A 115,343-nucleotide genomic window follows, 5' to 3' on the forward strand; every position below is an offset into this window, starting at 1 on the left:
CCAAGAACAGGCTGCAGATTCTGCTGGCCCATGAGCGGGCCGACAATGGAACCGATGCAGCGCTCATCTCAAGCCTCCGGGAGGAAATTCTGGCGGTGGTGGCCAAGAAGATAGATATCGATCCGGACGCCGTCAGGTTGGAAATGGACCGGGATGGCGATGTCACGACACTGGGCATCGACATAGAACTGCCATCCGCACGAGCTTCCTGAATAGATCAGAACCAAGTCAGGTTTACATGAGGCGCCGGAGAAATCCGGCGCCTTTCTTGTCTGCCCTGATTTCGCAACCCTGGATGACTGGGCTATGCTAGGTCCGTTCCGGAAATTGCGATTGGGAGTTATGGTGATGATCAGCACGAAGGCCCTTGTTTCGCTTGCAGCCCTTTCCATTGCGAGTTTCCCCGCTCAGGCTGAAGAGATCAGCCCGGATATCGGTGGGTGCCTGAGTGCGGTCGGCACCTATCTGACAAAGCGGGTCGTCAAGATTAAGGAAAAGACAAGGGTGGACCGGGGGCTGATCGCGCTAACCAATGGCGGGCATGCCTTTGTCACCGACTCCGCCGAGGGCGGCGTTGCCGGATATCAGCCGTTTTCGGATGGACGCGGCAGTTGGCGATGTCTCGGACATACAGATGGAAAAGCCAAACTCAAGATCGTCATGTTCGACTTCACCACATCACCGAATGCTGACGACAACCGGTACATGGCCCGGATCACAACTCTTGCCGATGCCAATCCTGAAAACGGCGACGTGACGGGATCCACAACCGTGGAGTTTCTGTCCATTGATGCCGCACCAGACAGCACTGAAACTGTCCGAGATCCGGTGAGCTATGACTTTACCGGTGTCAGGTTGCAGATTTCCGAATAGCCTTCGTCGATCTGACCTCCAACTCAGGCGACATGCGATTGATCAGCTTGGGCAGACGCCAGATCACTGGAAGAGACAGAAGCACCGCAAACAAAATGTAGTAAACCGGGGCATAGTCATCACCCGTTCGGTTGACCAGATAGGTTGCGACCATCGGTGTGGTTCCACCGAACAACGCCAAGCAGATGTTGTAACCGAGCGCGACGGAACTACAGCGAAGAAGCGCAGGCGCCATGAGCGTCAAGGCCGTGATGGACAAAGCCCAGCCGGCAGTGCTTGCCAATGTCAGGCCCAATTGACCAATGAACACCTGCATCAGGTCATCGCGATGCATCAGCCACCAGCATGGCAGGGCCAGCACGAATGTTCCGATCGCACCTGACAGGAAAACGGCCCTCAGACCGAACCTGTCCGCGGCCAGACCGCATATCGGAATGAAAATTGCCATGACGATCAGATTGGCCGTGGTGATGTCCAGCGCATCCGCAGAGGTGAAACCGGGTTCGGAACTCAAGTAGGACGCGGCATAAACGTAAATGACGAAATAGATCACCGACGTCGGGATCAGCAGCAGGACCATCTGACCGATCAAACCGGAATGATCCCGGATGCTTTGCCAGACCGGTGAAACTCCTTCCTCGCAATCTTTGTCGATCAGCGTTTCGGTCAGGTTTCGACGCAGAATAGCGCTGAAAGCCGCCACCAGGCCACCCAGAAGGAATGGCAATCGCCAACCCCACTCGGTCATTTGCTCGGAGGTCAATATGGAACTGAAGCCGGCCGGAACTGCAGACCCCAAGACGCATCCCCACATCATGGCAAAGGCCACCCATGCTCCGGTCAGAGCCTGTCGGCCTTCCTTAGCCTGTTCGACCAGAAGAACGCCGGAAGCGGTGTATTCTCCCGCTACCGAAATTCCCTGAACGATGCGGATCAACACCAGAAGGACTGCAGCGGCCACGCCTATCTGCTCGTACGTCGGCAATGCGGCGATTGCCAGGGAACCGCCTCCCATAGCCAGGACCGAGATCATCAAAGCCGTCTTTCGGCCAACACGGTCACCGATGTGGCCGAAAATAATACTGCCAATGGGCCTTGCGGCATATCCGACAGCCAGGACCGCGAAGGCTGACAGAAGTGATGCCAGTTTGTCCGTGGAGGGGAAAAACAATGCAGCCAATGTAGGCGCCAGGAAGCCATAAACAGTAAAATCATACCATTCCAGAACGTTACCGCTCGTTGCCGCGAGAATGGAACGTGGTGTCAATGTCGTGCTCTTTTCCGTCACGTCTATCTCTCAATCTATTTTCATTGGCAAAGAGGAATGGATGGTCAGAAGGGTTGCTATTCGCTTGTGCTGACCTCCCAGCGCGCCCGGCTTACACCACTTACCTTTTTCAGTTCGGCCATGGCGTTCTTGAGTTCATCCGCATCGACGGACTGGCTGACCAGGGTCGCAACAATTTCCATCACGCCCTCCCCGATCGTTTCCATTTCGATATGGGCAACCGGATAGCGGGAACGGTTCAGGATCGTATAGACGGCTTCGCGTGCATCGGAAGCCTTGCCGGCTTCAGCCAGAACGTAAACTTCGTAGATCGCTTCGCTCTGCCCTTCGCTGATCGGAGCACGGTCGATCGCGTTGACCAAGGGCCGTAAAAGCGTATTGCCGGCAATGACCACCGCAGTCACCAGGATGGCTTCGGCAATAAAGTCCGCTCCCGCACACGCACCGACTGCTGCCGAAGCCCACAGGGTCGCGGCCGTGTTGAGGCCGCGGACATCGCCACCCTCTTTCATGATGACACCGGCTCCAAGAAAACCGACACCGGAAACGACATAGGAAATCACGCGCGACGCGCCATCTGCTCCAGCCACAATCAGCGCAAGATCGACGAAAGCTGAAGCCCCAACCGCGACAAGAACATTGGTCCTGAGACCCGCGCTGCGCTGCCGGTATTGCCGCTCGGCGCCGATCAGTGTTCCCAGGACAAAGGCAGCCAGCAAACTGACGGTACTGTCGGCAAGACTTTCAGCATTGAAATTCTGAATGAAAAGCATGGTTGTTCAAGCAGCACATTGTAACTTTTCCGAAGCATAACGCCGCGGAAACGCGGAGAGAAGGACGATTGACGACAAATCGTTGTTCGCCCCGATTACCGGTACGACCGATGCCTACGTCTCCCGGACACGCTTGTGCTTGCTATCGCTGCGGTCCGTGCAGCGCCATGTCCCGCTCAGCCAGGAAGAGATTTGAATAAAGATTGGCAATCCACTGCCGGCCGGAGGCCGTAACTTTCAGATACTGGATCGCATTTTGAATATAGGGCGCGACACTGTTCCAGTAGAATTGCGGATAGCGGTGCACCAGGTCAGCCGCGGTGTCATAGCCAAGTTCCTTGTTGAGCCCTGCTTCCTCGAACTCATAGTAGAGGGCGTTTGCCTTGCGAAAGTAATGCGGATCTCCAAGTTGGCCGATCAGGTCGGCCGCCCGCAAGAGCGTCGCGTCTACGCCAAGTTTCTCACCTTTATCAGGTAATGTGGCTGGAAATCTGGTGCCTTCGACAGCATCCGCAATCCTTTTGGGATCAAGCAGCGGCGTGTTCTGGATGCGTTCAAAGATATAAAGCTTGGAACGATCTACATGGTAGGGCGTCATTGAGGCATCGGAAGCGCCGCGCGGCAGTTGCACCTTGTCACCGGCTTCGTTCACCACAAAGCCGTCTGCGTCATCACCTGGCAGGATCCCCCGGACATAACCGATATCATGGGTCAGACAGGCGACGATCACATGCGCATAGTCGGCAGGCTCCATATGCGTGTGCAGTGCACGACCGCGCAGGATGTCATGTCCTGCCATCGTCACCAGCATGGTGTGCTCAATGTTGTGGTAGAGCGCATCGCTATTGCCGATGCATTCCAGAGCAATGCGCGCAACAGACGGTACGATTTCGGCAAGTTCCGGTTCCGACTGACCGAACCGGCGTTGAACGTAGCTGGTCAGAAAATCACCGAGCGCATCGGCTGCAAGTTCCGGCAATGTAATCATCGTCGCAGTGATCCCAGCCCGGTATCCATAAAAATCGCAATAGTTCCTAATTTGGCACTCTCGTGGAAGTATATGTCAAGCAAGTGTCGCACCATCGCTGCGGCATGAGGCTCAAATGCCCGTTTTTTCATCCGGCCGTCAGCCTATCATCTGACGTGCCTCACATTGTGCCGTTGTTGCTGTTGCGTTCGAAGCTTTCTCATGGACTGCGTTTTAGAGAAAGCGAATGCGGCGAGACATCATTCGCCGCATTCGATTTTCAAGTTGGATTGCCGGGAAAATCAGGCCGCAACCGGCTGAAGATATGCTGCCACGAGCACGCCTGCGATGATCAGTTCCACGATCAGCGGTGGGACGACGGCTTTGTCCGCGCCGTCTGCGACGATTCCGACGATACGGCCGAATGCCACCGCGCCCATCACGATAGCCACCGCCACAAAAGCCAGAGTTTTTCCGCTCACCAAGCCAAACACCAGCATACCGACACAGGCAAGAAACAGTCCGCCGAACACGGATCGGATCGAGCTGAGCCCTGCAGTCCCAAGCGGTTCGACGGCGAAGTTACCCACCATCTTCCTGGGCGCAAACATCGACATCAACCCAAGACCGAGCAAGAAAGCGCTCGCCAGACCGACAAGAATTTGAAAAGTCATTTCCATTTTAGTCTCCTTTGGAAAGGTCGTTGAGACGCGTCTCAGGCGAAGAGGCGGATGGCCTGCTTGGCATTGTCCTGAAAAGCCGCGTTGTCGAGATCGGCTGCGATGGTCGTCTGATCGACCACCGGTCCCGTTGGCGAGCCGCCGCCGCTTGCGTAAAAGCGCCCGCTCTCGAATTTCGGATTGAGAAGACCGTCAACGTAGCGTTTCGCCCCGACTTCGAGACCGTGCATCATTCCGAAGAGCGGCATGAGAACCCAGCCGACATGCTTGAAAAACAGCTTCTTGATGAACGGCAGGTCATCCATGCCATTGGTGCCAGTGGTGCCGCCCGGGCTCATGGTCACGAACCGGATATGCGGATGCTGGCGCGCCATTGAGCTCATCCACAACGCCGCCACCAGCTTGACATTTGCATAGAGTTCAAGCGGGTCGCTCTTGGCATTGAACTTCGAACCGTCGGCGATGGAGGCAAATTCGTTCACCGAGGACGTTTCCAGAACCGGTCGGGCGATCCCCATCTTCGGGATTCCGCGCGCCGCTTCCGATCCCGCATAAAGAACGGTGGAAGTAAGCAGTTGCCGCTCAAGCAGTTCGTCGACAAGCACTGCGTGACCGAGAACGTTGACCGCGAAGATGCTCGTGACGCCGCTCTTGGTCCTGGCAGCAGGATCCCTTCCGCCCATGCCACCGGCATTGAGTACGACCGCGTCAATCGGCTCTTCCAAGTCAGCGACCGCCTTTCGTACGGAAGCCGGGTCGCTCATATCCATCAGAATGATGTCGAAGATCTTGCGCCCTGTTTCAGCTTCCAGAGCTGCCTTGGCGGCAAAAGCCTTCAGTTCGTTGCGGCATCCCAGATAGATTTTTTCGATACCGTCATGAAGCGCCAGTTGCCTTGCTGCTTCACGTCCGAGGCCGGCATTCGCGCCGGTGATTAACACGGTCTGGATCGGTTTCATGTTGGTTTTCCCTCTACATCGATCACGATGCACAAGAGGTAGAGTGGTTGAACTTTGATCTGTAGAGGGGCAAAATTGGACATCGTGTTTCAATATTGAACCGGAAGACCCAATCGCATGACGCAGCAGGAAAGCCATTCGCTGAACTGGGACGACCTCAAGTATTTCCTGGCGGTCGCCCGCACCGGAACACTGCGGGGCGGCGCCGACAGCATCGGTGCCAATCACACGACCCTGGCAAGGCGTGTCGAGGTGATGGAAGAACGTGTCGGCAGCAGGCTCTTTGACCGCTCCAAGTCCGGACTTGTCCTGACCCAGTTGGGCGAGGATCTTCTTCCCTACGCGGAGCGTGTCGAAGAAGAAATGACGGCTGCCTCGCGGGTGATTGTCGGACGCGACGCGGTCCCGAAAGGAACGATCCATATCAGCCTGCCCCATGGCCTGGCGATGACGTCCATCATGGACGACCTTGCGCTTTTCTCCGACCGTTATCCCGACATCAACCTCAACATGAACTTCACCAACAATGTGGTTGACCTGACCAGGCGCGAAGCAGATGTCAGTCTGAGGGTTGCCAATGAAGTGACCGAGGACGTCGTCGGACGGAAGCTGGTGCAGATGTCCCAGGCCGCTTATTGCACCAAAGACTATGCGCAGAAGGTCAGGAACAATGGCGGCGAAGGACTGTCGCTCATCGGATTTCATGAACCGGATACCGAGACGACGGCTCCATGGATCAAGGACAGCTGCTATCCGAAAGCAAAGCTGCGTCACCGGGTTTCAGACATCGTTCCGCTGATTACGCTGGCAGCTTCCGGAATGGGCATGGCATATCTTGCCTGCAATCTCGGGGACCGCCATCCCGGCCTGATCAGGGCTCCATTCCAGAAACCTCTTCCCTATCGCTCAATCTGGCTCCTTCTGCACAAGGATCTGAAGAACACGGCCCGTGTCCGCCTCTTCGTTGATTTTCTGGCCGGGCAAATCAAATCGCGGCGCAACGAATTCTGGGTTTCGGGAACAGTGGCAAACGGAGAAGGATAGCGAGGCACTCGCACTTCCGGGAAACCGCTCAGTTCCGTCAAACGCCTATGAAAGAACAGCATCTAGGCAAGGGAAAGAGGCTTACCCAGTTCCGGTGTCTGCGACCAGCCGTGTTGCTCGTACATCGGACGCGCCTGTTTCGTGGCATGCAGCATCGCATAGGACAGCCCCCTTGCTCTGAAGGCTTCCTCGGCAGCGCGCATGAGCTTTGTCGCGATACCTTGTCCGCGCCATTCAGGCTCGACGAACAGATTGAGCACGTAACCACGGCTTGCTCTGGTCGGATGCAGCGGATGGGGAGGAAAATCAACTTCCATCAGGCCGATGCCGCCGATCGGCATCCCTTCTTCTTCGGCTATGAACCCGAAATAGCTGCCGTCCTCAAGCCGTTCCCGCTGCCACATGCGATAGGGCTCGGCCATTTCCGCAAGCACCTCCTCCTTGTGGCCGGCGGAGCGAAACATGTCTTCCCGCTGCCTGCAGATGAGATCGCAATCGGCAGGAGTTACCTGGCGCAGAGCTAATGGCATTTTTGAGTGTCCGGAAATGATTAGGTCTTGGGCTTTGTCGCGACAATAGTCCAATTTGGTATCCCCGGCCTAGCATCATCCGCAGCCTTGGCATCACCGTCCATTGACCCAGCAGGCTCAGGCTGGCCAAAAGGGAAATCCCCAATTACTCCGTTTTTTCCGCTGACAGAACAATGCAGCTGGAATTGTCGAGATACCAGGCCCAGTCTTCATTCAAATCCTGCTTTTCGGGAGGGAATTTCAATGGATGCCATTCGATATTGGCGAGACCTCCCTCTTTCAGGGCGTCTTCGTGTTCCTCGCGGCTCCATTGCCAGATCGGCACTTCGAAGTCCTTGATCACCAAAGTGTAGGCAGGCGGATCAATGATGCCGTATCGAAATCCGATGCGGGCTTCCATGTCCTCCGGGGCATTGGTGAATTCGTAATCCGGATTGATTGTATAGGTCACGAAGCGGCCGCCTTTTGCGAGGTTTCGACCGATAAACCTGCCCATCTGATGCAACTCTTCGATGCTGCGGGCGTAGTGGAACAGATACATGGCCGTGACGACATCCGCAGGTTCAACCCATTGGAACATGTCATCGGTGGCACTGATTTCGCCGTAAGTGACGTTGTCGGGAAAAGCCTCCGGTTCTCCCGGCGCGTTCTGCTCCTTGGCACGGCCCAGCATTTCGGTGGAAACATCCAGCCCGAGCACTTCCGCTGCACCGCCGTGAGCCATAATGCGCGTCAGGCGGCCATCACCGCAGGCAAGGTCAAGCACACGCTTGCCCGAGACATCCCCAAGAACTTCCATGAAGACTGTCAATTCAAGCAATCGGTAGGGGTTGTCTGAAAAAGCTTGCTGCAAATAGGGAGAGGGGTTCTTGTCGTAATCAGCCATTTCGCACCACGTTTGCTGTTGCGGCTTACCGCCGGAAAAAGCCGGCGGCGGAACGTAACCCCCGCCAGAAGATAGCGCGAAGCAGGGCCATCACGCAAAAAGCGCGATTTCAACGACGTTTGATGATCGTCAAAACGAAGCCTAAAATGTCTGAGTGACAACGCGGGACCACAGTATTCGGCCCACCGATTCCGATGCCCAAAGCCGGACACCAGCGAAGTGAAACAAGCTCACGACATGAGAATTCCGCTGGCTCAGGCATAGGCCAGCGAAACAATTCTTCAGCAATGTGGACAAGCAAGCCGAATGCGGCAGAATCTCTGCCTGCCTTTAGGCCTCGTAAACGATCTCGCGGGTCTCGCGGAAGGTCACATCCGGGAATTTCTCAGTAATATGACCGACTTCCCAGGCGTTCTTGAACAGGAATACCGGCTTGTCGTCGCGATCGTTGGCGATCGAGATACGATGACCTTCAAGCATTTTCTGAAGTGTCTGGCTGTCGGTCTCGATCCAGCGTGCGGTAGTGTAAGGCACGGTTTCAAAACCGATCTCGGTGCCGTATTCAGCGCGCAGCCGATCAACAACAACGTCGAGCTGCAACGCTCCGACCACGCCGACGATCCAGTTGGAGCCCAGGTCCGGCTTGAAGATCTGAACAAGCCCTTCTTCCGCCAGATCCTGCAGCCCCTGGCGCATCTGCTTGACCCGCATGGTGTCGGAAAGCCGGACGCGGCGCAGGATTTCCGGTGCGAAGGCCGGAAGGCCGGTCACGTGAATGTTCTCACCTTCCGTCAGTGTGTCACCGACGCGAAGCTGACCGTGGTTCGGCACACCGATAACGTCGCCCGGGTAAGCCAAGTCCGCGATTTCGCGCTCTTCGGCGAAGAAAAAGATCGGAGCCGAGACGGCGATCTGCTTGCCGGCACGTACGTGTTTCAGCTTCATGCCCCGCTTGAATGTGCCAGAACACAGGCGAACGAATGCGATGCGGTCGCGGTGCTTGGGATCCATGTTGGCCTGCACCTTGAAAACGAAACCGGTGACCTTGTCTTCTTCCGGCATGATGGTACGTCCACCGGTCGCCGGCTGAGAATGCGGTGGCGGTGCGAAATCGGCAATGAAGTCGAGCACTTCCTCGATGCCGTAGTCGCGCAGAGCCGAGCCGAAGAAAACCGGGGTCAGATGACCTTCAAGAAAGCTCTCCTTGTCGAATTCGGCGTAGCCTTCCGCGCCCAGCTCAACATTCTCGGTGAGTTCGCCCATGATCCGGTCGAAGACTGTGCCGGTCAGCACCTCGTCGTCCAGACCGGAAACATCTTTTGTCTCGGTGTAAGGTCCACCGCGCTCGCCATCGGACGTATGGAACTGCTTCTTCTGCCAGTCGTAGACGCCGAAGAAGTCCGAGCCCATGCCAACCGGCCAGGTTTGCGGTGAAACGTCGAGCGCCAGGGCTTCCTGGACTTCGTCGAGGATCTCCAGTGCGTGACGCCCCTCGCGGTCGATCTTGTTGACAAAGGTGATGATCGGGATATCGCGCAGACGGCAGACTTCGAACAGTTTGCGGGTCTGGGTTTCGATACCCTTGGCGGCATCGATCACCATGATCGCAGCATCAACAGCTGTCAGCGTGCGGTAGGTATCTTCAGAGAAGTCTTCGTGGCCCGGTGTATCGAGAAGGTTATAGACAATACCCCTTCGCTCGAAGGTCATGACCGAGGACGACACCGAAATTCCGCGTTCCTGTTCGATCTTCATCCAGTCGGAACGGGCGCGGCGGCGCTCACCGCGGGCGCGTACCTGACCGGCTGCCCGGATCGCGCCACCTGACAGAAGCAGTTTTTCCGTCAGTGTCGTCTTACCGGCATCCGGGTGGGAAATGATCGCGAAGGTGCGCCGGGCTTGAAAAGGCGCCACGCCGTTGAGGCTCATAGTGATCTCCTGATCCTCTGTTCCGGCAAGGTTGCGCAAACGCGTCGGCTGAAACCGGGGCGCAACTTCAATCTTCAAGTGCCGGACGGATTGATGTTTCGTTGGCGCAAGGTCATAGAAAGGTTTCTGCTAAATTTCCAGCAAAGAATTGCGATTCGCCCATTTCAGTCCAGGGAGAGCCTCTTGAGCCGCAGCAAATGTTTCCTCATCGGTATCGGCATGATCGCCGTGACGGCCATCATACTACTGGCCATGGGGCGCATCCCCATTTGCGACTGCGGTTATGTGCTCCTGTGGACGCCGGCGAGCGATGTCTCCGGCTCCTCGCAGCATATTGCCGACTGGTACACTTTCTCGCACATCATCCACGGGTTCATATTCTACTGGTTCCTGTGGCTGCTTTTCCGGAGATGGACGGTCGGGGAGCGGGCGCTTGGGGCAATATTCATCGAAGCGGCCTGGGAAGTTGCGGAAAACAGCCCGTGGATCATCGACCGCTACCGTGAGGCGACCATTGCTGTCGGTTATACCGGTGACAGCGTTCTCAATTCAGTATTTGACATCCTCTGGATGCTGCTCGGCTTTTTCTTCGCCTGGCGGATGCCGGTCTGGGTGACGATCGTCACCGCAATCGTCTTTGAACTGCTGGCGCTCTGGGTCATCCGGGACAACCTCACACTGAACGTCCTGATGCTGGTCTACCCGGTGGAGGCGATCAAGGTCTGGCAGGCCGGGTAACGGCGATTGAACAACCGGTGCGAACCTGCCACCGGGCATATCAGGTTCGCACCTGTTACCTGTCAGGGCCGGCCTTTGTTCCAATTGGGGAGCAAAACCTCTTCCGCAAATGTTCCGAAATCACGCGGTTCCTGCCCTGTGATTTCAGACACGTATTCCGTCGTGAAGTCTCCCCAGCCGGAGGCATAAGCTGCGCCGTAATCCCGAGTGAGCGATGCCATCCACGCTCCCCAACCCGCACCTTCGACAAAGTCATGGGCTGTTTGCGGGGAGATCGGCTCGTATCTGATCTGATTGCCCATAAGTTCGGAAAGACGTGCCGCGACTTCTTCAAATCCGAGTGCTTCGGGACCGGTCAATTCAAGCACCTGACCATTCCAGTCATCGGTCTGAATGCAGCGTCTGGCGCAAAGGGCAATGTCACGTGCGTCGATCATTCCCATTCGCCCCTGCCCTGCCGCAAACGAAAAAGCTTGAGTCTTTGCAACTTGTTCAGCCGCCAGGAACATGTTCTGCATGAAGTAGTTCGGACGAAGAATGACATGGTCCAGACCTGACGCGATGATATCCGCCTCGGTCCGCGCATGCTGGCGGGTATTGTCGGTTGGTCCGTCCGGGGCGGCCTTGATGGCGGATATTCTGACGATCTTCCGGCCCCCGTGACGACGCGCTGCCTTAATCACGCAGGCTGCTTGCCGAGCGGCATTCGCAGCGGCCGGAGTAATCAGAACAAGCGTCTCAACGCCTGTCATGGCTCTTTCGAGCGCTGCCGCATCCTCAAGATCAGCAACCACCGGCTCCACGGCTTTGCCAAGGTTTTTCGTCGACCGGTCTGGCGAGCGAGACACGGCTTTGACGGGCACTTCATCCGCAACGAGTAACCGCGTCAATTCCGCCCCGATTGTACCGGTTGCACCCGAGATGAGGATTGTCATTGGCTTACCTCCGTCCAAACCGCCAGCTCGTTGCCGTTCGGATCAGAAAAATGGAAACGGCGGCCACCTGGAAACTCGTAAGGCTCCTGCAAAATGGTTCCACCGGCGGATTTCACCTCCTGCAGTGTTGCCTCCAGGTCCTTGGCATAAAGCACCACGAGAACGCCCGGTGAAGTCACCGGAGTGCCTGCTTCGCCATTGAACCCTCCCTCCACACCGGCACCGTCAAAACTCAGGTAACTGTCACCCCAGTTCTGAAAGGTCCACCCGAACACGCTGGAATAAAACGCCTTTGTGCGTTCGGCCTCTTTCAGCGGGAACTCGATGTAATTGATCGTCTTGTCTTGATTGCGCATGAACTACCCCTGTCAGCTGCTTCCTGCTCCAGAGATTATCATCTTCCATATTTTGGAATATCCCATATTATCGGAAGGAATATTCCAAATATGAGAACTCATGCAGCACCTGGATTCCATCGCGATTTTTGTCGAAGTCGTCCGGCAGGGAAGTTTCACCGCCGCCTCGCGGACCCTGCATATGCCGTTGTCCACGGTCAGCCGAAAAGTCGCGGAACTTGAGGAGGAACTGCAGATCCGCCTGCTCGACAGGTCGCGCAAGCCCCTGCGGGTAACAGAAGCGGGTTCCTCGTATTTCGACCTCTGCAGCAAAGGCATCAATGCGTTGAACTATGCCAATCAGGTCATCCGAAGCCAACGGGAAGGCTTGACGGGAACATTGAGAATATCCGTTCCGCCAAACCTGACGGAGTACCTGTTTGCGCAACCCATTGACCGTTTCCTGCGCCAACAGCCAGATGCCCGGGTTCAGGTGATGGTCAGCGAACGCATGCTGGACTTTGTCGATGACAGGATCGACCTGTCCTTTCGTGTTGCCCGCCCCTCGGCGCCCAACCTTGTCCTCCGCAAGCTGCTTAGCCATCGGCACAGGCTTTGTGCGGCGCCTTCCTATCTCGCGGTCAATCCGGCCCCGCAAAGACCTGATGACCTGAGTGAACACAGCTGCCTCGGCTTTGGATTTCAAGGCCAGGAAAAGACAGTTTGGAACCTGACCAGGGGCGCGGAGACCTTTGACACACCCTTCGAACCGACCCTGGCGATAAATGACTATCTGGCTCTGAAAACATCGATCGGAATTGGAACCGGCATCGGAGAATTGCCGGGTCTGCTGTGCAACAACGATCTCAAATCAGGCCGGCTGATCGAAGTGCTGCCGGAATGGCATATGCCGGAGATATCCCTTTATGCCGTCTATGCCGGGAAAACGGGCTTGTCGAAGCTGGCGCGCACATTTCTTGATGAGGTTTCCAGCCATTTGGCGCCATTCTGAAACCTTGCTGTTCCCGCCTGCTCTCAGGCTTGCCCTTGAGAACATGGAGTGCGGACAGCCCTGTTCTTATCGCCGTTGCTTGGCAACGCCCGCGCAGCTTTCCCGCACGATCAGGTCACCGTGAAGCAAATGGGACTGCGAGATCAGCGACCGGTTTGCCAGGCGGTCCAACAGGATGTTCATGGCTTTTTCACCGATGTGATGGCGCGGTTGACGGATCGTCGTGAGGCCAGGCGTAAAATTGTTGGCAAACGGGATATCGTCGAACCCAAGCACGGAGAAATCCTCCGGCACCCGGTAACCCCGCAATTGCAGCGCGGAGATCACACCAATGGCGGTGTTGTCGTTGAAACAGAAGAAGGCCGTCGGCAGATCGTCCTTGATAAACAGGCGCTCGACGGCAGCCCGGCCGCTTTCGCTGGTGCCATCGCCTTCCATGCGCCAATCACGCAGGTTCTCGGGAGACTCCTTCAGACCCTGCTTGTAACCTGAGTGGCGCAGATCGCTGCGAATGTCGGCCGGCCCGCCGGAGATGAAGGTGATCCGCCGGTGGCCAAGTGAGATCAGGTATTCGGTTGCCATCTTGGAAGCGGCTACGTCATCGACACCGACATAGCTGATTTCGGTGTTGGAAACCGGACGTTCGGTGGCAACAATGGGTGGCAGATTGGTCAGCGGCGTCTGCGGTTCACCGGCAACTGGCACATGACCGGTCAAAAGCACAAGTCCGTCCGCCATACCCGTTGAGATGAAACGCAGATAGTTCTGCTCCAAGCCTGTGGTGCCTTCCGTATTTCCGATCAGAACGCCATAGCCACGATCATTGGCGGCCTTCTCCAGGCCTGTCAGAATCCCGGCGAAGTTCGGGTCGGCGATGGACGAGGCCAATACAAGAACCATCTGCGAGCGTTGCATGCGCAGGTTCTGCGCCATGGCATTGGCCGTGTATCCGGTACGGGCGATCGCAGCGGTCACCTTCTTCCGCGTGCTTTCGGCAACCTTTTCCGGAGACCGCAGGGCCCGGCTGACGGTCGCGATGGAAACGCCCGCAAGCTTTGCAACATCTTCGATTGTCGCCGGCCGGTCCACCGGTTCACTCATTCTCTGCCCTCAGGTTGTGTGCAGTGCGGGCCCATTTAAGTGCATGAATCTCAACACTGTCTTAGCGGTATAGTGCCTGAAGCGATTCATGAAAAGGTTTACAATCAGCAATGTAAAGGTTTACATCGACGATGAAAACGTTTACATCATGATTATGGCGCCTTTGGGGAAGAGGGTTCCGGCGCCTGGGAGGAATCATCAATGTCGATGGAAGCGTCCGCTCCTGCGGCGATCATTGAAGCTGTCAACATCAGCAAGTCTTTTGGCCCCGTGCCGGTTCTGTTCAGCGTCAGCATGGATGTGCGCGAGGGCGAAGTTCATGCGTTGATCGGTGAGAACGGCGCAGGCAAATCGACGCTTATGAAAATCCTGTCAGGTTTCCATGATCCGACCTCCGGCCAGATCAGGCTTGACGGCAAGCAGACCGCCCTTCCCCCGAACGGCGCAGCCGAAAAACTCGGTATTGTTCTCATTCACCAGGAACTCAATCTCGCAGAACAGATGACCGTGGAAGAAAATGTCTTCCTGGGCCGCGAGATGAGATCAAACGGATTTCTGGATCGTGGCGGCATGCGTAGAACGGTGCAGAAATACCTCGATGAAATCGGCCTGGATATTTCACCGACGGACCGCATCTCCAACTTGACCATCGCCCAGAAGCAGATGGTGGAGATCGTCAAGGCGGTCAGCCGCAATGCACGCATCCTGATCATGGACGAGCCGACGGCTGTTCTGACCGAAGAGGAAACGGAAGTGTTCTTCCGCCAGGTCGAAAAGCTGAAAGATAGCGGTGTCGGCATCGTCTTCGTTTCGCACAAACTCAACGAAGTGAAGGCAATCGCCGATCGTGTAACGATCCTACGCGACGGCCAGTGGATAGATACCCGGCCTTCACAGGATCTGACACCGGATACAATGGCTCAGATGATGGTGGGCCGCGAGCTCTCCGACCTCTACCCGCCAATGCATGAAGCCGACGTCGACGCGGAACTTGTTCTTGAAGTCAAGAACCTGCACGCGCCAGGCATTTCCAATGTCAGTTTCGGTCTGCGCAAGGGTGAAATTCTCGGGTTTTCCGGTCTGATCGGGTCCGGCAGAACCGCTGTCTTTGAAGCCGTCTGCGGCCTCACACCGTTTGAAAGCGGAGAAATCAGATTGTTCGGACGCCAGACGGCTCCGAAGACCGTTGCAGAAGCACGCGATGCCGGATTGGCCTATCTGACCAAGGACCGGAAGGAAAAGGGACTGCTTCTCGACAAGAAGATGCGGCCGAACCTGACACTCTTTGCCCTGCCGAAATTCGTGCGGAACTTTTCCATAGACCGCAAGGCGGAAGACGACGCGCTTACAAGAGCCATTCGCAGGTTCGATGTCCGCGCGCGCGATGCCGAAGTCACCGTCGGCAAACTGTCCGGCGGCAACCAGCAAAAGCTGCTGCTTGCCAAGATCATGGAATGCGATCCCAGGATCGTGGTGATCGACGAGCCGACGCGCGGTATTGATGTCGGCACCAAGCAGCAGATCTATCATTTCATAGCAGCACTGGCCGCTGAAGGCGTTTCCGTCGTGGTGATCTCCTCCGAAATGCCGGAGATCATCGGGATCTGCCACCGGGTCGTGGTGATGCGCGAAGGACATATCACCGGGGTACTGACCGGTGACCACATCAACGAAAACGAAATCATGCGCTACGCCGCCGGGCTGAAACGGGAGGAACTCCATTGACCATGATGACCGCATCCGAAGAAACAGCGGCCAAATCCGCCAAACGGTTTTCCATCGATTTCAAGACGCTCGGACCGGCGCTGGCGCTGCTGATACTTTGCATTATCGGATTTATGTTGAACCCTGCCTTTGTCAGCGAAGGCAATCTGACCAACCTGCTGACCCGTTCGGCCTTTATCGGCATCATCGCGGTCGGTGCGACCTTCGTGATCACCGCAGGCGGCATCGACCTTTCCGTCGGTTCCATGGCCGCTGCGATTTCCGGGGTCATGATCATTGTGATGAACAATGCCGTCGAGACGCTCGGGACCGGAGTTCCAACGGTTTTGCTCGGCTGCGGGCTCGCTATTCTGCTTGGAATTGGTGCCGGCTGGATCAATGGTGCCCTGACAACCAAGGGCAAGATCGAGGCCTTTATCGTCACGCTTGGCACCATGGGGATCTACCGGTCCCTCGTCACCTATTTCGCCGACGGTGGAACCTTGTCCTTGAACTTTGACATTCGCGGCACCTACAGACCCGTCTACTATGACAGTTTCCTGGGTCTGCCCTTCCCTGTCTGGGTGTTCATCGGGGTTGCGATCTGCGGTTGGCTGCTGCTCAACCGGACAGCATTCGGCCGCTATTGCACGGCAATCGGCTCAAACGAGGCCGTCGCCAAGTACTCCGCGATCAATGTCGACCGGGTCAAGACGCTGACCTACATCATCCAGGGTCTGTGTGTATCCTTCGCAACAATCATCTATGTCCCCCGCCTCGGTTCGGCCTCGGCCTCGACCGGTGTGCTTTGGGAACTGGAGGCAATCGCGGCGGTAATCATCGGTGGCACGGTGCTGAAAGGTGGATACGGCCGGATTGGCGGCACGATCCTGGGTGCACTGATCCTGACGACCATCGGCAATATTTTGAACTTCACCGATATGATCTCGAACTACCTGAACGGAACCATGCAGGGCCTGATCATCATCGTTGCGGTTCTCCTGCAGCGCAGTGACTGGAAACTCGGCAAGAGCGGAAAGTCCTGACGCCACTCTACTGAACCGGGACCCGTCCCCTCATATTGAACCGGCTCGCACCGGACGGGAGAAGTGCGTCCACTCGTCAGCATTGGAGGAGGAAACAATGCTCATGAAAAAAACTTTGGGAATGATGGCTGTAACCGGAATGCTTGCTTTTGCAGGTTCTGCGTTTGCTGAAGACAAGATCAAGATCGGCGTCAGCTACCCGACCCCGACCCATGCCTGGGCAGCCGGCATGAACTGGCACGCGGAGCAGGCTGAAAAACGCCTTGAGAAACTTTATCCGGATGTCGACCTTATTCTGGTCAACTCACCGGATCCCGGCGCACAGGCAAGCGCCCTGGAAGACCTGGTCTCCGTTCACCAGATCGATGCGCTGGTTGTGCTTCCCTTTGAATCAGAGCCGCTCACCGATCCGGTTCTGAACGTCAAGAAGTCCGGCGCCTGGATCACGGTCGTCGACCGCGGTCTGAGCCAGCCGGGCATCGAGGACCTCTATGTTGCGGGTAACAACCCGGAACTGGGCCGCGTTTCGGCTCAGTACATGAAAGGCCGTCTGAAGGATGGTGACAACATCGTTGTCCTGCGCGGCATTCCTACCGTCATCGATAATGAACGCTTCGACGCCTTCATGGCTGAAATTGAAGGTTCCGGTATCAACGTGCTTGATCATAAGCATGCCAACTGGAACCGGGATGACGGCTTCGAAGTCATGCAGGACTTCCTGTCCCGTTTCCCTGACATCGATGCAGTCTGGGCTCAGGATGACGACATTGCCATTGGCGTGGTCGCTGCTCTGAAGCAGGCCGGCCGCGATGGGAATGGCATGTTTGTTGTTGGCGGCGCCGGCATGAAGGAGATCATCAAGGGCATCATGGACGGCGATGAGCTCATTCCGGTCGACGTTCTTTATCCGCCGGCAATGATCGCGACGGCCATGGACGCGACCGTCAACGCTTTCAAGTCCAACGGACCTGTTGCCGGTCGTTACATCCTCGGCGCAACGCTGATCACGCGCGAAAACGCCGAGAGTTACTACTTCCCGGATTCTCCTTTCTAAATCTCGGGACACCCAGGTCACGGTGGATTTCAGGATCGTGACCTTCGGGCCGGAACTTTGCGCGATGGGGTTCCGGCCCTTTTTTCCTCAACATCGGGAGGATTTCATGAAAACAATCAAGGGCCCTGCGCTGTTCCTGGCACAGTTTGCGGGAGACGAGGCACCATTCAATTCCTGGGACGCGATCACCAAATGGGCAGCCGATTGCGGATATGCCGGTGTTCAGGTTCCCAGTTGGGACGGCCGTTTGATCGATCTGGAAAAGGCCGCCAGTTCCAAGACCTATTGCGAAGACTTCGCCGGTACTGCAAAGGAAAACGGGGTCGAGATAACCGAGCTTTCCACCCATCTTCAGGGACAGCTTGTTGCCGTTCACCCGGCCTATGACACCGCCTTTGACGGTTTTGCAATCCCGGAAGTGCGCGGTAATCCCGCAGCTCGTCAGTCCTGGGCGGTCGATCAGGTAAAGCAGGCATTGGCGGCAAGTCGAAACCTCGGCATCTCGGCGCATGCGACCTTTTCCGGCGCCCTCGCCTGGCCCTATGTCTACCCCTGGCCGCAACGTCCTGCTGGCCTGATCGAGACCGCTTTTGACGAACTGGCCAGACGCTGGCGACCGATCCTCGATTACGCGGACGACATGGGGGTCGACGTCTGTTACGAAATTCACCCTGGTGAAGACCTGCACGACGGCATCACCTTTGAAATGTTTCTGGAACGGCTGAACGATCACCAGCGCTGCAAGATGCTCTACGATCCGTCCCACTACGTGCTGCAGTGCCTGGATTATCTCGACAATATCGATATCTACAAGGACCGCATCGGCATGTTCCACGTCAAGGATGCCGAATTCAACCCGACGGGACGCCAGGGTGTCTATGGAGGATATCAGTCCTGGGTCAACCGGGCCGGACGCTTCCGGTCTCTTGGCGACGGTCAGGTCGATTTCGGAGCGGTCTTCTCAAAGATGGCTGCCAACGACTTCGACGGCTGGGCCGTCGTTGAATGGGAATGCTGCCTGAAACACCCTGAAGACGGCGCGCGTGAAGGCGCCCAGTTTGTCCGCGACCACATCATTCGCGTCACTGAAAAGGCCTTTGATGACTTCGCTGACGGCGGTACGGACGAAGCTGCAAACAGGAAGATGCTGGGAATCAACTGAGCTTAATCAATCAGAATTACTCCCGGTCACCGGTGGATCGGGAGGATAACCCCGCAACAAGCTTCGCTCTGCGCCAGGTCGGTCAGCCCGTCTCTACAGAAAGATCATACCCTCATGAAACAGACACCCCGTTCACTGAAACAGCATTCGAGTGCTTCCATCGGACGGGGTTTCTCTATAGAAATGTAATCGATTACAGTGTGAGCGCGCTTGTATCAGCGGCGCCAACAGGAGGAGCCAGATGGCAATCGAAGGAAAAGACAACCCGCATGCGCGCCCCATCCGGCTTGGCATGGTTGGCGGCGGCAAGGACGCCTTTATCGGTGCGGTGCACAGGATTGCGGCGCGGATTGACGGTCAGTATGAACTGGTTGCGGGCGCACTTTCTTCAACGCCTGAAAAAGCACAGGAGTCCGGACGGGCGCTCGGCCTGAAGGAAGACCGTATCTATTCGTCTTTTGAAGACATGGCCAAACGCGAAGCCCGGCTGAAGGATGGCATTGAAGCCGTCGCCATCGTGACCCCGAACCATGTTCATTATCCGGCTGCCAGGGAATTTCTCAGACGCGGCATCCATGTCATCTGCGACAAGCCCCTGACTTCTACCCTCGCCGACGCCAGGAAACTCGCCAAGGCAGCAGAAAATTCCAGCGCTCTCTTTTTCCTGACGCACAATTACACGGGTTACCCGATGGTCCGACAGGCACGCGAAATGGTGCAGAATGGCGACCTCGGCACGATCCGCATCGTCCAGGTGGAATATCCTCAGGATTGGTTGACCGTCGAACAAAGCAACAAACAGGCGGACTGGCGTACCGACCCCTCACGCTCGGGCGCAGGCGGCTCCACCGGAGACATCGGTTCCCACGCCTACAATCTTGCCTGTTTCATCACCGGCCAGTCAGCTGAAAGCCTGGCAGCTGACCTGCAATCCTTCGTTCCCGGCCGCCAGGTGGACGACAACGCCCACGTGATGCTGCGCTTTGCAAGCGGTGCGCGAGGCATGCTCTGGTGTTCTCAAGTCGCTCCCGGCAACGAAAACAATCTCAAGATCCGGATCTACGGCGACAAGGGCGGACTGGAGTGGCATCAGGAAAACCCGAACTATCTTCACGTGACACCCTTTGGTGAACCCAAGCGCATTATCACCCGTGGCGGTGCCGGAATGTCGGACGGCATCGCCTCGGCGACTCGTATCCCGCCAGGCCACCCGGAAGGCTACCTTGAAGGCTTCGCCAATCTTTACAAGGATGCCGCCGACGTCATTCGTGCGCATCAACAGGGCAAGGAAATCGCCTCTCTTGTTCCCGGGATCGCCGACGGCCTTGCAGGTGTCCGGTTTATCGACGCCTGTGTGCGTTCCTCTGCCAAAAATGCCGGTTGGGTGAAACTGGACTGACAAGCGACAAGGGCGCTCCAAAGCGCCCTTTCCTGTTCTTTTCCGGAAAGGAGAAATCCGCAGCGCCTGCTTCTGCGAACATCCGCCTGCGGTACCAAGCATCACTCAAGACAGTTCAGATCGAGATCCATTCCTCGGTGTCGGCATCAATCACAAAATTCCTTTAGTGTCAGTCTCTTCTCAGCGAAAATTTGAGTTGCCAAGTCAGCTTCCAGAATCAGTGCACAATAGCCCACGACTGAGAAGTCCACAGCAACTTGCATGTTGTTGAGCCTTTCAGATTGGCAAAATTGAATGAGTTTTGCAGACTTCGGCAGCTTTTCTTCCGCCAGATAGTCTTTGCAAAATGCAGATATCTCTTTCCGGCGCTCGGCAGTCTGCGCACTCATATACATTGACAGACCAAGCCAAATAATAGCAACGAGGACACTAGCCCCCGTAAAATAACCCAGGATCTTCAAAATACGTCTCTTTTTCCTGCAGGCAATAATGCCAAACCGAATGTACGCAGGACCAATGCCTGAACAGAAGTAAATCCTGAGAGTGTCTGAATTGGGAAACCCTGAACAGACGACATATGAAAACTGACTGGGAAAGAAGAGTGGTGCCCAGAGGCGGAATCGAACCACCGACACGCGGATTTTCAATCCGCTGCTCTACCAACTGAGCTATCTGGGCTTGCTTCATTCGGTCCGGAGCAGTGCCCCGTTCGCTGAAAGCCCGGTCCTTATAGAGGCTCGTTTTGACCTTGTCCAGCACTCCGGCAAAGTTTTTTGCACTTCTTGACAGCCGTAGCTGGGGAAAACTTTTTTCCGCGTCAACCCACTGAATATAATGAACTTTCAAGTTCGGAACCAGGCCTTTCCCGGTTAACGGAGGCTCACTGCTTCTCACCGGCGACAATGCCATTGGCCGACCAGGTGCCTTCGGATGCATTGAAGTTTCCAATGACACCGTCATGATTGCCACCAGGGCCACCGACGAAAGACGTATTCAGGTCTCCGGTCAGGCTTCCTGAACCGGACAAGGTACCTGAGAAAAGATTACCGTTGGCGATCGACTGCTCATTGACGATAGCGCTCATGGTTCTGCCGTCGAAATTCGAGATCGTGGCCGTGCCCGCGCGGTCTGCGAAATTCACCGACATATTGAAATCGCCAGCCGCCAGATATTGCACACCGTTGCTGACAACGTTGCCGACGGCGTGGCCTGCATAGCTCGCGCTGCCGGAGTTTGGAAGGTCGACCGAATTGGTCACGTCGCCGGCGACCCAAGTGCCCAGGTGAAACTGATCACGCCGCTGCTCCGGGGATGTTAGATCTCCGTCGGCGTCGTCGTAATCCAGGGAAGTTCCCCAATACCCCCACTCCAGGAACGCACATGTACAAGCCGTTGTTCCGCCCAAAATTGCGTCGTCGGCTGACGTCGTACCGTCCGCGGACTTCACCAATGTGTGTGACACAAAATAAGTGTTCGGATTGTTGTCCGCCTCGTGCTCAACTTTCTCACCGTCATCGGTGATCAGATAGGTCGCTGATGCATCGCTGGAATTTCGAGCCGCATAGGTATCATCGTCGATAAAGGCCGCGCGCCACGTGCCTGAGCCATCCTGGTCATAGCCGAAGCGAACAGTAATGGAATCGACGTCTGCATCCAGTCCGTTCGTGTCGCGAACGGTCAGTGATCCGCCGAGGGAATGTTCCGAGCTGTCAAACGTTACGGAAAAGTCCGAAGGACCGGTACTGGAATACCCGACGGGTCCGACACCATAATCATAATAGTTCACAGTGCTTTCAAGAACGCCTGCCGCATAGCCGGTCAGTGTCCGATCTGTTCTTGAGAGCGAACTGACGGTAGTCGAAGCACTCTCATCGAGCGAACCGACATGCAGCGTTCCCGATAACGTATCGGGACGATCCACACCGGACGGGCGGTCTATGTAACTGTCGCCATATGGCGAATCTCCTTCCGGACCGGAAAAGTCAGCCCCGAACACAAAACTCTGGGCATTGGAGCCGAAAAAGTCACCGCCAGTCGGACCCGTAAACGTGTCTATACCACCGCCATAAAGGGCAGCAGTCTGGCTTGCGGCCATTCGATGGCTACCCCGCCTCCCGGTGCCCATTGCGCCGTATTGATTGCTATCGTCCAGATAAACATCGCCAACGGCGAGCGAAATGAAGGACTTTTGCGAAGAGCCAGTGCCATCGATGTAAAAGGAGGCGGCCAGGAAGTGCGCCTGATCCAACGTGTCTGGCACATTTTCAATCATGAGCAGATCAGTTGAGCCGACATTCGACAGGAACGCGGTTCCCAACTCCTGCGCTACGAGAGGATTAAGAAAAAGAGCCTGCGTCGTAAAAGGTGTAAAGCTGCCGTCGCTCTCCTCCGTACCGAACCTAAACATCGTGGTCGGATCAGTTGACAAGGTATAGCGCCGGACCTCTGTCGGGTCCGATGCATTGCCAAAATTGCTAAAGTCGGTCCCGATCCCGTAAAACCCGACAATCAGATCCTCAATGTCAAAGGATGGACCTCCCTCTGGCGTAATGTTCGGCAAATGCGCGAACGCAACAAAGTCTTCGTTATATTGCTGAGCCCCCCAGGCGTAACTCGTGACATTGCCATCTGTTGCGGTATCGACTGATGGAACGACCGGCACCTTGCTGGCATTGCCTTCCTGAACAACATTTCCCTTGTCCGTATAGGCTTGTGAGTAATAGTAGGTGCCGTCGCCTTCAAACACGAATTGGGCAACCTTGTTACCCTCGATGGTCGCCTGGACAAGACCGGTTGCACCACCGGATGTGACATCCAGGAAACTGAAGGCAACCGTCGTGTTGAGCCCAGTGCTGCCCCCCAACAGCCCCTGAGCACCAGGAGCAGTGACCACCCGGTTGCCATCCCAGACCGGAGCAAATGTCGACCCCGCCGTGAGGATGCGCACATCGACCGTTGGTTCAACGTCGTCATCACCGATTTCGTCTTCGATGACCGTGACGGTCTGCTCTTCGGTTACCTTCTGAACCTGAACCAGCGTGTCTTCCGTCTCGATCAGCGATGTGGACTGAACCGCCTGCGGTTTGGGCGGTGGCGCTGTCATGATCTGGCCCAGATCGGAGTTGACGCGCGCAAAGCCTGAACCTTCCACCCTCTGGTTTGTAGGCGGGGAAGACGTCCCTCCGGTCTGTCCGGGCCTGCTGGAAATGGCCCCTTGAACCGTCGTCAAATCGCTACTGGTCGTCCGGCGGACACCGGCTCCACCACCGCCTACTTCGAGGGAGTAACCGGCCTGATAAACCCGTTTCGACGTTCCGTCATTGCCGCTGAATGTCAGTTCATCGCCGAAAACAAGCGAAAACACCGGCTTTGGAGCTGCAAGGTTGATGTTGGTGATAGCCCCGCGAATGCCAATGGTTCCAACCGGCGTCTTGACGCTCACACCGCCTTTCTTCTTGCTCAGTTTGCCGCCGACAAAGCGGGCGACACCTTTGCTGAACGTAGCGACAAGTTTGCCATTGCCGCTGTCCGGGTCGTAGACAAATTCATCGATAACCAGATCGGAATTTGGGCCGACAGTAAACGACGACCCGTCATTCAGGAGGATCTGAACGAGACCTGTTCCCGATGTTTCGATCCGTTCGTTGTAGAAGATGTTGTCGCCTATCAGTTTGGCCTTGCGAACCGCACCTGGAGGCGCTCCGAACGCCTCTGTGTTAACGGCCGCCGCGGCTCCCACCTTTGTCGAAGCCCAAGCATCCGCCTTGTCGAATGGTGGAACAAAAACGGTGGCCGAGGTCATCAGCAAGGTCACTAAAGGAACATAGAGAATGATGGAACGGGCCGTTTTCTGCATCTTCTCCCCCTCCCTCAAAACGTCTTCATTACGGAAAACATCGCGGACGCGTTGTTATAGGTGCTCAAGTCATAATTGGAATATTGCCGCCGGAATTCGCCGGTAACTCCGACCGAAAAATCGTACTTCAGAGGCACGTTCAACGCGCCGCGAACCCACCCTTCGTGATCGAACTGACTGTTCTCAGCGTCAATCAGCGGGTCCGGTTCCGCATATTCGCGAAATATGTAGCCTGCCTCCAGGTCGACGGACCAGAGCGACGGCAACTGCTTCACCGGAGAGCGGAACCGGTAGGTTGCGCCTATGCCTCCGCCAACTTCCCAGCTTTGCTGCGAATTGACCTTTGCCTCTTCGAAATCGGCCAGCGCCAGCACGCGGGCGCGCAAAGCTTTCGTGACCTGCCGCGAAACTGTCGACGCAAATCTCAGGTAAGCGCCGTTGCGGTCGGATACGGTTGGATACTCGGCTGTGTCATTGTACCAGCGGTTCCGCCATTCCACCTTGGCATTCACCTGCGTCAGGATATCGGGCTGAGCAACCAGCCTCGCACCGAGCCCCAAGGCACCGTTGTAGTTCGCGTGATTGAGCCGGACACCGGAGGCAATCCCGTATAAGCCGAGCTGAACGTTATCGATGTTGAAACGCGCCAGATTAAAGGACGGACCGAACGTGACTTCGGCCAGGCCTGTATCCAGCCGTACCAGATCCGCATACCGCGCCGCGTAAAAAACCAGATCGGCCTCGAGAAGGTCGCCTTGCGTTCCAAGATCGTATGAGCCGTAAGCCCGTCCCGCCAGAAAGCCGTTGTAATCCGACTGCCCCGTTGCCGTGTCGTCAAGAATGAAATCGCGACCGTTGAGCGAAACGCGCCTACCGCCCGGAGCTGCATTGGCATTGGACTGGTACCGGGCCCCGGCAATCAGAGCCGCCCGGAACTGCGTCGGTTGCGCCTTTGCATTGATCGCAGCCAGATAGGTCTCGACCTTGGCCTGCACCTCGGGAGGAACGTTCGGAGACTCAAGACTTGACTGGAAGTAGTACCTTGCGGTCTCCAGCGACCCCAGCCGGTAATAGAGAACTCCCAACTCGAGCTGCACACGTGGAAGATTGGGCGCAAAAATCAGCATTCGCTCGAATGTGGAAATTGCTGCCTCGTAATCCTCCAGCATGACGGAAACCGTTGCATATTCGAAGGCCACATCCAGATCGGCGGGGCGCTCCAGCATAATGGCAAGCAATGATGCCTGGCGCGCCAGCAATGCCTCACGCCCTGTCGAAGCACCGACCGCTTGATCAGATGTTTGTGCAATGGAGGGAAGACTCGCCATAATGGGAGCCGAAATCGATACCAGGCAGAAGAAGGACAGCCTTCTTCCTATGTGAACAAGCCCACGCGCCCACGCCATATTTGACAACCCTACTCGCAACAAAAAATAGAAAAAATATAGGGCTATCTAACAAAAAAGAAGAAATTTGTCCACATCAAGTTACCTTACGTAACTTTTTCTCTACAAATGAAACGCAACTGATACAAAAAAAGCGCGCCGCAATGCGACGCGCTTTTCAATGTCTTTTGGACCGAATTTCTTACTTCGCAGTAATACGATCGTCGGTATACGCAGTGTAGCCATTCTGAGCAGCAAGATATTCAGCTACAACGTCAGCCAGGTCGGGACCGAAATCGTAAGCATTCATGCCATTGGTTTCGAAAATATCGTAACCATCGCCACCGCCACGCATGTAGTTGTTGGAAACAACGCCATAGACTTTATCCGGATCGATGGGCACAAAACTGTCCCCCTCCTGAACCAGGACATCGGAGATGCGTTCACCAGCTGGCTTGGACTTGTCAAACGTGTACTTCAGGCCGGCAACCTGCGGGAAGCGTCCTTTGCCTTCCTCAACTTGACTCACTCCGTTTTCCAGCGCGGCTACCACGTCCGAACCCTTCAGTTCAAAGGTGGAGAGAGTGTTCTGGAACGGCAGAACAGTCAGGACTTCGCCCTTGGTAACTTCACCGGCATCGATGGATGCGCGCAAGCCACCACCGTTCTGGATGGCAATCTGCACACCTTGGTTCTGCACACGGGCCAGCATGGCATCTGCTACCAGCACACCCATTTCACAAACTTGAGACCGGCAGATATCCCGCTCGCCGCCAATCGGTGCGGAACTCTGGGCAATCACTTCCTGACGGATCTCGTCCAGCGGTTCAGCCAGTTCCTTGATACGGGAAACGAGCTCCGGATTTTCCACGATTTGGCCGTCGACGATGATCGGCTCACCAGCTGCTTCGGTGATAACTCCGTTGTCGTCAAATGTGACGTTCAATTCGCCCAGGAATTTGCCGTATGCATAGGCCTGCACGATCGCAGTCGGCGTTCCGTCCGGACCTTCAACCATGGTTGGGTACGGGCCTTCGGCCTTGTCGGAGGTGTTGGAGAGATAGGTGTTCGAATGTCCGCCGACGATGACATCGATACCTGGAGCCTTAGCTGCGACTTCCTTGTCTACTGCGTAACCGGAGTGGCTAAGAACAATAATCTTGTTAACGCCCTCAGCAGCAAGTTTTTCCGCTTCCTTGGTAACGGCTGCTACCGGATCGGAAAAAGTGACATTCGGTCCCGGGCTGGCAAGCTCATCCGTGTCTTCCGGTGTCAGACCGATCAAGCCGATCTTTTCACCACCACGCTCGATCACAATTGACGGCTTCAATACGTCGGCAAGTTGCGGCTCCTTGGAAACATCCGCGTTCGACATCAGCACCGGAAAATCGACCGCATCCATGAAGCCGCGCAGGACTTCCGGTCCGTCGTCAAACTCGTGGTTACCCACGGTCATTGCATCATAGCCGAGCTTGTTCATGAACTCGGCCGCAGCCTTGCCCTTATAATAGGTGTAGAACAACGTGCCCTGGAACTGGTCACCGCCGTCAACAAGGATGGCGTTGTTGCTGGCCGCACGACGGTCCTTGATAACGGTATCAAGACGCGCTGTACCGCCGAAACACTTTCCTTCCGCATTATCTTCCGCCTTACAAGTCGAATCGTACTTGTTGATTGGCTCAATGCGGCTGTGGAAGTCGTTGGTATGCAAGATCGTCAGCGAATAATCAGCATATGCTGCCGTCGACAGTGCTGTGCTCAAGGACAACACTGCTGCGCTCAGATAACGTTTGTTCATCGGACCCTCGCCCTTTGGATTGGTTGTTATGACCGCACCGGAACAAACATGCCCGGACGCAGCCTTCCCGGTCGTCTTTGAGACCCCACCCCATCAACACAAGGTATACAGACCAATCCGCTTTCAACCGGATTTGCCAGAGGCCGGGGCCGCCGGTATAGGCTGATCTTGGTGCAGTTTTGTGACAGCCGCAAGGGCTGAGAGCTCCCTTTTTGAAAAAAATTTTGCTGGGTAAATATTTTTGCACCCAGGCGCAATTCTCCCGGATATTGGTGACTTCCTTGTCGTTAACGCATGGTCACGCAGCCTGAAGCCCCCGCTTCAGACACTTGAATTGCCTCTGCTTTTTTATGGAAAACCCGAAAGCGTCCGCCGCTCGAAAGCAGTCGGCTGAGATCATTCGTCGGGTAAATTGTTCTCGTCGATGTCGTCCGTCTCAACGACGGGAATCGTATACCCTTCAGAGAACCAGCGATTGAGATCGACCTTGGCACAACGGTCCGAACAGAAGGGATAATCCTCCTGTGTCGACAGTTTCGAGCAGATCGGACAGGGACGCATGCGGCGCACCGTTTTTTCCTCTTTCCGGTCAGACATGCCAAACCTCTCTTGTCATCGCTGGAAGCGTGCGGCGGCCACTGCTACGCGGCCGCAGTCGCCCAACTCCGATGTACCGGATATCCTGCGGCATCCAGCAAATTTGCAGTCTCGACCAGCGGGAGACCGACAACCGCAGGATATGATCCCGTCAACTTGACGACAAAGCTCCCCGCAAGACCTTGAATGGCATATCCACCGGCCTTGCCGCGCCATTCGCCGGAGGCGATGTAATCGTCCATGTCCTTGCGTGACAGGCGTTTGAAGCGGACGCGTGTTTCCACCAGCTTGGAGCGCAGCTTGCCGCTTGGTTCAGCCACAGCAATGCCGGTAAACACGCGGTGTCCGCGTCCGGACAAGAGAGACAGGCACATCAGCGCCTGGTCGGTCAGTTCCGCCTTCGGCAGTGCCCGGCGGCCGACGGCAACAACCGTATCCGCGGCCAGAACAACGCTTTCGCTCAATTCCTGAGAGGCATTGGCTGCCTGACGCACGGCTTCCGCCTTTGCACGTGCGAGCCTGAGCGCGAGGCTGCGAGGCGTCTCGTGCTTCTTTGGGCTCTCATCGATGTCGGCGGGCATGAGATGATCAGGCTCCAATCCGATTTGCTGCAACAGCGCAAGGCGGCGCGGCGAAGCGGAAGCCAGGATCAACTGAGGGGCATTCGTCATGAAAACGCTAGCCTAGCACCAGGAAACACCCTTAACCGCTTACTTGAAGCGGTAGGTGATCCGCCCCTTGGTGAGATCATATGGGGTCATTTCTACAAGAACCTTGTCTCCCGCCAATACGCGGATACGGTTCTTGCGCATACGCCCTGCGGTGTGGGCGATGATTTCGTGATCATTTTCAAGTTTTACGCGGAACGTCGCATTCGGCAACAGTTCTGTTACGACGCCCGGAAACTCCAGAGCTTCTTCTTTGGCCATTTGATATCCTGATTAAAGCGAGCCTTGCCCGCGGGTGCCGGGAAACTAACGGATTAGGGTCAGAAAGTGAACCTTTCTTTACGCGACAATTCAAAGAAAGCTGCCTGAAGCTGCTTAAATTTCGGAAAGAATTACAAATCGCTGCAAACAATCGGATCAATTGGCCATCAATTGCCGCCACTCTCGCTGAAGAATGGCGTAATAAAATTCCTCGTCCCAGCCGCCCTTGAACAAGGCATGCTCCCTGAAATGCGCTTCGCGGCGCATGCCCAGTCGTTCCATCAGGCGCCAGGAAGGAATATTGCGCGCGTCGCATCTTGCAAAGATTCGATGCAGGTTGAAGACTTCAAACCCTTGCTGGAGCATGACCTTTGCCGCCTCGGTCGCATAGCCTTTGCCCTGGAAAGCAGGGTTGAACGTATATCCAACCGTCCCCTGACGCGCAGCGGCATCCGTCACCTTGAAAAAGACGTCTCCGATCAATTCACCGGATTGCTTCATGACCACCGCCAGCGCCAGCTCCCCCTCCCCTTCGATCTGGCTGTGTGTCGTCCATTTCTTCATCTCGCCGCGTACCGCTTCTTCGGTTCTAGGTCCCCAGAACTGATACTTCGCAACCTCTTCCAGCGAATGATAGGTTTGAATCGCGGAGACATCACTCTCAGCAATGGGGCGAAGCAGCAGCCGGTCGCTTTCGATGGGATAAGTCAATCGGGACATTTAAGACGCCTCAAGGCAAAACTCTACAAGCTTGCCTGGGGTGTCCAGTCGAGACGCTTCTTGATCCGCATCATCAACTGATCACGCACGGCGCGATATTCATTCAGGATCTGTTCGCGGCTGCCAGTCGCCAGAGTGGGATCAAGCGTTGGCCAATATTCCACGTCGACGGCATCCGTACGCGTCAATTCAAGTGCCTTGTGATGTGCTTCCGGCGCAAGAGTGACAACGAGATCAAATCCGGATTCTTCCAGATCGTCAAAGGTCTTCGGGTGATGCTTGCTCATATCAATGCCGATCTCCGACATGACGGCATCGACGAACGGATCGATCTTGCCCTGACGAACACCGGCCGAACGCACGTAAATCTGGCCGGGAAACAGTTTCTGGGTCACAGCTTCGGCCATGGGGGAGCGCACGGAGTTCATTCCGCATGCAAACAAAACCGCAGTCGGACGAAGGCCCGGCCCGGTCATACTGATCAGCCCTTCCAGTGCAGGGCGTAGACGAGAGTGAACAGCCGCCTAGCTGTCTGCATATCCACGTCGATCTTGCCCTCCAAGCGCTCCATCAAAACGGCCGAACCTTCGTTATGGACCCCACGGCGCCCCATATCGATGGCTTCGATCTGACTGGGCGTGGCGTGCCTGATTGCCTCATAATAGCTTTCGCAAATCAGGTCATAGTCCTTGACGATCTTACGCAGGGGCGAAAGGGACAGAACGTGCGTGACAACGTCCTGCTCGTCTTCCGTTTTGATCCGCAAAACCAGTTTCTTCTCGACCACCGCAAGGTTCAGAACATATTTCGCGACCGGATGTCCGACCGGCTGAAACATGTTCTCCTCGATCAGATCATAGATGGCGACAGCGCGATCGTGCTCCACTTCCGGCGTTGAGCGTGCGATAGAGGCCTCATCCAAAACGACATCGACCAGCTTGCCGCCGGTTGCTTGCGGTTCGGTATCTGGTTGCGGGTCGCTCATGTCATCGAAGCCTCTCCGAATCCGGTTACATGTTCAGCCTGATGGAAACAGAGCGCGCGTGCGCCGACAAGCCCTCCGATTCACCAAGAGTGATCGCGGCCGGTCCTAGTGCCCGTAAATTGTCGGCATTGCACTTCAAAATGGAAGTGCGCTTGACGAATTCCAGCACCGAAAGACCGGAGGAGAACCGGGCGGAACGGGCGGTCGGCAGAACATGATTTGAACCGCCGACATAGTCACCGATCGCTTCCGGCGTGTAGTGCCCCAGGAATACCGCACCGGCGTTCCTGACTTTCTTCAGCAATGCTTCCGGATCAGCAACCGCCAATTCCAGGTGTTCAGGTGCGATCCGGTTCGCAAGCGGCATGGCCGCATCCAGATCGTCAACCAGGATGATCGCCCCGAAATCCTGCCAGCTGGCACGGGCAACTTCTTCCCTCGGTAGCGTTTTCAGCTGAGCTTCGACCGCTTTTTCCACCTGATCGGCCAGATCGGCACTATCGGTGATGAGGATGGATTGTGCCGCCGTGTCGTGTTCGGCCTGTGCCAGAAGATCAGCTGCCAGCCAATCGGGATTGTTGCCACTATCGGCGACGATCAGGACCTCGGAGGGTCCGGCAATCATGTCGATGCCGACCGTGCCGAACACCCGGCGCTTGGCAGCTGCCACAAAGGCGTTGCCAGGGCCGACGATCTTGGCGACCGGCGCAATCGTTTCCGTGCCATATGCCAATGCCGCAACGGCTTGAGCCCCGCCGATGCGGTAAATCTCATCAACACCCGCAACCTTGGCCGCCGCCAGAACGAGAGGGTTCAAGACACCATCCGGACTTGGAACCACCATGACAATGCGTTCGACACCGGCAACTTTCGCCGGAACGACATTCATCAGCACCGAGCTTGGATAACTGGCAAGGCCGCCTGGAACATAAACGCCAACAGCTTCAACCGCGGTCCAGAGCGAGCCGAGTTCGACGCCGATCGGATCGGTATACCGGTCGTCCTTCGGCATCTGCCTGGAATGATGCGCAAGGATACGATCATGCGCGAGCTGAAGTGCCTCGAGAGTTTCAGCCGGAACCTGTTGAATGGCCGTTTCGATTTCCTGAGGCGAAACGCTCAATTCAGCCATGCTGCCAGCATCCAGGCGATCGAATTTTGCGGTGTATTCGAGCACCGCCCTGTCACCTTCCACCTGCACCTTATGCAGGATGCCGCGAACGATATGATCGACATCCTCGGACACTTCACGCTTGCCAGCCAGAAGCGCCTTGAACTTCGCTTCAAAATCCGCGTCCGTTTTTGTCAGGCGTAGAACCACGCAATTCTCCATCGGTTTTGTGTCAGGTACCGTTTTCTTGTTTCATTCTTGATTAGCCGAGGTCGTGATGCGGCAGGTTCGGCGTGGACCATGCGGCACCGAGATCGGACAATTGCGCCTCGATGCACTCCACATCGAGCGCAAGACTGGCGCCACCTGCAAAGGCCAGCTGAATTCGGCCCGAAGGTTCTTCCCCCGGCTCGAACGTGACGGCCAGCAATTCCAGCACGACACCTTTCGCGTCCTGACTGATGTTCTGAGCCTTCATGCCGGTCACGCCGGCAAACGCCAGAGCAGAGCGGCGGCGCTCATGTTCTTTTGAGCGCTTGTCTGCTTCCTTGTCCCAGACAAAGCGATTTACAACGAAGACCGCCTTCTTTTCCTTCGGCAAATAGCGAATATCGGCAACTGTCAGGACGGCATCCTGAAGATGGGCGGAAAGAACCTGAAGATCTTCCTGGTCAAGGGCGGCGAGTTTCAGCTGATCCATAGTGGTCGAATTCTGATCCGGTTAGTCGTTTTTCGGCAAACCGCATATAGGTCGGGTCTGCCCATGTCCCAAGGCTGATGACCTAAAACGGAAAGCTGCATTTGGCAATGTCGAATGCGGCCAAACCGACTTTCCAGGTGTCTTTCATCTCCACTTTGCCCTTCGGCAATGAACATGCTCAATTTGCAGAGGCATGTTCCGGCGGTCGCAGCACTATCGCGAAACCGGCAACAGGAGAGCCGAGTGGGCAAATCCAGAACCGTGCAGGCAACGGCACCTGTTCCTTCAACCCGCCCTCAGGCGCCCCAGGAACCCGTCAATTTCCTGCCGCAGCCCCTTTGCGCGTGAGTTCAGAGCATTTGCGACTGTCATCACATCCTGGCTCGTCCGGTCCGTTTTTGAACTCGCACTACTGACAGCTTCCGCGCTTCCGCTGACGTCTCGGGTTGCATTTGAGGCCATACCTGCATTTTCGGCAATTTCCTGTGTTGCCGCCCGCTGCTGATCAGCCGCTCCGGCTATGGCGGCGGCCTTCTCGCTGATCGCCTGGACTTGCGACGTCATGACAGCCACCGCATCGACCGAAACCCTGGAGGCGTTTTGAATGCTCTCGATCTGAGCGTTTATTTCTTCCGTTGCCCGAGAGGTCTGCTCTGCCAATTGCTTCACTTCCGAGGCTACGACGGCAAATCCGCGGCCGGCTTCTCCTGCACGCGCCGCCTCGATCGTCGCATTCAATGCAAGCAAGTTGGTTTGTTCAGCGATCGCCTGAATGAGGCTGGTCACTTCCGCAACCTTCGAAACGACGTCACCCAGCTCACGCGCCGCAGTCTCCGCTCTACCGGCTTCACGCACCGTGGACTGCGTCAAGTCGGACGTTCCGGCAATCTGGTCCGCGACATCTGCGATGCTTGCGGACAGTTCTTCGGCTGCCGTGGCGACGGTTTGAACATTGCTGTTTGCATTGCCCGCAGACTGATTGACATCGCTTGCCCGGCTTGTTGCCTCGCGTGCCAATTCCGTCATTTCCGTAGCGTTATTCGCCAGATCCTGAGCTTCTTCAAACATGGTATCTACAATACCGACGATACTGTCTTCAAAGTCCTGGATGACAAGCGCGAGATCTGCTTCGCGCTGTCGCCGAGCCTGATCTTCAGTTTCCCGGCTCCTGGCTTCAAGTCTCAGATTTTCGATGAGATTTGTTTTGAAGATTCCGACGGCACGCGCAACGGACCCGAGCTCGTCGGACCTTTCCAGAAACGGTACTTCAACCTTTTCGTCTCCCGCAGCCAGGGCGCTCATGACACCCGTCAGCTTCGTGAGTGGACGCAACATCCGGATTGACACGACATAGGCGACTGCAAGACCGATCAGAATAAGCAATAGGCACATGACCGCGCCGAAAACCGGACCTTTGTTGGACAGGACATTGATACTGCTCAACAACTGTTGCTGACTGGCGTCAGCCGCTTTTCCGGAACTCAGGAGCAGCTGCTGCAGGCTCGCCAGGGCCGGCCCGTCATCGATTTTGACAATCTGATCGATTTCAGTCGATGACTTTCCTTCCAAGGCCAGCCGCGAGACCGTGCCGGCTGCTGCAACATAGTTGTCGATCGTGGCTTCAATGTCCCTCAACGAAGCGACTTCCTGCGGAGAAAGAGGCAACTTCCTGTAAGTGGCGATTGCCGCTTTGGCAGCGTCTGCCGCAGCAATGACCTTTTGCTGGCGTGCAGCATCCTTACGAAGAACATAGTTTTTGAACTGGTGGATCATGCCACCATAACCGAGGTGATCGCGCAACTCGATCAAGCTGTCGGCATGTTGTCCACCTGATTTGTCCAGCCGGTTTTCCTGAAGTTTTGCAAACAGCAGCTCAAGCGCTGCCAGAGCCGGCCCGTCATCGACCTTTACCCTTTTGTCGATCTCTTCAGGGCTCAAGCCCGCCTTGTGAAGCGCGACGGCTTCTTCGGTGGCCTCGCTGTAGCGACTGATGACACTCTGCAGATCTTCAAGAGCATTGACCTCAGGAGTGCTCAGATTTGCTTCGCGGACAACGTCCAGCGCCAACATCGCACCACCGACCGCAACCCTGATCTTCGCGGCGCGTTGATCATCGCCGCGCAGGACGTAGTTCTTGAACTGATGGATCATGCCACCATAGCCAAGTTCGACCACGGCAAGTTCCAGACCACGGGCGCGCCTGGAATTCTTATCCGCAGCCGCTGTCCACGCCTGCTCGATTGCTTTGAGCTGCATGGACCCGACATACAGAATGCCGACCAGGATTGCGCTGAGAAGGAAGACCGACCCGACAAGGGATATCCCGATACGCTTCAAAGACATTTTCAGAAACCATGAGAAATTGTGACTTCGAAGTCGCAAACTTGGCGAAAACACCTAAGAAAAAATGAAGAAAAATTCGCAAGAAATTCAATAATTTCACAATAAGTAGTTACACTTATCAAACTTCACCAAGCAAAACTATGCGTAAATCTTCTTACAAATCAATCACAAAACCCTTCCACATCATAACATATTAGCTATTTCACCTAATAACTTTTTACAATACGACGAATTGAAGCATTTAAGCCACCCAAGACGCGAAGACATGCCACATAAAGCCCTTTTACGTGTACTTAAAAAACAATCCCGTATAGGGCGAAATCTCTGTTGCTCCGCACATCGTGCCACCTTCAAGGCCCGTCATCCGCACGTTGCCGCAAGTCTGCCTTGACTTCATCAAGCGTCGCGATCTTCTGAAACACGCGCCTTCCGAGCCAGAGACCGAATACAAGCAAAAGAAATCCGAGCGTGGGACCATACGGAGCGGGTACGAAAACCACAGCCGCCAATGCCAAGAAGGCAAATGCCAGCTGTATCAAGAAGCGGATCGTCTGAGCGCCCATTAAACTTTCTTCCTCCCAAAAGACTCTGGCCGTTCGACGATCCGGCTTCATCCGTCTGGTTTCAAGTGTCTTCCGGTTGCGCTTGCATTCGCGCACCGTATTTTGGAAAGTTTCGTGAATTGCTGAGCTTAACTTAAGGCATTAGGGGGCTAGATGATCAAAAAACTCACCGTCGTGGCTGTTTTGGTGACTGTTTTGGCGATACCGGCGGCCGGTGCGCAGGACCTGCTGCAGAAAGCCCTAGGGGAAACCATTTACGTCCCGGCCTATTCCCGGATCTTTTCCTATCCGAACCGCTCTGACCTGCTTGCAGCGACACTTGCCGTTCACAACGTCGACCAGAAGACCCCCATCACGCTTACCCGCGTCGACTATCACGGTGAAAATGGCGAGCTTTTGCGCAAAATTCTTGAAAACCCAGTCGAACTGGCGCCGTTGCAATCCAAAACCGTGCTGATCCCGATCAACGATACCACCGGTGGTGTCGGCTCGAATTTTCTGGTTGCCTGGAAGGCTTCCGCCCCCGCCCTCAGCCCGATCGCAGAAGCGATCATGACCAGCGGCAGCGGTGGCCCTGGGCCGTCATTCACTTCGCGCGGGCGGGTCGTCTCCCGTCAGATGCCATCGGAATAGCGGGGAAAGCGGCAGTCAATCTGCCGCTGGCGATCAGCCGGAAATCCGCTCGATCCTGGCGCCGCAGCGCGTGAGCTTGTCTTCCAGACGCTCGAACCCGCGGTCCAGATGATAAACGCGACTGACCGTGGTTTCACCTTCCGCGGCCAATCCGGCAATCACCAGGGAAACCGATGCACGAAGATCAGTTGCCATAACAGGTGCTCCGCGCAGAGTGGAAACACCTTCCACTGTTGCCGTGCGGCCATCTACATGGATCTGCGCGCCAAGGCGGGCCAACTCCTGCACGTGCATGAACCTGTTTTCGAAAATGGTTTCGGTAATCCGGCTGGCACCACCTGCCTTTGTCATGAGCGCCATGAACTGCGCCTGCAGATCGGTCGGAAATCCGGGGAAAGGCTCGGTCGTCACATCGACCGGCTGAATGCCATTGCCATTGCGGTAAACCTTGATGCCCTCATCTGTCTGCGTGATATCGGCCCCGGTCTGGCGCAAGGTGTCGAGGGCGTTTTCCAGAAGATCCGTCCGCGCGCCCTGCAGCAGAACATCACCGCCGGTCATGGCGACTGCCATGGCGTAGGTTCCCGTTTCGATGCGGTCCGGAACAACCGCATGATGAGCGCCATGCAGCCGCTGGACGCCCTGGATGCGAATTGTCGGTGTTCCCTCACCTTCAATTTTTGCTCCCATGGCCTTCAGGCACTTGGCCAGATCGACCACTTCCGGTTCGCGGGCAGCGTTGACGATCTCGGTTTCGCCCTTGGCCAGCGTTGCCGCCATCATGATGGTGTGTGTGGCGCCGACAGAGACTTTCGGAAATTCCACACGCGCGCCTTTGAGGCCGCCCGGCGCCCTGACGACCACATAGCCGCCTTCAATTTCGATATCCGCGCCAAGCGCCGCCAGACCATCGATAAAGAAGTCGACCGGCCGGGTGCCGATGGCGCAGCCCCCCGGCAACGAGACACGAGCTTCGTGCATTCGGGCAACCAGTGGACCGATGACCCAGAAACTGGCACGCATTTTCGAAACAAGTTCGTATGGAGCGGTCGTATCAACGATCTCGCGGGCCGTGAGGTTCAGAGTCTGGCCGGCAAGGTCATCCTGCCCGCTTCGCTTGCCGTTCACCGAATAGTCGACACCATGGTTGGAGAGGATCTGCATCAGCTGCGCCACGTCACGCAGACGCGGGACATTCGACAGTGTCAAGGTTTCATCTGTCAGCAGCGATGCAATCATCAGCGGCAACGTTGCATTCTTGGCCCCGGAAATCGGGATAATTCCGTTCAGCTCAGCACCGCCAACGACTTTAATACTATCCATATGAAACCCCGAACCCGTTGCCCGCATCCTGGCCGCGAACACGCGCGGCACCAACCTCAATAATTCTCACATCAGACGAGCGATCTACACGCTCCTTATGACCCATGCAAGGCACGCGAATGCTCACAATCGGGCATTCTCAAGGCAATTGTCCTGACGGCTTTGCTCAAGCCCGGTACAGCTAGCCGTCCTTGCGTGACTTGGCGGCGCTTTTGCGCCGGCGCAAATTGGCCCGCAGCGCTTCCGCAAGTCGCTCTTCCTTGGTCGGCTTTTTTTCTTTGGAGGCATTCTTGCCACCAGCTCCGGCATCGTCATCCTGCCCGGAGACAACGGATTGCTCTTGCTTGTCTTTTTCGCTCATCTGCGTTCTTCAGCCATGTTTTCCATGCTTTGTTTAGCAAGCTTGCAGGCCGCAGCAAAGCCCGCGAGGCGTCTCCCCACAAGTGTCGCTTCAGTTCCCTGCTCATCATCTAAGGCAGCGAGCAATCAAAATCATTGCCCCCACCCACCGACGCTCTCCAAGAGCTCAATTCCGAGCCTCGGGTAATATCCACAGGCTCGACAAAAAAGCCGGGTGCCGCCGAAATCCTCCGGAACACAGCGTTCACCGGCCTCTAAAAGGCCGCAGGGATTCGCCTTGCAAAAAAAATCCAAATCACTTCTTGCGTCCCGAAAGCTCTTGTGGCAAAAGCCCCATCAATCCGGTCGGCACCGCTGATCGGCACCAGCATTCGCGTCCCGAAACGAACAGTTGTTACTGCCTTCTTTCGAACGCAGGGCCCGCCAGAGACCAGGCGTTCCGCCCATCAGATGCTGCCGTAGCTCAGGGGTAGAGCACTCCCTTGGTAAGGGAGAGGTCGAGAGTTCAAATCTCTCCGGCAGCACCATTTAAAGTTCCTAAATAGATGAATAAATTCAGTCAGCTAAGCTGAAACTGTTACCATCTTTCACCTGAGAAACATCAACGCTTTTCGCATCTTCTTGCAGAAACAAGCATCGAATATGCAGCATGTTTCGTGCAAATCCCATGCAGCTTTGTACCTGCTTTGCTCTTCTGCTGCGTCGACTATTTGCAGTCCGGGTTAAGAATTTGGAAGCCTAGCAGGCTGCAATCTCTGCTCTCTGAAACTCCGGCGTCGCGAGGTTGGCATCTGGTCGAAACGAAAGGGCAATTCCAACAATGCCACCGAAGCCTACCCGCGCCCCTCATCAGCCGAATGTCTGAGCAAAAAAAAGCGCAGGCCCAATTGTGGACCTGCGCCAGTGCGACAAGTTGCGGGAATGTCGCGAAGTTTCGGAACTTGCTGCTTCTAGAAGGTCAGCTTGTAAACGGCGGAAACGGCCTGGGTCATGCTGTCCTGGCCAATTCCCGTCTGACCCTGAAGGGACAGAGTGCCGTTGGAGCCTACCGGCTGGTCGTATCCGAGCCGGAGCTCACCGAACGTGTCGGTACGGGCGACATCGGAGGTCAGGCTGGCACCGCTGCCGAAGATGGAAACATCCACGACCGAAGGGCCATCCACATTCCGGTAGACCGCTGCCGCGGAGGCTGTGAGGATGCCCGGCCCCAGTTTGGCCGCCACCGTCGCGCCGACATTGATTTCCGAGAAGGTCACATTGCGGCCGTCGACAGTGGCGTTGGCACTCGATCCGGTTTCCGTGTAGCCGCCATATTGCTGGTACCCGAGCCTTGCCAGCGCCTCAGGGGTCAGGATCAGCGTGTCCGTCAGGCCGAAATCCCTGCTGACACCGATCTGTCCGGTCAGAACCGTGCTGGTGAAATCGCCCTTTGCATCGGCGCTGCCGCCGATGGTGCGGTAGTTCGTGTGGCTGAACCAGCCGGCGCCACCGCCCGCACTCAGATCCAGGAACCCGAAGTCCTGCGCGATCTGGGCACTCAGAAAGCCTCCGGTCGTGTCCAGCGAGTTCGGCGACTGGCTGGCGGTGCCCTTCGCATAACTCAGGCCGACGCCGTAGCGGGTTCCGTTGCCGAGGTCCCGGGTGACGCCGAAATTGAGGCTGTTGAGGTTGGAGTCTGCGCTGGCGGCATCCGCGGTGCTGTCCTGCCTTGCCTGGCTCAACGTGACGCTCACATAGGGGCTGAACGTGCTGGTCGCTTCAGGTGTGCCGTTGAAGGCGTAGGCTGCCCGGTCGAACCTGTTCTGCCGGTCGGAATTCTGCAGTTGCCTTGAGAGCTGGTTGTTCAGGTCACCGATCAGGAACGGTACGAGCGTATTCAGCTGGAAATCTGAGCCGCTGACCGCCGCGTAGACCGGAGACGCACCGCCTGCATCCTGAGCGAACCAGGCACCGTTCGGCACAGTAACATTGGTCTTGAACTCACCCGCTGCAGTGTTGGCATCCTCGAACCGGTAAACGGCCGCCTCGCCCACATGCGTCAGGTTGACGTTGTGATCGGCGACCCGGATCAGCTGATCGATGCTGGCGGTGCTTTCGATATTGAGCGTACCGTTTCCTCTGCTCAGGGAAATGCCATAGCTTTGGTCCGGTGCGCTGACCGAGATATCGCCCGTCACGTTCAATGTGCCATTCAATTCCCGAATGCGAATCCCATCTGCGAATGCCGATGAACCATCGGAGGCCGCAGATACGTTCAGCACTCCCGAGTGGGTCACTGTGGCACCGGCATCCACGAGGAAAACGCTAATCCCGTAGGCATCGGCGCCAGCCCCGCCTTTCCCTACGGCCGCCACATTGATCGTCCCGGAGTTCGAAACGTTGCCCCCGACCTGTAGGTTGAACACATCCAAACCGACAGCAATGGGTGCACTGCCGCCGGACTTTTCCGCCACGACGTTGATCGTACCTGCGTTCGACAGACGTCCGTTATTGGTACCTGTACGAATCCCGGTTGCAGTTGCGAACGACACGCCGGCCGCCTTGAGCGATACATTGATCGTACCGGCATTGGAAAGCTCTGCTGCGCTATTGCTCAGGAAGCCAGCATCGATGCCTACCGCACTGGCGGTGCTCCCTCCATTGCTCACGGTCGCGGCGAAGATATTGCCGGAGTTAGCAAATCTCCCGTCTACACGAATGACATCGACGCCGGTCGCAAATGCGCTTGTGTCCCCCGATACCAATGCGACTATCGTGCCGCTGTTCGTCAGCGTTCCCGACAATCCAATGCTCTGGGCAATACGCAGGCCGGTGGCCGTTGCGGTTGTCCCATTCGCCGTTGCACTGATTGATCCCGAGTTGGAGAATTGCCCATTGATGTCATTGACGTTCAACCCAGCAGCAAGAGCCAAACTGCCGTTCGCAATTGCGCTGAGCGTGCCGGAATTGACGAGCGTCCCGGTGACATCTCTTGCGGTCAAGGCGTTAGCCTCGGCGGTACTGCTGGCATGTGCGACAGCGCTGATGCTTCCACTGTTTGACACGCGTGCACCGGTTGCAATTTGCGCGCTACTCAGGCCTGTCGCCGTCGCACCACCCGCCGCGGCGGTCGCCATGACATCTATTGCCCCACTATTGCTGAGCTGACCATCAACATCGTTGACGTCAAGTCCATACGCTTCCGCCCTTCTGGTGCCCAGCACATTTACGGTCACCACGCCAGTGTTGCGAACTTTGCTCGTGGAAGCCAAATTTGGGAGGTGGATACCGTATCCGTCGGCGAAAGAGCGGTTACTTATCGCATTCACCGTGATTTGCCCGCTGTTGGTCAGCGTGCCACCTACCGGGTTAGAAGTAAAACTGCCGATACCATAAGCAGAAGCGTGGCTGACCCCACTGACCTGAATATCCAGCGTCCCGGAATTGATGACGGTCCCGGCGAGGGAAGCAAACCGTAGCCCGAAAGCGAAACCTGTTGAGCTTGAAGCATCCGCAATGGCAGTGACCGTACCGGTGTTCGACAGGTTACCGGTACTTGCAATATTCTGGACTCTTACGCCTGTCGCACGAGCGTTGGAACCCACAGCGATCACATTGAGCGTGTTGCTGTTGGTGATCTGACCGGAAAGATCATCGGTATTGATGCCCTTGGCCCTGACCAATCTCGTCGAGCGCGTGATCACGTTGACAGCGCCCATGTTGGCGATAGCCCCGGATATAGCACCAGAAACGTCAATACCAGTTAGTGGGGTATCGGTAGCGTCAGTATAGGTAAGATCCACGGTCCCGATATTTGAAATTGACCCGGACAGAGCTCCATTGATGTCAATCCCGACGTGCGGCGCGCTGCTGCCGCTACTCGATGAGACTGTGCCCGCGTTGGTCAACGTGCTGGTGTAATCGGCCAGGTTAATTTCGACAACAGCCGCACCCGTAAGCGGGTCAACCGTTACCGATCCAGCAGAGGTGATCGTGAGATCAGTATCGGTTGTGCTGACGACCGGGGTCGTTGTCGGCGTGTTTATGGTCTGCGCCAAGGCGCCTCCCACCATCAGGGCCGTGGAAGAAACCGAAAACGCGAAAATCGACGGGGCAAGGCTGGCCGCCTTTCCCTTCCACTTCGTTATCCGCCCTCCTGTTCTGCTCGATGTTCCACGCCGTTCCCCAAAACCAGTCAGGTTCATTCCAATTCCCCAGCAGTAATTTGCTTTCCCCGGCGGCTGCTGCCGCGGCGCAACCGGGCCAAGGAGCAGTGAGGGTGTTGCTGTGCGGCTCACCGACAAAGTTATAAGTTACTGAAAAAACAAGTCTTATAACTTTGACATGTCGAATTTTCACGCTTCACAGGGCGCTGTCGCACGATTTGATTGTCGTTCTCCGGCGCAGGCATCAACTGCGCTGCCTGTGCCGTAAGCGACCCTTGTGAAAGGGTCGCAAGGTCTGCAATTTGCCGCTTCTAGAAGGTCAGCTTGTAAACGGCAGAAACAGCTTGCGTCATGCTGTCCTGACCTATTCCCGTCTGGCCCTGAAGGGACAGAGTGCCGTTGGAGCCTACCGGCTGGTCGTATCCGAGCCGGAGCTCACCGAACGTGTCGGTACGGGCGACATCGGAGACTAGACTTGCACCGCTGCCGAAGATGGAAACATCCACGACCGAAGGGCCATCCACATTCCGGTAGACCGCTGCCGCGGAGGCTGTGAGGATGCCCGGCCCCAGTTTGGCCGCCACCGTCGCGCCGACATTGATTTCCGAGAAGGTCACATTGCGGCCGTCGACAGTGGCGTTGGCACTCGATCCGGTTTCCGTGTAGCCGCCATATTGCTGGTACCCGAGCCTTGCCAGCGCCTCAGGGGTCAGGATCAGCGTGTCCGTCAGGCCGAAATCCCTGCTGACACCGATCTGTCCGGTCAGAACCGTGCTGGTGAAATCGCCCTTTGCATCGGCGCTGCCGCCGATGGTGCGGTAGTTCGTGTGGCTGAACCAGCCGGCGCCACCGCCCGCACTCAGATCCAGGAACCCGAAGTCCTGCGCGATCTGGGCACTCAGAAAGCCTCCGGTCGTGTCCAGCGAGTTCGGCGACTGGCTGGCGGTGCCCTTCGCATAACTCAGGCCGACGCCGTAGCGGGTTCCGTTGCCGAGGTCCCGGGTGACGCCGAAATTGAGGCTGTTGAGGTTGGAGTCTGCGCTGGCGGCATCCGCGGTGCTGTCCTGCCTTGCCTGGCTCAACGTGACGCTCACATAGGGGCTGAACGTGCTGGTCGCTTCAGGTGTGCCGTTGAAGGCGTAGGCTGCCCGGTCGAACCTGTTCTGCCGGTCGGAATTCTGCAGTTGCCTTGAGAGCTGGTTGTTCAGGTCACCGATCAGGAACGGTACGAGCGTATTCAGCTGGAAATCTGAGCCGCTGACCGCCGCGTAGACCGGAGACGCACCGCCTGCATCCTGAGCGAACCAGGCACCGTTCGGCACAGTAACATTGGTCTTGAACTCACCCGCTGCAGTGTTGGCATCCTCGAACCGGTAAACGGCCGCCTCGCCCACATGCGTCAGGTTGACGTTGTGATCGGCGACCCGGATCAGCTGATCGATGCTGGCGGTGCTTTCGATATTGAGCGTACCGCTGCCGCTGCCCAAGAAGATGCCGTAGTTCGTCTCCGCCCCGGAAACCGCGATATCACCGGTCACATCGAGCGTTCCTGAAAAGACACCGGCAAAGATGCCAAAGGCATTGGAGCCTGGCCCGCCGGCGCTCTCGACGGTGATCGAACCGCTGTGGGCCAACCTGCCGCCAAGCATCTGCCCCGCAGCGATACCATAGACATGTACATTGGTGGCACTGGAGGCGGCGACGCCGGTCGAGCGCACCCGGATGTTTCCGGAGTTCTCCAGGTTCCCCTGGAACAGGCCTACTCCTATGCCCGTTGCATACGTCTCTACCCCGTTTTCGATGTGCGCGCTCACATCGATGGTACCGGAATTGGTAATGCTGCCGGTGCCTTCGAGAACAAAAGTGGCAAGACCAGTCACGCGCCCGCTCGTCTGGCCGTTGCCGGTTACCAGGATCGTACCCGAATTGTCGACTGCCCCCGCCAGGCTGGGGATTTCCATCCCAAGAAGAAACAGGCCGGACCTGTTTCCAGAGGCGGTTGCAGAGATCGTCCCGGAGTTGTGAATGCTGGCTCCTGCGGCGACTGGATTGTGCAGCCTGACGCCCATGGCGAGCACCGTATCGCCTTCAGCCCGGGCCAGGATTGTGCCGCTGTTCGAAACCGATCCGCTAAGGTCACGCAGATCCAGGCCGAAGGCGGAGACACTCGTTTGACCGAGAGCCCTTGCCGTGATCACTCCGGAGTTTTGGATACTGGCGCTTGCTCCTACAGAATTGCTCCCCCTGACGCCTACGGCAAGCGCCGTATTTCCCTGTGCCAGAGCCGTGACTGTGCCGCTGTTCGAAACCGATCCACTGATGTTTTCCAGATTAAGGCCGTATGCGGAGGCCTGCGTTCGGCCGTAGCTTTCTGCAACAACCGCACCGCTGTTCGACAGGCTGCCTTCGGAAGAAAGCGTATTCAGTCTGATGCCGGAGGCATTAGCCTGGTTGACGCCGTCAATGAGGACTTCAACGGTTCCGGAGTTGCTGAAACTGCCCCCATTGTTGAGGTTGCTTATGCCGGTGGCATAGCCGCTGGACGCGGAACTTCCGGTGCCGGTTGCACTTACCGATATCGTTCCGCTGTTTACGAAGGGTGTCCCGGCGAAGATCGCATCCATGCTGATGCCAATGGCGTTGGGATTGGTCCCCGCAAAGGCTTCAACAGTAATCGATCCCGAGTTTGTCAGGGAACCGAATACCGGATTTACCACGCGCAGCCCGTAGGCGGATGCTTCGGAGGCTGCAGTGGCCTTGACTGTGATCGTGCCGGAGTTGGTGGCACTTCCAAAGAGGAAGGACGTTTCCACACCAAATGCCGATGCCGAGCTGCCCGTCGCAACCGAAGAAATCAGACCCGAATTCTCAAAGTCACCTGTGATAATGCCGGCTTCCACACCGACGCTGGTGGCGGTGACGGCATCCACCGTGACATCGATGTTACTCGTGTTGATCAGCGAGCCGGATATGGTCGACGATTCGATCCCTGTGGCCTGCCCTAACAGACCGCCGTTCAGGTTGAGCAGAATCGTACCGTTGTTTTCGACGACGCCAGCGATGCTAGCGGCCTGAATTCCACGCAGAAGATCGTTGACGGTGCCGGTCGTGGAAATCTCGATCCTGTTGTTGTTGATGAGCTGTCCTGAAAGCGTGTTGCGGACTTCGATACCGGCGCGGGATCCGCCGGCAATGTTCGTGCCGAAAATGATGCCGTCGTTCAGCAAGGTGCTGGTGTAGTCGGGAACATCGATCGTGACCAGAGCATCGGCATTCAAAGGGTCCACTTCGATGGTCCCTGTCGATGTCACTGTGCCGTCCTGATCGGTCGTGATAACGACTGGCGCCGTTGTCGGCGTGTTTATGGTCTGCGCCAGAGCTCCATCGACCATCAGGGCGGTGGACGAAATCGAAACGGCAAAGAGCGACGGGGCAAGGCTGGCCACCTTTCCCTTCCACTTCGTTATCCGTCCGCCTGTTCGTGTCGATGTTCTACGTTGTTCCCGTTGATCAATCAGGTTCATTCCAAATCCCCAGCACCAAATCGCTTTCCCCCCACGGTTGTTGCCGAGGGGACGACCGGGCTGAGGACTAATGGGGGCGTTTCCGCGCGACCAGCCAACGAAAGTTATAAGCTGCTGAAAATGCTGACCTTATAACTTTGGTTTATCGGGTTTATGCGCCGGGCGAGGCATTGTTGCGGGGATCTGATTGTCTTCTTTGAAGACATCGAAAGCGTTTCTTGCTCAGTTTGAAGCATGTTATGGCGGAAAGCCGGTTCATTCGCCTGGACAGCGATCAAAATCGCCCTGGTCAAACAATTCAATCAGGCAAAACACGCTTGTGCACATTCTAACCCCATCCGGACTGTTCTGAAAGCCTTCAATGCCGAATCAAACCACTCAACAACTCACGCCCGCCGACGCGATCAACCTTGCCCGGAACCACTTCGAAGCAGGCGAGCTGGGGGCCTGCCAATATCTGTGCGAGCGCATTCTGGCCGCACTGCCGTCACATGCGCTGGCGCGTCATCTGCTGGGTCTCGTCGCCCACAGGCAGGGCCGCATCGATGCAGCACTGGAGCAGCTGCAGGCATCGCTGACGCTGGCACCGCAGAACCCGATGTTCCTCTCCAACACGGTCGAGGTCATGCGGTCGGCAAACCGGATCCCGCAGGCAATCGAGACCGGCGAGCGGGCGATCAAGGCCGCGCCGGACTCGGCATCCGCACATTCGAATCTGGCGCTCGCCTGTTATGACGACGGGCAGCTCGAACGAGCAAAGGCACTGCATGCAAAGGCGCTGGATCTGGACCCGAACCACGTCGCGTCGCTGAACAATCTGGGCAGCATTTCCAGAGATGAAAAGGAGCTGGAACAGGCCGTCGAGACGTATCGCAAGGCCCTGCGCCTGCAGCCGCACAATCTGGAAGTGGCGAACAATCTGAGCACTGTTCTCATCGAAATGGATCGGCTGGAGGACGCACAGATCGAAGTCGCGCGGATCCTCGCCGGTCACCCGAATGATATTGAGGCCGTCGCCAACCAGGCACGCATTCATCTGTCCCGCCTCGATCTCGATGCGGCGGAAGCCACCTTCCGCCGGGTGCTGGCGCTCGATCCGGAGCGCGATGTCGCCTATCTCGGCCTGTCCCAGGTTCTTCTGGAAAAGAACCACCCGGAAGCTGCACGTGCCGCTGCTGAAGAAGCCTTGAACAAAGCCCCCGAAAACGCCGGAAACCTGCATCAGTTGGGCGTCTGCTACAATGCGCTGTCAAAGCCCGAGAAGGCCCGGGAGTTCTACGACCGGGCGCTTCGGGTCGACCCGGCGTTCAAAGCGAGCCTCATCGGACGCGCGCATCTTCACATGGAACTCGGCGAGATGGACGTGGCACGTGCCAGCTTTGCAGAAGTCCATCGCCTGGACGCTGCAGACGTGTCTCCGCTCATCGGACTGAGCCGCATCGACAAGATCCGAGACGCCGAAGATCCGGTGTTCAAGGCTCTGGAACATCAACTGCCAAATGCCGCCGCCATGTCGCCTGCGAACCAGATTGCCTTCCGGTTCGGGCTGGGCGACTGCTATGATGCGCTCGGGCGATTTGACGAGGCTTTTGAACAATATGCGCAAGGGGCCGCGTTGAAGCGCTCCAAGATCCATTATGATGCGGAGGCTCGGGACCGTCAGGTGGACGCGATCGTTGACTGCTTCACACCAGAGTTCATCGACTCTCTCCGCCCGTTTGCCAACCCCTCTGCCAAACCCGTCTTCGTGCTCGGCATGCCACGGTCCGGCACGACGCTGACGGAATCCATTCTGGCAAGCCACCGAAGCGTTTTCGGAGCCGGAGAATTGACGGATCTGCAGCGGTTCTTCGGCTTTGACAATGGCAATAGCCACCAGCCCTATCCGTTGAACCTGACGGGATCGACGGGAGAGGCCCTGCAGGCTCTTGCCGGCCGCTATGTCGCCTGCCTTGACGGGTATTCGGCCGAAGCTGCCCATGTGACCGACAAGATGCCGTCGAACTTCAATCTGGTCGGACTGATCCATGCCTTGCTGCCGAATGCGAAGATCGTTCATGTTCGCCGCAACGGCATGGACACCTGCCTGTCCTGTTTCACACGGCTGTTTGATCGCAGCCAGCACCAGAGCTACGACCTTGTCGAGCTGGGCCGTTACTACAACGGCTACCGGCGTCTGATGGACCATTGGGAAAAGATGCTGCCCGCCGAAGCCTTTTACACGCTCGACTATCAATCGCTTGTTGAAGATCCGACAGGTCAGTCACGAGCGCTTCTGGAGGCTTGCGACCTCCCCTGGGACGACGCCTGTCTCGCGTTCCACACAGCCAAGCGACGGGTCAAGACCGCGAGCATCACTCAAGTCCGGCAGCCGGTTTACAAGAGCTCGGTGGAAAAGTGGCGGCGCTATGAAAAACATCTCAAGCCGCTCGCCAGCGTGATCGGGGCCTAGATGCGAGATCTGAGCAGGTTGTTCATCCGCTTTGAAAGCTTGAAGGTGTTTGCGACCAAACATTCACCGGAAGGTTTCAAGGATGAACGACCAGCACAAGAATGCCCGAACAACGCCGTTGGGTCGAGCCGAGATGATCCGCCGGATTGTCGAAGAAAGGCGTCCGCTTGCGGCGGTCGCCACAGAGTTCGGCCTGAGTGAGCGTCGCGCGCGGGAATGGCTCAGGCGGTACAGGGAGCTGGGGGCTGCTGGGCTTGAGAACCGGTCCTCCAGGCCGCGCACCGTCGCCAACAAGACCATGGCACATCAGGTTCATGGTCTTGAACGGTTGCGGCGAGAGTATCGCCTGACAGGAGCGGAGATCGCGGCCAAACTGGGTCTTGCCCATTCGACGGTTTCGGGTTGGTTGGCTCGTATTGGTCTTGGCCGTCTCGCCAGCCTTGACCCCAAACCACCCGTGCGGCGGTACCAGCGCCAGTCCCATGGCGAGATTTTGCACTGGACATCAAGAAACTCGGACGGTTCGAGCGGACAGGACACCGGATCACCGGTTCTCGGCGGGGCCGCAGTCAAGGCGCCGGCTGGGACTACCTGCATGTGGTCATCGACGACGCCACCCGACTTGCCTATGTCGAGGTCTTGCCCGACGAGACACGTCATTCCACGACCAGCTTCCTGCGTCGGGCGCTGCGCAGGTTCAAGGCACGGGGCGTCCAGGTCAAGCGCGTCATGACCGACAACGGCTCCGGCTACATTGCCAGATTGTTTCGACGAACCCTCCTGCGCCTCTCCATCCGTCACATCAGAACACGGCCCCATACACACAAAACCAACGGCAAGGCGGAGCGCTTTATCCAGACCATGCTCCGAGAATGGGCCGACGCAATTCCGTTCAGATCGTCCCTCACACGCGAGGCCGACCTGCCAAGATGGCTTGACTGGTAAAACAACAAACGGCCACACATGGGCATCAAAGGCAAAACGCCAAATCAGGCTCTAACCGGAACAACCTGATCGGAAACCACAGGCCCAGGGGCCGGTGGTCCATGTTCCGCCCGCGGTTTCGAACGTGTCGTAGAAATAACTGTTCTGGGTCCCCGTGAAGCGAAATGTCGTGGCATCCCATTCCGGCTTCAGCTGTATCGAGATTTTTTGATAGTAGTTGGTGTTTCCGAACTGTGTTGTCAGGTCGGTTGTTATGTGCCCGAACGCGCTGTTCAGACTGCTGGCAATTTCGTACGCCTGAGCTTTTGCCCGTTGCTCGTCACTTACGTCCTGACGCCGAAGCCGGGCGGCACGGTGCCTCCAAGCTCTTCGATGATGACGCCGGTGTAATGGGTCAGCACGTCTTGCGGCGAATGCAGCAGCATCTGCTGAAGTGTGACCAGCCGCTGCGGATCCTCGAGGAAATAGGGAACAACGTAGTCGAAGAATTCGTCGCTCAATCCCCAGGACGCGATGGAGACAACCGATTGCAGGACGGCAACGCCGATTTGCTCCGCGCTGCCGTCGCCCTTGGCAACGGCAACAATTCCCGGAGCAAGATAAGTTGCAATATTGACCTTGCTCACAGCCGCTTTGGCCGCCGGAGGCAGCGGCAAAGCGCCCATGAAGGACGTCACCGCCTTGACCGAAGTCGCAACAGCAAGCCCGATATTTTCCGGACTGGTGTCCCCGGCACTAAGTTTTTGAAAATAACCCCGTGCGTCCGAAAGCGAATTCATCGCATCAAGGACACCCTGATTGAACTGGGCCCTCTCTTGCTGCGTGCTCGGCAGGTAGCCTGCAGCCGATGGATTCGCCGCGATCTGCGCCTGGAAGTTCGCCAGCATACCAGCCGATAATTGCGCCGCCCGGGCTTCCAGTTCCGCGGGCGTAAAATTCGCATCGGGCTGCGACGTCAACCCGGATGCGCTGTCGACCTGAGCCAACAGCACATCGGCAATCTGGCGCACGGCCTGGACGGTCAACGGATTTGCGGCACCACCCCCCTTGTCCGCTGCAATCAGCGACGCAGAGAGGTCTATGTTTTCCTGCTGAATTTCTGCGGCGGAAAGGCCCTGATCTGAACTGCCATAAAACCCGGCGTCGGACAGATCGAGGATCGGCGTGCCGTCGCCCACGGCTGCCCGAAAATAGGCTTCGTAGATGGCAAAGGCCTCAGCATCAGTCGTAACCGTCTTAACCACCCAAGCTCTCCCGCGTACCGCAGCTTCCAATGGGACGCCACTGTTCCGACCGAGAACCCAGGTGCCGCAAGCAGAAAAAATGCGCCCTGAGAGCGCATGTTATTTTTTCTGCCTGGCCTGTTCCCCAGCCCGGCGCCCTATCTCAAGTGCGGCGCCAACGGACCCTGCCGGCCCTGCCATTTCAAAACACGTCCCTTGCCCCGGCATCGGATGATGCTGGAGTTGCCTAGAAGACGAGAAATTTCGAAATTGCAGGCAAGCCGGGCCCGCACGCGGATGGTGTAAGGATGCGTAGCGACAGAAGCAATAAACCAAAGGATTATGCCTTGATTTAAAAGGAAAAATTCCATCCATCGCAATTTGATCGCGCGTTGCGGGCCCTTGCCGCTTGCCCGATTGGTGGAGCTCACCTGCGAGTGAAATCGACAAGGTGAACCGCGACAAACAAAAAAGGGCGGCCGTGGGGCCGCCCGGGATGAATTCGAATTCCTTTCAGGTGCACAAAAAGTACCTGTGCCTGCTCTCCGAGGCCGGATCTAAGCCGTTCCGAACCCGCAAGCTCTAGGCGGCGACTGAACCGCCGTCGGTCAGTTCTTCAAGGAGAAAACCGAGAAGCTGGTTTTTGCCTGCAAGTCCTGACTTTGTGTAGATGGAATGGGTCTGGGCCTTGATCGTGCCCGTGGCGGCGCTGCGGATTTCCGCGATTTCATTGTTCGAGCAGCCCTTGAGGATCAGCTTGGTGACCTCGCGCTCCGATGGAGTCAGGCCCCAGGAATCGTAGTGCGCTTCGAGCAACAGGTTGAAGGACCCTGAGGCCGCCTTCAGTCTCTCTTCCAGAGAATCGCGCGTCTTCTGCATCGACTTGAATTCGATGCCCAGAATGATGGTGGCAATCAACAGCGATCCCAGGATGAAGAATTCCCAGATGTGCATGTCGTCCCAGGTCTCGATCCACTCAACCCCCATCGACTCGCCGACATCTTCAAAGAGCATGACCAAGGTACAGAAAAGGGCTAAATAGAATGCAATCTTAACTCGTTTGTCGTTGCGCATGCCTGTTTGAAACCTCTCCTGATTTTCGACGTAACTCACGAAACTACCGACACTTGTGCGGCAAGATCACCGACGGTTCGCGTGGTAAATCATCTGCTGCATCTTGTGCCACGGCATCTGCTGGGCGAGTTGCTTTGATCTGTTCCGGCAAGCGGAAGATTGAAGACTAGCCCGCACTTCCTCGTTGAAGTTGGAGTTCGGGTCAAGTTAAAATCAGTAACGCTGTCGTAATAATGTTCTCTCTGGCCAGCAGACTGTTGAAAAACATTGCTGAATTTCTGTCTCATATTAAAGTTATCATCATTGTTGCCGTTTGCCGGTAAGCAGGTTGAATCTATTGGAAAGTCGACAGCTGGAGACTGCTCACCTTTTAGTTGAATCTACGACAAATCTCACCATCGAAGATTGATCCGCATCGCCTCGTAGACACGCCCGGCCTGGCACTCCATCATTGCCTCAATTTTGTCGTCCGGGCACTTCCTTTTTCAAGGTCTCCAGTATCAATTCTCGAATCGCAGCGTGTTCCGGATCGTTGTCGAGGCGGCGGTGCCAGTGGAGTGAGGTGCTGAAACCATCCATCTTGAAGGGCAGTTCGAAGAGGTGAAGACCAAATGCGCGCGCGCCTTCTTCCGCGACGAGCCGGGGCAAGGTCAAAATGCAATCGGTCCGGGCAACGAACTGGCAGGCGGTCAGGAAGTGCGGCACGCTGATGGTGACGTTTCTGGACATCCCCTTTTCCATCAGATGCTCATCAACAAGTCCATGAAAGCCGCCTTTGTCCGGCGAGACGATCATATGGTTCAGTCTGACGAATTGCTTCAGGCTCGGGCGCTTGCCGACTTCCGGATGGTTTTTCCGGCAGACACAAACGAAATCCTGGTAGACCATCTCACGACTGATCAGGTTCTTGTGGACGTCACGCAGATAAGCCATCACGAAATCCGCCCGCCCGGTTGTGAGCTCGTCGGCAAGGGTTGCCCGGTTATAGGGGCGCACCTCTATCTGCATGCCCGGTGCAACATTTGAAAGTTCCGCCAGAACCTGCGGCAGGATCAGGCATTCTTCCATGTCATGTGCAACGAGCCTGAAACGGCGCGAGATTTTTGACAACTCGACCGAACGTCTGGATTGGGTTTGCGTCAACAGCTTGAGCTCTTCAACGTGACGCTCGATATCTGCACCAATGTCCGACGCGAACTGGGTTGGAATGACACCCCGGCTCGCCCTGATGAACAACTGGTCGCCGAACTGATCGCGTAGTCTTGCAAGAGCATTGGAAACCGCGGGCTGCGTCATGCCAAGTGCCCTGCCGGCCTTGGAGAGGTTTTGATGACGCATGATCTCCACGAAAACAGGGAAGAGATTGTAGTCCATTCAGGTAACCGTTCCTGACACAGTGATATCATCTGAATCTATATCATTTTATGCATTTAATAAATTTCAGAAATGACACGCCAACTCTTATTCTTCCACCGATGTCAGACACACAGGGAGAGAACGATGAGAAATGTTCTGGTCGAATATGTTTACACCGGCAACGAGGAGCCCTGGCAGCAACTGATTGCGGATTTCCTGAATGCGGTCGAGGCGGATGCGCGGCTTGCCGGTCGCTTTCACTACCAGGTATTCAGCATGCCGGAAGGCCGCAAGGTTCATATAGGCCGCTGGGACACGGACGAAACCTTGAAGACACTGCAATCACAGGCGTTCTTCAAGACCTTTGCCGAGGGCATCAAGGGATTTGCAGGCGACAGTCTGAAAAGCGGTTTTGGCAATGAAGTGTTTTCGACCGGACAGTAAATCACGCAAACCATGACGGCGACCGCCTTCGCTCAATGGTTCAGCCAACGCATTCCAACTGAGACACAATGAAAAAGGGACTGAAGGTCGCTGACCTTCAGTCCCTTTTCACGTCAACCTGGCCCCTAGGTGCGTTACTTACCGTACACCAGATCCGGAAGCCAAAGTGTCATCGCCGGAATGAATGTCAGGAGTAAAAGCACACCCAGAAGCGGAACAAGAAAGGGCAAAGTTGCTGCAACACATTTTTCAAATGGAACCTTGGAAACGCGGGACAGAACAAAAAGAACCATCCCGACTGGGGGCGTCAACAGACCCAACATCAAGTTCAGGATGACGATGATTCCAAGGTGCACCGGGTCGATACCGAACTGGCCGGCGACAGGCATGAGCACCGGAACGAGAATCGAGATCGCCGCAATTGTCTCCATGAAAAGGCCGACGATCAGGACGACTAGCATGATCAGCAGGAGAACAACTGCCCGACTATCGGTGAAGGACAGGACGAATTCGGCGAAGTGACTTGCGATCTGGTTGGCTGTCAGAATCCAGGCAAACACGCTTGCCGCCCCTACGATCATCATGATCGCCGCTGTCGTCTCGATGGTCTCCAGGGAAATGACCATCAGTTTGCGCAAGGTAAGACTGCGATAGACCACGCTTCCCAGAAGCAGTGCATAGGCGGCGGCCCCGATCGCTGCTTCTGTGGGTGTGAAGGCCCCGGTGACGATGCCTCCGACAATGATCACTGGCGTCAACAGAGGCAAGAAAGCTTCACGAAACCGACTAACGATGAGCGAGGGCCTAAAATCGACGTCCCTGGGATAGTGTCTCTTGCGCGATGTCCACCAGACCATTGCCGACAGAGCAACGGCCATCAGCAGGCCGGGCACAATTCCGGCGACAAACAGCTTGCCGATCGAAACAGAAGCCATAACGCCAAAAATCACAAGCGGCAGTGAAGGCGGAATGATCGGGCCTATGGTTGAAGATGCGGCAGTGATGCCGACGCTGAAATCGTCATCGTATCCAGCTTCCCGCATGGCCTTGATCTCAATTGCGCCGAGGCCTCCCGCATCTGCGACAGCGGCGCCGGACATGCCCGCGAAAATGATGCTTGCACCAATGTTGACGTGACCCAATCCGCCATGCATCCACCCCACCAACGCACGAGCAAATCCGAAAATGCGCGCTGTGATCCCGGCAGAATTCATAAGTGCACCCGCCAGAATGAAAAACGGGATCGACAGCAATGGAAAGCTGTCCATGCCATTGACCATGTTGTGGAATAGCAGCACCGGAGGCATGCCCGCATAGAGAATGTAGGCAAAGGAAGACAGCGCCAGAGAAAACGCGATGGGTACTCTGAGCAACATCAACGCAAAAAGCGAAGCAAAGAGAATTGTCAAAGCCATTGGGTCACCTTCCCGCGCTTCGTTTGACCGAAACGATCATCTGCCAGAGCACCGTCACCGCATTGAGACCCGTCAGAGCCATCACAGCGGCGTAAAGGTAGTATTTCGGGAACGGCAGCGAGACCATCTGCTGAAACGACGTACGCTGGATCAGGCCGTATGCAGACCATATGATTACGCTGAACAAGACGAACGTCATGGCCAGTGCGAACAGCCGGACCCAGGGCAGATACCGGCCATAGTATTTATCGACAAATTCCAGCACGATGTGTGATCCCTTCGCCTGGCACCGGACAGCTCCGGCGAAAGACAGCAGGATCAGAAGGTAGCGGGCCGCCTCCTCCGTCCAGGAAATCGAGTCGTTCAGAACATAGCGTGTGAAGAACTGGAGAAATACGACAAGGAACAAAGCTGCGAACATCGCGACCAAGGCGTAGTCCGGCCAATGCAGCTTGAACTTTTCGAAGTGCGCTTCGTCCTCGGCAGCCATTGCCGAGAAGTCGATATCGACTTCCTCAAGCCGTGAGGTATCGGTCATGTTGCGGTCTTTCCGAACTGGGAAACGAGCCCCTGAATCGTCAGAGGCTCGATCAGATCTTATTCCTTGATCGCCTGCAGGCGTTCAAACGTTTCTGCATCCCAGGGAACGTCCGATCCCTTGAGCATCGGTGCAACAGCTTCCATAAACGGCTTGCGATCAACATCGTTGACCGTCACGCCCTCTTCGCGAAACCAATCTACCAAGGCGCCTTCTGAAGCCACGATCTCATCCGAAGTTACGGCGGCGGCATCAGCCAATGTGTCCAACAGGAGCTGACCGTCGTCGCCCATTTTGGCCAAGGTGACCGGCGAAACGACGATTGCAAGCGAATTGGTAATATGACCGGTCAGGTTGATATTGCTCTGAACCTCATAGAATTTCTTGAACTGAATGGTGGGCAGCGGGTTTTCCTGCGCGTCAACGACGCCCTGCTGAAGCGCGAGATAGACTTCGGAAAACGCCATCGGGGTGGGGTTCGCGCCTGTCGCTTTCGGGAACATCTGATAGGCCGGAGCATTGGGTGTCCGGATCTTCAGTCCTTCCATATCGGAAGGAGAAAGTATCGGCTTGTTCGACGTGACATGGCGTGCGCCATAGTAAGTCATCGTCGCGATCGTGTTGCCGGAAACCTCTTTGTATTTCTCCGCCATTTCCGCGAACAGGTCAGAATTGACATAGGCCTTCCAGTGATCATAGGACCGCATTGTGAACGGATAGTCGGAAATGCTTATCGGGCCGTAGCTCTGCCCCAAAAACGCAACCCCTGTGAAAATCACATCCACCGTACCTAAAGACAAGGCTTCGTTAAGCGCTGTTTCCTTGCCCAGCTGGGATGCCGGAAAGACCTCCATCTTGTAGCGGCCGTCTGTCGCCTTTTCCAGCTGCTCGGCAGCTCGCACAGCTGCAGCATGATACGGCGTAGAAGCCTCATAGACATGCCCGAACCTCAAGACGTCTTGCGCCTGAGCCGAAAGGGTCAGCACACCAAAAGCACAAGCTGCGCCCAAGGCGAGCTTCGAAACAAATCCAGATTTCATTTGATCTCCTCCCATTCAGGGCAAAGCTGACTCCTCGTTCGCGCACCCTGATATTTAAGAATGAAACATTTATTTGAATTTAAATCAACCCATCGCAAGGCTGCTGAATTTTGCTCATCGAGTCCCTCAATTCGATGGCAATACGGATTCAGCACCTCTCTTCCCAAACCGGTTTCCTCCGCGACCTGCACAAGCAGAGCTTAAGCAAGTCACTATGTTTTTTATTATTTTAAACACTATTTGTCCAACAATTTTTTCAATTGCTTCAATCTATAACCGGTAGTTGAACAATTTCCAGGCTAGTTGGTCTCAGATCTCACCAATCTCTGTACATAGTGAGGCTGGCCTCTCGAAGGTCGAGAGGGCTTATGTTTCAGGGGTAAACAGCGTCAGCGGGGAACAGAAAACTCCTGACAGATCATTTCAAAAAAAGATTGAGTAACCTTCATCTGACCGTGCACAGGCTGCGTTTCGGCCAGAGAGAAAACGAACAACAACCGTCTGTTGTTGCACCTCAATCGCAGACAAAACAGAGAGCTGACCATCCCGGAAATGCTTCAACCACCGGACCTCGCACCGGCTCCAAATCAACAGTTGGAACCTGGCTTTTGGGATACTGCGCAATGCGCAACCTGGGCCTGCCCCGCATTGCGTGCGCGGGTGTTACCGCAGAAAACCAGCCCCAACTCGAAACTGAATTCTCAACAATACATTTTTTTCGAAACAACAAGCATCATTCACGCATACTTTGCGTGAATGAGCAGCGTCAGGAAGTCAGACGAATTACGCACTCCCCTACCCGGCCTCCACTCGCCGCTGCGACATCTTCCGCGTCAAAATCATCCGCCTGATAAACGCTACGATGAAAATACCGGTCAGGATCAGGATAATGGTCGGTGCCGGCGCGCTGTCGAGGAAAAAGCTGGCATAGGTGCCGGCAAGCATGGAGGCCATGCAGACCAAGACCGACACCCAGAGCATGGTGCCGAAAGTCCGCACCAGCAGGAAAGCGATAGCACCGGGCGCAATCAGAAGACCGATCGCAAGGATCAGCCCTGCAGCCGACAAAGTCGCGACTATGGTCAAGGACAGGGCCGCCAGCAGGCCGTAGTGAAGGAGATTGACCGGCAGGCCAGAGGCTTGAGCCTGTGCGGCGTCGAAACTGTGCAGGACAAGGTCCTTCCACTTCAGAACCAGGGCAGCGCCAACTACGACGGCGATAATTCCGGCGGTGAGCAAGTCCTTTGTGCCGACGCCGAGCATGTTGCCGAAGAGGATATGATCCAGGTGGGCATTGGTTTCGATGGAGACGTAAAGCACGATGCCGAGCCCGAACATTCCGGAAAAGACCACACCCATGACAGTATCCTGCTTCACGCGGCTGTTGCCGGACAGGAAACCGGTTGCAAGAGCACAGAGCATTCCGGCGGCAAATGCTCCGATCAGCAGCGGTATGCCGGTGATGTAGGCAAGCACGATGCCGGGCAGGATCGCATGACTGACGGCATCACCCATGAGCGCCCAGCCTTTCATCACCAGAAAGCAGGAGAGCAAAGCTGTCGGGACGGCAACGATGATGCAGATCAGAAATGCGTTCTGCATGAAAGGGAACCTGAAGGGCAAAAGCAGCGTATCGAGATCCATCACAACATCTCCCCCTGCTTCGTCTGGCCGGACAGAAGTTCGGCGGGAACGACACTGTCACCAGGGCCTCTCTTCAATGCTTCGGCAGCCTTGCGTTTGGCTGCCAGAAGACCATGTTTGGGGGCAAGCAGGAACGCGATCAGGAAGATCAGGGTCTGTAAAGTGACGATGATGCCGCCGGTGGCTCCGTCGAGGAAATAGCTGACATAAGCTCCTGTGAAGCTGGTGAGCGAACCAATGGCGACGGAAAGCATGATCAGCCTCGGAAACCGGTCACACAGAAGATATGCAGTCGCACCGGGCGTCACCACCATGGCGATCACCAGAAAGGCGCCGACTGTCTGCATCGCTGCAACAACGGAGGCGGACAGCAGCACGAAGAAGACCGCTTTCAGCAAACCTGGCCGCAGGCCGATGGTACGGGCGTGGTTCTCGTCAAAGAACGTCACCATCAGGTCCTTCCATTTGGCGAGCAGAACTGCCAGTGACACGAAGCCGATGATGGCGAGTTGAAGCGTGTCTTCCGGAGTGATTGCCAGGATATTGCCCATTGTGATGGTCTGAACCGACACCGACATCGGATTGACGGAGACGATAAAGAGACCAAGGCCGAAGAAACTGGTGAAAATCAGACCGATGATCACATCGACCTTCAACCCGGAGCGCTCGGAGAGGAACAGCATGGCGCCAGCAGCCAGTCCGCCGGCAAGGAACGCGCCAAGGGAAAACGGCAGCCCGATGATGTAGGCACCGGCAACACCGGGCACCACCGAATGAGACAGCGCGTCACCGATCAGTGACCAGCCCTTCAGCATCAAGTAGGAGGAAAGAAAGGCGCAGACGCCACCAACCAGCGCGGAAACCCACATGGCGTTGGTCATGTAGGAATAGGTGAAAGGTTCCAGCAACGCTTCCATCACTTGCGCGCCTCTGTGGTCTGAACCTCATCGCCATATTGCACGAATGGACGCTCATCGTCGGTGAGGATGGTCACCTTGCGCTGGTCCCCATCGGTGTGCAGGGTTTCGTCGGAAATCGTGAAATGGCGCAGCACGCCGCCGAAGGCCTGTTCCAGATTATCCCGAGTAAAGGTCGTATCCGTCGGGCCGTATGCGAGAACCGTGCCCTTGACCAGAACTGTGCGATCACAGAATTCCGGCACGGAACCGAGATTGTGGGTGGAGACCAGCATCACCCTGCCCTCGTCGCGAAGCTCCTTCAACAGCGCAATGATCTGCTCCTCGGTCTTCACGTCGACACCGGTAAAGGGCTCGTCCAGCAGGATAACCTGCCCGTCCTGTGCAAGCGCCCGGGCAAGAAAGACCCGTTTGCGCTGACCACCGGACAGTTCGCCGATCTGACGATGGCGATAGTCCTGCATGTTAACGCGTCTCAGGGCCTCTTCGACGGCATCGTGATCGGCCTGTTTCGGCCGCCGCAAGAACCCCATATGGCCGTAACGGCCCATCATCACGACGTCTTCAACCAATACCGGGAACGACCAGTCGACTTCTTCCGATTGGGGGACATAGGCAACGAGATTCCTGCGCAGAGCGTCTCGCACCGGCAGGTCCAGGATCCGGATCGTGCCTTTGGCCGCCGGAACGAACCCCATGATCGCCTTGAACAAAGTGGATTTGCCGGCTCCGTTGACACCGACAAGAGCTGTCACGGTCCCACGCGGAATTTCAAAACTTGCGTTCCACAATGCGGTATGGCCATTGCGATAGGTCACCGTAACGTCTTCGGCGGAAAGCCCGCCACCATCCGCCTGCGCGGTCACATCCATTTCCAGGTCCTTGATGACATTCAGCATCGGGTCATACCATTTAAAAGCACAATTCAAAGGTTCACAAACAAAACCCCGCGGTTTCAGTCCGCGGGGTGATGAAATTTCTTCAGCACGATCAGTTTGTTGCCGCCTTCAGGCCGTCAGCGACCGTTCCGGCGGTTACCTTGAGAAGGTCCAGATAAGTCGGGACCGGGCCATCGGCTTCACTGAGGGAGTCAACGTACAGCTCTCCGCCATACGTAACGCCGGTCTCACGGGCGACCTGCTGGGCCGGGGCGGTGTTGACGGTACTTTCACAGAAGACCACCGGTATCTCGTTTTCCCTGACACCATCGATCACCGAGCGCACCTGCTGGGGCGTGCCAACCTGATCGGCGTTCATCGGCCACAGGTAAAGTTCCTTCATGCCAAAGTCGCGCGCGAGATAGCTGAATGCTCCTTCGCAGGTGACCAGCCAACGCTGTTCTTCCGGAATTTCAGCAACAGCTTCACGCAACGGTTCAATGGTTGCACGCAGCTGATCCTTGTAGGCCTTTGCGTTCTGCTCGTACACCGCAGCATTATCCGGATCTTGCTCGGAGAACGCCTTTTGAATGTTGTCGATGTAGACAAGCGCGTTGTCCAGCCCCATCCAGGCATGCGGATTCGGCTTGCCTTCATAGGACCCGGAGCGAATGGAAATCGGGTCGATGCCATCCGTCAGGGTTGCGGACGGGATTTCGCCAAGATTGGCAAGAAACTGCTCGAACCAAAGTTCCAGGTTCATGCCGTTCCAGAGGATCAGATCAGCATCGGAAGCGCGTACGATGTCCTGAGGCGTTGGCTGATATCCATGAATTTCAGCACCCGGCTTGGTGATCGAAACAACTTCGGCAGTGTCACCGGCAACATTCTGCGCAATATCCGCCAGAACGGTGAAGGTTGTAACAACCTTCATCTTGTCCTGCGCCATCGCGCCAGAGGCAAGACCTGCCGCCAAGGCGGTGAGCGATGCGGTGAAAACCAGCTTTTTGAGCATTACCAACTCCTGAAAGAGAGAAATCTCGTCGTGTTAGTTGCAAGTGATATTGCAAATCATTCGCAACTGTCAACCTTATTGCGAATGATTTGCATTATCATGAGTGTCTCAATCCAGTTTGTTGAGAACGTGGCGCCAGCGATTCCGGGCGTTTTGCTCAGTATCACACTCTATTTCCTACTTTTTGCTATTGCAAATCATTTGCAAAAAGATCATCAATATATATGCTCCTCCGCGGGAACCGGTGGAGCAACAAGGTGTTACAGGCATTCAGAGACGGATTGAAATGACCATTCAGTTTGCGGACATCGAAGGAAATTCGAAAGAAACCATCCCGAACCGCCTGCGCACCGCCGGCCTGCGTCCAACGCTTCAACGAAGAGCGGTCGCGGAGTTTCTGCTGCGCGGGCCACATCAGCATGTCGATGCTGCAAAGCTGCATGAGGAAATTTCAGGCAATGGATATCGAATATCGCTTGCAACGATTTACAACACCCTGAACGATTTCGAGAGAGCTGGCCTTTTGCGAAGAATAGCCATTTCCGGCGAACGCACCTGGTTCGACACGGACACGGGCGATCACAGGCACTATTACATTCCAGCGGAGGACAAGGTGTTCGACTGTCCGCCATCCGCGCTGCAACTTGATGTGACACCAAGAGCCCCCAGAGGCTATCGCATCAAAAAGGTTGATGTGGTCATCCACCTGGAAGCAGACACAATGGAAGAAGGCGCAAGAGCCCCTCCTCCCCTACCGGACAATTGATTCCGGATACACCAGGTATCAACCCGGTACTTTATCCGGCACCTGAAGGCGTTCCGCCGCGCCTTGAATATGAGCGGCCATCGCGTCACGCGCGGCCGACTTGTTTCCGTCTTCGACTGCATTCAATATCCGGCGGTGCTCGCTGATTGTCACGTCGAGCAAGTCATCTCTTTCATAGACATCGGAAGTCGCCCTCGTCGTTTCTTTCAGGCGGGAGGAAATATAGTCGATCACGGCAGACAGATAGGTATTGCCCGTCGCTTTGCCGAGCGCTCTGTGAAACCTGGCATCGGCCTCCAGACGCTTTTCATCGAAACCCTTTTGACCATTCATCGCAACGATTGCTGCGTGTAGTTCTTCCAGATCCGTTGCGTTGCGACGCTCCGCAGCAAGTCCGGCAGCTTCAATCTCCAACAGTCCGCGGAGCTCGAACAGGTCAGCATAGTTATCGGATTTCCCCAGAGCCTGAAGGTCAACGCGGAAAGTCTGGCGTTCCGACATCGGCTTGACCATCGCGCCGCGTCCCTGACGGGATTCTATGATCCCGTCGGACCTCAACCGGGCAATTGCTTCGCGAACGACATTGCGGCTCACCCCGAAAGTTTCGGCAAGGCTGTGCTCCGTCGGAAGCGTGTCACCGGGCTTCAGCTCACCATCGGTGATTTTCGCCATGATCTCAGATGCGATCCGATCCGGCAGGAGCGATGACCGACGCATTTGCCGAAACTCTGCCATGATAAGTGTTCCTCCCCGTCCTGCGGCCCTTTGCGGGCGCTCAATCCGGCTTTGTTGCATCCTTAGGCCAAGGCAGAAGCCTTGTCGAGTTTACCCAATCGCACAGTGTAGTTGCCTGATTTTGATCTTCACCTGATCAGAAAGCGTAAATCACTTCTGCTGCTTTGACCGCAGCAGACGTCCGGTTTTCCACTCCAAGCTTGATAAAAACCTGTTCCAGGTGCTTGTTTACCGTCCTTGGCGAAAGCCGCAGGATTTCTCCGATATCCTTGTTGGCCTTGCCTTTGGCGATCCAGGTTAGAACCTCGGCCTCACGTTGTGTCAGGTCGAACCGCCCTCTCAAGGCCTTTTGCTGTTCGGTCTCGTTTTCGGTCATCACCCGGAACAGGTTTTCATCCGGCCCGACCTGTCCCAGGGGATATACCTGCACCCCAAGTTTTTCCGACAAGCCTATTCTGAAGCTCTTGCGCCAGTTCCCGTCGATACCTTGTGCGCCAAGCCACTCGCCCAGCGCACGTCCCAGCCGATACAAGGTTTCGTCTGCCGCTCCGGTTCCGGCCAACAGGTTCTGGATCTGGGGTGTGGACCACAGGACTGTCCCTTCGGACGTGACCGCGACCAGGTGCCGGCCCGCGGCATCCAGCGCGACATGGGCACTCTGGACGGAACGGGCATTTTTCAGATGCACCCTGATCCTCGCTTCGAGCTCGTCCAGATCAATCGGCTTCGTCAGGAAGTCCACACCGCCCGCATCAAGCGCCTTCACGATGTGCTCGGTTTCCGAAAGCCCGGTCATGAAAATCACCGGAATGTGCCTGAGAGTAGAATTTGCCTTGATCCGGGCACAGGTTTCAAACCCGTCCAATCCGGGCATGACGGCGTCCATGAGAATGGTATCGGGAGTCACTTTCATGCAAATTGAAAGTGCAGCGTCACCACTCGTTGCGACAAGGACAGTTATCCCGGACTTCTTCAGTGCCTCGGTTACAAATCCGAGCGTTTCCGGACTGTCATCGACGACCAGAACCGTATCGCGACGTTCATTTGTCATATGTCTCCAATCCCCTCAGAACTTTTCTGTAGGCTTCGAAGTCAAATCGGTTGAGATGGCCATGCAGCGTGTCGGTCAATGGCCGGTTCCGCGGTGTTTCCGCGAGTTCTTTCAGCTTGGCCTCAATTCCCTCCACAAAGCCGATTTCACCAAGCGAAATGAGATCGGCAACGTGCTTTCCGCCGGGCGAGTGGAAGCACTGCGGTTCCAGCGATGCTGCGCCGCTGTCCGTCGGTTTTTCCGCCCACGTTATGCCGAGGTGTTTTTGCAGAAGATCAAGCAGCTGACCGAGGTCGAAGGGCTTTGCCAGAGTGGCATCATGATTGGCCGGACCGGCCGGGCGCAGGGCCTGATCGCCTATGTTTGCGGAAAGCATGACAATGGGCGCACTGACACCATGATTGCGCAGGCCACCAGCCAGCTCCCAGCCATTCATACCCGGCATCAGGATATCTACGAGAAAGAGGTCTGGTTTCAATTGGCCAACCGATGCGAGACAATCAACCCCGCTTGAGGCCTCAACGACTGAGAAACCGAGTGGTTGGAGGATATCTTTCACCAAGGCTCGATGATCGGCATTGTCATCGACTACGGCGATTGTCCGGCGAGGCCCCTCATATCCCCGTACCTGCTTCTCAAGGCGGACGGTGTCCACCGGCCTATCGACAGCTGCCAGCATCAACCGTACTTCAAAGACAGCACCTTTGCCCGGATCGCTGGCCAGGGCAATCGCTCCACCCATTGTTTCTGTCAGAAGCTTGGTAATCGTCAGCCCGAGACCCAAACCGGGCGTTCGTGATCCGTTCGCTGCCTTGCTGCGACCGAACGGTTCAAAGACTTTGGTCTGCTCGTCCAGTGCAATTCCCGGTCCGCTGTCGCTCACCGTGAAACACGCAACCTGCGAGCGGTAGGCCACTTTCAGCGAAACGGTTCCCGTATCGGTGAATTTGATGGCGTTTGACAGCAGATTGACGAGGATCTGACGAAGGCGCTTCTCGTCCGTCCGCACGAAGGTCGGAAGATTTCCCGGTGGTTCGTACTCAAACCTCAGTCCTTTGGCAGAAGCCTGCATCCGGAACATGTCAACGATCTGTTCCAGAAATTCGAGAATGTTGATCTCGTTGGAATAGACCTGCAATCGCCCTGCTTCGATCCGCGAAATGTCGAGAAGCCCGTCGATCAGACCAGAAAGATGTTCCGCACTGCGCCGGATGGTGCTGACCGCAGGCCTTCGGGCCACCGGCAGCGTTTCATCCCGCTCAAGGATCTGCGCATATCCCATCACCGCGTTGAGCGGTGTTCTGAGTTCGTGACTTAACCCGACAACATAACGACTCTTTGCGAGGTTGGCCGCCTCCGCATCTTCCTTGGCCTTTTGAAGTGCCGTATCGGTAACGCCATGCGCATCGATCTCCCTTTGCAGGAGGGCATTCTGCCGGACGGATTCTTCTTCGGCGACACGCCGCGTATCATGCGCAAGAACAAGAAACCAGCATGCGACACCCGCAACGATCGCAAAGACGAAGAAGATCAGAGAAACGGTTTGTCCGATGATCCCTGTCGGATCTCCCAACCGGTTCGCCGCCTGCGCATAGATGACCAGAAGCGTCAACCCGATGCCGGCAACCGAGAACATGGAGGCCAGAGAATATCGCCCGAGACGGGTGCGAAACCATGCAAGAACACTTTCCGGCAGAAGCAGGCTCGCCACTGTTCCGATTTGATGGGAAATTCTCGCTTTCTGCTTACATGAATCGTGACAGCGTGCGTCCAGCGAGCAGCACAGTGAACAGATCGGGGCCTGATAGGCCGGGCAATAAGCCATGTCCTCAGGCTCAAACGGATTTTCGCAAATGGAACAACAAATCTGTGCTTCCCGCTGCCAATTCTGGCGGGGTTTGCGGGCGAGATAAAACCTTCCGCCTGTCGCATAGGCGATCAGGGGCGCCGTAACAAAGGCAAGCCCCATAGCCAGGAATGTCGCAAGGGCGGCAGCCTCGTCGCCAAACCGGTCAAAATGAGCAGCAAGCGCAACCGCAGTTGCAAGAAACATCGCCCCGGTGCCGACGGGATTGATGTCGAACAGATGAGCCCGTTTGAACTCAATTCCCGGCGGTGACAGGCCAAGTGGCTTGTTGATAAAGAGGTCCGCCGATATGGCCGAGAGCCAGGCCATCGCGATGATGGAAAACACTCCGAGCGTTTCCTCAAGCAACCGATAGATGCCGAGTTCCATAAGCAGCAGCGCGATCCCGACATTGAACACCAGCCAGACCACCCGTCCCGGGTGGGAATGTGTCAACCGCGAAAAGAAATTCGACCAGGCGAGCGACCCGGCATAGGCGTTCATTACATTGATCTTGAGCTGTGCAACGACCACGAATGCAGCCATCAACAGCAAGACAATCGTCTCGTTCGGGATCATGTAGCCGAAGGCGATCGCATACATGCGTGAGGGCTCATCCGCATGTTCCACCGGCACCGCGTGAGAGAGAACCAGAACGGCAAGAAAGGAGCCGGCAATCATCTTCGGCGCTCCGAGAACGACCCAGCCGGGGCCGGCCAGAAAGAGAGCCAGGCGATGACGCCGTCCCGCAAAATCCTGTGCCGGCAAGAAGCGCAGAAAGTCGACCTGTTCGCCAATTTGCGCCATCAGCGCCAGAATGACCGCCGATGCCGCTCCGAAACCCACAAGACTGACGCTGCTCCAACCTCCCGGTTCGAGGCTTGGGGTCTGCGTTAATGGATCGATACCGGAAAACGTCAGCCAGTTACCGACGGACTGCCAGTCGGTAAAGGCGATGAAGACAAATGGCAGAATGTTCAGGATGATCCAGAATGGTTGGGTTGCCAGTTGGAAACGGCTGATCCAGGTTATGCCGTGAGTTACCAGCGGAATGACAGCCACGGCGCTGATAATGTAACCAAGCCAGAGCGGAATGCCGAAAGCGAATTCCAGCGCACTCGACATGATCGACGCTTCAATCGCAAACAGGATGAAGGTGAAACTGGCATAGATCAGCGAAGTCACCGTCGATCCGATGTATCCGAAACCGGCGCCGCGTGTGAGAAGATCGATATCGACGCCGTAACGCATTGCGTAACGGCTGATTGGCAATCCAATGACAAGCAGCACGAGACTGCCGACCATGATGGCCAGAAACGCATTTGCCGTTCCGTGCGATAGAGTGATTGCGCCACCTATCGCTTCCAGCGCCAAAAAGGAAATCGCACCGATTGCCGTTTGAGATATCGCGCGTGAAGAGAACCTGCGCGCGCTCTTTGCGGTAAAGCGCAAGGCATAGTCTTCCAGGGTCTGGTTATTGACCCATTTGTTGTACCGGCGGCGGATCGGCAGAATGCGTTGGCGGGCATTCATTTCGACACCCCTTCCCGCCACACCTTTATCAACGCCGCCTCATTTCGCATCATTTGCCCACTATTGCGGCAATGCCCTGACGTCATTGCCGGCATTTCCACCCGATTTTTCTTTTGAAGGTTGTCTCAGCACATTTCGTGCCGAACGGACATCAACGATCGAAAAGTCCCCCGAAGCCGCACTACGTCAATTGACGTATGTTGCAGCGCAGCGTTTCCGTCGCACCATCGTTTCCCGACGGCGGCAAGCCTTCCAGCCGCCTTTCACCGGCCGGGACCCGGTGACGCAAAAAGGGGAACTCGCATGAAAAAGACCTTCACCAAACTCGCTCTTGCTGGCTTGATGGCCTCCACCATGATCGGTGGCGCCGCTGCCGAGGACACGATCAAAGTCGGCATCCTGCACTCACTTTCCGGCACAATGGCGATTTCGGAAACAACCCTCAAAGACGCGATGCTGATGCTCATCGAAGAGCAGAACAAAAAAGGCGGCCTGCTTGGCAAGAAACTCGAAGCTGTCGTTGTCGACCCCGCGTCGGACTGGCCGCTTTTCGCTGAAAAGGCTCGTGAGCTGATCGAGGTCAACGGCGTGGACGCGGTCTTCGGCTGCTGGACTTCCGTGTCCCGCAAATCCGTTCTGCCGGTGTTTGAAGAACTTAACTCCCTGCTGTTCTACCCGGTCCAGTATGAGGGTGAAGAGTCACAGCGCAATGTCTTCTATACGGGTGCCGCCCCGAACCAGCAGGCTATCCCGGCTGTCGACTACCTGATGAACGAGGAAGGTGTCGAGCGTTGGGTGCTGGCGGGCACCGATTATGTCTATCCGCGCACGACCAACAAGATTCTGGAAGCCTACCTGAAATCCAAGGGCGTGGCTGAAGAAGATATCATGATCAACTACACGCCGTTTGGTCATTCCGACTGGCAGACGATCGTGTCCGACATCAAGGCGTTCGGTTCTGCCGGCAAGAAAACCGCGGTTGTCTCCACCATCAACGGCGATGCCAACGTTCCATTCTACAAGGAGCTTGGGAATGCCGGCATCAAGGCTGAAGACATTCCGGTTGTTGCTTTCTCCGTCGGAGAAGAAGAACTTGCCGGCCTCGATACGGCTCCGCTCGTCGGACACCTTGCCGCCTGGAACTACTTCCAGTCCGCGGACACCGATGCCAACGCCGAATTCATCGAAACCTGGCAGGCCTTTGTCGGTGATGAAGACCGTGTGACCAACGATCCGATGGAGGCCCATTTCATTGGCTTCAACATGTGGGTTGAAGCGGTCGAGAAAGCAGGCACCACCGACCCTGACGCGGTCATCGATGCCATTGTCGGCGTGACGGTGCCGAACCTGACTGGCGGTTATTCCGCAATGATGCCCAACCACCACATCACCAAGCCGGTCCTGATTGGAGAGATCCAGGAAGACGGTCAATTCGAAACCGTATGGGAAACGTCCGGCCTCGTCGTTGGCGATGCCTGGTCCGACTATCTCGAAGGTTCCAAAGACCTGATTTCAGACTGGCGCGCACCGATGTCCTGCGGAAACTTCAACACCGCAACGGGCAAGTGCGGCGGTTCAGGTTCCTAAGGTCCGCGAAAGAGTTGGGCCGGGCAAACGCAAGCCCGGCCCTTTCTGATTTTCCAAACCCGGTGGGCCAATGTCCTTCTTGAAATCGCTCCTTGTGTATCTTTGCCTGCTGTCGGCCCTGGCCGCACCGGTGGCTGCGCAATCGGATCCGGATACTCTTCGCCAGTTGGTCAACGAGTTGGCAAAGGGAAAATACGCCGAGACCGAACAACAGATCGAAGCCCTCGTCGCAACCGGCGACCCCATTGTCGCTCCAGCACTGGAAGCGCTTGGGGCTGGAAGTCTCTATTTCCGCAAGTCGGATGGTGCAGTCTTCATCTCGCAAAAATCCGGAAAATCCTTTGCCCTCACGGACCCGCTGACCCTTGAAGCAGCAGGCGAAGCCGGCAAACGCGAAGTCAAGAAGATCAAGGTAAACAACAAACTGAGACGGGTCGTTCGTGCGGCACTCGGTTCGCTTACCTTGATGGCTCCGGCGCCGGAGGTGAGAAAGGCTGCCGCCACTGCCATGTTCAAGGCCAGAAAGCCTGACAGCATCGAAGCACTAGACGCCGCTATCGCGGTCGAGACCGACGATAGCGTTCGCCTGATCATGGAGCAGGCTCGCGCGGCAGCTGTTCTGAGTTCAAGCTCCAGTGAGGCGGACAAGCTGGATGCGATCAATACACTTGCCGCCATGGGCGACAGAGAAGCGCTGTCCTTGCTGATAGGCGTTCAACATGCCTCCGAAGGTGCTGTTCGCGATGCAGCTAACCGTGCCGTAGCAAAAATCGAAAAATCTCTCGCCGCCTGGGATACGGCTCAGAATGTCTGGTATGGCCTCTCACTCGGCTCCGTCCTTTTGCTCGCGGCCATCGGACTTGCCATCACGTTCGGCGTGATGGGTGTCATCAATATGGCGCATGGCGAGATGGTGATGATCGGTGCCTACACGACCTTTGTCGTGCAGGAACTGATCCGAACTTCCGCGCCTGGGCTTTTTGAATATTCCCTGTTCATCGCCTTGCCGCTCGCTTTCCTTGCAGCGGGTCTCATCGGCATCGGGATCGAACGCGGCGTGATCCGATGGCTTTACGGACGTCCACTGGAAACATTGTTGGCCACATGGGGCATCTCGCTGATCCTGCAACAGGCGGTGCGTTCGATTTTTGGGCCAACCAACCGGGAAGTCGGCAATCCCGACTGGATGTCAGGTGCTTTCGACCTCGGTCAAATGACCATCACCTATAACCGGATGTGGATCATCGTTTTCGCGCTGCTGGTCTTTGCCGGATTGATGCTGGTTCTCAAGAAGACACCATTCGGGCTCTACACCCGTGCTGTTACGCAGAACCGGCGCATGGCGGCATCCATGGGGATCCGTACTCCGTGGATCGACGCGCTCACCTTTGGTCTCGGGTCAGGGATTGCCGGGATCGCCGGCGTAGCACTCTCTCAAATCGACAACGTCTCACCCAATCTTGGTCAAGGTTACATCATCGACAGTTTCATGGTGGTCGTATTCGGCGGTGTCGGAAACCTTTGGGGCACGCTGGTCGGGGCCATGACGCTCGGTATCGTCAACAAGTTCCTTGAACCTTATGCCGGCGCCGTTCTCGGCAAGATCTTTGTGCTCGTCTTCATCATTCTCTTTATTCAAAAGCGTCCGCGGGGGCTGTTCGCCCTCAAGGGCCGGGCAGTTGAAGCATGATGTCCTCGTTCCTCTTCCGCGCAATGGATGCGCGCGCCGGAATCTTCCTCGCGATCCTTGGAGCTGCGATCATTCTGGTGCCTGCAGGCAATCTGCTGGTTCCGGAAAGCTCATCTTTCCATGTGCCGACCTACGCGGTCACACTGATGGGCAAATACCTGACCTATGCACTGCTTGCGCTCGCGGTCGATCTCGTCTGGGGCTATTGCGGTATTCTTTCACTGGGTCATGCTGCCTTCTTCGCACTCGGCGGCTACGCCATGGGCATGTACCTGATGCGTCAGATCGGAACACGGGGTGTCTATGGCGATCCCGTTCTGCCGGATTTCATGGTCTTCCTGAACTGGCAGGACCTGCCGTGGTACTGGTACGGCTTCGACATGTTCTGGTTCGCCGCACTGATGATCCTGCTCGTGCCCGGCGCATTGGCCTTTGTCTTCGGCTGGTTCGCGTTCCGCTCTCGGGTCACAGGCGTATACCTCTCGATTATCACGCAGGCCCTCACGTATGCGCTCTTGCTGGCCTTTTTCCGCAACGACATGGGATTTGGCGGCAATAACGGTCTGACGGACTTCAAGGACATCCTGGGCTTCGATATTCAAGCCGGCACGACCCGAGCCGGGCTGTTCGCAGCTTCAGGCCTTGCACTTGCCATTTGTTTTCTCATCTGCCGCGCCGTCACTCGTTCCAAGCTTGGCAAAGTTCTTGTTGCCGTACGCGACGCCGAAAGCCGAACCCGGTTCCTGGGATATCGCGTGGAGCATTACAAGCTGTTCGTGTGGACCCTGTCTGCCATGATGGCAGGCATCGCAGGTGCGCTTTACGTTCCGCAGGTCGGCATCATCAATCCGGGCGAGTTCGCGCCTGCCAACTCCATTGAGGTGGTCATCTGGGTTGCTGTTGGTGGGCGCGCAACGCTGGTGGGCGCCGTATTGGGAGCCGTGTTGGTAAACTTTGCCAAAACCTGGTTCACCGCTGCTTTGCCTGATATCTGGCTCTTTGCCCTTGGTGGCCTCTTCGTCCTGGTCACCCTGTTCCTGCCAAAGGGTATAGTTGGAACCGTCAGCGCTGGCTGGGCAGCCTTGAAAGCGCGCAAAATATCTGCGGCATACGAAGCCGGGTCAGACGTGCCTCCCGCATCTACACCACAATCACCTGCCGCCCCGGCCAATCTGGTCGAGCCCACCCCATCTTCCAATACCCCGGGGCCCACCGCCCCCCAGCCTGCGGAGTGAATGATGGCCAGAGCCACCAGCCTTCTTTATCTCGACGGGGTGTCTGTCTCCTTTGATGGCTTCAAAGCCCTGAACGAATTGTCGCTCACCATTGCTCCTGGTGAAATGCGTGCAATCATCGGTCCGAACGGGGCCGGCAAGACCACCATGATGGATGTAATTACCGGCAAGACCCGTCCGGATAGTGGAGATGTCTATTTCAATGGGGCAGTCGACCTGACCGGTGAAGACGAAGCTTCCATTGTCGAGCTCGGTATCGGGCGAAAATTTCAGAAACCGACAGTTTTTGAAAGCCACACGGTTTGGGACAATCTGGAACTGGCACTCAAGGCCCCGAGAGGCCCGTTTGCGACGCTCTTCCACGTCATCGCAAACTCTGAGAAGAAACGCATCGACTACCTTCTGGATCTCATTCGTCTCGGCAAAAAACGTCATGAATTGGCCGCCAATCTCAGCCACGGCCAGAAGCAATGGCTGGAAATCGGCATGCTGCTGGCACAGGATCCGAAACTGCTGCTGGTCGACGAACCGGCGGCCGGTATGACCGACGCTGAGACTGCGGAAACCGCTGACCTTCTCAAGGACATCGCACAGGACCATTCCGTTGTCGTCGTTGAACATGACATGGTTTTTGTGCGTTCGCTCGGCGTCAAGGTCACCGTTCTGCACGAAGGATCTGTCCTGGCCGAAGGGTCCCTCGATCATGTGTCCGCGGATGAGCGGGTTGTTGAAGTCTATCTGGGACGCTGAACCATGCTGAAAGTTGAAAACGTCGACCTGTACTATGGAGCTGCACAGGCCTTGAAATCCGTTTCGCTGACTGCGGAAATCGGCAAGGTCACCTGTCTGCTGGGTCGTAACGGTGTCGGCAAGACTTCAACCTTGCGTGCCGTTGCAGGCCAGCACGGCATCAGTCACGGAAAAATACTCTGGGACGGTGAAGACATTTCCACTCTTGCCCCCTATGCCCGCGCGAAAAAGGGCATTGCCGTCGTTCCGCAAGGCCGCGAGATCTTCCCACTGCTTTCCGTCAAGGAAAATCTTGAAACAGGATATGCCCCGTTAAAGCGGGCGGATCGCAGAATTCCCGATACGATCTTTGATCTCTTCCCTGTCCTGAAGGATATGCTCGGACGGCGCGGAGGCGATCTCTCCGGGGGACAGCAGCAACAACTCGCCATCGCGCGCGCCCTGGTCACGCGACCTCGCTTGCTGGTGCTGGACGAACCGACCGAGGGTATTCAGCCGTCGATCATCAAGGATATCGGCAAGGCGATCGCCTGGTTACGCGATCAAGGCTCCATGGCGATCGTACTCGTGGAACAGTATTTCGAGTTCGCCCGTGATCTGGCAGATGACTACGCGGTCATGGACAGGGGCGAAATCGTTCTTTCCGGCAAGGGCACTAATCTCTCAGAAGTCGAGGTGCGACGGTTTCTGACGGTATGATCTCCAAATCCAGAACAGCCAGCGCAGGATCCGGAAACGCGGCAATCTGCGCAGGTCAAAGGACCGATGAGGGTAGCAATCGGCTTGTCAGTCGTGTTAGGGGCTGTGCAGCTTGAAAGCTGTCTGAAAACGAGACCTTTAAGTCCCAATTGTTCGGGACACCTGTTTAGGAACTGGAATTCAAAATGCGCGTTGCAATGATTGGGACCGGCTATGTCGGTCTGGTTTCCGGAACATGTTTTGCCGATTTTGGTCACGTGGTGACCTGCATTGACAAAGACGCGACAAAAATCGACGCCTTGAACAACGGCGAGATCCCGATCTACGAACCGGGTCTGCAGGAACTCGTCGCCAAGAACGTTGAGGAAGAAAGGCTCTTTTTCACGACTGACCCGGCCGAGGCCATCAGACAGGCGGACGCGGTCTTCATTGCAGTCGGCACACCAACCCGACGCGGCGACGGCCATGCAGACCTTTCCTACGTTTACGCGGCCGCAGAAGAAATTGCCGGACTGATCGACGGTTTCACCGTTGTCGTGACGAAGTCGACCGTTCCAGTGGGAACAGGTGATGAAGTTGAAGCCATCATTCGGAAAACAAATCCGGATGCGGATTTTGCCGTTGTTTCCAATCCGGAATTCCTGCGCGAAGGAGCCGCCATCAACGACTTCAAACGCCCGGACCGGGTTGTCGTCGGCACCGAAAGCTCTCAAGCGGTTGAAGTCATGCAGGAACTTTACCGCCCGCTTTACCTCAACGAAACGCCGATCATCGTCACCAAACGGCGAACATCAGAGCTGATCAAATATGCGGCGAATGCCTTCCTTGCAGTGAAGATCACTTTCATCAACGAAATTGCCGACTTGTGCGAAAAGGTCGGTGCAAACGTTCAGGAAATCTCCCGGGGCATCGGCCTCGACAACCGCATCGGCGGCAAGTTTCTGCATGCCGGACCCGGATATGGAGGTTCCTGTTTTCCCAAGGACACGCTCGCGCTTTCAAAAATCGCTGCAGATGCCAACACCGGCCTGAAGATCGTTGACTCCGTGATCGAAGTGAATGCGGCGCGGAAGAAGAAGATGGCTCAAAAGATCATCGATTTCATGGATGGCGACGTCAACGGCAAAACAATTGCGTTGCTCGGACTTGCCTTCAAACCGAACACCGACGATATGCGCGATGCTCCCAGCATCGACATTGTCGAAAAGCTTCAGGAAGCTGGTGCCAAGCTCCGTGCGTACGACCCGGCCAGCATGGAAGAAGCCAGCAAGGTCATGTCCGGCGTTCTCTTCTGTGACGGTCCCTATCACGCAATTGAAAATGCGGATGTGGTCGTCATTGTGACCGAGTGGGACCAGTTCCGCGCACTTGATCTTGAACGTGTCAAATCTCTGGTCAAGGATCCGAAGGTCGTCGACCTTCGGAATATTTACAAGCCAGATTACATGACCGGTCAGGGCTTTGAATATGAAAGCGTTGGCCGCAGCTACTAGGCTGGTGAAACAGCTTCATTCCATGCCTCTTCAAACAGCGCCGGACAGAACCCTGCCCGGCGTATTGCTGTCTGGAATTACAAATATTTAACTTCCCCAGACTGTCGGCAAAGTTGCATACCGCCTCTTCAAATGGTAACCGATTTGTTAACAGGCAAAGTTTTTCGAGTTTGATTAACCACTTATTAACTAATCCGTAGCGTAAGCGGCAACAACTCAATAAGATTAAGTCCGCACATTCTCATACGCACGCGTCATGAGTTGAGGCTGGGAAAGCTTGGCAAACAAGACAGGCACATATGCAGCTGAAAATAGCCACCGGCAAGTCGTCGCGCTTGCTGAATATGTTGAGTGGCGGCGGAAACTGCGTCGAAAGAGCATCGTTTTCAGCACTCCCCTGATCGAGGATCAGACAACAAGGCAGAAGCTGGAAGACTTTCTCAAACGAACGCTGGATATTGCAGGTGCCTCCGTGGGGTTGGTGCTCCTGTTTCCTCTCCTGGCAGCGATTGCGGTTGCAATCAAGTTGACGAGCCCTGGACCGGTCTTTTTTCGTCAGCAAAGAATTGGATTGAACGGAACGCTCTTCACGATCCTGAAGTTCAGAACGATGCACATGCACATGTGCGATACTTCAGGTGTTCTTCAAACTGTTACCGATGACCCGCGCGTTACCCGGATCGGGCGTTTTCTCCGAAAGAGCAATTTCGATGAACTGCCTCAGCTGATCAACGTCCTTATTGGGGAAATGTCCCTGGTCGGGCCCCGTCCTCATGTTCCGAGAATGCTTGCCGCCGGTGTTCCGTATGAAGAGTTCGATCGACGTTACATGGACCGCCATGTAGTGCGACCAGGCATTACCGGACTCGCACAGGTCAATGGTTGCCGCGGCGAAACCAATACGGAACTGTCCGCCCGTATGCGCCTTGAATACGATCTCATCTATATCCAGGCGCGGTCAATCGCAGTCGACATAACCGTTTTATACCAAACGATAATAAGAGAATTCTTCAGGGGAAACGGGTACTGACGGGCAGAGGCAACAACAGTTAGCCATGTTCCCGTGCTCAGTCGCCTTTCAGCAATGTCGCGATACGTTTTAGAGCCAGCAGGTATCCTTGCGTGCCGCAGCCGGCGATGACACCGTCTGCGCGGGCCGACACGTAGGAATGGTGCCGGAAGCTCTCGCGTTTGTGTATGTTTGAAATGTGCACTTCAATTATCGGAAAAGTGCAGGCATTCAACGCATCCAGGATGGCAACAGACGTATGCGAATAGGCTGCGGGATTGATAATGATACCGCTAGCTGCTTCTCTCGCTTCCTGCACCCAGTCAACCAGCTGATGCTCGGCATTGCTTTGGCGAAACTCGATCTGCAAACCAAGTTCACCAGCCTCCTCTTCGCAGAGCTGGCATACGTCATCCAACGTCTGGTAACCGTAGATCTCCGGCTCCCGCTTTCCCAGAAGGTTCAGGTTCGGTCCGTTTAGGATATGGATGACTTTGGCCATGAATAAACTTCCTCATACTACCGGGCCAGCATGTAACCGAAGCGGGCATATTGCCAGCAATTCAGCTACTTGAGGGCAAAAAAGTTTGTGGAGATCAAAGGTGGAAAAGAGCAAGATGTCACACCTGCTTGCACTTGTCAGATTTACGTACTATTAACTATAAACTTCCAAAGTGAAAGAAAATCAATTTAGCGGATGACGATGATCAAGCTGCGTGAACGGCTGGACACATTTGAAGCACTGATGGCAGCGATAGACGGCTATCAGCATCTTCCGATTGATGTTCTTTCCCAATTCCTGCTGGACCACTACACGGTGGATCTGGATGTGCTGGCAGAGTTTGCAGATAACCTGGAAGCAAATGCCACGGCGGCTGCACAAGGCAATCCGCAATCAGTTGGATCAATCGCCGCAGCGTAATCTGCATACCGCATTGAATCCGCCAACACTTTTCGAAAATACATCGTCAGCTTAGCCGATCGCAGTGACGTTCTCAGCGCCCTCTTCGCCCTGCCCGCCTTGTTCAGGCGGTTGACCGGGGCCACCCTGCCAGATTTTCTGCCTGTTGCGAATTTCGCGAGGGGCCGGGCCAAAATAGGTCGCTGTCTTGATGAAGTCGCGCGGATGCAGGATCACACTCGATACCCGCTGGTAGAGCGATTTGGCCGAGATCGGTTTGGACAGAAGCTCATGAACACCGAGACGGCGCGCTTCAACAATCCGGCTGCGCTCGGTATGCGCTGTGACCATGATGATCGGTATATAGGCAAAGGGATTGTTGGGACTGCGGATCATGCGCACCATGTCCGCCCCGTCCAGAATGGGCATGACCCAGTCCAGAATAAGGATATCCGGGTTCGCACGGTCCATCGCCTCGAGACCGGATGCTCCGTCCTCGGCTTCCACAATGCGGCGTGCGCCGAAGCCCTGCAGCATCGTGCGCAGGATCGTCCGCATGTAAGCACTGTCTTCAACCAGCAAAAATGTCAGAGAGGCAAGATCCAGGCTCACCTAATCCTCCTTGTTTCCCCAAAGTCTTGACATGAAAGTCTGAACAATGAGTTAGCCCGCACACGCGTCTGCTTCCTTCATCGTTGCACCACATATTCTCATGCGGTCCCCATCGCCTCAACACAGCGTTTACCCGACGACCGGATATTCGGCGCTCGGTTTCACACCTTGGTAATGTTGCGGTGAATTAACTTTTTCTCCGCTATTCAATTAACGGGACTTTCAGGGGTGCTACCTCATGTTGCCGCCACAACAAAAACAAAAACCGAGGCTCCTGTGCCAACATTTGCAAGACCCAGTTTTCATCAGGCTGAACATGTCGACGAGGAAGATATCTTCTCGTTCGACAACGCCCAGCCACACACAGGCTTCGCTGAATTTCTGCGCGAAAATGCTCTGTTGGTTTCGGGCGTCGGCCTTGTCCTGATCGCCGTGTGCATGGCAATTTCGGCCGTTCCCGGGATTTAGGCACGTCCGGTCATTCCCGGAAAGGCTCTAGACGGGTTCGCTTGCCGAAAACAGCGCCACACAACCCATCATTTCGATGTCCACGTTCCTGAACCGACGGGACAATTCTGTTTCCAGCCCTTCTTGCGTATCGTTCTCATTCGAGAAGACACCTTTGCCGTTGTAGATCCGCATGAGTTTGCGGGCCAGCGCCGAACGGGGTGCGTTTCCTTGCAGGATGGTCGCCCCGAAAAGAGTTCCACTTTCGGCGAGATGAGGCTTTAGGTGATCAAATAGAACCGACTTTTCGCTCATCGTCCCCGGCAGACAATGCAGCAGATAGTTCAATCCGATAGAGCGAAACGACCCAAGTGCTTCCGGCCAGAGAATGAGAGCGTCTGCCTGAACTGAAATGGGATCATATCTTGCGATCCTCGAGGCGGCCTTCTGAAGGCAGAGCTCGTTCGGGTCCATGAGCGTCACTTTCGGTGCAGAAACCGGAAACCTGGCCTTATCGAGAAAATAGCCGGTGCCAACCCCGATATCCAAGTGGTCCTCTGAAAGGTTCCGATTGTAGAGCGCTGTCAGGAATTCGCTTGGACACCGCCAGATGAAGCGGTTTGAAAGTCCGAGAACAAGAGCGTCATAAATGGCCAGCGACGCCTTTGAATAGACCGCGTAGCCGGGCTTGTTCGCCTCGGGAAACCGCTCCATACGAATTCTCCCTCGTAAAATTCACAATAAGAGCGGTAGGTCACGGCACGCGTGCCTGTCAAGAAAACTTACGTCTGTTTGCACCAAAGGTTTGAGATCATTCCGGAAAGTCAGTCCGGCAGATCATCATCATCCAGAATGCGCCATTTGGCGCCTTCAAGATCGTCATATTGACCGCTCTTCAGCGACCAGAGGAAGGCGACCAGCCCCAGTCCACCCAGAAACAATGCGATCGGGATCAGGTAAATCAACACGTCCATGAACGATTATCCTCACGGCTCCCGATTTGAGTAGTCTTTAGAACCAGAAGGCAGGCTCCGGTTAACTTCTCCCCAGCGCAGTTTCAAGGCATTTGCTGTCACAGCAAGTGAAGAAGCAGACATAGCGACCGCCGCCATGAGCGGCGTTACAAAGCCGGCGACGGCAATCGGTACGGCTATGACATTGTAAAGTGCCGAAATCCAGAGGTTCTGCTCAATGGCAGCCCGCGCTTTCCTCGAAAGCCGAAGGGCATCAGCAACCGGCATGAGTTTTTCGCCGAGAAACACTGCATCGGCTGCGGCCTGGCTGAGATGGACAGCCGAAACCGGAGACAAAGACACATGCGCGCCAGCAAGAGCCGGTGCATCATTAAGGCCGTCTCCGACCATCAACACCTTCCTGCCCTGACGCTGCAATTCTTCCAGGCGCGCTATCTTCTGCGCAGGCTTCATACCGGCACGCCAATCTGCAACCTCAAGCGTTTCGGCACAATCCCTGACAGCGGGCTCAGTATCACCGGACAGGATCTCAAGCTTATACCCCTGTTCGGTGAGAAGCCTGACAACCTCTCCGGCATCCGGGCGAAGGCGCTGACGGAATGCAAGCAGTCGGACGGGCTTGTCACCGTATCGAATTGCAAGCAATGAAGCTCCAGGTGTGGCTTTCAATGCCTGCTCGATGTCTTCCTGTCCGGCACCGCAATAAAGCGGGCTACCCAGACGAAACACTTCGCCATTGACGATTGTTTCCAGACCAGCACCGGAAACTTCTGCCACATTGGGCAGGGGAACCAGCGCTCCGGTTGCCTTCACCAGCGCTGCCGATAGCGGATGACGGCTTGCGAGTGCAAGGCGGCCGGCCAGATTGATCAGCTCGTCATCGGCGTTCAGAGATCCGCAAAGATCGGGCTCGGCAAGCGTGAGCGTGCCGGTCTTGTCGAAGAGGATGGTGTCGATATCCGACAACCGTTCGATGGCGTCCCCTGAGTTCAACAAGATACCGCTTCTGAACAGCTGCCCAGAAGCAACAACCTGAACTGCGGGAACGGCCAGACCCAAAGCACATGGACAGGTGATGATCAATACGGAGATGGAAATCACCAGAGCCGGTTGCCATGACAATCCGGCGAGCAGCCAGCCCAGGAAAGTCAGTGCAGCTGCACCGTGCACCAAGGGCGCATATAGACGCGCTGCACGATCTGCGATGCGGACATATTTCGATTTCGCCTGGGAAGCAGCTTCCAGCAACCGGTTGACTTCGTCCAGCAAAGTTGCCCCTGAAGCAGCCTCAACGCGCACTTGAAGGGCCCCTGCCCCGTTCAGAGTGCCGGCATAAACACGTTGCCCGGGTTTTACCGGAACCAGAACGCTCTCGCCGGTGACGAGGCTCTGATCGATTTCCGACTGGCCCGTTTCCACGACACCATCGATCGGAACCCGCTCACCGCCCGACACCAGCACAAGATCGCCTGAGTTGACCTTGGAAAGCGGAACTTCCCGCACCGTCCCATCAGGATTGATCCTGGCGGCAACTTCCGCCTTCAGCGCAGCGATGTTTTCGGCGAACGAACGCGTGCGTCCGCGCATGTTGTGATCGAGGTAGCGGCCGACGAGCAAAAAGAACAGCAGCATCACCGCCGATTCAAAATAGGCATGATGCTGATGCTGCAAGGTTTGAACGACTGATAGGGCAACGGCCAGAAACACGCCGATGACAATCGGAACGTCCATGTTCAGGCGCCCGGCAGCGAGGGCGTTGAAAGCGCTCTTGACAAAAGGACGCCCGGCATAGGCAACCGTCGGCAAGGCGATCAACGCCGAAAGCCAATGGAAGAAATCCCTGGTTTCCGGCGTGATATCGGTAGCATTGCCCGACCACACCGACACCGACAGAAGCATGATGTTCATGCCGGCAAAGCCCGCAACGGCAAGACAGCGCAACAACTGCTTGCCGGTCTTGTCCTGACGTTCCTTCTGACTCGCAGGATCAAAGGGATGCGCGGTATATCCAAGACGCGCCAGTTCGGACACGATTTCATCGGCGCCAGTCTGGTCTTCAACCCAGTCCACGGCCAGGCGGTGACTTGTCAGGTTAACCCGCGCGGTCCGGATACCCGGCAGACGTTTCAAACCGCGTTCGATCTCCCCCATGCACGCAGCACAGGTGATCCCGTCAACGGCGAGGTCCATGTGAACCGCGCCGTCTTTTCCGGGTGTGACAAATGCGTGCCAATCGCGCTGATGAACCGTCACGGCCTCTGCCTCAGTCTTTCAGGAAAATCCGGTTCTCGGACTTGAACACCCTCTTGCCGTCCTGCTCAATTTCCAGAACAAGCGTCCAGTTGCCCGAGTGCGCCTTGTCGAGCGTCCCGACATAGCGTCCGCCGCCATCAGCGTTGAGGACAATCTCGACATCCGCGGTTTCCTGAGCCGGGTGTTGCATGATTGCCTGCACCTCGACGCCATAGAGCGGCGTTCCTTCGGCATCCGCTGCGGTGACCAGCAGCTGATGCCCGGTCTCCCCGACGGGAACGAACTGGCTGGAAACCTGCCAGTTGAGTTCTTCCTGGGCTTTTGCAGCTGCGATTTCGCTGTTGTAGTTCTGACCAGCCTCATATGAGCTTTCCACCACCACGCCCGGGAAGGACCCGAGCGCGAGATAGATGAAAATCGCATTGGCTATGAAAATCACGGCAAAGAAGCCGATCAGCCAGGCCAGAACCGTCTTGCCTGTAATGGGCTTGGGTTCTTTTGCGTTTGTCTGAACCATCGTCATCCTGAACTCCTCAAGGCTTGCCTGGGGCTTTGAAGGTGTCTTTGGTGGTGACCACCTCCCCCATCACACTTTCGGTAATGCGGAACGTCACCGGCGTCGAATGAGGCATTTCCACCCAAGGAGGAGACGTTACAAGAACACGCACTTCCCTGGTGGTATCCGGCCCGACTTCAATGATCGGCCGTCCGGCGAAAGTGGACTCCGCCCCAACGGCTTCAACCAGTGTGTTCGAGGGCATGCCTTCGACATGCAGCATGAAACTGCGGGCGTGACGGCGCTTGTTCGACAGGCGAACCGTATAGCCGTTGCGAACGGTACCGTCAGATTGCTCGACAAAAACCGGATTGCGGTCATGCAACACGCTGATGTCCGCAAAGTCCCGGTTCAGCAAAGTGAACAACATGATGGCACTGACAACCGCGATGATCGCGACGTAGATCACGGTCCGGACCCGAACGAACTCGTAAACAGGTTCCTTGCCTTCGAGGCGGCGCTCGATGTTTTCGTCGGTGTCGTAACCGATCAAGCCGGTCGGTTTACCGATCTTGGTCATGATGTTGTCGCACGCGTCGATGCAAAGACCGCACTGGATGCAATCCAGCTGCATTCCCTTGCGAATGTCGACACCGGTCGGACAGACCTGGAAACACTGGAAGCAGTCGATGCAGTCACCAGCCGGAAGGCCCTGCGCCGCTAGCTTCTTGTTCTGCTTGAGCGACCCACGAGGCTCACCCCGGTCCCAGCGATAGGTCACATTCAGAGCTTTTTCATCCGTAAGCGCTGCCTGAATGCGCGGCCAGGGGCACATGTAGATGCAGACCTGCTCGCGCATGAACCCGGCGAGGAGGTAAGTGGTCGATGTCAGGATCAGGATCCAGATATAGGCAATCATGGGGGCCTGAAACGTCAGCAATTGCCACACGAGGGTCGGTGCATCATTGAAGTAGAGCACCCAGGCTCCGCCCGTCCACCAGGCAATCATCAACCAAAAGAAATGCTTCGTGGCACGCTTGCGAACCTTTGTGAATGTCCAAGGGTCTTTGTCGAGCGCCATGCGTTCGCGCCTGTCACCCTCGACCTTTCGCTCGACCCAGAGAAACAAGTCGGTCCAAACCGTTTGCGGACACAGATATCCGCACCAGATCCGGCCCGCGACGGCATTCATCAGAAACAGCGCCACCGCGGCAATGATCAACAGGCCTGTGAGATAGTAGACTTCCTGCGGCCAGATTTCGATGAAGAAGAAATAGGCCCTCGCCTTTTCCATGTCGATCAGCACCGCCTGCCCGGGTGCGTCCGGTCCGCGGTCGTAGCGGATGAAAGGCAGGAAATAATAGATGCCAAGCGTTATGAAAAGTATCGTCCACTTGATCCTACGGAAAGTTCCGTGGGTCGCCATGGGATAGATCTTTTTGGCAGACTCGAACCAAGTATCCGGATTCCCGCCCTCATGCGTATCGGTGTCCGTAGACATACCGTCCGTCCTCTTTCACGCGATCCTGCCCCAATAGGATCCTGGATAACCAATTTGCCACAGCTCAATGAAAGCGTGGTCTTAAATTAATCCGGCGCAAAGCGTCACACTTTGCGCCGGATCAATAGCTTCAGGCTTTCCGGCGCATTTCCCGCACCTTCCCAGCCAATTTACTGACCACCGCCAAAGGAGTGGACATAGACCGTCAGCGACTTGATGGTTGCCGGATCGAGGCGCTCGTTCCAGGCGGGCATCACGCCGTTGCGCGCGTTGAACACCTGCTCCTTGATGTCCGCGAGCGTCTTGCCATAGAGATAGTTGGCCGACATCAGGCTCGGCGCGCCGACTTCCTGAATACCTTCCAGATTGTCGCCGTGACATGCCGCGCAGTTGTCCTCATAGAGAACCTGTCCGGCCGCCAGATCAACGCCTTCATCCGTTTCCAGGCCGGCGCGGGACGCGACGAAGTTGGAAACCTGATTGATCTCGTCGCGGCTCAGCAACTCGTCGCGGCCGAAGGCGGGCATGTCGCCGACACGGGTGTCGTCGTTGTCCGTCCGGATACCGTAGAGAAGCGTGGTGTGGATGTCGTCCAGTGTACCGCCCCAGATCCAGGTATCATCCTGGAGGTTGGGATAGCCTTCAGCACCGGTACCACCTGCGCCGTGACACGGCGCACAATTGTCGCCGAATGCTGCCCGGCCACTGGCCAGTGCAAACTGAAGCAGTTCCTGATCCGTGGAGATATCCTCCAAAGAAGCCGCCACGATCTTGTCGGCAAATTCGGATTGCTCTTCGATACCCTTTTCATAGGCGGCGACAGCTTCCTCACGCTGGTTCGAACCCAGCAGGCCGTGAGTGTATCCGTTGACAAGCGGCCATGCCGGGTAGAGCACCCAATAAATCACCGCCCAGACAATGGTGACGTAAAAGAGGTAGAGCCACCACCGCGGCAACGGGTTGTTCAATTCCTTCAGACCATCCCACTCGTGGCCGGTCGTCTCGACCCCGGAGATTTGGTCGATTTCCTTTTTATGTGAATCCGCCATGGATCAATCCTCCCGGAGCGGGATGTGGGCAGCATCGTCGAACTTTTTACGGTTCTTCGGCCACAATGCGTAGGCCAGGACGATGCCGAACAGGATCACGAAGTAGACTAGGCCCCAGGTCTGGGCGAAGCCCGCAAAAGCGTTATACGTTTCGTTCATCGCCCTTACCTCGAGTTTGCCTTGTCATCGTAGATGGAGAAGTCGACCATGGTGCCCAGCACCTGGAGATAGGCGACAAGGGCATCCATCTCGGTAACTTCCTTCGGGTTGCCGTCGAAGTCACGGACAGAGGCCGTCGGCCAGCGTTCCTCGAAGGCGTAGGCAGCGTCCGTATCGGGCATGGCCTGCCCGACAAGGTCAGACTTCGCATTTTCAATCTGCTCATCTGTGTAAGGCACGCCGACAACGGTGTTGACCTTCAGAGCCGCTTGCACATCCCGCGTATTCAGCCGGTTTTCCGCCAGGAACGGATAACCGGGCATGATGGATGCAGGAACCAGCGAGCGCGGATTGACGAGGTGCTCAACGTGCCAATCGTCAGAGTACTTGCCGCCCACTCGCGCAAGATCCGGACCGGTACGCTTGGACCCCCACTGGAACGGATGGTCATACATGCTCTCCGCTGCCAACGAATAGTTGCCGTATCGAGCGAGCTCGTCACGCATCGGGCGGATCATCTGCGAGTGGCAAAGGTAGCAACCTTCACGGATGTAGATGTCGCGACCGGCAAGTTCGAGAGGCGTATATGGTCTCATGCCCTCCGTCTTCTCGATCGTGCTCTTCAGATAGAAGAGCGGAGCGATTTCGACCAGGCCGCCGATGGCAACCACGATCAGAATACCGACCAGAAGGACGAAGGAGTTCTTTTCGAAGACTTCGTGTTTTTTCCAAAGTGACATTGTTGTCCCTCCCTTATTCGGCCGGAGCCAGGGAGCCAGCCGGCGCGGCATCGGCTTCTTCAGCCTCGCCATGACGGACGGTCATCCAGAGATTGTAGGCCATGATCAACGCGCCGAGCACGAACAGTGCGCCACCCAAGGCACGGATGATGTAGAAGGGATGCATCGCTTCCACGGTTTCGACGAAGGAATACTCCAGGAAACCGAGGCTGTCGTAAGCACGCCACATCAGCCCCTGCATGATACCGGAGACCCACATCGCCGTGATGTAGAGCACGATTCCGATCGTCGACAGCCAGAAGTGCCAATCAACCAGACGCAGGGAGTAAAGCCGCTTCTTGTTGTACAGCCACGGGATCAGGCAGTAGAGCGCACCGAACGAAATGTAGCCAACCCAACCAAGCGCACCGGAATGCACGTGACCTATGGTCCAGTCCGTGTAGTGCGACAGGGAGTTGACGGAGCGCAAGCTCATCAGAGGGCCTTCGAAAGTCGACATGCCGTAGAAGGCAACCGACACAACCATCATACGCAGAACCGGATCGGTTCTCAGCTTGTCCCATGCTCCGGAGAGCGTCATCAGGCCGTTGATCATACCGCCCCAGGACGGCATCCACAGGATGATGGAGAAGGTCGCGCCAAGCGTCGAAGCCCATTGCGGCAACGCCGTGTAGTGCAGATGGTGAGGACCTGCCCAGATGTAGAGGAAGATCAGTGCCCAGAAGTGAATGATGGACAGTCGGTAGGAATAGACCGGCCGCTCAGCACGCTTGGGAATGAAGTAGTACATGATGGCCAGGAAGCCGGCGGTCAGGAAGAAGCCCACCGCATTGTGGCCGTACCACCACTGAACCATCGCATCCTGAACGCCTGACCAGACGATGTAGGACTTGGTCGAATAAATCGAAACCGGGATCGTCAGGTTGTTGATGATGTGCAGCATGGCGATCGTGACGATGAACGCCAGATAGAACCAGTTTGCTACATAAATATGCGGTTCCTTACGTTTCCACAGCGTGCCGAGGAACAGCAGCAAATAGAAGACCCAAACGATGGTCAGCCACAGATCGGCATACCATTCCGGTTCCGCGTATTCCTTACTCTGCGTGACGCCGAGCAAATAGCCGGTTCCAGCGATAACGATGAAAGCGTTATAGCCAAGGATCACGAACCAGGGCAGGATCTTGCCTGGCATGCGAACACGGCAGGTCCGCTGAACGACGTACATGGACGTTGCCAGCAGCACGTTACCACCAAACGCAAAAATCACCGCGGAGGTGTGCAGCGGACGCAAACGGCCGAAGTTGGTCCAGGGAAGATCAAAGTTCAATGCTGGCCAGGCCAGTTGAAGTGCGATGATCAACCCAACGGTGAAACCTGCGATACCCCAGAACATCGCCGCGATTGCGCCAAACTTCACAGGGCCCAGGTTGTAGTTGGGTTTTCCGTCGATTTCGGCTGGGATCGGTTCGCCGCCATCGTCGAAATAGTTCTTGAAAATCAGAAACACACTGACCGCGGCAAACAATGCCCCGATACCAGCGTGAAATGCCATGACCTGATCAAAGGTCTTGCCTGCCACGATCAGGCAGACAAATGCGAGCAGCACAAGGAAGATGGCGAAACCACCCTCCTCGAGCGAGACCATATTGGTCTTTTTATGTGCCATTTTAGCGCCCCAGTCCTTAGAATCCATACAAGGTGCCAACGATGGCACGACCATGCGCACGACTCCTTTTGAGCCGCGTTGATTCATATCAAGAGGGGTCTTACTGCATTCAAAGATGTGAAAGTTGCATGCAGAATGTCGCATGCCCCGGGCAGAGTGTCGCAATAGTAGTTTTGCGTACTCCGCCAGGCACCCGAAATTGAGCCAAAAATTCCCCTCCGGGCAAAACCTTAGCACGCAAAATTGCGAAAATCCCGGACCAGATTTCCACGGATTTTCAACGGTGCCAATTTCACGCGCGCCGCCCTCCCTCGCTCGCAGGTGCGCTTGAAGGAAATCCGTCAGCAGCTTGAACGCTCACCCATTTCGGCAGTTCATTTTCCTGTCGTCAGCCAATTGAAAGTCGGGAAATCTTGCGGCCACAAACCAGACCAGTCTTGTCTCGATCCGATCATTTGCCCCAAACCGATCTTGCGAAAACGGATTTGCAGATTCGCTGGCAAAAGATCACTGTTGCTTCAACACGCATCGGAGAACCATAAATGCCTGCACATGAACTCCGCCCCTGGCTGCCGGACGCCGTGGCGAGCCGTATCGACGGCATCATCGACACCACCCGGACAATGACGTCGGCACAGATAAGCGACCGGATAGACGCCCTGGTGGAGGAGAACCGCGCGATCCACGAAAGGGATTGCTTCAACCTCAACCCGGCGACCAACGTCATGAACCCGAAGGCCGAGGCGCTACTGTCCAGCGGTCTCGGCTCGCGGCCATCGCTCGGCTATCCGGGCGACAAGTACGAGATGGGGCTGGAAGCCATCGAGGAGATCGAGGTCATCGCGGCCGACCTTGCCTGTGAGGTCTTCAATTCAACATATGCGGAAATTCGGGTCGGCTCGGGAGCGCTCGCCAATCTCTATTCGTTCATCGCGACCTGCGATCCCGGCGACACCATCATCGCGCCCCCGGCTTCCGTCGGCGGACACGTCACCCATCACGCTCCGGGTTGCGCCGGACTTTATGGCCTGAATATTCACGAAGCACCGATCGACAGCGACGGTTATACGATCGATCTGGAAGGGCTCCGCAAACAAGCTCAGGAACTTCGACCAAAGCTCATCACCATCGGCATGAGCCTTAACCTCTTCCCTCATCCGGTTTCCGAAATCCGGGCCATCGCTGATGAAGCCGGAGCCTGCGTCCTGTTCGATGCGGCCCATCAATGCGGGATGATTGCAGGCGGCGTCTTTGCGGACCCGCTTGCTGAAGGCGCTCACCTGATGACGATGAGTACCTACAAGAGCCTCGGAGGACCGGCTGGAGGCCTAATCGTTACCAACGATCAAGCCCTTTCGGAAAAACTCGATGCGATTGCCTTTCCCGGCCTGACTGCCAATTTCGATGTTGCGAAATCCGCCGCTCTCGCGGTCTCCCTTCTGGACTGGCGCGATTTCGGCACACCTTATGCTCAAAAGATGGTCGCGACGGCAAATGCGCTCGCCGAGGCCCTGTCGGCCGAAGGCCTGCCGGTTTATTCAACCAGGAACGGATATACGGCTTCCCATCAGTTTGCGCTGGAGGCCGCCGCATTCGGAGGCGGTCAGGCGGCTTCGAAAAAACTGCGCAAGGCTGGCTTTCTGGCCTGCGGCATCGGCCTCCCCATCCCACCGGTTGACGGTGACATGAACGGCTTGCGGTTCGGAACGCCGGAACTCGTGCGCTGGGGCATGGAGGAAAACGACATGGCGCAACTCGCCCGCATGATTGCAGAAGCCTTGCGATCAAACGATCCGGAATTGATGGCTGAGCGTGTCGGCGAATGGCGCCGAAGTTTCGATACCCTGCACTTCATTCGGGCCTGATTCATGGAAGAGCGGAACAGCGTTGGGTTCCATCGCTGTTCCAAAATCAATCAAAAGCGAGGCAGCTGGGTCGAACTCAAAAAGCCTGCCGCAGCTACAGCGTGAATGCTGCCCGCTGATGACGCAGCGCCCCTTTACCATTGCCATCATTCCGTGATCACCAAGTGAGGGTTCGTAAGGCAACCTGTACCTTACCTGTCCCTATTCAGTTTCATTTTTTGCTTCGCACCTGTCCCATCCTTTTCACTGGTGGGCTTAAAAATCTGCATCTTCATTCGAATGCACCCTCAGCTGAACAAGAAAACGTCGCCTTACAGTTCAGCAATAGACAAGCCTCTAATTTCTAAAGAAATTCCGCTGTAAACCAACCGTCATTCAAGCCATAATCTCGCATCGGTTTTCACGCAGAAATCTTCACACGAGGTCTCTGCAGTGCGGCATCAGAGGAAATTTTCTTGACAAACTTGCACATCACAAAGAAGGTACAGGTAGGAACAGGTACTAAAATGAAAGCAGCAAAGAACATAGGCCTCCCCAAAGCGGAGCAACTGGCGCAGACAATCGAGCGGGAGATCCGTGAAGGCCGGTTCGGTCATGGCGATCAGCTCGAGAGCGAAGGCGCTCTCATGCGCCGGTTCTCCGTCAGCCGCAACACCGTTCGGCGCGGCCTGGAGAAACTTTCCCGGCAGGGACTTATCACGACGCGCACCGGCATCGGCTCGTTTGTCACCTACGACGGAACGACGATCGACAGCAATCTTGGCTGGACCATAGCCCTTTCTGAAGGTGAAGGCGCAATCGAGACCCGGCTTTTGTCGCTTGAACGCGCGCCCAGCTCCGAGGCGAATGCTGCACTGAATGTCGAAACAGATTACCTCTGCCTGGATCGGCTCCGCTTCTGCCAGAAGGCAAATTGCGGAATTTCACTGGAACGGAGCCGCCTTCCCTGGCGACCGGAATTCGAGACCGTCCTGCTCGAGGGATTGCACGGCGATTCTCTCAGTGAAACGCTCAGCGAATTCGGGCTTGTCGCGGCCAGCGGTGAAGAGATGGCGGGTGTCGTTCCGGCCCTGTCGGGAGCAGACGCTGCCATCATGAAACGTCCGGTCGGCGATCCCATGCTTCGCCTTCAACGCATAACACGTTGCGCGGACGGCTCGGCGCTCGAATATGTCGAGAGCCTTCTGGACCCGGCACGCTTTGGCTTGAGGATATCGTTTTGACCTCTCGGATGGACAGAGCCATGGGTGCACTTGCCGGTGTTGCTCTGGGGGATGCGCTGGGAATGCCGGCACAGACGCTCTCCAGACCGGACATAGCGTCCGCCTATGGCCGCATCTCTGACTTTGTCGCCCCATTCTCCGGACACCCTGTGTCTCACGGCCTTGCCGCCGCCCAGGTGACAGACGACACCGAACAGACTTTGCTTCTGGCTGAATTGCTGATCTCCAACCCGGACGGTTTTGACGATCATCTCTGGGCGCAAACCTTGCTCCAGTGGGAAGCCGATGTTCGTGCTCGTGGACTTCTGGACCTGCTCGGCCCTTCTTCCAAGGCCGCTCTGGAGGCACTGTCCACCGGTGTGTCCGTGAAAGAGACCGGCAAAAACGGCACCACGAACGGGGCAGCCATGCGCATAGCACCGGTCGGCATCATGATGCCTGCAGGCGACAGTGCCCAACTTGTCTCAAAGGTAGTGGAAGCCTGCCAGGTCACCCACTCTTCGCGCGAAGCCATAGCTGCGGCTTCGGCCGTTGCCATGACGATTAGCCAGGGGCTCGATGGCTGGGGCCTGGAAGCCGCACTGCCAAAGGCGCTGGAAGCCTGCAAACTTGGCGGCAACAAAGGGCATCCTGTTGGCGAAGCCCATATGGATACTCGGATCACCGACGCCGTAGAGGCTGCGGCAACCGGAGGAGAAGAGGCGCTGCTGAAAACTGCCGGCAACTCCGTTGCCAGCCGGGAATCCGTCGCAGCTGCATTCGGCATCGCCTGGCTCGCAAAAGACGATCCGTGGCAAGCGGCCCTGCTGGCGGCGAATTTCGGTGATGACACCGACACGATCGGCGCAATTGCTTGTTCCGTGGTTGGCGCTTGCTCAGGATTGGCTGCCTTTCCGACTGACAAGATCAACCGGGTTCTGGAGGTCAACAACCTCGACCTGGAACCGGTCGCTGAATCGTTGCTGCGAATTCGCGATGAAATGACCGGTAGCCGGAGGACCGCACCATGACCGCTCGCATGGTCCAGCTGTCCGGCGTGATCGTCGATCTGATCTACACCGTCGAGCAAGTGCCCTTGCCCGGCACCGAGGCCATTGTTCATGACAGCACCCTGACTGCCGGCGGTGGAATAAATGCAATGATTGCCGCCCGCCGTACCGGCGTTGCGGTGGACTATGCCGGGACGCTCGGTACGGGTCCGCTATCGGACATCGTGGAAAAGGCACTCAGGGCGGAAGAGATCGGAATATTGCGCCCGCGTCTCAAGGACATGGACCAGGGCTGCTGTACCGTCCTTGTCGACCGGGATGGAGAGCGCAGCTTTGTCGCCGCACCGGGCGCAGATGGCGTTGTACGCACTGAAGATCTGGCCGGGATCCAGGTGAGAGCCGACGACTGGTTTCTCATTTCCGGTTATGCGCTCGGCTACGCGGGAAGCCATGCGGCACTTAGCCAATGGCTGGCAAACCCGCCCGAGGGTCTTCGGCTTGTCTTCGACCCCTGCCCGCTCGTGGCCCAGATCAAGCCAGCCGCGCGGGAGGCAGCGATGCATGCTGCAACGTGGATCACAGCCAATATGAGCGAAGCGGAGTTTCTGACGGGGTTTGCCGATCCGGCCAAGGCTGCTTCGGCCCTGGCGAAAGGGCGCGCGGGAGGCGCGCTGGTTCGCATGGGCGCTGATGGCTGTCACTTTGCGGCGGCCGATGGCGAGAGCATTCACCTGCCGGGTTACCGGGTTGACGCAATTGATACCAACGGCGCCGGAGACGCGCACACGGGCGCCTTCATCGCCTTGCTGTCCCGAGGTGAGACCCCGCTGGAGGCAGCAAAAATCGCCAATGTTTGTGCCGCTTTTTCGACCACAAGGGAAGGCCCTGCGACAGCACCGTTTCTGAGCACGGCACTGGAGGCAATGGGCCGGTAAATCGCGCACGCAACGGCCCGAAAATCATTCTGATACAGGAGGAGAGAATGAAAAGACTGCTATTGACCACGGCATTGGCGCTTGTCGCCCAAAGCGCGTTTGCCGATGAAATCCGAGTTCTGAACTGGCAGGGTTACGGCACCGATCTCGACTGGTCGCTTGAAGCCTTTAGCGAGGCGACCGGGCACACTGTGGTTCATGAATACTTCACCTCCGAACAGGAGATGCTGACCAAGCTGCGCACCAACCCCGGCGCCTATGATGTGGTCCTGATCAACGCAGCCTACACGGCGCGGGCAAAGGACGAAGGTTTGATTGCACCGATCGACAGTTCGAAAATCCCGAACTTTGTGGATCTCGATCCCAATCTGGCAGAAAACGAGGACCTCAATCCCGGTGGCGAACTTTACGGTGTTCCCTGGACTTGGGGTCTGACGTCGCTTGCAGTCAATGCCAGCGAATTTCCTGATGCTCCAACTTCACTTTCGGTCCTTTGGGATCCTGCGCTGAAAGGCCGGGTCTCCATTCGGGATGATGGTCTGGAAGCGGTTCAGTTCGCCGCGATGGCAACCGGCCAGAACATCAACGACATTCAGGATATGGACGCGGTCAAGGAGAAGCTGACCGAGCTGTTGCCGCAGATCAATACGTTCTGGGGGTCTGAAAACGACTGGAACCAGTATATGGCTTCGGGTGAATTTGCCGTTGCAACCTATTGGTCCGGCTCGGCGTCACGCTCTATTGCCAAGGGTTTGCCGATCACGTTCGTGGTGGCTGAAGAGGGCGCCATCGGCTGGCTGGACGGCCTGTCTGTTCCCTCGACATCGGAACACAAGGACGCTGCCTACGCCTTCATCAACTGGATGATCGATCCGGAGTTCTATGTGAAGTGGGACGCTGAAGGAGCCCCGGCAACGTCAAATGCCAAGGCTGCCGCCAACCTTCCCGAAACCAGTTTCAACCGCAAGGTTCTGGGTGATCCAGCAACCGTTGCCAAGGTCCAGTTCATGCGACCGGTCTCCGATGAGGACCGCGAGACCTACCTGAAGCTCTGGCAAGGTCTGAAAGCCAACCAGTAACGGCTGATCAAGGGGAGACGGGAAGTCGTGAGCACAACGATGGCGCGTGAAGACCGGACACGAGCGCTTATGCTTCTCTCTCCGGCTTACATCTGGCTGACAGTCGCGGTTTTTCTGCCGCTTTCGGCCATGGCCTATTTCAGCTTTCTATCAGACGTGCCGTTCGGCGAACGCGAATGGCACGTCACGCTGGACAACTATCGGGAATTTTTTGAAACGGGCACCTATGCGACCCTGCTTTGGAAGTCCCTGAAGCTGGGACTGACGGTAACGGCCTTTTCGGTCGTCATCGGTTTCCCTTGCGCCTTCGTTTTGGCCAAAGTGATCCGCGGGCGATCGCGGGAAGCACTTTTTCTGCTCGTCATCCTGCCATTCTGGTCCAACTCGCTTGTGCGCATCTTCTCCTGGGCCATCGTCTTACGTGGCAACGGCGTCCTGAACACCGCTGTCAATGCAATCCTGCCCTGGGATGTACATGTCAATCTGATGTTCAGTCCGACAGCCATCGTGATCGGGCTGGTCCATTCCTACCTGCCTTACGTCATCCTGACTTCATATCTCGCGCTTCAGGCGATTGACGATACGCTCATCGAGGCGGCTCGCTCGATGGGAGCGCCACGCAGAACAATCCTGGCCCGCCTGATCCTGCCCCTGGCAGCCCCCGGCATTATTGCGGGAGCGGTCCTGATCTTTGTACCTGTGGTCGGCTCGTTCATGGAACCACGCCTTCTGGGCGGCCGTTTCGGCACCTATTACGGCACGGTGATCGAGGATCAGTTCGTGGCCGTCTTCAACTGGCCGCTCGGAGCTGCGCTTTCCTTCATTCTTCTGGCCGTGGTGCTGGCCATCCTGGCTGCCTTCAGCCCGATCCTCAGGAGGGCCCAGACATGAACAACCGTTTTCTTGCCGGTCTTGGCCGCGTCTATGTGGCTCTGATCCTGGTGTTCCTGTATGCGCCGATCCTGGTGATGGCGGCCATGTCCTTCAACGCCTCGGAATTCTACCAACTGCCCTTCAGCTTCTCGACCGAGTGGTACGAGAGACTTTGGCGAAACAGCGAAATCCTCGCTGCCGCGTGGCGATCGGTCTGGATTGCGGTCATCGTGACCATTGTTGCGACGAGCCTGGGTACAGCCGCTTCGGTCGCGCTTTTCCGGTACGAGTTCCGCGGCAAGAAGGTCCTGCAGGTGCTGCTGTTCCCACCCATTGCCATTCCGTGGCTGATTACCGGAACGGCCATGCTGGTATTCTTCTTCGGCATCGGCCTTGGCCGAGGCACTCCGGCAGTCATTATCGGGCACGTGGCCCTGGCATTGCCCTATGTCATCGTCGTCGTTACAGCCAGGCTCACCACCTTCGATCGCACACTTGAAGAAGCAGCACGTTCACTTGGGGCTTCGCCGTGGAAAGTGACCCGCTCCGTGACCATTCCCTGGATCCTGCCCGGGATCATTGCCGGAGGACTGTTCGCCTTTGCCGTCAGCTTCGATCAGTTCGTTGTCTCCTATTTCCTTTCGGAGCCGGGCGACAGCACGCTCCCGGTGTTGATCTACACCTCGATCCGCAAAGGCTTCACGCCTGAGATCAACGCAATTTCAACGATAATCATAGCGGCCTCCATGAGCATCATGCTTCTCGCCGCACGCTACTCGAACTTTGGAGGGGAACGCTGATGGCTGAAGTCAGGGTTGAAAGACTGATCAAGTCCTATGGTGTGTTGAAAGCACTTAACGACGTGTCGTTGACCTTCCCCGATGGTGGGTTCTTCGGCCTTCTGGGCCCTTCCGGCAGCGGCAAGACCACGTTGCTGCGCGCCATTGCAGGTTTCGTCATACCGGACAGCGGCCGCGTGATCATCGGTGAACAGCCGGTCGAAAACGTACCTGTTGAGCATCGTGAAATCGGTATGGTTTTTCAGAACTATGCGCTCTTTCCAAACATGAGCGTTGCGGACAATGTCGCCTTCGGCCTTGAGGTACGTAAGGTGCCGTCCGCGGATCGCAAGAAGCGGGTGGCCGAAGCCCTTGAGCTTGTACAGCTCGGACATCTCGGTGACCGGAAACCTCACCAGCTATCCGGCGGGCAAAGACAACGCGTCGCCATGGCCCGCGCCATCGTCACCCAACCGCGCGTTCTGTTGCTCGATGAACCACTTTCTGCGCTCGACAAGGCCTTGAGGGTTGACATGCAGATCGAACTCAAGCGCATCCAGCGCGAGATCGGGATCACGACAATCTTCGTCACGCATGACCAGGAAGAGGCGCTGACGCTGTCGGACCAGATCGGCATTCTGAAGGATGGCTGCGTCATAAGGCACGGCCCGCCACGCACCGTTTATGACGATCCCAGGGACGAATTCACTGCACGCTTTCTGGGCGAAGCCAATCTCTTTACCGGAACACCGGAAGACGGTGGTCTCAGGTTGCGGGACGGCAGCCTGATTGCGGGAACCAAAGCGGAGAAGATCGCCGTCAGGCCCGAGAACCTGGAAATTTCAGAGACCGAGCCAAACACGCCGAACCGTTTGAAGGCCCAACTGGTTCAACGGGTATTCGGAGGTGCGATGGGAACCTGCATCATCAATTGGCAGGGCGAAACCATCAAGGTCATCGGCCGGGATCAGGACCTGCAGGGCCTTTCAGACACCGGCCCCGTTTGGATTTCGTGGGCTGCCGAAAGGACAGTCGAGCTGGAAGCCTGACATTGTCTTGAACCGTTGCTGACTAGCGCTCTCGCCGGCCAAGTACGAGGCCGGTTACCAGGGGCAGAAGCAACACCATTCCGGTAAACCTTGCGATCTGGTGAGCCGCGACGAAGGCCGGGTCCAGGTCAAGCATGAAGGCCAGCAGCGTCATGACTTCCAGTCCGCCCGGTGCATAGGCAAGCAGCGCCTGGCCGAAAGGAATATCCACCAGCGCGGACACAAGCATAGCCCCCACGACAGAGGTCAGGAAGGCCGCGCTGAAGGCTGCCAGAGAAGCGCCGAGTACGCTGACGAACTGGCGAAGCGTCATGTTGCCGAACCGGCAACCAATCATTGCTCCCATCATCACGAAGCAAGGTATGACGACAAGGTTCGGAAGAGCCAGCGTCAGAATACCCGACGCATTCAGCCCCGCGCTCATGAAGAATGCACCGGTCATCCATCCCCCCGGCACCTTGAGTTTTACCGCTGCGAAACTGGCGGCAAGGCACACGGGCAATCCCAACAGAATTTCTCGAAGGCTCGAAGACACCACAATCCCCCCTTCCCCCTCGACCACGCCGTTTGAAGACACAACAGCAAAAGGAAGCAGTGCAACGAGCACAAAGAGGCGCACAGACTGGCTGGAGGCGATGCGGGGCAGATCGGCTCCCCGGTCGGAGGCCAACGCAATCACATAGGACAACGCACCCGGAATTGCGCCGAAGTACGCGGTTTCCTTCGACCATTTCGCGCCGAAATGCAGCACAACGTAACCTGCAAGCGTGACGCAGACGACCACGACAAGCAAAAGCGCCATTGAAACCGGCCACTCACCAATGCGCTCAACAACATCCGGACGGACGCCGGCTCCCATCGAAACGCCAATCAACACGAACAAAGCATCGCGTAACCGGTTCGGAATGATCGTGGGAACTCCACCGAGCGTTGCTACCGCGACAAAGACCATTGCACCCGAAAGCCAGGCCGCAGGCAGATCGAGAACGTAGAACACAACGCCTCCAAGCGCTGCAATCAGCAGCGTGGTGGGCAGGCGAAGGATGGTTGTATCTGGCTTGGCGAGGGTCATAAGAAGCCGTCAGGTTTTCAATGTCTTCAGGCGCTATAAATATGTTGATCAGCTTATGCATCATTGATTGGCTCAATCAACATGAACAAGTTACGATCAGCTACGCCGTTATTCCCGGCAAGGTCACCGGAGAAGGTGAAACGAAAGGAGAGCCTTCGATCATCTCCAATCGGCAAGCTTGCCTGACCGCAGGTCTCTTTTCCAGCTCCACCAGCAATTGTTTTATGCGAGGCGACGTGTCGATCGGCCAACTGCCGAACCGACCATAAAGTTGCGCCCAGCGCGCGCATGCGGCCAGATAGTGATCCAGGCCGGTCACTTTTCTCCCCAGAAGATAGGGACCACCGGTTGCTGCAATTTCCTGTTCCAGTTGCTGAAAACCGGAGGCGATGCGACCCGTCAGAGCGTCGGCCAGCAAGTTGATGCTGGACCTGTCTGCGACGTACCTGTGCGGTTTGAAGGATATGCGCAAATCTGCATGCAATGTGTTGGAAATGAAAAACAGCCATTTGAGAAACCGGCCACGTTCGGGCGATGCGGGCTCCGGAGCGAATGCGCCATGCCTATCCGCAAGATACTGAATGATCGCACCGGTTTCGAATAGCGGAGCATCCTGCCCCTGGACCTCAAGTACCGGAATCAGTCCCTGCGGATTGAGTTTGCGGTAGGTCTCTGACTTCTGTTCCGAAATCAGCCGGTCAACCGGCACGTATTCGTAGGCTTCCCCGAGCTCTTCCAGAACCATTCGCACAACTAGGTTGGCGCTGTCCGGAGAACCATGGAGCCTGTAATGCACGCTGACTTCATCTTTGACCGGCGCTTCGTCGATATCTTTCACGGTCGCTCTCCATTTTCGTTGCTGCGGACTTGAGCAATATCAAGGCTTCTTCCGGCAAAAGCGGAAAATATGCGCCTATGACAAAAGATCCGCTTTCCTACGCCCTGCGCAACGTACCGCGCTACACAAGTTATCCGACTGCGCCGCATTTCCACTCCGGTGTGACGGCCGAGACCTATGCGGACTGGCTGAGCACTATCACGCCGGATGATACGCTGTCGCTTTACTTGCATGTGCCTTATTGCCGTGAGCTTTGTCACTATTGCGGCTGCCACACAAAGGCAACGCGTCAGGAAGCTCCCCTGAAGACCTACGCGGTAGCGCTCGGACAGGAAATCAGCCTGGTTGGCAAGCACCTGAAGAATGCCGGGCCCGTCCGGCACATTCACTGGGGTGGCGGCACACCGAGCATGCTTCCCAGGCAGAGCTTTGTCGATCTTTCGGAACTGTTGCAGACGCATTTCGATCTGGCACCGGATCTCGAACATGCTATTGAACTGGACCCACGCCTCGTTTCTGCCGAACTGGCCGAAACGCTTGCAGCCATCGGCGTCAACCGGGCGAGCCTGGGCGTGCAGGACTTCGACCTGAATGTTCAAAAGGCGATTGGCCGGGTGCAACCTTATGACGTGGTTGCGCGGGCGACGGATTATTTGCGCTCCGCAAACCTCACGGCGCTCAATTTCGACCTGATGTACGGTCTTCCGCTGCAAACGCCGGAAACCATTTTGGACACGGTTGATAAAACGCTTTCGCTGGCCCCGGGACGGATCGCACTGTTCGGTTACGCGCACATGCCCTGGATGCGCAAGCACCAGCGCCTGATCGACGAGGCCACCCTTCCCTCCGCGGCAGAGCGCCTGCAACTGGCCGACCTTGCCCGCAACGCGCTTCTCGAAGCAGGCTACGTCGCGATCGGTCTGGACCATTTCGCACGGCCCGACGACAGCATGGCGATTGCGCTCAACGACGGTTCGCTGAAGCGCAACTTCCAGGGATACACAACAGACCAGGGCGAACAACTGGTCGGCCTCGGTGTTTCGTCCATCGGCAAGTTGTCGAAAGGGTTCATCCAGAACATGCCGGATGTCGGCAACTGGCGGCGGAGCATCCTGGCAGGAGAGCTGCCGGTTTGCAAAGGATTGGCGCTTTCCGTCGACGACCGCCTGCGGGGACGGATCATCGAAGAATTGATGACCAATTACTCCTGCGACCTTGCTCCGGTCTGCGAGGCTTATGGGATGTCCGTGGAAGACGTTTCCGATGCCTTTGCCGCATTGGATGGCCTCGCGGAAGATGGATTGGTTCAAATGGAATGCAGCGCCGGTGATCAGGTCAAGGTCCAGGTTACCGAAGCCGGACGTCCGTACGTTCGGCTCGTCGCGGCCGCCTTCGACGCCTATCTGGTGGAAAGCCAGGCGACCGGCAAGGCAAGGCATTCGACTGCGGTCTGACCCAAATAGAGCTCGAAGGCGGGCTGGTATCTCTTTCCAGCCTTCTTGTCCGTCGGGATCGCGTAATCAGCTTCAAGACCCAAGCCATGAAGGTCTGCGCGCAAGTGACAACCGAAGAGTGTGTACCCCTGCGACATTCTCGATTTTGCAAATAGTCTCGCCTGAATGCGATGCTCGGCATTCGAGCGCCGGCAAAAAAGACTGTCAACGATCCCTAGCGCTGCCCAGCAAGAACGTAATCCGGCTCTCCGAACCTCAGGCTATCCGGTCCAGCACAAACAAAAAGGCTGCGGAAATCCGCAGCCAACTTTTCATTTCCGTTTTGGACGGGATCAGTGCATGCCGGTCATCTGGCAGAGGGAGCAGACCCGGTTCAAGTGGATCTTGTCCGCCTTGTCGACCCGGATCACGCCACGCCGCTTCAGGTCCGACACAACCCTGCTGACGGTTTCGATCGTCAGACCCAGATAGTCTGCGATTTCCTGACGGGTCATATGAAGTTTCAGATCACAGACATCGTTTTCTTCATCGCTGGGGCCAACGCATCCAAGCCCACCCCGGTTCGGAACAAGATGCATAAGGAAGCTGGCGACGCGCTCGACTGCCGACTTGCGGCCAAGCAGAACCGCATGTTCGTGAAGGGTTTGCATCTGATTGGTGAGGCACCGGGTCAAGGTACGCTGCAGATCGACGGAGCGCTCAACCTGTCGCAGGTCGATTTCGTGCACTTCGGTTTCCGTCAACGTCTCTGCAGTGCAGTCATGTTCGTCGCTACCGGCAAGACCGAAAATGTCACCGGGACGCAGAACTTCAACAACCTGGCGGCGGCCATCCGGGAGAAGCTTGTAGAGCATCACGGAACCGCTTACCAACTCATAAAGTCGCTTGGTGGGATCGCCCTCGTAATAGATCACAGCATGGGTCTCATACTGAGCGGCCTTCGCACCGAACTCGGAAAATGAAGATTTTCCGGTCACACAGATTGGCGCTCGATTATGTCCTGCGCCCATACCGTGTGTCGGGGTGCCTGCTTCGAGATATGCCATACGTCCCTCCTTCGTGCAGATTTGCACGGCCTGTAACCGCAAACGCAGCGCCTGTTGTTCAGTGGACCCGAGCTTTACGCTGCCCTGTAAAACCTGACCGACACACGCTGTTGCCAAGCGCCCCGTCCGACGCTCTGCAAGTTGCGGGGTGCAATCTAACCAACGGAATGCACTGAAGGAATTCGGTCGACTGCGTAAGAGGAACTACATATGAGATGAAAGGACGCACGACTTTGGTAGCATACGGAAGCAGGGCACTGGCCCTTCAAATGGCACCGGTTGCGTTTCAGATGGGGCGAGCCTGCTCGATTGCAGCGGTGAGCATGTCGATGGAAAGCGGTTTCCTGAGAACGGTGAGACCAGGAACAGCTTGCATATGCCGCAGGAGTTTCACTCGTGGCTTTCCGGAAATTGCGATTATCTTGGGTGGATTCGCTTGTTCACCGAGCATATTGACCAATTCGGAACCGCTCATTCCGGGCAAACCGAGGTCAACAATCACGCAGTGGCAAGCCGAAAGGCTCGCTTGTGCGAGAAAGGTTTCCCCATCCGGATATACTCTTGGACGATGATTCAGGTCAGACAGTGCAACGCATAGTGCGTCTGCAACCGCTGCATCATCTTCCACAATATGAACATCCACGTGACTTCGTCCTCAGCTGCAGGCGATGTTGCAGCACCTGGGTACATACATACGTCACATTCCGGCTGACGCATGTACGCAGAAATACGAGGTCTTGAGATTATTGGCTCCTGCCGCGGATGAGCAGCGGCAGGATTATCATGAAAATCCGGGCTGTTTTCCCTATTGCGGGTGCCCTAATACAATCCGCACCAGGTCCGCTGCATTACGCGCACCGAGCTTTTCCATGATTCTCGCCCGGTGAACTTCAACTGTCCTGGGGCTAATCCCCAGTGTGCGGCCAGCTTCCTTGTTGGAAGCGCCATCGGTGATTTCCTTCAGAACTTCGAGCTCGCGGCGGGTAAGCGCATCCGCTCCCTGGAATGACGGAGTGGCTTGTTCTTCCTCACGCTTTTTCATGGCGTTGATACCGTCCTGAACACGTTCCAGCACGGTTTCGGCAGAGAAAGGTTTTTCGATGAAATCAAACGCGCCGTTTCGGATGGCCTCTACGGCCATCGGAATATCTCCCTGACCGGAGATGATAAAGATCGGAGCCGGATAGTTTTCCGCATTCAGCGCCTTCAGGATTTCAATCCCGGAACGACCCGGCATGTGCACGTCCAGCATGACACAGGCCGGCACGGCCTTCTCTGCAAACTGGATAAAGGTATCGCCGTCAGAAAAGGTCTCGACCACGTATCCTTCCATGTTAAACAACACGGACAACGCGTCGCGCACCGCAGGGTCATCATCAACGATGTAAATGGCCTCCGCGTCAGATTTCATCTCTATCTTTTCCTTACTTCTTATTCAGCGACAGGCTCTTTCGGCCTCACAGTGATATCTTCTGCCGGGTTGACAGGTAGCGTCAGCAAAAACGAAGCGCCGCCGCCATCCGGCGCTGATTCCAGTCTTAAATCACCACCGTGGTTTTGTGCAATCGATCGTGAAATCGCCAGCCCCAAACCCACACCCTTGTGTTTGGCACCGGTAAAGGCGCGGAAGAGACCTTCCACGAGTTCCTTTGGTACGCCCGGGCCATTGTCGCGGACCCTGAACTCCAGTCCGTCTTCGCCATGGAGAACCGACAGCGTGACGGTCCCTCCGGTCTGATCTGCGACGGCTTCTCGCGCATTGCGCAGAAGATTGATCAGGATTTGCCGGATCTGCACAGGATCCGCAAACAGAGGCGGAAGTTCTTCGGCGACCTCTGCCTTGAAGCAGGACTTCGCATCACCGTTTCCAAGCTCCGCCATCTCCAGACAGGTCCTGACCAATTCCGGAACATCAATCTTCTGGCGTTCCGGTGCTTTCTTCTCAACCAGTTGCCGCATGCGCTGGATGATTTCGCCAGCCCGTTCCGCTTCACGCACCGCCTTGTCGATCACATCGAGAATCATGGGATCCAGCGAGCTTTCAGCCTTGGCCTTGCGGGAAACGGTCTGCAGGTAAAGCAGCGTTGCGGTCAATGGCTGGTTGAGTTCGTGGGCAATCGCGGCCCCCATCTCATCCAGCGCACTGATACGCGTCATATGGAGAAGCTGCGCCTGTGTCTTTGCCAGCCTATCCTCGATTTGCTTGCGGGAACGCAGATCCCTCAGAATACCGATGAACTGGCGCCCGTAAGGCGTTGCTGCTTCACCGATTGAAAGTTCGATCGGGAAAACCGTGCCATCCTTGTGGCGCGCCTGTACCTCGCGGCCAATTCCGATGATTTTCCTCTCACCGGTTTCAAGGTAGTTGCGGACATAGCGATCATGCTGCCGGGCATGGCTGTCCGGCATGATCCAGCTGACATTCTGGCCTAGCAGGTCAGAGGCCTCAAATCCAAACAGATGTTCGCAAGCCTTGTTGAAGGCCAGGATCTGCCCACGATCATTGGTGACAATAATGCCGTCGGCCGCGGTGTCGAAAACGCTCGCAAGGCGGGCTTCCGATACTGCTGCAGTCTCCTCATCGTGGTCTAGAACGCTGTCTCGCGTCATCCCTGTACCCATATGGAAATCACGTCCATTTATGGTTTAGGGGTTTTCCCGTAGGCCAGCAACCCGTCAAACGGCTAAATCGCTGGAAGCCAAGCGCTAATTCGCCGCACTGCTTCTTCCAGGTGATCCTGGCGTCGGGCATAGCAAAGCCGCAGGTAGTTTTCACCGCCCATACCAAAGGCAGTCCCCGGCGCCAGACCGACCCCGGTCTGGCGCACCAGATCAAGAGCGAACTGACGCGTGTCGGTTACGCCATCTATCGAAAAGAACAGGTAAAATGCCCCTTCAGGAGGCAGAACCCTGACGCGATCAATGTCCTGAAATCCCTTGAGAAGGCAGTCCCGCCCCGCACGCGCACGGGCAACTTGCGCCTCCAGAAACTCCCGCCCTTGCCGCAACGCTGCAACCGCTCCCCATTGAGAGAACGACGGAACGCCGGAAGTGGAATACTGGATAAGGTTCTCGAAAACCTGTCCAAGAACAGGAGGAGCCGAGATCCAGCCGATTCGCCAGCCTGTCATCGCCCAGTTCTTGGACATGGAATTCACGAAGATGATCTGATCGTGTTCCTCCGCAATGTCATAGAAAGACGGTGCGCGGCTTCCCTCTCCGTAATAGAACAGCGCATAGATTTCGTCGGCAATGATCCAGAGCTTGTGTCTCCGGGCAAGATTCAGAACTTCCTTCAGGAGATCCAGATTCGCAACCCAGCCGGTCGGGTTGCAAGGGGAATTCAGAAAAATGGCCGTTGTGTCGGGCGTGATGGTAGCTTCGATATCATCCAGATGCAGCTGCCAACCATTATCTTCCTCTCTCATGGCCACCGGAACAGCTCGTGCACCATGGACCTCAACCGCCGCGGTGATATTCGGCCAGGCCGGTGAAGGTACGATGACCTCCTTGCCGGCGCCGGCGACAGCCTGGACCGCAAGCTGGATCGACTGCATACCTGAGCCGGTGACGTAGAACCGCTCCGGCGAAAAATCCTTTCCGTAGAGGTCCTTGTGATAATCGGCCAATGCTTCGCGCAATTGCGGGATGCCGCGCTGATAGGTGTAGAAGGTTTCGCCCCTATCCAGTGATTGCTTCGCCGACCGGCAGATGAATTCAGGTGTCGGGAGATCCCCTTCCCCGGCCCAGAGCGGAATCAGGTCATCGCGCCCCCAACCGGCGTTGAACACTTCGACGATCCCGCTTTCCGGAGCATTTCGTCCTTCCGGACTCAAACGGTCGATCAAGCTTGTCACTAGGCCTATCCCCCAATCATTGTTTGCGGCACCTTACTTGGTTTGTATCCCAATGTTTTATGAAAGGATGTGAAGGTAACTTCACGATCTGTGATCAATGGCAATCAATTGCCTAAAACACAGAAATCCGCTCTCATGTGCCTTGTTCGCAAGACGAATAGACAGCAAGACTGAGCTGTGATCGGATTTGGGAAAGCAGCGCAAGGGGTTCTGTCTGGACCCTCGAGCAAGATCTGCAGGACGAGGCGCCCAAACCGATCGGGAGGACGGTAAGCCAGACCATGCTGCACGGATGGTTCGTGATATTGGCCGCGACGGCCTACATCCTGTTCCTGTTTGCCATCGCCAGCTACGGCGATCGCATGACCAGGAAACGTTCGTCCCGCTCGGGTGGGCGACCGTTTATCTATGCGCTTTCGCTGTCCGTTTATTGCACGTCATGGACTTTCTTCGGGTCCGTTGGCAATGCCAGCCGCAACGGAGCCGAATTCCTGACGATCTATATAGGTCCGCTTCTCGTCTTTGCTCTGGGATACCCACTCCTTCGCCGCATCATTCAGATATCCAAGACCGAAAGCATCACGTCGATTGCCGATTTCATCGGTGCCCGATACGGCAAGAGCCAGACTGTTGCAGCCCTGGCCACCCTGATCGCGGTGATCGGTGTCATTCCCTATATCGCCCTCCAGCTCAAGGCGGTCTCGCTGTCGGTCACGACCATGGTCGGGCCGGTTATCTCACCCGGCGACGTCTTCATGCCGGTCTTTGACGACCTGACACTGCTGATCGCGTTGGGTATGGCAATCTTCAGCTGGGCCTTCGGTACCCGGCATATTGATGCGACCGAGCACCAGGAAGGCTTGATGCTGGCCATCGCCGCCGAAGCCATCGTCAAGCTGATCGCATTTCTGGCGGTCGGCATCTGGGTGACCTACTGGCTTTTCAACGGTCCCTTCGATCTCGTTCGAGCCATTTCGGAAGCGCCGGAGGTTGCCGAGATTTTCGAGCAGCCGGTCAATATCAGCAACTGGCTTGTCCTTTCTGTTCTTTCAGCCTTCGCCGTCCTGCTGTTGCCACGCCAGTTCCACGTTACCGTGACGGAGAACAATTCAGACGAGGAACTGCGCCGGGCGACGTGGATGTTTCCGCTCTACCTCGTCCTGATCAATCTGTTCGTCATTCCGATTGCCGCGGCCGGGTCGTTGCGTTTCGGCCAGGACATCAATCCGGACACTTTCGTGCTCGCCTTGCCGCTGGATGCAGGACAGAACTGGCTCGCGCTTTTTGCCTTTATCGGCGGACTTTCCGCGGCAACGGCAATGGTAATCGTTGCAACGGTCGCCCTGGCCATCATGATTTCCAACGACATTGTGGTTCCGCTGCTGTTGCGGCGCCATAGCGAAGATGAACTCGTCGATACCAGCGGACGCGACATGAGCCGTCAGCTCCTGCTGATCCGGCGTCTGGCGATCTTTGCCATCCTACTGCTCGCCTATGCCTATTACCGCGCCGCCGGTGACACGGCCGCGCTGGTTTCCATCGGATTGCTGTCCTTCGCCGCAATTGCCCAGTTCGCGCCGGCGTTCGTCGGAGCTCTGTTCTGGCGGCGGGCAACGTCGCTCGGAGCAATCGCCGGTCTCAGCGGCGGCTTTATTCTGTGGGGCTACACGCTCCTGCTGCCAACCTTCGCCCAGTCCGGTCTCATTTCCGACGGTTTTCTGGCAACCGGTCCTTTCGGCATAGGTGCCCTGAAACCCCAGGCATTGCTTGGACTTGAGATTGACCCGTTCATTCACGGCACGCTCTGGAGTCTGTTGGTCAACATCCTCCTCTTCGTCGGCGCCTCCTTCATTCGCAAACCGTTGCCTGCGGAAACGCTCCAGGCAAATGTGTTCGTTCCGGCGGCATTTTCCCCAACGCCAAGTCTTCGTTACTGGCGGACCTCCGTCACCTCGGGTGACCTGCAGGCGACCGTCGCACGGTATCTCGGAGAAGAACGCACAGAGCGCTCGTTTCAGAGATTCGCCAACGAACGCGGCATACCGCTTGATCCCAATACGCTGGCGGATGCCAGTCTGCTGCGGTTTTCCGAGCAGCTTCTGGCAAGCGCTATCGGTGCCGCTTCCTCGCGCCTCGTGCTGACACTGATGCTGAAGCGTCACGATCCGTCGACAAAAGGCGCTGTCAAACTTCTCGATGATGCTTCAATTGCCATCCAGTACAACCGGGACCTGCTGCAAACAGCGCTGAACCAGGTCCGGCAGGGAATCGGTGTGTTTGACCGGGATCTTCGATTGATCTGCTGGAATCGCCAATTCCGAGACCTGCTCGGATTGCCGGCCGAATACGGCCAGGTCGGCACGACGCTGGACGCTATCCTGCGCTTTAACGCCGAGCGTGGAGAACATGGCCCGGGACCGGTGGAGGCGATTGTCGCCGACCGGATCGAACGGCTGGTACTGATCCAGGAAACGTTCCAGGAAAAGCTGGAATCGACCGGAACCGTATTCGAGGTTCGCATCAGCCCGATGCCCGACGGCGGCATCGTGACGACTTACACGGACATTACCGAGCGGGTAATGGCGGAAGAAGCGCTGGCAAGAGCCAACGAAACGCTGGAACGTCGGGTTCGCGAGAGAACCGAAGAACTCACCCACGTCAATGAACGCCTTGTGGAAGCAACCAGAGCCGCGGAAGAAGCCAACATCGGCAAGACACGCTTCCTGGCCGCGGCAGGTCATGACATCCTGCAGCCGTTGAATGCCGCCCGGCTCTACGCCTCGGTTCTGGTGGATCGTCTCAAGGCTGGCAATGACGGCGAACTGGTTCGTAATGTTGAATCAGCGCTGGAGTCGGTGGAAGACATTCTCGGCGCTGTGCTCGATATTTCGCGACTTGATACCGGCGCCCTGAAACCTGAGCCAAGCGTATTCCGTCTGGATGAATTGCTTCGCGGACTGGCGCTCGATTTTCAGCCTGTGGCGCAGGAAAAGGGACTGGAACTCAAGATCGTGCCGACATCTGTATCGGTGCGCACAGACCGACGCCTGCTGCGCCGGTTGTTGCAGAACCTCGTTTCCAACGCATTGAAATACACCCAGAAGGGCAAAGTTCTGGTCGGATGCCGCAGGCGTGGCAACCGGGTCCTGGTGGAAGTCTACGACACTGGAATGGGCATTCCCAAAAGCAAGCAGAAAGCGATTTTCCAGGAGTTTCACCGGCTCGATGACGGAATGCGTGTCGCCAAGGGTCTCGGACTCGGACTATCGATTGTCGAACGCATCAGCCACGTGCTCAAGCATCCGGTGGAACTCAGATCCGAAGCGAACCGTGGTTCGTGTTTCTCGGTCGAGTTGCCTCGTTCAGCGGCGATGCCTGATCTCACACCCGTGCAGCAAACCCCGTCGCCGGCTGGTCAGCTGGATGGACTTTGCGTCGTGGCGATCGACAACGAACCGGACATCCTGAGCGGAATGAGACATCTGCTCTCAAACTGGAACTGCAACGTGTTTACCGCGTCCGACGATGTGGAGGCAGCTTCCCTCCTGAACAAGGCTGGCATCACACCGGATGTCATTCTTGCCGACTATCACCTGGATAACGGCACCGGAATCGACGCCATCGTGAAGCTCAGATGGAAATTCGGCAGCCACATTCCTGCAATCCTAATTACCGCAGACAGAAGCCGGGCGGTACGCACCGAGGCCGGAGACAAGGACATCACCTTCTTCAACAAACCGGTTAAGCCGGCAGCCCTCAGGGCGCACCTGACCCGTTGTCAGGCAGGACAAGCCGCCGAATAGCAGCCCTCAAGCTTGCGCGGTCAGGATGCGGATCTGGCTGAAAACGGTTCGTCGCTCTGCTGGTTCGAGCCTTCTACCTGCCAATCCGTGTTGTCGATGCGTGTAATGTTTGCAGGATTGGCATCCGGTCTGCCGAAGAAATAACCCTGTAGCGTGTCGCATCCAAGAGCTTTCAGCGCATCCACCTGGAATTGCCGTTCAACGCCCTCGGCAGTGACCTCGAGGCCAAGATTATGCGCAAGCGCAATCACCGCGGAAATGATCGCCAGACCATCACTGCGATCTCCGATTTCGTCGACGAACGACTTGTCGATCTTAATCTTGTCGAACTTGTACTGGCGCAGATAGGACAGTGAAGAATAGCCGGTACCAAAGTCGTCGAGTGAGATCTTGATACCAAGATCGCGCAGCTTCTGAAGTTTTTCGGATGCCGAACCCAGATCGCGGAGAAAGACAGATTCGGTGATCTCGAGCACCAGTCGCTCGGCAGGGAAACCAGTTTCTTCCAGAACGGATGAGACGCTTTCGACCAGATTTGGATCCATGAACTGGACCGGCGACAGGTTCATCGCAACGCTTTCCAGATCCGGGCACTGCGCCGCGGCCGAACACGCGCGTTTCAGCACCCAACTTCCCAGCGGAAGGATAAGCCCGGCCTGCTCCGCAATCGGAATAAACGTATTGGGAGGCACCTCTCCTCGCGTCGGATGGTACCAGCGCACCAGAACCTCGCTGGAAACGACTTTCCCGGAACGAGTGTCAACGATGGGCTGGAACTCGACACTGAGCTTTCCGTATTCGAATGCTTCGCGTAGATCGGACTCCAGTTCGCGGCGCTCCCTGACCTCCCGTTCCATTTCGCTTTCAAAGGCCAGGGCCCGGCCTCGACCGCTTTCCTTGGCCTTGTATAGGGCAATGTCCGCCTTACGCATCAGGTCATCGACAGTATCGGTCCGGTCCAGGAAACGCGTGAAGCCCACAGTCGCTCCAATTGCAAAATCCCGATCGCTGATCCTGAAGGGTTTCCGGGTAATATTGACCAGTTCCTGCGCAAAGGCACCTGCCGCCTGATCGCTTACGAAGTGGCCCAGAGCGGCAAACTCATCACCGCCGAAGCGCGCCAGACTGATCCTGCCTTCTCCAATTGCGGTAAACCGGTTGGCAACCTGCTTCAGCAATTCGTCTCCCGCCGGATGTCCACTCGTGTCATTCACGACCTTGAAGTTGTCGAGGTCGATCAGGAACAGGGTCAACGTGTTCTGCTTTGACCTGAATTGCTCGGACCGCAGCAACTCCGCCTGTTTCAAAAACCAGCTTCGGTTGCCGATGCCTGTCAGGGAATCATGCTCGGCAAGATGCGCGATAAGCGCGTTTGCACGGCGTGCTTCGGTCACGTCCGAAGCGACGCCGCGATAACCGGTAAACGATCCGTGGTCGTCATAGACCGGTCGGGCAGCAAGCGACCACCACCGGTCTTCGCCACTGACGGAAACACCGATCACTACCTCGCGGAAGGACTTCTGCAGGCTGATTTCGCGCTGAAGGGTACGCACCACTTCACGGGCATCGGTATTGTTCAGCGAATAGGCCAGATCAACCATTCGCATTGCTTCAAGTTCAGAACGGGTCCTGCCACTCGCGTGGAGAAATCTTTCGGAGATGTTGCGGAAGTTGCCGGCACTGTCCGTTTCCCAGATCCAGTCGCTCGCTTTTTCCTCGAACTCGTTCATGAGCAAAGCGATCAATTCGCCTCGCTGCTTCAGTTCGGCTTCCGCGAGGAAGTGCGAGGCAAACAACCACCCCGTGACAGTGACGCTACCGACGACGACAATTGAATAGCTCGTCAGCAGGAAGAGTAGCGGCCACATGGAAGCGCTTTGATCGATAAGAAGTGAAATGACCGATGCTGCATAGAGGATCGTCACCCACCTGAAGGCAGCCTGCGGAACCGTCGCCATGGCAAAGCCGCCGCCACAGATCATTCCGGTCGTAATGCACGAAGAAATCCAGATACCGTTCGGATCGCCGCTGGCAAAGGCTGTAACAGGCACCACAGCCCACAACAAGCTCAATACAGTTGCATGCCGAACCGCTTTATCCAAGGCTCGGCGCGACGCCGTTTCAATCGGATCCCGTCTCGCGGAAATCCATTTGGCAATCGTAAAGCTCATCAGACCGCCAAGGGCGATGAGCCAGACCGTCACGTAGGAAACCGGAACGAATTTCAGGAAAACCAGTGTCACGACTAACGCGTTGACGACATTTGCGAGAATGATAACGGGTGTCAGGCGAGCGATGCTGGCGATCTGCGCGGCGCGAACCCGGCGGGCAAGAAACTCTTCAACAACCGGATAACCGAATGCAAGTAGCAGCGCCCGATTCTGGTCGTTGTCCACCTGGCCGTGTTGCTCCGGCCCGGTGTTTTCAGCAGGAATCGTCGCGCAGGCGTTGGGTGAAACAAACGCCCGGCAAATTGTGCTGATGACCAGTTTCCAGTTGGCGTTGAGCCGCATTTCTTCTCCGCTTTGGTTCCTCACGACTGTGCTCGGCACAGCTCTCCGTGAGACAAAGGGATACGTGCATTCCTTGAAGTTCCGGTAAAGTCCGCGACGGAAACTGTCCGAATTCTTCGAGATTTTTCAAAAAATTAGAACTAATTTCGATTTACCTTAACAAAACTTATCCGGCCGTCATTCGCCTGGCACAACCAGAAAAAACCCAGGCGGAAATTCCACCCGGGCTCATCCTGCAAGCCTGTAAGTTCTCAAGATTGAATCAATCAGACGCTGAGACGCACCTTAGTGCAACTCGGCATTTTCGGCTGCATCGCCACCCAGTTGCCATTGCCCTGCCTCGATCTTGGAAGCTGCAATGACGGCCTGTGTGCGGCTTTCAACACCAAGCTTTTGGAGAATGGCGGAAACGTGAGCTTTCACGGTTGCCTCGGAAACCGACAATTCATAAGCGATCTGCTTGTTGAGCAGTCCTTCGGACAGCATCATCAACACGCGCACCTGCTGTGGTGTCAAAGTAGCCAGGCGCTGAACAAGGTCGCCACTGCCGTCGTCCGCCTTCAGATCAACATCCGGCGGTGTCCACATGTTTCCGGACATCACTTCAGAGATCGCCTGCCGGATCACGTCAATGCCGTGTGACTTCGGAATGAAACCAGAAGCCCCGAATTCCACCGCGCGGCGAATGGCCTGCGGATCCTCGTTTGCCGAGACGACAACCACAGGAACACCTGAATACTGCGCCCGCAAATACATGAGACCGGAAAACCCGCGCATTCCCGGCATGGTCAGATCCAGCAGAATCAAATCAACGTCGCCGTCCTGCTCCAGACGTGCAGTTACATCTTCCAGGGCGCCGGCTTCTTCGATTACGGCGTTTGGATACTGTGTCTCAAGTGTTTGGCGCAAAGCACCACGGAACAAGGGATGATCATCCGCGATGATAAACCGATACGTTGTCGCCGACACGTTGCATTACCTCCCTGAACGGCCCCATCCGCTTCACGACCAGCTAAACCGAGCGCTGCTGCCACTTGCGCATCAAGGTTATCTGGTTTCCGGCTCCTCACCCCGTTTGGCGGCTTGTTTTGAAGTATGTTTGCATCATGGATTACATTCAAGTCAAACCATGCTTTTGACCAAGACGAGCTCTTTTGTCCGCTGGCTCCGCTTCAAGGTCCGGAACACCCCTGAAATGATATCCGGTGTTCAAGTACTGACAATGAGAACAAATGGGCGGAATCTCACAACTTCAGATTTAACCCGAAACTTCCGCAGTTGATTTTTTTGCCACTAACACAGCAACCTGATCATTCGATCTAATTTTCCACAGATTACATTTCTTATTGATATATTCACTAAAAGGCTGCAACAAATGTACATCAACGACTTTGTACAGATTAAATAAAATCACTGAGCGCACGAATTTATAGGATGACAATTCAAGAGACCCTTTTTTCATTTGTGAATCGCTGGGAATGCGACGAAAATGACCATCTGAATGTTCAGTTTTACTTTAGCCGATTTGAAGAAGCTGACCGTCAATTCCGCCTGCTGTCCGGCCTGAGCGAAACGCTTGTCGGCGCACGCAGAGTTCGTCACGTGCGCTACCACAAGGAGCTGCGCACGGGCGACCTGATCACAATTCAATCCAGCATTGCATTCGACGGCCCGCACATGTTGACCGTCGTGCACGAGATGCGTGACGGCGCGAGCGGAGCACTCGCCGCGACGGCACTGGACGGCTATGAACCAAACGCGAATTCAGCGAAGACGCTGCGCCAGAGGTTCAAGGACTTTCAGACGCCGATGATCAAGGAAGCTGCGCCAAGAGGTATCCAGACCGGACCGGCGGCGCTTCGGGCAACTCCCTCCGGACTGCAGGCAAAAGGTGCTGAAATCTGTTATCGAGGTACCGTGTTGCCGCGCGATATCGGTGTCGACAGCAAAGCTGACGATCAATATGCGCTGTCCTGCTGCACAGACGGTGTTCCTCATGTCTGGCAACGCACGCCGATGACACATGAATACCTGACGGAAAACGGGTATGGACGGGTGGCAGTCGAAATGAAGCTGACCTGGTCGACCCCACTCAAGACCGGAGACACCGTAATCGTGGTAACCGGCTTCACCGGGGTCAATTCAAAGTTTTTTACAATGCGGCATCACCTGTTTGAAAGCAGGACCAACCGTCTGGCAGCAACCCTGGACGTGGTGGCACTTATGATGGACCTGTCGTCACGCAAAGCTGTTGAGCTGCCGGAAGAAGCGCAGAACAACCTTTCCAAGATGCTGATCGACTGATACCGCGATCACGGTGATTGAAATATGCAGGGCAACTGTCTCAGTTGCCCTCGTTTTCAAAATCCTTTTGAAGCTCCCGCACCATTCCGAAGAAGCGCCGCATCGCGCTTTCGGTGAAGGTCAGAACCTTCTCAAGCTCCTCGTCCGCCTCTTCAAGACCGGTTGTCAGGTCGTTGTTACCGTTTTCCGGCGGTTTACGATCCAGGGCGGATCCCGGCGGCAATTGCCTGTCGCCATTTGCGCCGTTTTCCAGTTCCTTGACCCGGGCGGTCAAGCGGTCAATCTCGCTTGCCAGTTCGTTGATCTCGGCCAGATAGGCGTCTTCTGCCAGCGGGACCGGATTGCAGCGCCAGGAGGTGTTCTGTTCCCTGCAAACCGAAACCGTACCGTTCTGCCGGTCCACTCGCAGAATGTCTCCATCGACGGCCACGAGGGAGTACCGGCCGGACTGACCCTGCGTGACTGCTTCAGATTGCTCCGGCGTGATCTTTTCCTGAGCTGAGGCGCCTCCGGCAAGCAACAGAACAACAGCGGCACTGCCGAGGAATGTAGCAGGCACAAACTTACGGATTGTCATCTCGTCTCTCCGACATACGGCACGGCGAACCACCGTTTCTTCTTCTCCCGATGGTTGCCATGATTCCGTGACCAAAGCACGGCCATAGCCTGTTTTTCGGGGTTTATCGTAAATTTAGCGCTTTCCGCTTTCATTCGTAGGCAGCAGCGCCTCAAGACTTTCAATCCAATCGGCTTCCGAAGGCGGCTTGTCCCATCTCAGTCTGGAAATTCTTGGAAAACGCATCGCGACACCGGACTTGTGACGTGTCGACCGGTTCAACCCTTCAAAGGCGACCTCCAGAACGAGACCGATATCGGCACCATGGGCGACCTCTCGGACGGGGCCGAACCTGTTGATTGTGTTGGCGCGAACAAATCGATCGATTTCCCGCAATTCTTCGTCGGTAAAACCAAAATACGCCTTGCCGACGGGAACGATCTCCGGACCACTTTCTCCGTCTCTCCAAACACCGAATGTATAGTCTGAATAAAACGAGGATCTTTTGCCGTGCCCACGCTGAGCGTACATCAGGACCGCGTCTATCAGGAATGGTTCCCGCTTCCATTTGTACCACAATCCTTTTGGTCGACCGTTGAAATAGCAAGCCTCCCATTTTTTCAGCATCAGGCCTTCCACTACCCCGGCATCGTCCGCCTCGAGGAACCTATCGGGTTTCGAGCGGGCAGCCGCGATGGCATCCCAATCGCCAACCTCCACCATTGGAGATAAATCGATCCCGTTCGGAGCTCGGCTGGCAATGAACTCTTCCAGCTTCGCTCTTCGTTCCGAAAATGGCTGCCCGCGCAGGTCCTGCCCATCCAGCATCAGCAGATCATATGCACGGATCGCCGCTGGATAGTCCTTCAACAGTTTTGGGCCGGCGGTCTTTCTGTTCAGGCGCTTCTGCAGGTCGGAAAACGGCAAGACCCTGCCTTCCTTGACGACCAGGAGTTCACCGTCGATACAGGCTTCAAAATCCAGCCCGTCAATCACATCGGGAAATGCCCTGGAAATGTCTTCACCGGTTCGGCTGTAGAGCCGGCGAACGGGCTCACCCTGTTTCGTTTTTCCCGCAGCCGCTTGAATGCGGATGCCGTCCCATTTCCATTCAACCGCAAACTCCTCGGCATTCAGCTGACCAATGTCCTTTTCCTCGTCCAGCGGATGCGCCAGCATCACTGGCCGGAAGGGGGCCGGATCGTCTGTTTCGGGTCGTCCTGATCGCCCTTCCATCCAGGCAAACAAAGCCTCGTAAGGCGGCTTGAGCCCGTGCCAGACCTCCTCCACTTGAGCCACGTCCATTTCTCCAAGTCGTGCAACCGCGGTCTTGGCAAGCCTGGCGGAAACGCCGACACGCAACCCACCGGTCACGAGTTTCAGCAAGGCCCAACGTCCGGTTTCGTCCAGTTTATCGAGCCAATCGTTCAACAGTCGCGGCACATCGGTCTTGCCAGCATTCTCAAGAGAGATGACGACCCTGGACAAGGCAGGTGGCGGCTCCTCATCATCCGGCTCGCCCCTGCCAGGCCACATCAAGGCGATGGTTTCAGAGAGATCTCCGACAAAGTCGTATGACAAGGCAAATAGCTGCGGGTCGGTCCGCTCGGCGACGAGTGACCTGAGCATGGCCGGTTTTGCATTCTTGAAACTGAGACCACCGGTAAGCGCCGCCAGCGCATATCCGCGGTCCGGGTCCGGTGTTTCCTTGAAATACCTGACCAGGAGCGCCTCTTTCGCAAGGCGCCTTGGCTCCAGTGAAAGTCTGTCCAAAAGCTCGGAAAATGCCTGCATTGGACAAGAAAAACCGGGAACGCTCCGGTTTACAAGTCCGGGATGGACGTTCTTACCTTTTCCCTGTATAAGCCGCGCCCATCTTAGGTACATCCAGGCTGATACTAAGACAGCCCGATCCGGTAGACTGCTGACTGGCACGCAGATGATCCGGAGCAGTTGAAAGATTTCTATGACTGAGTTGACGTCTCTCGCCCCGGCCCTGTCGGCCGCGCTGGCGAAACGAGGCTATGAGAGCCTCACTCCTGTACAGGAAAGCGTTCTGAACGACGCTCCGCCGGAAGCGGACCTTCTGGTATCGGCACAGACCGGTTCCGGCAAGACCGTGGCTTTCGGCCTCGCGCTTGCCCCAACCCTGCTGCAGGGACAGGAGCACCTGGGCAAGGCGGCTGCTCCCATTGCACTTGCGATCGCACCTACCCGTGAACTTGCACTTCAGGTGAAAGAAGAACTCACCTGGCTTTACGATCAGGCTGGAGCCGTTACCACGTCCTGCGTGGGCGGCATGGATCCGCGTTCCGAACGTCGTGCCCTGGAACGTGGTGCGCATATTGTCGTCGGGACACCGGGACGGCTGCGTGACCATATTGAGCGCGGCGCTCTGGACCTGTCCGAAATTCGTGCCGTAGTGCTCGATGAAGCCGACGAAATGCTGGACATGGGGTTCCGGGAAGATTTGGAGTTCATTCTGGACGCAGCGCCTCAAGAGCGCAGAACCCTGATGTTCTCCGCGACCGTCCCAAGGCCGATCGCAGAACTTGCAAAACGGTTCCAGAAAGACGCCGTCCGCCTGTCGACCATCAACGCCCGTGAACAGCACGGTGATATCGACTATGTGGCCCATCCGGTTCCACCGAACGAGCGCGAAAACGCAATCATCAATGTCCTCCGGCTGCACGAAGCCGAAAAGGCGATTGTATTCTGCTCGACCCGCGAAGCGGTCAGCCGCCTGACATCCCGACTTGCCAATCGCGGCTTCTCGATTGTTTCGCTTTCCGGAGAATTGAGCCAGGAGCAACGCTCCAGCGCGCTTGCCGCGATGAAAGACGGCCGCGCCCGCGTGTGCGTTGCGACCGACGTTGCTGCTCGCGGGATCGACTTGCCCAACCTGGATCTCGTCATCCATGCGGACCTGCCGACAGGCAAGGCTGCCCTTCTTCACCGGTCCGGCCGCACCGGCCGTGCAGGCCGGAAAGGCACTTGCGTGCTGATGGTTCCCTTCCCGCGCCGCAGACAGGCCGAGCGCGTACTCCACTTTGCGGGCATCAAGGCAACCTGGAAAGGTGCACCGACAGCGGATGAGATCCGGGCGGAGGACAAGACTCGCCTTCTTGCAGACCCGGCATTGTCGGTGGAGCTTGAGGAAGAGGATCGCGCAATCGCCATGGAGCTTCTTGCACTCCACAGCCCCGAACAACTTGCATCCGCCTTCGTCAAGCTGCGCCAGTCACGCATGCCGGCTCCCGAGGAAATCTCGGAAATCAACGAAACGTCGCTGAAGGGCCGTGATGCCGGTTCACGGGGCGGTCGCAGCGCGGAAATCACCGGCAAGTTCGAGGACGGCATCTGGTTCTCGTTGTCCCTCGGCCACCGCCAGCGGGCGGAACCGCGCTGGATCCTGCCGATGATCTGTCGTGCGGGTCATGTGACCAAGAAAGAAGTCGGCGCGATCAAGATTTTCCAGAACCAGCTTTACTTCGAGATTTCCGCGAGCCACGGCGAACGCTTTGCAGACGTCATCAAACGGGAAGGTTCGGGTGAAGACAACGTCACAATCACGTTGCTTGATGC

Annotated in this window: 99 protein-coding genes, 2 tRNA genes and 1 pseudogene (2 of these 102 only partly in view); 37 read left to right on the forward strand and 65 right to left on the reverse strand. The window is 56.4% G+C overall.

Going from position 1 to position 115,343, the window contains the following annotated elements:
- Both minE and ABLQ08_RS03965 read left to right on the forward strand, forming a co-directional pair.
- Positions 1-212: the 3' portion of a cell division topological specificity factor MinE gene (gene minE / locus ABLQ08_RS03960; RefSeq protein WP_352939802.1), read on the forward strand. It extends 49 nt beyond the left edge of the window; the window shows 212 of its 261 coding nt (coding positions 50-261); its start codon lies off the left edge, out of view; it ends in the stop codon at positions 210-212.
- A gap of 136 nt (positions 213-348) precedes the next feature.
- Positions 349-873 (forward strand): hypothetical protein, encoded by a 525-nt coding sequence (locus ABLQ08_RS03965; protein WP_352939804.1) that lies wholly within the window; start codon positions 349-351, stop codon positions 871-873.
- On the opposite strand, the gene ABLQ08_RS03970 is transcribed toward ABLQ08_RS03965, so the two are convergent.
- From ABLQ08_RS03970 to ABLQ08_RS03990, 5 genes are all read right to left on the reverse strand, one after another.
- Positions 851-2,161: an MFS transporter gene (locus ABLQ08_RS03970; RefSeq protein ID WP_352939806.1), complete on the reverse strand. Its 1,311-nt coding sequence runs from the start codon at positions 2,159-2,161 to the stop codon at positions 851-853. The two genes, ABLQ08_RS03965 and ABLQ08_RS03970, sit on opposite strands and share 23 nt — an antisense overlap.
- Before the next feature lie 56 nt (positions 2,162-2,217).
- Entirely contained in the window at positions 2,218-2,934 is a 717-nt protein-coding gene (locus tag ABLQ08_RS03975; RefSeq protein WP_352939808.1) for an MgtC/SapB family protein, read from the reverse strand.
- Positions 2,935-3,076: 142 nt separating this feature from the next.
- Complete coding sequence (locus ABLQ08_RS03980; RefSeq protein WP_352939810.1) at positions 3,077-3,922, reverse strand: metal-dependent phosphohydrolase; 846 nt, start codon at positions 3,920-3,922, stop codon at positions 3,077-3,079.
- 281 nt (positions 3,923-4,203) lie between these two features.
- Positions 4,204-4,581 (reverse strand): DUF4345 family protein, encoded by a 378-nt coding sequence (locus ABLQ08_RS03985; RefSeq protein WP_352939812.1) that lies wholly within the window; start codon positions 4,579-4,581, stop codon positions 4,204-4,206.
- A gap of 35 nt (positions 4,582-4,616) precedes the next feature.
- Positions 4,617-5,540 (reverse strand): SDR family NAD(P)-dependent oxidoreductase, encoded by a 924-nt coding sequence (locus ABLQ08_RS03990; RefSeq protein ID WP_352939814.1) that lies wholly within the window; start codon positions 5,538-5,540, stop codon positions 4,617-4,619.
- Between the two features lie 117 nt (positions 5,541-5,657).
- On the opposite strand from ABLQ08_RS03990, the gene ABLQ08_RS03995 reads away from it, so the two are divergent.
- On the forward strand, positions 5,658-6,584 hold the full coding sequence (locus ABLQ08_RS03995) for a LysR family transcriptional regulator (RefSeq protein ID WP_352939816.1): 927 nt from the start codon (positions 5,658-5,660) through the stop codon (positions 6,582-6,584).
- Between the two features lie 62 nt (positions 6,585-6,646).
- Here the strand turns inward: ABLQ08_RS03995 and ABLQ08_RS04000 are convergent, their stop codons facing one another.
- From ABLQ08_RS04000 to ABLQ08_RS04010, 3 genes are all read right to left on the reverse strand, one after another.
- A complete protein-coding gene (locus ABLQ08_RS04000) occupies positions 6,647-7,114 on the reverse strand; it encodes a GNAT family N-acetyltransferase (RefSeq protein ID WP_352939817.1) in 468 nt (155 codons plus the stop codon).
- A gap of 145 nt (positions 7,115-7,259) precedes the next feature.
- Entirely contained in the window at positions 7,260-8,000 is a 741-nt protein-coding gene (locus tag ABLQ08_RS04005) for a class I SAM-dependent methyltransferase (RefSeq protein ID WP_352939819.1), read from the reverse strand.
- 330 nt (positions 8,001-8,330) lie between these two features.
- Positions 8,331-9,929, reverse strand: coding sequence for a peptide chain release factor 3 (locus tag ABLQ08_RS04010; protein WP_352939821.1), 1,599 nt, complete (start codon positions 9,927-9,929; stop codon positions 8,331-8,333).
- A gap of 183 nt (positions 9,930-10,112) precedes the next feature.
- On the opposite strand from ABLQ08_RS04010, the gene ABLQ08_RS04015 reads away from it, so the two are divergent.
- Positions 10,113-10,667: a DUF2585 domain-containing protein gene (locus tag ABLQ08_RS04015; RefSeq protein ID WP_352939823.1), complete on the forward strand. Its 555-nt coding sequence runs from the start codon at positions 10,113-10,115 to the stop codon at positions 10,665-10,667.
- 62 nt (positions 10,668-10,729) lie between these two features.
- Here the strand turns inward: ABLQ08_RS04015 and ABLQ08_RS04020 are convergent, their stop codons facing one another.
- Together ABLQ08_RS04020 and ABLQ08_RS04025 are read right to left on the reverse strand one after the other, a co-directional pair.
- Positions 10,730-11,602 carry an SDR family oxidoreductase gene (locus ABLQ08_RS04020; RefSeq protein ID WP_352939825.1) on the reverse strand — a complete coding sequence of 291 codons (873 nt, stop codon included), beginning with the start codon at positions 11,600-11,602 and terminating at the stop codon, positions 10,730-10,732.
- Complete coding sequence (locus tag ABLQ08_RS04025; RefSeq protein ID WP_352939826.1) at positions 11,599-11,958, reverse strand: VOC family protein; 360 nt, start codon at positions 11,956-11,958, stop codon at positions 11,599-11,601. The genes ABLQ08_RS04020 and ABLQ08_RS04025 overlap by 4 nt, the downstream gene beginning before the upstream one ends.
- A 100-nt stretch (positions 11,959-12,058) precedes the next feature.
- Between ABLQ08_RS04025 and ABLQ08_RS04030 the strand changes: the two genes are divergently transcribed.
- Complete coding sequence (locus ABLQ08_RS04030) at positions 12,059-12,949, forward strand: LysR family transcriptional regulator (protein WP_352939828.1); 891 nt, start codon at positions 12,059-12,061, stop codon at positions 12,947-12,949.
- Between the two features lie 66 nt (positions 12,950-13,015).
- Here the strand turns inward: ABLQ08_RS04030 and ABLQ08_RS04035 are convergent, their stop codons facing one another.
- Positions 13,016-14,050 (reverse strand): LacI family DNA-binding transcriptional regulator, encoded by a 1,035-nt coding sequence (locus ABLQ08_RS04035; protein WP_352939830.1) that lies wholly within the window; start codon positions 14,048-14,050, stop codon positions 13,016-13,018.
- Between the two features lie 201 nt (positions 14,051-14,251).
- Between ABLQ08_RS04035 and ABLQ08_RS04040 the strand changes: the two genes are divergently transcribed.
- From ABLQ08_RS04040 to ABLQ08_RS04060, 5 genes are all read left to right on the forward strand, one after another.
- Complete coding sequence (locus ABLQ08_RS04040) at positions 14,252-15,775, forward strand: sugar ABC transporter ATP-binding protein (protein WP_352939832.1); 1,524 nt, start codon at positions 14,252-14,254, stop codon at positions 15,773-15,775.
- A gap of 2 nt (positions 15,776-15,777) precedes the next feature.
- Positions 15,778-16,800, forward strand: a complete 1,023-nt coding sequence (locus ABLQ08_RS04045) for an ABC transporter permease (protein WP_352940510.1) — start codon at positions 15,778-15,780, stop codon at positions 16,798-16,800.
- A gap of 97 nt (positions 16,801-16,897) precedes the next feature.
- Positions 16,898-17,854, forward strand: a complete 957-nt coding sequence (locus ABLQ08_RS04050) for a substrate-binding domain-containing protein (protein WP_352939834.1) — start codon at positions 16,898-16,900, stop codon at positions 17,852-17,854.
- Between the two features lie 106 nt (positions 17,855-17,960).
- Positions 17,961-19,016, forward strand: a complete 1,056-nt coding sequence (locus tag ABLQ08_RS04055; protein ID WP_352939836.1) for a sugar phosphate isomerase/epimerase family protein — start codon at positions 17,961-17,963, stop codon at positions 19,014-19,016.
- A gap of 241 nt (positions 19,017-19,257) precedes the next feature.
- The gene (locus ABLQ08_RS04060; RefSeq protein ID WP_352939838.1) at positions 19,258-20,415 is read left to right on the forward strand and encodes a Gfo/Idh/MocA family protein; all 1,158 of its coding nucleotides are present in this window, start codon (positions 19,258-19,260) and stop codon (positions 20,413-20,415) included.
- Positions 20,416-20,561: 146 nt separating this feature from the next.
- Here the strand turns inward: ABLQ08_RS04060 and ABLQ08_RS04065 are convergent, their stop codons facing one another.
- The 15 genes from ABLQ08_RS04065 to ABLQ08_RS04135 all read right to left on the reverse strand — a co-directional run bounded on the left by ABLQ08_RS04065 (position 20,562) and on the right by ABLQ08_RS04135 (position 35,402).
- The gene (locus tag ABLQ08_RS04065) at positions 20,562-20,876 is read right to left on the reverse strand and encodes a hypothetical protein (protein ID WP_352939840.1); all 315 of its coding nucleotides are present in this window, start codon (positions 20,874-20,876) and stop codon (positions 20,562-20,564) included.
- A 141-nt stretch (positions 20,877-21,017) separates the two neighbouring features.
- A tRNA-Phe gene (locus ABLQ08_RS04070) sits at positions 21,018-21,093 on the reverse strand.
- A gap of 202 nt (positions 21,094-21,295) precedes the next feature.
- Positions 21,296-24,271, reverse strand: coding sequence for a FecR domain-containing protein (locus tag ABLQ08_RS04075; protein ID WP_352939842.1), 2,976 nt, complete (start codon positions 24,269-24,271; stop codon positions 21,296-21,298).
- Between the two features lie 14 nt (positions 24,272-24,285).
- Positions 24,286-25,599: a tetratricopeptide repeat protein gene (locus tag ABLQ08_RS04080; protein ID WP_352939843.1), complete on the reverse strand. Its 1,314-nt coding sequence runs from the start codon at positions 25,597-25,599 to the stop codon at positions 24,286-24,288.
- A gap of 259 nt (positions 25,600-25,858) precedes the next feature.
- Positions 25,859-27,454 carry a bifunctional metallophosphatase/5'-nucleotidase gene (locus ABLQ08_RS04085; RefSeq protein ID WP_352939844.1) on the reverse strand — a complete coding sequence of 532 codons (1,596 nt, stop codon included), beginning with the start codon at positions 27,452-27,454 and terminating at the stop codon, positions 25,859-25,861.
- 396 nt (positions 27,455-27,850) lie between these two features.
- Positions 27,851-28,051, reverse strand: coding sequence for a DNA gyrase inhibitor YacG (yacG, locus tag ABLQ08_RS04090; protein WP_352939845.1), 201 nt, complete (start codon positions 28,049-28,051; stop codon positions 27,851-27,853).
- A gap of 44 nt (positions 28,052-28,095) precedes the next feature.
- A complete protein-coding gene (locus ABLQ08_RS04095) occupies positions 28,096-28,722 on the reverse strand; it encodes a Maf-like protein (RefSeq protein ID WP_352939846.1) in 627 nt (208 codons plus the stop codon).
- Between the two features lie 39 nt (positions 28,723-28,761).
- Positions 28,762-28,980, reverse strand: a complete 219-nt coding sequence (infA, locus tag ABLQ08_RS04100; protein WP_006939340.1) for a translation initiation factor IF-1 — start codon at positions 28,978-28,980, stop codon at positions 28,762-28,764.
- Between the two features lie 156 nt (positions 28,981-29,136).
- On the reverse strand, positions 29,137-29,700 hold the full coding sequence (locus ABLQ08_RS04105) for a GNAT family N-acetyltransferase (protein WP_352939847.1): 564 nt from the start codon (positions 29,698-29,700) through the stop codon (positions 29,137-29,139).
- 23 nt (positions 29,701-29,723) lie between these two features.
- Complete coding sequence (locus ABLQ08_RS04110; RefSeq protein ID WP_352939848.1) at positions 29,724-30,176, reverse strand: low molecular weight phosphatase family protein; 453 nt, start codon at positions 30,174-30,176, stop codon at positions 29,724-29,726.
- A 5-nt stretch (positions 30,177-30,181) separates the two neighbouring features.
- Positions 30,182-30,685, reverse strand: coding sequence for a UPF0262 family protein (locus ABLQ08_RS04115; protein WP_352939849.1), 504 nt, complete (start codon positions 30,683-30,685; stop codon positions 30,182-30,184).
- 25 nt (positions 30,686-30,710) lie between these two features.
- The gene (gene hisD, locus ABLQ08_RS04120) at positions 30,711-32,006 is read right to left on the reverse strand and encodes a histidinol dehydrogenase (protein ID WP_352939850.1); all 1,296 of its coding nucleotides are present in this window, start codon (positions 32,004-32,006) and stop codon (positions 30,711-30,713) included.
- Between the two features lie 52 nt (positions 32,007-32,058).
- Positions 32,059-32,496: a DUF2948 family protein gene (locus ABLQ08_RS04125; protein WP_352939851.1), complete on the reverse strand. Its 438-nt coding sequence runs from the start codon at positions 32,494-32,496 to the stop codon at positions 32,059-32,061.
- 285 nt (positions 32,497-32,781) lie between these two features.
- Complete coding sequence (locus ABLQ08_RS04130; RefSeq protein WP_352939852.1) at positions 32,782-34,839, reverse strand: methyl-accepting chemotaxis protein; 2,058 nt, start codon at positions 34,837-34,839, stop codon at positions 32,782-32,784.
- Positions 34,840-35,189: 350 nt separating this feature from the next.
- Positions 35,190-35,402 carry a hypothetical protein gene (locus ABLQ08_RS04135; RefSeq protein ID WP_352939853.1) on the reverse strand — a complete coding sequence of 71 codons (213 nt, stop codon included), beginning with the start codon at positions 35,400-35,402 and terminating at the stop codon, positions 35,190-35,192.
- A gap of 153 nt (positions 35,403-35,555) precedes the next feature.
- Here ABLQ08_RS04135 and ABLQ08_RS04140 point away from each other — a divergent pair, with 153 nt between their 5' ends.
- Complete coding sequence (locus ABLQ08_RS04140; RefSeq protein ID WP_352939854.1) at positions 35,556-36,035, forward strand: DUF3124 domain-containing protein; 480 nt, start codon at positions 35,556-35,558, stop codon at positions 36,033-36,035.
- Between the two features lie 33 nt (positions 36,036-36,068).
- Here the strand turns inward: ABLQ08_RS04140 and murA are convergent, their stop codons facing one another.
- The gene (gene murA / locus ABLQ08_RS04145) at positions 36,069-37,358 is read right to left on the reverse strand and encodes a UDP-N-acetylglucosamine 1-carboxyvinyltransferase (protein ID WP_352939855.1); all 1,290 of its coding nucleotides are present in this window, start codon (positions 37,356-37,358) and stop codon (positions 36,069-36,071) included.
- Between the two features lie 181 nt (positions 37,359-37,539).
- Complete coding sequence (locus ABLQ08_RS04150; RefSeq protein WP_352939856.1) at positions 37,540-37,719, reverse strand: hypothetical protein; 180 nt, start codon at positions 37,717-37,719, stop codon at positions 37,540-37,542.
- Positions 37,720-38,170: 451 nt separating this feature from the next.
- Here ABLQ08_RS04150 and ABLQ08_RS04155 point away from each other — a divergent pair.
- A tRNA-Thr gene (locus tag ABLQ08_RS04155) sits at positions 38,171-38,245 on the forward strand.
- 423 nt (positions 38,246-38,668) lie between these two features.
- On the opposite strand, the gene ABLQ08_RS04160 is transcribed toward ABLQ08_RS04155, so the two are convergent.
- Both ABLQ08_RS04160 and ABLQ08_RS04165 read right to left on the reverse strand, forming a co-directional pair.
- Positions 38,669-41,902, reverse strand: coding sequence for an autotransporter outer membrane beta-barrel domain-containing protein (locus ABLQ08_RS04160; protein WP_352939857.1), 3,234 nt, complete (start codon positions 41,900-41,902; stop codon positions 38,669-38,671).
- 272 nt (positions 41,903-42,174) lie between these two features.
- Positions 42,175-45,387 carry an autotransporter outer membrane beta-barrel domain-containing protein gene (locus ABLQ08_RS04165; RefSeq protein WP_352939858.1) on the reverse strand — a complete coding sequence of 1,071 codons (3,213 nt, stop codon included), beginning with the start codon at positions 45,385-45,387 and terminating at the stop codon, positions 42,175-42,177.
- A 361-nt stretch (positions 45,388-45,748) separates the two neighbouring features.
- Here ABLQ08_RS04165 and ABLQ08_RS04170 point away from each other — a divergent pair, with 361 nt between their 5' ends.
- Together ABLQ08_RS04170 and ABLQ08_RS32650 are read left to right on the forward strand one after the other, a co-directional pair.
- A complete protein-coding gene (locus tag ABLQ08_RS04170; protein ID WP_352939859.1) occupies positions 45,749-47,839 on the forward strand; it encodes a tetratricopeptide repeat-containing sulfotransferase family protein in 2,091 nt (696 codons plus the stop codon).
- 82 nt (positions 47,840-47,921) lie between these two features.
- Positions 47,922-48,781: pseudogene (locus ABLQ08_RS32650) on the forward strand (IS481 family transposase); the annotation flags it as partial.
- Positions 48,782-49,107: 326 nt separating this feature from the next.
- Here the strand turns inward: ABLQ08_RS32650 and ABLQ08_RS04185 are convergent.
- From ABLQ08_RS04185 to ABLQ08_RS04195, 3 genes are all read right to left on the reverse strand, one after another.
- A complete protein-coding gene (locus ABLQ08_RS04185) occupies positions 49,108-50,028 on the reverse strand; it encodes a hypothetical protein (protein ID WP_352939861.1) in 921 nt (306 codons plus the stop codon).
- A 561-nt stretch (positions 50,029-50,589) separates the two neighbouring features.
- Positions 50,590-51,081: a helix-turn-helix transcriptional regulator gene (locus tag ABLQ08_RS04190; RefSeq protein WP_352939862.1), complete on the reverse strand. Its 492-nt coding sequence runs from the start codon at positions 51,079-51,081 to the stop codon at positions 50,590-50,592.
- A gap of 456 nt (positions 51,082-51,537) precedes the next feature.
- Positions 51,538-52,455, reverse strand: coding sequence for a LysR family transcriptional regulator (locus tag ABLQ08_RS04195; protein WP_352939863.1), 918 nt, complete (start codon positions 52,453-52,455; stop codon positions 51,538-51,540).
- Between the two features lie 126 nt (positions 52,456-52,581).
- Between ABLQ08_RS04195 and ABLQ08_RS04200 the strand changes: the two genes are divergently transcribed.
- Positions 52,582-52,881, forward strand: coding sequence for a hypothetical protein (locus tag ABLQ08_RS04200; protein ID WP_352939864.1), 300 nt, complete (start codon positions 52,582-52,584; stop codon positions 52,879-52,881).
- Positions 52,882-53,015: 134 nt separating this feature from the next.
- On the opposite strand, the gene ABLQ08_RS04205 is transcribed toward ABLQ08_RS04200, so the two are convergent.
- The 7 genes from ABLQ08_RS04205 to ABLQ08_RS04235 all read right to left on the reverse strand — a co-directional run bounded on the left by ABLQ08_RS04205 (position 53,016) and on the right by ABLQ08_RS04235 (position 60,328).
- Positions 53,016-54,296, reverse strand: a complete 1,281-nt coding sequence (locus ABLQ08_RS04205) for a TRAP transporter large permease (protein WP_352939865.1) — start codon at positions 54,294-54,296, stop codon at positions 53,016-53,018.
- A 4-nt stretch (positions 54,297-54,300) separates the two neighbouring features.
- Positions 54,301-54,834, reverse strand: coding sequence for a TRAP transporter small permease (locus ABLQ08_RS04210; RefSeq protein WP_352939866.1), 534 nt, complete (start codon positions 54,832-54,834; stop codon positions 54,301-54,303).
- 59 nt (positions 54,835-54,893) lie between these two features.
- Complete coding sequence (locus tag ABLQ08_RS04215) at positions 54,894-55,874, reverse strand: sialic acid TRAP transporter substrate-binding protein SiaP (RefSeq protein ID WP_352939867.1); 981 nt, start codon at positions 55,872-55,874, stop codon at positions 54,894-54,896.
- Positions 55,875-56,669: 795 nt separating this feature from the next.
- Positions 56,670-57,518 (reverse strand): metal ABC transporter permease, encoded by an 849-nt coding sequence (locus tag ABLQ08_RS04220; RefSeq protein ID WP_352939868.1) that lies wholly within the window; start codon positions 57,516-57,518, stop codon positions 56,670-56,672.
- Complete coding sequence (locus ABLQ08_RS04225) at positions 57,518-58,435, reverse strand: metal ABC transporter permease (RefSeq protein WP_352939869.1); 918 nt, start codon at positions 58,433-58,435, stop codon at positions 57,518-57,520. The genes ABLQ08_RS04220 and ABLQ08_RS04225 overlap by 1 nt, the downstream gene beginning before the upstream one ends.
- Positions 58,435-59,307, reverse strand: coding sequence for a manganese/iron ABC transporter ATP-binding protein (locus ABLQ08_RS04230; RefSeq protein WP_352940511.1), 873 nt, complete (start codon positions 59,305-59,307; stop codon positions 58,435-58,437). The genes ABLQ08_RS04225 and ABLQ08_RS04230 overlap by 1 nt, the downstream gene beginning before the upstream one ends.
- Before the next feature lie 118 nt (positions 59,308-59,425).
- Positions 59,426-60,328, reverse strand: a complete 903-nt coding sequence (locus ABLQ08_RS04235; protein WP_352939870.1) for a metal ABC transporter substrate-binding protein — start codon at positions 60,326-60,328, stop codon at positions 59,426-59,428.
- A gap of 286 nt (positions 60,329-60,614) precedes the next feature.
- Between ABLQ08_RS04235 and ABLQ08_RS04240 the strand changes: the two genes are divergently transcribed.
- Complete coding sequence (locus tag ABLQ08_RS04240) at positions 60,615-61,094, forward strand: Fur family transcriptional regulator (RefSeq protein ID WP_352939871.1); 480 nt, start codon at positions 60,615-60,617, stop codon at positions 61,092-61,094.
- Between the two features lie 18 nt (positions 61,095-61,112).
- Here ABLQ08_RS04240 and ABLQ08_RS04245 read toward each other — a convergent pair whose 3' ends face one another.
- The 3 genes from ABLQ08_RS04245 to ABLQ08_RS04255 form a co-directional block, all read right to left on the reverse strand.
- On the reverse strand, positions 61,113-61,829 hold the full coding sequence (locus tag ABLQ08_RS04245; RefSeq protein WP_352939872.1) for a FadR/GntR family transcriptional regulator: 717 nt from the start codon (positions 61,827-61,829) through the stop codon (positions 61,113-61,115).
- 136 nt (positions 61,830-61,965) lie between these two features.
- Positions 61,966-62,880 carry a response regulator gene (locus ABLQ08_RS04250; protein ID WP_352939873.1) on the reverse strand — a complete coding sequence of 305 codons (915 nt, stop codon included), beginning with the start codon at positions 62,878-62,880 and terminating at the stop codon, positions 61,966-61,968.
- Entirely contained in the window at positions 62,870-66,259 is a 3,390-nt protein-coding gene (locus ABLQ08_RS04255) for a hybrid sensor histidine kinase/response regulator (RefSeq protein WP_352939874.1), read from the reverse strand. The genes ABLQ08_RS04250 and ABLQ08_RS04255 overlap by 11 nt, the downstream gene beginning before the upstream one ends.
- 303 nt (positions 66,260-66,562) lie before the next feature.
- Here ABLQ08_RS04255 and urtA point away from each other — a divergent pair, with 303 nt between their 5' ends.
- The 7 genes from urtA to ABLQ08_RS04290 all read left to right on the forward strand — a co-directional run bounded on the left by urtA (position 66,563) and on the right by ABLQ08_RS04290 (position 74,743).
- The gene (urtA, locus tag ABLQ08_RS04260; RefSeq protein WP_352939875.1) at positions 66,563-67,846 is read left to right on the forward strand and encodes an urea ABC transporter substrate-binding protein; all 1,284 of its coding nucleotides are present in this window, start codon (positions 66,563-66,565) and stop codon (positions 67,844-67,846) included.
- A 70-nt stretch (positions 67,847-67,916) separates the two neighbouring features.
- Positions 67,917-69,536 carry an urea ABC transporter permease subunit UrtB gene (gene urtB / locus ABLQ08_RS04265; protein ID WP_352939876.1) on the forward strand — a complete coding sequence of 540 codons (1,620 nt, stop codon included), beginning with the start codon at positions 67,917-67,919 and terminating at the stop codon, positions 69,534-69,536.
- Positions 69,533-70,771 carry an urea ABC transporter permease subunit UrtC gene (gene urtC, locus ABLQ08_RS04270; RefSeq protein ID WP_352939877.1) on the forward strand — a complete coding sequence of 413 codons (1,239 nt, stop codon included), beginning with the start codon at positions 69,533-69,535 and terminating at the stop codon, positions 70,769-70,771. Before urtB ends, urtC begins: the two co-directional genes overlap by 4 nt.
- A gap of 3 nt (positions 70,772-70,774) precedes the next feature.
- Positions 70,775-71,521, forward strand: coding sequence for an urea ABC transporter ATP-binding protein UrtD (gene urtD, locus ABLQ08_RS04275; RefSeq protein WP_352939878.1), 747 nt, complete (start codon positions 70,775-70,777; stop codon positions 71,519-71,521).
- Positions 71,522-71,524: 3 nt separating this feature from the next.
- The gene (gene urtE, locus ABLQ08_RS04280) at positions 71,525-72,220 is read left to right on the forward strand and encodes an urea ABC transporter ATP-binding subunit UrtE (RefSeq protein WP_352939879.1); all 696 of its coding nucleotides are present in this window, start codon (positions 71,525-71,527) and stop codon (positions 72,218-72,220) included.
- 185 nt (positions 72,221-72,405) lie between these two features.
- Positions 72,406-73,713 carry a UDP-glucose dehydrogenase family protein gene (locus ABLQ08_RS04285; protein ID WP_352939880.1) on the forward strand — a complete coding sequence of 436 codons (1,308 nt, stop codon included), beginning with the start codon at positions 72,406-72,408 and terminating at the stop codon, positions 73,711-73,713.
- A 277-nt stretch (positions 73,714-73,990) separates the two neighbouring features.
- The gene (locus tag ABLQ08_RS04290) at positions 73,991-74,743 is read left to right on the forward strand and encodes a sugar transferase (RefSeq protein ID WP_352939881.1); all 753 of its coding nucleotides are present in this window, start codon (positions 73,991-73,993) and stop codon (positions 74,741-74,743) included.
- A gap of 37 nt (positions 74,744-74,780) precedes the next feature.
- Here ABLQ08_RS04290 and aroQ read toward each other — a convergent pair whose 3' ends face one another.
- Positions 74,781-75,224 carry a type II 3-dehydroquinate dehydratase gene (aroQ, locus tag ABLQ08_RS04295; protein WP_352939882.1) on the reverse strand — a complete coding sequence of 148 codons (444 nt, stop codon included), beginning with the start codon at positions 75,222-75,224 and terminating at the stop codon, positions 74,781-74,783.
- A gap of 201 nt (positions 75,225-75,425) precedes the next feature.
- Between aroQ and ABLQ08_RS04300 the strand changes: the two genes are divergently transcribed.
- Entirely contained in the window at positions 75,426-75,644 is a 219-nt protein-coding gene (locus ABLQ08_RS04300) for a hypothetical protein (protein ID WP_352939883.1), read from the forward strand.
- 51 nt (positions 75,645-75,695) lie between these two features.
- Here ABLQ08_RS04300 and ABLQ08_RS04305 read toward each other — a convergent pair whose 3' ends face one another.
- The gene (locus tag ABLQ08_RS04305; protein ID WP_352939884.1) at positions 75,696-76,235 is read right to left on the reverse strand and encodes a response regulator; all 540 of its coding nucleotides are present in this window, start codon (positions 76,233-76,235) and stop codon (positions 75,696-75,698) included.
- A gap of 276 nt (positions 76,236-76,511) precedes the next feature.
- On the opposite strand from ABLQ08_RS04305, the gene ABLQ08_RS04310 reads away from it, so the two are divergent.
- Positions 76,512-76,703, forward strand: coding sequence for a hypothetical protein (locus ABLQ08_RS04310; protein ID WP_352939885.1), 192 nt, complete (start codon positions 76,512-76,514; stop codon positions 76,701-76,703).
- A gap of 27 nt (positions 76,704-76,730) precedes the next feature.
- Here ABLQ08_RS04310 and ABLQ08_RS04315 read toward each other — a convergent pair whose 3' ends face one another.
- From ABLQ08_RS04315 to ccoN, 9 genes are all read right to left on the reverse strand, one after another.
- Entirely contained in the window at positions 76,731-77,396 is a 666-nt protein-coding gene (locus ABLQ08_RS04315) for a class I SAM-dependent methyltransferase (RefSeq protein WP_352939886.1), read from the reverse strand.
- A 110-nt stretch (positions 77,397-77,506) separates the two neighbouring features.
- A complete protein-coding gene (gene ccoS / locus ABLQ08_RS04320; RefSeq protein ID WP_352939887.1) occupies positions 77,507-77,656 on the reverse strand; it encodes a cbb3-type cytochrome oxidase assembly protein CcoS in 150 nt (49 codons plus the stop codon).
- A gap of 12 nt (positions 77,657-77,668) precedes the next feature.
- Entirely contained in the window at positions 77,669-79,909 is a 2,241-nt protein-coding gene (locus ABLQ08_RS04325) for a cation-translocating P-type ATPase (protein ID WP_352939888.1), read from the reverse strand.
- 10 nt (positions 79,910-79,919) lie between these two features.
- Positions 79,920-80,432: a FixH family protein gene (locus tag ABLQ08_RS04330; protein WP_352939889.1), complete on the reverse strand. Its 513-nt coding sequence runs from the start codon at positions 80,430-80,432 to the stop codon at positions 79,920-79,922.
- A 10-nt stretch (positions 80,433-80,442) separates the two neighbouring features.
- Positions 80,443-81,906, reverse strand: a complete 1,464-nt coding sequence (gene ccoG, locus ABLQ08_RS04335) for a cytochrome c oxidase accessory protein CcoG (protein WP_352939890.1) — start codon at positions 81,904-81,906, stop codon at positions 80,443-80,445.
- A gap of 170 nt (positions 81,907-82,076) precedes the next feature.
- The gene (gene ccoP / locus ABLQ08_RS04340) at positions 82,077-82,955 is read right to left on the reverse strand and encodes a cytochrome-c oxidase, cbb3-type subunit III (protein WP_352939891.1); all 879 of its coding nucleotides are present in this window, start codon (positions 82,953-82,955) and stop codon (positions 82,077-82,079) included.
- A gap of 3 nt (positions 82,956-82,958) precedes the next feature.
- Positions 82,959-83,114, reverse strand: coding sequence for a cbb3-type cytochrome c oxidase subunit 3 (locus ABLQ08_RS04345; RefSeq protein ID WP_352939892.1), 156 nt, complete (start codon positions 83,112-83,114; stop codon positions 82,959-82,961).
- 5 nt (positions 83,115-83,119) lie between these two features.
- Positions 83,120-83,854, reverse strand: a complete 735-nt coding sequence (gene ccoO, locus ABLQ08_RS04350) for a cytochrome-c oxidase, cbb3-type subunit II (RefSeq protein ID WP_352939893.1) — start codon at positions 83,852-83,854, stop codon at positions 83,120-83,122.
- A 13-nt stretch (positions 83,855-83,867) separates the two neighbouring features.
- On the reverse strand, positions 83,868-85,523 hold the full coding sequence (gene ccoN / locus ABLQ08_RS04355; RefSeq protein ID WP_417714888.1) for a cytochrome-c oxidase, cbb3-type subunit I: 1,656 nt from the start codon (positions 85,521-85,523) through the stop codon (positions 83,868-83,870).
- A gap of 542 nt (positions 85,524-86,065) precedes the next feature.
- Between ccoN and glyA the strand changes: the two genes are divergently transcribed.
- The 8 genes from glyA (at position 86,066) to ABLQ08_RS04395 (ending at position 94,315) form a co-directional block, all read left to right on the forward strand.
- Positions 86,066-87,388, forward strand: coding sequence for a serine hydroxymethyltransferase (gene glyA, locus ABLQ08_RS04360; protein ID WP_352939894.1), 1,323 nt, complete (start codon positions 86,066-86,068; stop codon positions 87,386-87,388).
- 506 nt (positions 87,389-87,894) lie between these two features.
- The gene (locus ABLQ08_RS04365) at positions 87,895-88,611 is read left to right on the forward strand and encodes a GntR family transcriptional regulator (protein ID WP_352939895.1); all 717 of its coding nucleotides are present in this window, start codon (positions 87,895-87,897) and stop codon (positions 88,609-88,611) included.
- A 20-nt stretch (positions 88,612-88,631) separates the two neighbouring features.
- Positions 88,632-89,621 (forward strand): ADP-ribosylglycohydrolase family protein, encoded by a 990-nt coding sequence (locus tag ABLQ08_RS04370; RefSeq protein ID WP_352939896.1) that lies wholly within the window; start codon positions 88,632-88,634, stop codon positions 89,619-89,621.
- Positions 89,618-90,535 carry a PfkB family carbohydrate kinase gene (locus ABLQ08_RS04375; protein WP_352939897.1) on the forward strand — a complete coding sequence of 306 codons (918 nt, stop codon included), beginning with the start codon at positions 89,618-89,620 and terminating at the stop codon, positions 90,533-90,535. Before ABLQ08_RS04370 ends, ABLQ08_RS04375 begins: the two co-directional genes overlap by 4 nt.
- A gap of 47 nt (positions 90,536-90,582) precedes the next feature.
- A complete protein-coding gene (locus ABLQ08_RS04380) occupies positions 90,583-91,614 on the forward strand; it encodes an ABC transporter substrate-binding protein (RefSeq protein ID WP_352939898.1) in 1,032 nt (343 codons plus the stop codon).
- Positions 91,615-91,653: 39 nt separating this feature from the next.
- On the forward strand, positions 91,654-92,505 hold the full coding sequence (locus ABLQ08_RS04385; protein ID WP_352940513.1) for an ABC transporter permease: 852 nt from the start codon (positions 91,654-91,656) through the stop codon (positions 92,503-92,505).
- A complete protein-coding gene (locus ABLQ08_RS04390) occupies positions 92,502-93,287 on the forward strand; it encodes an ABC transporter permease (protein ID WP_352939899.1) in 786 nt (261 codons plus the stop codon). Before ABLQ08_RS04385 ends, ABLQ08_RS04390 begins: the two co-directional genes overlap by 4 nt.
- Positions 93,287-94,315: an ABC transporter ATP-binding protein gene (locus ABLQ08_RS04395; protein WP_352939900.1), complete on the forward strand. Its 1,029-nt coding sequence runs from the start codon at positions 93,287-93,289 to the stop codon at positions 94,313-94,315. The genes ABLQ08_RS04390 and ABLQ08_RS04395 overlap by 1 nt, the downstream gene beginning before the upstream one ends.
- A gap of 22 nt (positions 94,316-94,337) precedes the next feature.
- Here the strand turns inward: ABLQ08_RS04395 and ABLQ08_RS04400 are convergent, their stop codons facing one another.
- Positions 94,338-95,387: an AbrB family transcriptional regulator gene (locus tag ABLQ08_RS04400; protein ID WP_352939901.1), complete on the reverse strand. Its 1,050-nt coding sequence runs from the start codon at positions 95,385-95,387 to the stop codon at positions 94,338-94,340.
- A gap of 100 nt (positions 95,388-95,487) precedes the next feature.
- The gene (locus ABLQ08_RS04405; protein ID WP_352939902.1) at positions 95,488-96,225 is read right to left on the reverse strand and encodes a glutathione S-transferase family protein; all 738 of its coding nucleotides are present in this window, start codon (positions 96,223-96,225) and stop codon (positions 95,488-95,490) included.
- Positions 96,226-96,302: 77 nt separating this feature from the next.
- On the opposite strand from ABLQ08_RS04405, the gene hemN reads away from it, so the two are divergent.
- The gene (gene hemN, locus ABLQ08_RS04410; RefSeq protein WP_352939903.1) at positions 96,303-97,679 is read left to right on the forward strand and encodes an oxygen-independent coproporphyrinogen III oxidase; all 1,377 of its coding nucleotides are present in this window, start codon (positions 96,303-96,305) and stop codon (positions 97,677-97,679) included.
- A gap of 332 nt (positions 97,680-98,011) precedes the next feature.
- Here the strand turns inward: hemN and ABLQ08_RS04415 are convergent, their stop codons facing one another.
- The 5 genes from ABLQ08_RS04415 to ABLQ08_RS04435 all read right to left on the reverse strand — a co-directional run bounded on the left by ABLQ08_RS04415 (position 98,012) and on the right by ABLQ08_RS04435 (position 102,582).
- Positions 98,012-98,725, reverse strand: a complete 714-nt coding sequence (locus ABLQ08_RS04415) for a cyclic nucleotide-binding domain-containing protein (protein ID WP_352939904.1) — start codon at positions 98,723-98,725, stop codon at positions 98,012-98,014.
- 286 nt (positions 98,726-99,011) lie between these two features.
- The gene (locus tag ABLQ08_RS04420; protein WP_352939905.1) at positions 99,012-99,368 is read right to left on the reverse strand and encodes a response regulator; all 357 of its coding nucleotides are present in this window, start codon (positions 99,366-99,368) and stop codon (positions 99,012-99,014) included.
- Between the two features lie 162 nt (positions 99,369-99,530).
- Positions 99,531-100,136, reverse strand: a complete 606-nt coding sequence (locus ABLQ08_RS04425; protein ID WP_352939906.1) for a response regulator transcription factor — start codon at positions 100,134-100,136, stop codon at positions 99,531-99,533.
- Between the two features lie 20 nt (positions 100,137-100,156).
- A complete protein-coding gene (locus ABLQ08_RS04430; protein WP_352939907.1) occupies positions 100,157-101,335 on the reverse strand; it encodes a two-component system sensor histidine kinase NtrB in 1,179 nt (392 codons plus the stop codon).
- Between the two features lie 74 nt (positions 101,336-101,409).
- Entirely contained in the window at positions 101,410-102,582 is a 1,173-nt protein-coding gene (locus tag ABLQ08_RS04435) for a pyridoxal phosphate-dependent aminotransferase (protein ID WP_352939908.1), read from the reverse strand.
- A 281-nt stretch (positions 102,583-102,863) separates the two neighbouring features.
- On the opposite strand from ABLQ08_RS04435, the gene ABLQ08_RS04440 reads away from it, so the two are divergent.
- Positions 102,864-106,385: a PAS domain-containing hybrid sensor histidine kinase/response regulator gene (locus tag ABLQ08_RS04440; protein WP_352939909.1), complete on the forward strand. Its 3,522-nt coding sequence runs from the start codon at positions 102,864-102,866 to the stop codon at positions 106,383-106,385.
- Between the two features lie 20 nt (positions 106,386-106,405).
- Here the strand turns inward: ABLQ08_RS04440 and ABLQ08_RS04445 are convergent, their stop codons facing one another.
- Both ABLQ08_RS04445 and ABLQ08_RS04450 read right to left on the reverse strand, forming a co-directional pair.
- On the reverse strand, positions 106,406-108,898 hold the full coding sequence (locus ABLQ08_RS04445) for a putative bifunctional diguanylate cyclase/phosphodiesterase (protein ID WP_352939910.1): 2,493 nt from the start codon (positions 108,896-108,898) through the stop codon (positions 106,406-106,408).
- Positions 108,899-109,183: 285 nt separating this feature from the next.
- Positions 109,184-109,867: a response regulator transcription factor gene (locus ABLQ08_RS04450; RefSeq protein WP_352939911.1), complete on the reverse strand. Its 684-nt coding sequence runs from the start codon at positions 109,865-109,867 to the stop codon at positions 109,184-109,186.
- 465 nt (positions 109,868-110,332) lie between these two features.
- Here ABLQ08_RS04450 and ABLQ08_RS04455 point away from each other — a divergent pair, with 465 nt between their 5' ends.
- Positions 110,333-111,202 (forward strand): acyl-CoA thioesterase, encoded by an 870-nt coding sequence (locus ABLQ08_RS04455; protein WP_352939912.1) that lies wholly within the window; start codon positions 110,333-110,335, stop codon positions 111,200-111,202.
- 40 nt (positions 111,203-111,242) lie between these two features.
- On the opposite strand, the gene ABLQ08_RS04460 is transcribed toward ABLQ08_RS04455, so the two are convergent.
- Together ABLQ08_RS04460 and ABLQ08_RS04465 are read right to left on the reverse strand one after the other, a co-directional pair.
- Positions 111,243-111,779, reverse strand: a complete 537-nt coding sequence (locus tag ABLQ08_RS04460) for a hypothetical protein (RefSeq protein WP_352939913.1) — start codon at positions 111,777-111,779, stop codon at positions 111,243-111,245.
- 114 nt (positions 111,780-111,893) lie between these two features.
- Positions 111,894-113,552 carry a cisplatin damage response ATP-dependent DNA ligase gene (locus ABLQ08_RS04465; protein WP_352939914.1) on the reverse strand — a complete coding sequence of 553 codons (1,659 nt, stop codon included), beginning with the start codon at positions 113,550-113,552 and terminating at the stop codon, positions 111,894-111,896.
- Positions 113,553-113,724: 172 nt separating this feature from the next.
- Between ABLQ08_RS04465 and ABLQ08_RS04470 the strand changes: the two genes are divergently transcribed.
- Positions 113,725-115,343 carry the 5' portion of a DEAD/DEAH box helicase gene (locus ABLQ08_RS04470; RefSeq protein ID WP_352939915.1) on the forward strand. 451 nt of this gene lie beyond the right edge of the window, so only the first 1,619 of its 2,070 coding nucleotides appear in the window; its start codon is at positions 113,725-113,727; its stop codon lies off the right edge, out of view.

Origin of the sequence: Roseibium sp. SCP14, from assembly GCF_040329475.1 — a bacterium.
In the GTDB taxonomy this organism is placed as follows: Bacteria; Pseudomonadota; Alphaproteobacteria; order Rhizobiales; family Stappiaceae; genus Roseibium.

What these genes read in the sequence shown, in the direction of transcription:
- ccoS (WP_352939887.1), bottom strand. Translation starts at nt 77,656, where the DNA reads ATGGACGTGTTGATTTACCTGATCCCGATCGCATTGTTTCTGGGTGGA.
- ABLQ08_RS04020 (WP_352939825.1), bottom strand. Translation starts at nt 11,602, where the DNA reads ATGACAATCCTCATCTCGGGTGCAACCGGTACAATCGGGGCGGAATTG.
- ABLQ08_RS04455 (WP_352939912.1), top strand. Translation starts at nt 110,333, where the DNA reads ATGACAATTCAAGAGACCCTTTTTTCATTTGTGAATCGCTGGGAATGC.
- ABLQ08_RS04395 (WP_352939900.1), top strand. Translation starts at nt 93,287, where the DNA reads ATGGCTGAAGTCAGGGTTGAAAGACTGATCAAGTCCTATGGTGTGTTG.
- ABLQ08_RS04445 (WP_352939910.1), bottom strand. Translation starts at nt 108,898, where the DNA reads ATGCGGCTCAACGCCAACTGGAAACTGGTCATCAGCACAATTTGCCGG.
- ABLQ08_RS04210 (WP_352939866.1), bottom strand. Translation starts at nt 54,834, where the DNA reads ATGACCGATACCTCACGGCTTGAGGAAGTCGATATCGACTTCTCGGCA.
- urtB (WP_352939876.1), top strand. Translation starts at nt 67,917, where the DNA reads ATGTCCTTCTTGAAATCGCTCCTTGTGTATCTTTGCCTGCTGTCGGCC.
- ABLQ08_RS04030 (WP_352939828.1), top strand. Translation starts at nt 12,059, where the DNA reads ATGCAGCACCTGGATTCCATCGCGATTTTTGTCGAAGTCGTCCGGCAG.
- ABLQ08_RS04115 (WP_352939849.1), bottom strand. Translation starts at nt 30,685, where the DNA reads ATGAGCGACCCGCAACCAGATACCGAACCGCAAGCAACCGGCGGCAAG.
- ABLQ08_RS04045 (WP_352940510.1), top strand. Translation starts at nt 15,778, where the DNA reads ATGATGACCGCATCCGAAGAAACAGCGGCCAAATCCGCCAAACGGTTT.
- ABLQ08_RS04205 (WP_352939865.1), bottom strand. Translation starts at nt 54,296, where the DNA reads ATGGCTTTGACAATTCTCTTTGCTTCGCTTTTTGCGTTGATGTTGCTC.
- infA (WP_006939340.1), bottom strand. Translation starts at nt 28,980, where the DNA reads ATGGCCAAAGAAGAAGCTCTGGAGTTTCCGGGCGTCGTAACAGAACTG.
- ABLQ08_RS04190 (WP_352939862.1), bottom strand. Translation starts at nt 51,081, where the DNA reads ATGCGCAACGACAAACGAGTTAAGATTGCATTCTATTTAGCCCTTTTC.
- aroQ (WP_352939882.1), bottom strand. Translation starts at nt 75,224, where the DNA reads ATGGCCAAAGTCATCCATATCCTAAACGGACCGAACCTGAACCTTCTG.
- ABLQ08_RS04130 (WP_352939852.1), bottom strand. Translation starts at nt 34,839, where the DNA reads ATGTCTTTGAAGCGTATCGGGATATCCCTTGTCGGGTCGGTCTTCCTT.
- ABLQ08_RS04465 (WP_352939914.1), bottom strand. Translation starts at nt 113,552, where the DNA reads ATGCAGGCATTTTCCGAGCTTTTGGACAGACTTTCACTGGAGCCAAGG.
- urtC (WP_352939877.1), top strand. Translation starts at nt 69,533, where the DNA reads ATGATGTCCTCGTTCCTCTTCCGCGCAATGGATGCGCGCGCCGGAATC.
- ABLQ08_RS04140 (WP_352939854.1), top strand. Translation starts at nt 35,556, where the DNA reads ATGATCAAAAAACTCACCGTCGTGGCTGTTTTGGTGACTGTTTTGGCG.
- ABLQ08_RS04080 (WP_352939843.1), bottom strand. Translation starts at nt 25,599, where the DNA reads ATGGCGAGTCTTCCCTCCATTGCACAAACATCTGATCAAGCGGTCGGT.
- ABLQ08_RS04400 (WP_352939901.1), bottom strand. Translation starts at nt 95,387, where the DNA reads ATGACCCTCGCCAAGCCAGATACAACCATCCTTCGCCTGCCCACCACG.
- ABLQ08_RS04005 (WP_352939819.1), bottom strand. Translation starts at nt 8,000, where the DNA reads ATGGCTGATTACGACAAGAACCCCTCTCCCTATTTGCAGCAAGCTTTT.
- ABLQ08_RS03975 (WP_352939808.1), bottom strand. Translation starts at nt 2,934, where the DNA reads ATGCTTTTCATTCAGAATTTCAATGCTGAAAGTCTTGCCGACAGTACC.
- ABLQ08_RS04150 (WP_352939856.1), bottom strand. Translation starts at nt 37,719, where the DNA reads ATGAGCGAAAAAGACAAGCAAGAGCAATCCGTTGTCTCCGGGCAGGAT.
- ABLQ08_RS04415 (WP_352939904.1), bottom strand. Translation starts at nt 98,725, where the DNA reads ATGGCATATCTCGAAGCAGGCACCCCGACACACGGTATGGGCGCAGGA.
- ABLQ08_RS04225 (WP_352939869.1), bottom strand. Translation starts at nt 58,435, where the DNA reads ATGGAAGCGTTGCTGGAACCTTTCACCTATTCCTACATGACCAACGCC.
- murA (WP_352939855.1), bottom strand. Translation starts at nt 37,358, where the DNA reads ATGGATAGTATTAAAGTCGTTGGCGGTGCTGAGCTGAACGGAATTATC.
- ABLQ08_RS04195 (WP_352939863.1), bottom strand. Translation starts at nt 52,455, where the DNA reads ATGGACTACAATCTCTTCCCTGTTTTCGTGGAGATCATGCGTCATCAA.
- ccoO (WP_352939893.1), bottom strand. Translation starts at nt 83,854, where the DNA reads ATGTCACTTTGGAAAAAACACGAAGTCTTCGAAAAGAACTCCTTCGTC.
- ABLQ08_RS03995 (WP_352939816.1), top strand. Translation starts at nt 5,658, where the DNA reads ATGACGCAGCAGGAAAGCCATTCGCTGAACTGGGACGACCTCAAGTAT.
- ABLQ08_RS04160 (WP_352939857.1), bottom strand. Translation starts at nt 41,902, where the DNA reads ATGAACCTGACTGGTTTTGGGGAACGGCGTGGAACATCGAGCAGAACA.
- ccoP (WP_352939891.1), bottom strand. Translation starts at nt 82,955, where the DNA reads ATGGCGGATTCACATAAAAAGGAAATCGACCAAATCTCCGGGGTCGAG.
- ccoN (WP_417714888.1), bottom strand. Translation starts at nt 85,523, where the DNA reads ATGGCACATAAAAAGACCAATATGGTCTCGCTCGAGGAGGGTGGTTTC.
- ABLQ08_RS04170 (WP_352939859.1), top strand. Translation starts at nt 45,749, where the DNA reads ATGCCGAATCAAACCACTCAACAACTCACGCCCGCCGACGCGATCAAC.
- ABLQ08_RS04365 (WP_352939895.1), top strand. Translation starts at nt 87,895, where the DNA reads ATGAAAGCAGCAAAGAACATAGGCCTCCCCAAAGCGGAGCAACTGGCG.
- ABLQ08_RS04300 (WP_352939883.1), top strand. Translation starts at nt 75,426, where the DNA reads ATGATCAAGCTGCGTGAACGGCTGGACACATTTGAAGCACTGATGGCA.
- urtE (WP_352939879.1), top strand. Translation starts at nt 71,525, where the DNA reads ATGCTGAAAGTTGAAAACGTCGACCTGTACTATGGAGCTGCACAGGCC.
- ABLQ08_RS04370 (WP_352939896.1), top strand. Translation starts at nt 88,632, where the DNA reads ATGGGTGCACTTGCCGGTGTTGCTCTGGGGGATGCGCTGGGAATGCCG.
- ABLQ08_RS04110 (WP_352939848.1), bottom strand. Translation starts at nt 30,176, where the DNA reads ATGACCGGGCCGGGCCTTCGTCCGACTGCGGTTTTGTTTGCATGCGGA.
- ABLQ08_RS04460 (WP_352939913.1), bottom strand. Translation starts at nt 111,779, where the DNA reads ATGACAATCCGTAAGTTTGTGCCTGCTACATTCCTCGGCAGTGCCGCT.
- ABLQ08_RS04000 (WP_352939817.1), bottom strand. Translation starts at nt 7,114, where the DNA reads ATGCCATTAGCTCTGCGCCAGGTAACTCCTGCCGATTGCGATCTCATC.
- ABLQ08_RS04255 (WP_352939874.1), bottom strand. Translation starts at nt 66,259, where the DNA reads ATGAATGCCCGCCAACGCATTCTGCCGATCCGCCGCCGGTACAACAAA.
- ABLQ08_RS04385 (WP_352940513.1), top strand. Translation starts at nt 91,654, where the DNA reads ATGGCGCGTGAAGACCGGACACGAGCGCTTATGCTTCTCTCTCCGGCT.
- ccoG (WP_352939890.1), bottom strand. Translation starts at nt 81,906, where the DNA reads ATGTCTACGGACACCGATACGCATGAGGGCGGGAATCCGGATACTTGG.
- ABLQ08_RS04245 (WP_352939872.1), bottom strand. Translation starts at nt 61,829, where the DNA reads ATGGCAGAGTTTCGGCAAATGCGTCGGTCATCGCTCCTGCCGGATCGG.
- ABLQ08_RS04215 (WP_352939867.1), bottom strand. Translation starts at nt 55,874, where the DNA reads ATGAAATCTGGATTTGTTTCGAAGCTCGCCTTGGGCGCAGCTTGTGCT.
- ABLQ08_RS04105 (WP_352939847.1), bottom strand. Translation starts at nt 29,700, where the DNA reads ATGTCCCGATTGACTTATCCCATCGAAAGCGACCGGCTGCTGCTTCGC.
- ABLQ08_RS04125 (WP_352939851.1), bottom strand. Translation starts at nt 32,496, where the DNA reads ATGGATCAGCTGAAACTCGCCGCCCTTGACCAGGAAGATCTTCAGGTT.
- ABLQ08_RS04315 (WP_352939886.1), bottom strand. Translation starts at nt 77,396, where the DNA reads ATGGAGCGGTTTCCCGAGGCGAACAAGCCCGGCTACGCGGTCTATTCA.
- ABLQ08_RS04010 (WP_352939821.1), bottom strand. Translation starts at nt 9,929, where the DNA reads ATGAGCCTCAACGGCGTGGCGCCTTTTCAAGCCCGGCGCACCTTCGCG.
- hemN (WP_352939903.1), top strand. Translation starts at nt 96,303, where the DNA reads ATGACAAAAGATCCGCTTTCCTACGCCCTGCGCAACGTACCGCGCTAC.
- ABLQ08_RS04345 (WP_352939892.1), bottom strand. Translation starts at nt 83,114, where the DNA reads ATGAACGAAACGTATAACGCTTTTGCGGGCTTCGCCCAGACCTGGGGC.
- ABLQ08_RS04425 (WP_352939906.1), bottom strand. Translation starts at nt 100,136, where the DNA reads ATGAAATCTGACGCGGAGGCCATTTACATCGTTGATGATGACCCTGCG.
- ABLQ08_RS04135 (WP_352939853.1), bottom strand. Translation starts at nt 35,402, where the DNA reads ATGGGCGCTCAGACGATCCGCTTCTTGATACAGCTGGCATTTGCCTTC.
- ABLQ08_RS03985 (WP_352939812.1), bottom strand. Translation starts at nt 4,581, where the DNA reads ATGGAAATGACTTTTCAAATTCTTGTCGGTCTGGCGAGCGCTTTCTTG.
- ABLQ08_RS03965 (WP_352939804.1), top strand. Translation starts at nt 349, where the DNA reads ATGATCAGCACGAAGGCCCTTGTTTCGCTTGCAGCCCTTTCCATTGCG.
- ABLQ08_RS04040 (WP_352939832.1), top strand. Translation starts at nt 14,252, where the DNA reads ATGTCGATGGAAGCGTCCGCTCCTGCGGCGATCATTGAAGCTGTCAAC.
- ABLQ08_RS04060 (WP_352939838.1), top strand. Translation starts at nt 19,258, where the DNA reads ATGGCAATCGAAGGAAAAGACAACCCGCATGCGCGCCCCATCCGGCTT.
- ABLQ08_RS04095 (WP_352939846.1), bottom strand. Translation starts at nt 28,722, where the DNA reads ATGACGAATGCCCCTCAGTTGATCCTGGCTTCCGCTTCGCCGCGCCGC.
- ABLQ08_RS04235 (WP_352939870.1), bottom strand. Translation starts at nt 60,328, where the DNA reads ATGCTCAAAAAGCTGGTTTTCACCGCATCGCTCACCGCCTTGGCGGCA.
- ABLQ08_RS04230 (WP_352940511.1), bottom strand. Translation starts at nt 59,307, where the DNA reads ATGGATGTGACCGCGCAGGCGGATGGTGGCGGGCTTTCCGCCGAAGAC.
- ABLQ08_RS04055 (WP_352939836.1), top strand. Translation starts at nt 17,961, where the DNA reads ATGAAAACAATCAAGGGCCCTGCGCTGTTCCTGGCACAGTTTGCGGGA.
- ABLQ08_RS04330 (WP_352939889.1), bottom strand. Translation starts at nt 80,432, where the DNA reads ATGACGATGGTTCAGACAAACGCAAAAGAACCCAAGCCCATTACAGGC.
- ABLQ08_RS03980 (WP_352939810.1), bottom strand. Translation starts at nt 3,922, where the DNA reads ATGATTACATTGCCGGAACTTGCAGCCGATGCGCTCGGTGATTTTCTG.
- ABLQ08_RS03990 (WP_352939814.1), bottom strand. Translation starts at nt 5,540, where the DNA reads ATGAAACCGATCCAGACCGTGTTAATCACCGGCGCGAATGCCGGCCTC.
- ABLQ08_RS04025 (WP_352939826.1), bottom strand. Translation starts at nt 11,958, where the DNA reads ATGCGCAATCAAGACAAGACGATCAATTACATCGAGTTCCCGCTGAAA.
- ABLQ08_RS04075 (WP_352939842.1), bottom strand. Translation starts at nt 24,271, where the DNA reads ATGCAGAAAACGGCCCGTTCCATCATTCTCTATGTTCCTTTAGTGACC.
- ABLQ08_RS04200 (WP_352939864.1), top strand. Translation starts at nt 52,582, where the DNA reads ATGAGAAATGTTCTGGTCGAATATGTTTACACCGGCAACGAGGAGCCC.
- ABLQ08_RS04380 (WP_352939898.1), top strand. Translation starts at nt 90,583, where the DNA reads ATGAAAAGACTGCTATTGACCACGGCATTGGCGCTTGTCGCCCAAAGC.
- ABLQ08_RS04165 (WP_352939858.1), bottom strand. Translation starts at nt 45,387, where the DNA reads ATGAACCTGATTGATCAACGGGAACAACGTAGAACATCGACACGAACA.
- urtA (WP_352939875.1), top strand. Translation starts at nt 66,563, where the DNA reads ATGAAAAAGACCTTCACCAAACTCGCTCTTGCTGGCTTGATGGCCTCC.
- ABLQ08_RS04390 (WP_352939899.1), top strand. Translation starts at nt 92,502, where the DNA reads ATGAACAACCGTTTTCTTGCCGGTCTTGGCCGCGTCTATGTGGCTCTG.
- ABLQ08_RS04440 (WP_352939909.1), top strand. Translation starts at nt 102,864, where the DNA reads ATGCTGCACGGATGGTTCGTGATATTGGCCGCGACGGCCTACATCCTG.
- ABLQ08_RS04430 (WP_352939907.1), bottom strand. Translation starts at nt 101,335, where the DNA reads ATGACGCGAGACAGCGTTCTAGACCACGATGAGGAGACTGCAGCAGTA.
- ABLQ08_RS04220 (WP_352939868.1), bottom strand. Translation starts at nt 57,518, where the DNA reads ATGGATCTCGATACGCTGCTTTTGCCCTTCAGGTTCCCTTTCATGCAG.
- urtD (WP_352939878.1), top strand. Translation starts at nt 70,775, where the DNA reads ATGGCCAGAGCCACCAGCCTTCTTTATCTCGACGGGGTGTCTGTCTCC.
- ABLQ08_RS04050 (WP_352939834.1), top strand. Translation starts at nt 16,898, where the DNA reads ATGCTCATGAAAAAAACTTTGGGAATGATGGCTGTAACCGGAATGCTT.
- ABLQ08_RS04035 (WP_352939830.1), bottom strand. Translation starts at nt 14,050, where the DNA reads ATGAGTGAACCGGTGGACCGGCCGGCGACAATCGAAGATGTTGCAAAG.
- glyA (WP_352939894.1), top strand. Translation starts at nt 86,066, where the DNA reads ATGCCTGCACATGAACTCCGCCCCTGGCTGCCGGACGCCGTGGCGAGC.
- ABLQ08_RS04285 (WP_352939880.1), top strand. Translation starts at nt 72,406, where the DNA reads ATGCGCGTTGCAATGATTGGGACCGGCTATGTCGGTCTGGTTTCCGGA.
- ABLQ08_RS04250 (WP_352939873.1), bottom strand. Translation starts at nt 62,880, where the DNA reads ATGACAAATGAACGTCGCGATACGGTTCTGGTCGTCGATGACAGTCCG.
- yacG (WP_352939845.1), bottom strand. Translation starts at nt 28,051, where the DNA reads ATGTCTGACCGGAAAGAGGAAAAAACGGTGCGCCGCATGCGTCCCTGT.
- ABLQ08_RS04375 (WP_352939897.1), top strand. Translation starts at nt 89,618, where the DNA reads ATGACCGCTCGCATGGTCCAGCTGTCCGGCGTGATCGTCGATCTGATC.
- ABLQ08_RS04240 (WP_352939871.1), top strand. Translation starts at nt 60,615, where the DNA reads ATGACCATTCAGTTTGCGGACATCGAAGGAAATTCGAAAGAAACCATC.
- ABLQ08_RS04085 (WP_352939844.1), bottom strand. Translation starts at nt 27,454, where the DNA reads ATGAACAAACGTTATCTGAGCGCAGCAGTGTTGTCCTTGAGCACAGCA.